Annotated in this window: 75 protein-coding genes; 37 read left to right on the forward strand and 38 right to left on the reverse strand. The window is 39.4% G+C overall.

Annotated features, from left to right (window positions below):
* The first annotated feature begins 553 nt into the window (after positions 1 to 553).
* Positions 554 to 796: a hypothetical protein gene (locus H5087_RS12260; RefSeq protein WP_002959734.1), complete on the forward strand. Its 243-nt coding sequence runs from the start codon at positions 554 to 556 to the stop codon at positions 794 to 796.
* Positions 797 to 1,153: 357 nt separating this feature from the next.
* On the opposite strand, the gene topA is transcribed toward H5087_RS12260, so the two are convergent.
* On the reverse strand, positions 1,154 to 3,862 hold the full coding sequence (gene topA / locus H5087_RS12265) for a type I DNA topoisomerase (RefSeq protein ID WP_182672225.1): 2,709 nt from the start codon (positions 3,860 to 3,862) through the stop codon (positions 1,154 to 1,156).
* Positions 3,863 to 4,109: 247 nt separating this feature from the next.
* Positions 4,110 to 7,433 carry a hypothetical protein gene (locus H5087_RS12270; protein WP_182672226.1) on the reverse strand — a complete coding sequence of 1,108 codons (3,324 nt, stop codon included), beginning with the start codon at positions 7,431 to 7,433 and terminating at the stop codon, positions 4,110 to 4,112.
* A 193-nt stretch (positions 7,434 to 7,626) separates the two neighbouring features.
* On the opposite strand from H5087_RS12270, the gene H5087_RS12275 reads away from it, so the two are divergent.
* The gene (locus H5087_RS12275; RefSeq protein ID WP_024606768.1) at positions 7,627 to 8,961 is read left to right on the forward strand and encodes a dicarboxylate/amino acid:cation symporter; all 1,335 of its coding nucleotides are present in this window, start codon (positions 7,627 to 7,629) and stop codon (positions 8,959 to 8,961) included.
* Positions 8,962 to 9,057: 96 nt separating this feature from the next.
* Here the strand turns inward: H5087_RS12275 and sohB are convergent, their stop codons facing one another.
* Together sohB and H5087_RS12285 are read right to left on the reverse strand one after the other, a co-directional pair.
* Positions 9,058 to 10,074 carry a protease SohB gene (gene sohB / locus H5087_RS12280; protein ID WP_182672227.1) on the reverse strand — a complete coding sequence of 339 codons (1,017 nt, stop codon included), beginning with the start codon at positions 10,072 to 10,074 and terminating at the stop codon, positions 9,058 to 9,060.
* A gap of 100 nt (positions 10,075 to 10,174) precedes the next feature.
* Entirely contained in the window at positions 10,175 to 12,604 is a 2,430-nt protein-coding gene (locus H5087_RS12285) for a VolA/Pla-1 family phospholipase (RefSeq protein ID WP_182672228.1), read from the reverse strand.
* 206 nt (positions 12,605 to 12,810) lie between these two features.
* On the opposite strand from H5087_RS12285, the gene H5087_RS12290 reads away from it, so the two are divergent.
* A complete protein-coding gene (locus H5087_RS12290) occupies positions 12,811 to 13,557 on the forward strand; it encodes a YciK family oxidoreductase (protein ID WP_002959717.1) in 747 nt (248 codons plus the stop codon).
* 83 nt (positions 13,558 to 13,640) lie between these two features.
* Here H5087_RS12290 and rluB read toward each other — a convergent pair whose 3' ends face one another.
* The 4 genes from rluB to H5087_RS12310 form a co-directional block, all read right to left on the reverse strand.
* Positions 13,641 to 14,513, reverse strand: coding sequence for a 23S rRNA pseudouridine(2605) synthase RluB (rluB, locus tag H5087_RS12295; protein WP_024595359.1), 873 nt, complete (start codon positions 14,511 to 14,513; stop codon positions 13,641 to 13,643).
* Positions 14,510 to 15,100, reverse strand: a complete 591-nt coding sequence (scpB, locus tag H5087_RS12300; RefSeq protein WP_182672229.1) for an SMC-Scp complex subunit ScpB — start codon at positions 15,098 to 15,100, stop codon at positions 14,510 to 14,512. Before scpB ends, rluB begins: the two co-directional genes overlap by 4 nt.
* 151 nt (positions 15,101 to 15,251) lie before the next feature.
* Positions 15,252 to 15,773 carry an EF-hand domain-containing protein gene (locus H5087_RS12305; RefSeq protein ID WP_154903244.1) on the reverse strand — a complete coding sequence of 174 codons (522 nt, stop codon included), beginning with the start codon at positions 15,771 to 15,773 and terminating at the stop codon, positions 15,252 to 15,254.
* Between the two features lie 227 nt (positions 15,774 to 16,000).
* On the reverse strand, positions 16,001 to 16,432 hold the full coding sequence (locus H5087_RS12310; protein ID WP_154903246.1) for an exonuclease III: 432 nt from the start codon (positions 16,430 to 16,432) through the stop codon (positions 16,001 to 16,003).
* 240 nt (positions 16,433 to 16,672) lie between these two features.
* On the opposite strand from H5087_RS12310, the gene xthA reads away from it, so the two are divergent.
* Genes xthA through H5087_RS12325 form a run of 3 tightly spaced genes read left to right on the forward strand, consistent with a single transcriptional unit; the run spans position 16,673 to position 18,944 of the window.
* Complete coding sequence (xthA, locus tag H5087_RS12315) at positions 16,673 to 17,479, forward strand: exodeoxyribonuclease III (RefSeq protein ID WP_024596546.1); 807 nt, start codon at positions 16,673 to 16,675, stop codon at positions 17,477 to 17,479.
* A 5-nt stretch (positions 17,480 to 17,484) separates the two neighbouring features.
* Positions 17,485 to 18,132, forward strand: a complete 648-nt coding sequence (locus H5087_RS12320) for an energy-coupling factor ABC transporter permease (RefSeq protein ID WP_182672230.1) — start codon at positions 17,485 to 17,487, stop codon at positions 18,130 to 18,132.
* Positions 18,129 to 18,944, forward strand: a complete 816-nt coding sequence (locus H5087_RS12325; RefSeq protein WP_182672231.1) for a putative RNA methyltransferase — start codon at positions 18,129 to 18,131, stop codon at positions 18,942 to 18,944. The genes H5087_RS12320 and H5087_RS12325 overlap by 4 nt, the downstream gene beginning before the upstream one ends.
* On the opposite strand, the gene yfbV is transcribed toward H5087_RS12325, so the two are convergent.
* On the reverse strand, positions 18,941 to 19,387 hold the full coding sequence (gene yfbV, locus H5087_RS12330; protein WP_182672289.1) for a terminus macrodomain insulation protein YfbV: 447 nt from the start codon (positions 19,385 to 19,387) through the stop codon (positions 18,941 to 18,943). The genes H5087_RS12325 and yfbV overlap by 4 nt on opposite strands.
* Positions 19,388 to 19,669: 282 nt before the next feature.
* Here yfbV and H5087_RS12335 point away from each other — a divergent pair, with 282 nt between their 5' ends.
* From H5087_RS12335 to H5087_RS12365, 7 genes are all read left to right on the forward strand, one after another.
* On the forward strand, positions 19,670 to 20,884 hold the full coding sequence (locus tag H5087_RS12335) for an acetate kinase (RefSeq protein ID WP_182672232.1): 1,215 nt from the start codon (positions 19,670 to 19,672) through the stop codon (positions 20,882 to 20,884).
* 1 nt (position 20,885) lies between these two features.
* On the forward strand, positions 20,886 to 23,045 hold the full coding sequence (gene pta / locus H5087_RS12340; RefSeq protein ID WP_182672233.1) for a phosphate acetyltransferase: 2,160 nt from the start codon (positions 20,886 to 20,888) through the stop codon (positions 23,043 to 23,045).
* Positions 23,046 to 23,272: 227 nt separating this feature from the next.
* Positions 23,273 to 23,659, forward strand: coding sequence for an ACT domain-containing protein (locus tag H5087_RS12345; RefSeq protein WP_002959696.1), 387 nt, complete (start codon positions 23,273 to 23,275; stop codon positions 23,657 to 23,659).
* Between the two features lie 3 nt (positions 23,660 to 23,662).
* Positions 23,663 to 24,160, forward strand: coding sequence for a PTS glucose transporter subunit IIA (locus H5087_RS12350; RefSeq protein ID WP_002959694.1), 498 nt, complete (start codon positions 23,663 to 23,665; stop codon positions 24,158 to 24,160).
* A gap of 4 nt (positions 24,161 to 24,164) precedes the next feature.
* Positions 24,165 to 24,512, forward strand: a complete 348-nt coding sequence (locus H5087_RS12355) for an ArsC family reductase (RefSeq protein ID WP_024594546.1) — start codon at positions 24,165 to 24,167, stop codon at positions 24,510 to 24,512.
* A complete protein-coding gene (dapE, locus tag H5087_RS12360) occupies positions 24,509 to 25,639 on the forward strand; it encodes a succinyl-diaminopimelate desuccinylase (protein ID WP_182672234.1) in 1,131 nt (376 codons plus the stop codon). The genes H5087_RS12355 and dapE overlap by 4 nt, the downstream gene beginning before the upstream one ends.
* Positions 25,639 to 26,337 (forward strand): M15 family metallopeptidase, encoded by a 699-nt coding sequence (locus H5087_RS12365; RefSeq protein WP_182672235.1) that lies wholly within the window; start codon positions 25,639 to 25,641, stop codon positions 26,335 to 26,337. The genes dapE and H5087_RS12365 overlap by 1 nt, the downstream gene beginning before the upstream one ends.
* A gap of 6 nt (positions 26,338 to 26,343) precedes the next feature.
* Here the strand turns inward: H5087_RS12365 and H5087_RS12370 are convergent, their stop codons facing one another.
* The 4 genes from H5087_RS12370 to H5087_RS12385 form a co-directional block, all read right to left on the reverse strand.
* The gene (locus H5087_RS12370; RefSeq protein ID WP_182672236.1) at positions 26,344 to 27,213 is read right to left on the reverse strand and encodes a DMT family transporter; all 870 of its coding nucleotides are present in this window, start codon (positions 27,211 to 27,213) and stop codon (positions 26,344 to 26,346) included.
* Between the two features lie 41 nt (positions 27,214 to 27,254).
* Positions 27,255 to 28,028, reverse strand: coding sequence for a DNA-binding domain-containing protein (locus tag H5087_RS12375; RefSeq protein ID WP_182672237.1), 774 nt, complete (start codon positions 28,026 to 28,028; stop codon positions 27,255 to 27,257).
* A complete protein-coding gene (locus H5087_RS12380; protein WP_154903261.1) occupies positions 28,025 to 28,855 on the reverse strand; it encodes a DUF692 domain-containing protein in 831 nt (276 codons plus the stop codon). Before H5087_RS12380 ends, H5087_RS12375 begins: the two co-directional genes overlap by 4 nt.
* Positions 28,856 to 28,925: 70 nt before the next feature.
* The gene (locus H5087_RS12385; protein WP_024595110.1) at positions 28,926 to 29,384 is read right to left on the reverse strand and encodes a hypothetical protein; all 459 of its coding nucleotides are present in this window, start codon (positions 29,382 to 29,384) and stop codon (positions 28,926 to 28,928) included.
* A gap of 224 nt (positions 29,385 to 29,608) precedes the next feature.
* On the opposite strand from H5087_RS12385, the gene H5087_RS12390 reads away from it, so the two are divergent.
* The 4 genes from H5087_RS12390 to H5087_RS12405 are packed head-to-tail and all read left to right on the forward strand — an operon-like array spanning position 29,609 to position 32,562.
* Positions 29,609 to 30,973 (forward strand): COG3014 family protein, encoded by a 1,365-nt coding sequence (locus H5087_RS12390; protein WP_182672238.1) that lies wholly within the window; start codon positions 29,609 to 29,611, stop codon positions 30,971 to 30,973.
* Between the two features lie 8 nt (positions 30,974 to 30,981).
* The gene (locus H5087_RS12395; protein WP_002959678.1) at positions 30,982 to 31,407 is read left to right on the forward strand and encodes a YcfL family protein; all 426 of its coding nucleotides are present in this window, start codon (positions 30,982 to 30,984) and stop codon (positions 31,405 to 31,407) included.
* Positions 31,408 to 31,418: 11 nt separating this feature from the next.
* A complete protein-coding gene (lpoB, locus tag H5087_RS12400) occupies positions 31,419 to 32,039 on the forward strand; it encodes a penicillin-binding protein activator LpoB (RefSeq protein WP_002959677.1) in 621 nt (206 codons plus the stop codon).
* Between the two features lie 55 nt (positions 32,040 to 32,094).
* Positions 32,095 to 32,562, forward strand: a complete 468-nt coding sequence (locus tag H5087_RS12405; RefSeq protein WP_002959676.1) for a glycine zipper 2TM domain-containing protein — start codon at positions 32,095 to 32,097, stop codon at positions 32,560 to 32,562.
* 67 nt (positions 32,563 to 32,629) lie between these two features.
* On the opposite strand, the gene H5087_RS12410 is transcribed toward H5087_RS12405, so the two are convergent.
* The gene (locus tag H5087_RS12410; protein WP_024597609.1) at positions 32,630 to 33,847 is read right to left on the reverse strand and encodes a pyridoxal phosphate-dependent aminotransferase; all 1,218 of its coding nucleotides are present in this window, start codon (positions 33,845 to 33,847) and stop codon (positions 32,630 to 32,632) included.
* A gap of 367 nt (positions 33,848 to 34,214) precedes the next feature.
* Entirely contained in the window at positions 34,215 to 34,559 is a 345-nt protein-coding gene (locus H5087_RS12415) for an Hpt domain-containing protein (protein ID WP_182672239.1), read from the reverse strand.
* A 137-nt stretch (positions 34,560 to 34,696) separates the two neighbouring features.
* Here H5087_RS12415 and H5087_RS12420 point away from each other — a divergent pair, with 137 nt between their 5' ends.
* Together H5087_RS12420 and H5087_RS12425 are read left to right on the forward strand one after the other, a co-directional pair.
* The gene (locus H5087_RS12420; protein WP_024597610.1) at positions 34,697 to 35,293 is read left to right on the forward strand and encodes a tRNA-uridine aminocarboxypropyltransferase; all 597 of its coding nucleotides are present in this window, start codon (positions 34,697 to 34,699) and stop codon (positions 35,291 to 35,293) included.
* A 24-nt stretch (positions 35,294 to 35,317) separates the two neighbouring features.
* The gene (locus H5087_RS12425; RefSeq protein ID WP_024597611.1) at positions 35,318 to 36,103 is read left to right on the forward strand and encodes a CLCA_X family protein; all 786 of its coding nucleotides are present in this window, start codon (positions 35,318 to 35,320) and stop codon (positions 36,101 to 36,103) included.
* 16 nt (positions 36,104 to 36,119) lie between these two features.
* Here H5087_RS12425 and dcd read toward each other — a convergent pair whose 3' ends face one another.
* Both dcd and apbC read right to left on the reverse strand, forming a co-directional pair.
* Positions 36,120 to 36,704, reverse strand: a complete 585-nt coding sequence (gene dcd, locus H5087_RS12430; RefSeq protein ID WP_002959670.1) for a dCTP deaminase — start codon at positions 36,702 to 36,704, stop codon at positions 36,120 to 36,122.
* Positions 36,705 to 36,710: 6 nt separating this feature from the next.
* A complete protein-coding gene (gene apbC, locus H5087_RS12435; RefSeq protein ID WP_182672240.1) occupies positions 36,711 to 37,787 on the reverse strand; it encodes an iron-sulfur cluster carrier protein ApbC in 1,077 nt (358 codons plus the stop codon).
* 187 nt (positions 37,788 to 37,974) lie between these two features.
* Here apbC and metG point away from each other — a divergent pair, with 187 nt between their 5' ends.
* Positions 37,975 to 39,996: a methionine--tRNA ligase gene (gene metG / locus H5087_RS12440; protein ID WP_182672241.1), complete on the forward strand. Its 2,022-nt coding sequence runs from the start codon at positions 37,975 to 37,977 to the stop codon at positions 39,994 to 39,996.
* Positions 39,997 to 40,177: 181 nt separating this feature from the next.
* Here metG and lepB read toward each other — a convergent pair whose 3' ends face one another.
* Entirely contained in the window at positions 40,178 to 40,828 is a 651-nt protein-coding gene (lepB, locus tag H5087_RS12445; protein WP_024597614.1) for a signal peptidase I, read from the reverse strand.
* 184 nt (positions 40,829 to 41,012) lie between these two features.
* On the opposite strand from lepB, the gene H5087_RS12450 reads away from it, so the two are divergent.
* On the forward strand, positions 41,013 to 41,513 hold the full coding sequence (locus tag H5087_RS12450) for a fasciclin domain-containing protein (RefSeq protein ID WP_007582534.1): 501 nt from the start codon (positions 41,013 to 41,015) through the stop codon (positions 41,511 to 41,513).
* Between the two features lie 81 nt (positions 41,514 to 41,594).
* On the opposite strand, the gene H5087_RS12455 is transcribed toward H5087_RS12450, so the two are convergent.
* From H5087_RS12455 to aceK, 3 genes are all read right to left on the reverse strand, one after another.
* Positions 41,595 to 41,846: a DUF2999 family protein gene (locus H5087_RS12455; protein ID WP_007582532.1), complete on the reverse strand. Its 252-nt coding sequence runs from the start codon at positions 41,844 to 41,846 to the stop codon at positions 41,595 to 41,597.
* A 62-nt stretch (positions 41,847 to 41,908) separates the two neighbouring features.
* Positions 41,909 to 42,871, reverse strand: coding sequence for a zinc-binding dehydrogenase (locus H5087_RS12460; protein ID WP_182672242.1), 963 nt, complete (start codon positions 42,869 to 42,871; stop codon positions 41,909 to 41,911).
* 64 nt (positions 42,872 to 42,935) lie between these two features.
* Positions 42,936 to 44,708, reverse strand: coding sequence for a bifunctional isocitrate dehydrogenase kinase/phosphatase (gene aceK, locus H5087_RS12465; RefSeq protein ID WP_182672243.1), 1,773 nt, complete (start codon positions 44,706 to 44,708; stop codon positions 42,936 to 42,938).
* A gap of 380 nt (positions 44,709 to 45,088) precedes the next feature.
* On the opposite strand from aceK, the gene H5087_RS12470 reads away from it, so the two are divergent.
* The 4 genes from H5087_RS12470 to H5087_RS12485 all read left to right on the forward strand — a co-directional run bounded on the left by H5087_RS12470 (position 45,089) and on the right by H5087_RS12485 (position 47,661).
* Positions 45,089 to 46,036 (forward strand): LysR family transcriptional regulator, encoded by a 948-nt coding sequence (locus H5087_RS12470; RefSeq protein ID WP_182672244.1) that lies wholly within the window; start codon positions 45,089 to 45,091, stop codon positions 46,034 to 46,036.
* 82 nt (positions 46,037 to 46,118) lie between these two features.
* Complete coding sequence (locus H5087_RS12475) at positions 46,119 to 46,568, forward strand: N-acetyltransferase (protein ID WP_182672245.1); 450 nt, start codon at positions 46,119 to 46,121, stop codon at positions 46,566 to 46,568.
* A 29-nt stretch (positions 46,569 to 46,597) separates the two neighbouring features.
* Positions 46,598 to 46,804 (forward strand): hypothetical protein, encoded by a 207-nt coding sequence (locus H5087_RS12480; protein WP_007375422.1) that lies wholly within the window; start codon positions 46,598 to 46,600, stop codon positions 46,802 to 46,804.
* Between the two features lie 425 nt (positions 46,805 to 47,229).
* Positions 47,230 to 47,661 (forward strand): hypothetical protein, encoded by a 432-nt coding sequence (locus tag H5087_RS12485; protein ID WP_002961558.1) that lies wholly within the window; start codon positions 47,230 to 47,232, stop codon positions 47,659 to 47,661.
* A gap of 12 nt (positions 47,662 to 47,673) precedes the next feature.
* Here the strand turns inward: H5087_RS12485 and icd are convergent, their stop codons facing one another.
* On the reverse strand, positions 47,674 to 48,942 hold the full coding sequence (gene icd, locus H5087_RS12490; RefSeq protein ID WP_138488944.1) for an NADP-dependent isocitrate dehydrogenase: 1,269 nt from the start codon (positions 48,940 to 48,942) through the stop codon (positions 47,674 to 47,676).
* A 188-nt stretch (positions 48,943 to 49,130) separates the two neighbouring features.
* Here icd and H5087_RS12495 point away from each other — a divergent pair, with 188 nt between their 5' ends.
* Complete coding sequence (locus H5087_RS12495; RefSeq protein WP_039490175.1) at positions 49,131 to 49,934, forward strand: hypothetical protein; 804 nt, start codon at positions 49,131 to 49,133, stop codon at positions 49,932 to 49,934.
* On the opposite strand, the gene H5087_RS12500 is transcribed toward H5087_RS12495, so the two are convergent.
* On the reverse strand, positions 49,931 to 50,482 hold the full coding sequence (locus H5087_RS12500) for a hypothetical protein (RefSeq protein ID WP_182672246.1): 552 nt from the start codon (positions 50,480 to 50,482) through the stop codon (positions 49,931 to 49,933). The genes H5087_RS12495 and H5087_RS12500 overlap by 4 nt on opposite strands.
* A gap of 371 nt (positions 50,483 to 50,853) precedes the next feature.
* Here H5087_RS12500 and H5087_RS12505 point away from each other — a divergent pair, with 371 nt between their 5' ends.
* Together H5087_RS12505 and H5087_RS12510 are read left to right on the forward strand one after the other, a co-directional pair.
* Positions 50,854 to 51,021, forward strand: coding sequence for a hypothetical protein (locus tag H5087_RS12505; protein WP_002961566.1), 168 nt, complete (start codon positions 50,854 to 50,856; stop codon positions 51,019 to 51,021).
* Between the two features lie 139 nt (positions 51,022 to 51,160).
* Positions 51,161 to 52,003 (forward strand): transporter substrate-binding domain-containing protein, encoded by an 843-nt coding sequence (locus H5087_RS12510; protein ID WP_154903278.1) that lies wholly within the window; start codon positions 51,161 to 51,163, stop codon positions 52,001 to 52,003.
* Positions 52,004 to 52,087: 84 nt separating this feature from the next.
* Here H5087_RS12510 and H5087_RS12515 read toward each other — a convergent pair whose 3' ends face one another.
* The 5 genes from H5087_RS12515 to H5087_RS12535 all read right to left on the reverse strand — a co-directional run bounded on the left by H5087_RS12515 (position 52,088) and on the right by H5087_RS12535 (position 55,683).
* Positions 52,088 to 52,669: a YceI family protein gene (locus H5087_RS12515; RefSeq protein ID WP_182672247.1), complete on the reverse strand. Its 582-nt coding sequence runs from the start codon at positions 52,667 to 52,669 to the stop codon at positions 52,088 to 52,090.
* Position 52,670: 1 nt separating this feature from the next.
* A complete protein-coding gene (locus tag H5087_RS12520; protein WP_182672248.1) occupies positions 52,671 to 53,222 on the reverse strand; it encodes a cytochrome b in 552 nt (183 codons plus the stop codon).
* A 146-nt stretch (positions 53,223 to 53,368) separates the two neighbouring features.
* The gene (locus H5087_RS12525; protein WP_182672249.1) at positions 53,369 to 54,205 is read right to left on the reverse strand and encodes a ScpA family protein; all 837 of its coding nucleotides are present in this window, start codon (positions 54,203 to 54,205) and stop codon (positions 53,369 to 53,371) included.
* Between the two features lie 6 nt (positions 54,206 to 54,211).
* The gene (locus H5087_RS12530; RefSeq protein WP_002961576.1) at positions 54,212 to 54,832 is read right to left on the reverse strand and encodes an L-threonylcarbamoyladenylate synthase; all 621 of its coding nucleotides are present in this window, start codon (positions 54,830 to 54,832) and stop codon (positions 54,212 to 54,214) included.
* Positions 54,829 to 55,683, reverse strand: a complete 855-nt coding sequence (locus tag H5087_RS12535) for an RNase RNM (RefSeq protein WP_002961577.1) — start codon at positions 55,681 to 55,683, stop codon at positions 54,829 to 54,831. The genes H5087_RS12530 and H5087_RS12535 overlap by 4 nt, the downstream gene beginning before the upstream one ends.
* 464 nt (positions 55,684 to 56,147) lie before the next feature.
* Between H5087_RS12535 and H5087_RS12540 the strand changes: the two genes are divergently transcribed.
* The 6 genes from H5087_RS12540 to trpA are packed head-to-tail and all read left to right on the forward strand — an operon-like array spanning position 56,148 to position 62,736.
* The gene (locus H5087_RS12540; protein ID WP_165724016.1) at positions 56,148 to 57,716 is read left to right on the forward strand and encodes an anthranilate synthase component 1; all 1,569 of its coding nucleotides are present in this window, start codon (positions 56,148 to 56,150) and stop codon (positions 57,714 to 57,716) included.
* A gap of 1 nt (position 57,717) precedes the next feature.
* On the forward strand, positions 57,718 to 58,320 hold the full coding sequence (locus H5087_RS12545) for an aminodeoxychorismate/anthranilate synthase component II (protein ID WP_149592564.1): 603 nt from the start codon (positions 57,718 to 57,720) through the stop codon (positions 58,318 to 58,320).
* An 11-nt stretch (positions 58,321 to 58,331) separates the two neighbouring features.
* Positions 58,332 to 59,369, forward strand: a complete 1,038-nt coding sequence (gene trpD, locus H5087_RS12550; RefSeq protein ID WP_154903287.1) for an anthranilate phosphoribosyltransferase — start codon at positions 58,332 to 58,334, stop codon at positions 59,367 to 59,369.
* Positions 59,362 to 60,726, forward strand: a complete 1,365-nt coding sequence (gene trpCF, locus H5087_RS12555) for a bifunctional indole-3-glycerol-phosphate synthase TrpC/phosphoribosylanthranilate isomerase TrpF (protein WP_002961581.1) — start codon at positions 59,362 to 59,364, stop codon at positions 60,724 to 60,726. The genes trpD and trpCF overlap by 8 nt, the downstream gene beginning before the upstream one ends.
* Positions 60,727 to 60,733: 7 nt before the next feature.
* Positions 60,734 to 61,918: a tryptophan synthase subunit beta gene (gene trpB / locus H5087_RS12560; protein ID WP_002961582.1), complete on the forward strand. Its 1,185-nt coding sequence runs from the start codon at positions 60,734 to 60,736 to the stop codon at positions 61,916 to 61,918.
* A complete protein-coding gene (gene trpA, locus H5087_RS12565) occupies positions 61,915 to 62,736 on the forward strand; it encodes a tryptophan synthase subunit alpha (RefSeq protein ID WP_182672250.1) in 822 nt (273 codons plus the stop codon). The genes trpB and trpA overlap by 4 nt, the downstream gene beginning before the upstream one ends.
* 64 nt (positions 62,737 to 62,800) lie before the next feature.
* Here the strand turns inward: trpA and H5087_RS12570 are convergent, their stop codons facing one another.
* Both H5087_RS12570 and H5087_RS12575 read right to left on the reverse strand, forming a co-directional pair.
* On the reverse strand, positions 62,801 to 63,379 hold the full coding sequence (locus H5087_RS12570) for a type 1 glutamine amidotransferase domain-containing protein (protein ID WP_024595007.1): 579 nt from the start codon (positions 63,377 to 63,379) through the stop codon (positions 62,801 to 62,803).
* Positions 63,380 to 63,737: 358 nt separating this feature from the next.
* On the reverse strand, positions 63,738 to 64,007 hold the full coding sequence (locus H5087_RS12575; protein ID WP_007375441.1) for an HU family DNA-binding protein: 270 nt from the start codon (positions 64,005 to 64,007) through the stop codon (positions 63,738 to 63,740).
* A gap of 191 nt (positions 64,008 to 64,198) precedes the next feature.
* Between H5087_RS12575 and H5087_RS12580 the strand changes: the two genes are divergently transcribed.
* Positions 64,199 to 64,774: an inner membrane-spanning protein YciB gene (locus tag H5087_RS12580; protein WP_033028426.1), complete on the forward strand. Its 576-nt coding sequence runs from the start codon at positions 64,199 to 64,201 to the stop codon at positions 64,772 to 64,774.
* 66 nt (positions 64,775 to 64,840) lie between these two features.
* Positions 64,841 to 65,482 carry a CPBP family intramembrane glutamic endopeptidase gene (locus H5087_RS12585; protein ID WP_182672251.1) on the forward strand — a complete coding sequence of 214 codons (642 nt, stop codon included), beginning with the start codon at positions 64,841 to 64,843 and terminating at the stop codon, positions 65,480 to 65,482.
* Positions 65,483 to 65,615: 133 nt separating this feature from the next.
* On the opposite strand, the gene H5087_RS12590 is transcribed toward H5087_RS12585, so the two are convergent.
* From H5087_RS12590 to H5087_RS12625, 8 genes are all read right to left on the reverse strand, one after another.
* On the reverse strand, positions 65,616 to 67,496 hold the full coding sequence (locus H5087_RS12590; protein WP_182672252.1) for a hypothetical protein: 1,881 nt from the start codon (positions 67,494 to 67,496) through the stop codon (positions 65,616 to 65,618).
* Positions 67,497 to 67,505: 9 nt separating this feature from the next.
* The gene (locus tag H5087_RS12595; RefSeq protein WP_039489982.1) at positions 67,506 to 68,597 is read right to left on the reverse strand and encodes a hypothetical protein; all 1,092 of its coding nucleotides are present in this window, start codon (positions 68,595 to 68,597) and stop codon (positions 67,506 to 67,508) included.
* A gap of 62 nt (positions 68,598 to 68,659) precedes the next feature.
* The gene (locus tag H5087_RS12600; protein WP_182672253.1) at positions 68,660 to 71,698 is read right to left on the reverse strand and encodes a hypothetical protein; all 3,039 of its coding nucleotides are present in this window, start codon (positions 71,696 to 71,698) and stop codon (positions 68,660 to 68,662) included.
* Between the two features lie 501 nt (positions 71,699 to 72,199).
* Entirely contained in the window at positions 72,200 to 73,366 is a 1,167-nt protein-coding gene (gene prpF, locus H5087_RS12605) for a 2-methylaconitate cis-trans isomerase PrpF (protein ID WP_182672254.1), read from the reverse strand.
* Positions 73,367 to 73,377: 11 nt separating this feature from the next.
* Complete coding sequence (gene acnD, locus H5087_RS12610; RefSeq protein WP_182672255.1) at positions 73,378 to 75,987, reverse strand: Fe/S-dependent 2-methylisocitrate dehydratase AcnD; 2,610 nt, start codon at positions 75,985 to 75,987, stop codon at positions 73,378 to 73,380.
* Between the two features lie 130 nt (positions 75,988 to 76,117).
* Entirely contained in the window at positions 76,118 to 77,242 is a 1,125-nt protein-coding gene (gene prpC / locus H5087_RS12615) for a 2-methylcitrate synthase (protein WP_182672256.1), read from the reverse strand.
* A 49-nt stretch (positions 77,243 to 77,291) separates the two neighbouring features.
* Positions 77,292 to 78,170, reverse strand: coding sequence for a methylisocitrate lyase (gene prpB / locus H5087_RS12620; RefSeq protein ID WP_138488929.1), 879 nt, complete (start codon positions 78,168 to 78,170; stop codon positions 77,292 to 77,294).
* A 281-nt stretch (positions 78,171 to 78,451) separates the two neighbouring features.
* Positions 78,452 to 79,138: a GntR family transcriptional regulator gene (locus H5087_RS12625; protein WP_007582477.1), complete on the reverse strand. Its 687-nt coding sequence runs from the start codon at positions 79,136 to 79,138 to the stop codon at positions 78,452 to 78,454.
* A gap of 265 nt (positions 79,139 to 79,403) precedes the next feature.
* Here H5087_RS12625 and rsmF point away from each other — a divergent pair, with 265 nt between their 5' ends.
* Positions 79,404 to 80,855 (forward strand): 16S rRNA (cytosine(1407)-C(5))-methyltransferase RsmF, encoded by a 1,452-nt coding sequence (gene rsmF, locus H5087_RS12630; protein ID WP_182672257.1) that lies wholly within the window; start codon positions 79,404 to 79,406, stop codon positions 80,853 to 80,855.
* Positions 80,856 to 82,076 lie beyond the last annotated feature (1,221 nt).

An 82,076-nucleotide genomic window follows, 5' to 3' on the forward strand; every position in this document is an offset into this window, starting at 1 on the left:
ATACAATGAATTGAGGCCGCATTTAAGTTTAGGAATGAAAACACCAAACCAAGTGCATAAAAAAGACCAGGAGCAAAAGCTACTGGCCTTCATTTAAAACCGTCAACGTATTTTAGGACGGGACATAACGCATTCTAGTGACTTTTAGTTTCAACATTTAGACATTCAGTTAAAGCAAATAATACGGCTGATATTACAAACTTAAAATATCCTCATAGTAGAAATAAACAATGACGCTTATCCATTTCATTTTTGAACCTAAGAAATCAATTTTCCCTAAAACGATCTCAAGGTTATTAATATAAAGCGCAGAATCAAGTTTTCTTAGCTACTAAATATATTACTCCAGCTAATAATGCTGTACTTACTAAAGTTAAAAAACTGACAAGTAAATTACTCATCCTCACGATAAAAAAATTTCGTTATCTTTTATTTCAATTTCGATTAAAAATCAGTATACCAACAGAGTTGTTCTGGATTGGGCACTACTGATTTATATCTAACTTTAAACTGGGTAAATCAGTCATCACACCATTTTTTTAGGAATAAACGAATGAAAAAAGCATTGCTAGCATTAATCGTAGCACCACTATTTGCAGTATCTGCGACTTACGCGGTTGCAGACGATGCGCCAACAGCTTCAGCCGAAATGATAAAAGAATACACAGAAATGTGTGTTAACTGGGCTAAAGATGATGACGTAAGCAATGAAGAGCTAAATGCCTACGTATTAAAATGCGTAAATGATGAGCTTGAATCTGAAGGCTATAAAAAAGTATCTTCTGTTAAGATTTAATTATACCAATTACATTTAATTAGTGATCAATTATAGCGCTAAGAATATAGCTCAATAGCTAAGCGAAAAAGCATGACATATATTTGTTCTCGGCAGCTGCTCCCTGCAATGCCTACTTTCTGCATCTACGCAGTCATATATGAATAGCTTTTAACGCAGTAACTGAGTTGTTTAATACGCTAAAATGACCAGGTTTTTAATCAAATTGGTAACACGCTTAGGTGAATGTACTGCTAATAAAGCCGTTGCGAAAGCATTCAACTAGGCACAAAAAAACCGGAATAGACACAAGCTGTGCATTCCGGTTTTTTTATGATTTTTTAAATCTACAAAAACTATGAATAAGCAATAACGTGCTTATTCATCTTCTTTTTTAGCTTTCGCTTTAGGCTTAGCTTTAGCTGGTGCCTTTTTTGCAACTGCTTTCTTTTTAGGCGCTGCTTTTTTCTTCGCTTCTTCTGTCCATTTACCTGCTTCATAATGAGCAGTCCAGCCAGTAGCTTTACCGTCAACTTCAGTCATAACATACTGAGATTTATTTTTACGGCTATAGCGTACAACAGCAAGATTACCATCAGGATCTTTAGCTGGTGCATCTGCTAAATAATAAAACTTAGGCGAAATGCGGTCTCTAAAGCGTTTTAGTTCTTCGACCTTAGGTGCACGTGTTTCACGTGACTTAGGAAAAGTATTTGCGGCTAAAAATATACCCGCAGCGCCATCACGTAAAACAAAATACGCATCTGACTTTTCACACTCTAATTCAGTAATGTGAACAGGATCTTCTTTTGGTGGAGCAGCCTCGCCATTTTTAAGTAACTTACGTGTGTTCTTACACTCTTCGTTGTTACAGCCAAAGTACTTACCAAAGCGACCCGATTTAAGCTCCATGTCTGAACCGCATTTATCACATTCGATAATTGGTCCGTCGTAGCCTTTAATTTTAAAGGTACCTTCTTCAACTATATGCCCTTTACATGCTGGGTTATTACCACACACATGTAGTTTACGGGTTTCGTCAATTAGGTATGAGTCCATTGCAGTTTCACAAATAGGACAACGCTTCATCTGCATTAATTTTTCGGTTTCTACGTCTTCGACATCAGCAGCAACCGCTTCATCGCCCGACACTAAGTTCATTGTTGTTGTACAACGCTCTTTTGGCGGAAGGCTGTAACCAGTACACCCTAAGAAAACACCGGTTGAAGCCGTACGTATGCCCATTTTGCGGCTACATGTAGGACATTCTATATCGGTTTCAACCATCTCATTAAGACGCATGCCGCCATTCTCTGGCTCGTCTTTAGCGACATTTAATTGCGTTGAAAAATCAGCATAAAACTTATCTAAAACTTGAGTCCATACACGCTCGCCTTCAGCAATGTCATCTAAACGACCTTCCATTTTGGCTGTAAAATCAAAGTTCATTAAATCAGTGAAGTTTTCAACTAAGCGGTCAGTGACAATTTCACCCATTTTTTCAGCAAAGAAACGGCGATTTTCTACACGTACATAACCACGATCTTGAATTGTTGATATAATCGACGCATAAGTAGATGGACGACCAATACCACGCTTTTCAAGCTCTTTTACTAAACTAGCTTCACTAAAGCGAGCTGGCGGCTTAGTAAAATGCTGCTTAGGATCAAGTTCTATTAAAGTAAGTATTTCACCTTCTTTAACAGCTGGCAGTGATTGATCTTCTTCGTTCTTTTTACGCACCGCAGGTTGTACTTTTGTCCAACCATCAAAGCGAAGCACGCGGCCTTTTGCTTTGAGCTGGAAATCGTTAGCTGCAACAGTCAGTGTTGTTAAGTCGTATTCAGCAGGTACCATTTGACACGCTACAAACTGACGCCAAATTAGCTCATACAGCTTTTTAGCATCGGCATCTACGCCTTCGATATGACCAGACAACACTGTAACGCTTGAAGGACGAATTGCCTCATGCGCTTCTTGTGCATTGCCTTTAGAGCTATAGTTAATTGGATCTTTTGGTAAATATTTAGCACCAAACTCGTTCGTTACATACTCACGACACATTTCAACCGCATCTTTTGAAAGATTGGTTGAATCGGTACGCATATAAGTAATATAACCGCCTTCATACAAACGCTGAGCGAGCATCATAGTTTTCTTAACGCCATAACCTAGGCGTGTACTTGCCGCTTGTTGCATGGTTGAAGTAATTAATGGCGCACTTGGGCGACTTTTACTTGGCTTTTCTTCAACGCTAATTACTTTATATTCTGCATTCTCAAGGCTTTTAACAGCTGCGCTAGCCTGAGCTTCATTTACAGGCTTAAATGCCTTTCCTGCTTGTTTGGTTACTTCTAAACGTAACTCAGACTCAGTATTCTTAACATCAGCGTGAATATCCCAAAACTCTTCAGGGATAAATGCCTTAATTTCACGTTCACGCTCAACTAATAAGCGTACCGCCACAGACTGAACTCGTCCTGCAGATAGACCACGTGCCACTTTAGCCCACAACAACGGTGACACCATAAAGCCTACAACACGGTCTAAAAAGCGTCGTGTTTGCTGAGCGTAAACCATGTCTGTATTAAGCTCACCTGGCGTTTCGAAGGCTTGTTGTATTGCGTTTTTGGTAATCTCGTTAAAAACTACGCGCTTATACTTTTCAGGTTCACCGCCAATGATTTCTTGAAGGTGCCAAGCAATTGCTTCCCCTTCTCTATCCAAATCCGTTGCGAGGTATATTTGATCTGCATTTTCAGCCAGCTTTTGTAATTCTTGAACAACTTTCTCTTTACCTGGCAGGATTTCATAATGCGGCTCCCAACCTTGCTCAGGATCAATACCCATACGCGCGACCAGGTTAGTATAATCTCGTTGCTTTTTATACGCTGCTTTCTCTTCAGGTTCCATTTTGCGAACTTCTGCTGGCGTTTTAGTTGCCGGCACTTTAGCTTTGCTCGAACCTGAAGTAGGTAAATCACGTACATGCCCAATACTGGACTTTACGATGAAGTCATTACCTAAATATTTATTAATTGTTTTAGCCTTAGCAGGTGACTCTACAATTACTAGCGATTTGCCCATAGTTGCCTATTTCTAACCAAATATTAAAAATGTGTTTTGCCGACATAAGCGGCGCGAATATTTATAGGTATATCTACAAACACTAGTTGTTACAAGCTTTTAATACAAACTTTTCAGTATTTACTGAATAAACGAACAATTTTTGTCGTTAAATTAAACAAACAGGTGTTTTTAGATTAATTGATGTGGAATATATAGAACAGAAACAAAAATGCCAACCTAAAGGTTGGCATTTTTAAATAAAGCCTTATTTACTATCGTAAATTTCGATTCCTTTGGAGACTGTTTTAGTCCCACCAGCCTGAGTAGTAAACTCAAATGTTATTGAAAGTACCCCATCAAATTTATCATTACCATCCGCTTCACGAGAAATACGAACATCTGAATACATTGGTTTATCCGTATTCGTACTTGGAATGATAGCGTTATTTTCGATAATAGATAAGTCGCCATTTGTAGTTGATATTGACACTGTTGTACCTGCAGGTAACGGATTGCCAAACTCATCTGTATAGTGAATACGAATAGTAATACCAGCTAAACCAACTTCTAATTGTTCAGGATCAGTTTCATCAGGGTCAGTTTCATCATACGCAGGATTATCAGCAAAAACATTTGATAAGTCAACTGCTGATATATCACAACGTTCAGATACATCGGATGGCTCAAGTACTGCTACAACTGAAACAGAGCAATCTGCAGGAACATAAACAGGGTACGGCGCATCAAGAATATCCGTTGTTTTCAGCACAGAAAAACGAACATATGGATTATCTCCAGACATAACCAATTCAATTTGTTTACGCACTTCAATTAACTCACGAGAACACTCACCTGCATTTTCAGCGGCTTCGCTACATAATAAACCATTATATTTACCATCAGCAAAGTCATAAATACCGTCATTATCTAGGTCTCGCCATGTTTCATTATGACCACCTCGTGAAATTAACTCAGAACATTCATCCGTAGACGGGTCATAATTTGAAGCATCTGCATCACTACAGTTTGCTTTATCAAAGGCAGCATTTTCATTGTGATCTATAAATGCTTCAGGTAAATCGTAACTAGTATAATATTCACCAATATCAAACAAGCCATTGGTACGTTTAACATCATCAGTGGTTTGCTCATCTACAAAGTTTTCTTGCCCTTTAGTGACAGCGAGAATACTTACACGCCCTCCCATAACAACACCATCAGCACTATTTTTAGCGCGTGTGATACCATTTATACAAGGAGCTGCAATACCAAAATATGGGTCACAATTTATAATACCTGTTTTTGGATTAATACCTTCAGTAGTTGTTACGTCCCCATCAATATCGCCAATTCGGTTACCCCATTTGTAATCATAAAATGGACGGTCTCCCTGAGAGCGCCAGGTTACAACACAGGTAGCATCGTCAGTTTTACACGTAACTTCATTGCTAGATGAGCCAATGACACCCGCTTCAGCTAAAATAGTTGCTTCTACACCGTCACCGTTATAATTATTAAATTGGTCACCAAAATATACCGTAATATCATTTAAAACACCGTTATAATTAAGTGAGTTAGTATTAAACGTATTTGGGCTTGCATCAAAACTGTTTTGGTCTGTTACGCCCGAAGCCAGTGTTAATTGAGCCGATACAGAACTTATCTGCTCGCTCAATGGTACTAAAGTAAGTGTTCCGTCTGGACAAATTTCATTGTTAGGTTCTGATGCACACAGTTCTACATCATCAACCCAACATGTTAAGTCATCACCTTCAGGTAAGTTATTAACATCTTCTTTAGAAATAAAACACGCTTTTACAACTAATGGACCGGGCACTATGCCAGATTCAACCGTTGTTTGAACAAAGCCTTCATTATTTGTATCACTTGTTCTAAGTGACAGTTTAGCTGCGCCCACTGAATCTGTTAACTTAAAATCTATACGTTGTTGCGTGGATGCAAGGCCATCTGCATCTATTAGCTTAAATCTAACGATCGATTGAGTCGGGGCGCCGCCTTCACCTGGTGGTAATGCAATAAATGTCTCACTCACATCAACAAACTGTATTGATTGTACCGCTGATGTTTCCACAGGAATAATCGAAGTAGCAGTAAAGTTTTTACCACCTGTCTCAACCGTGATATTAATGTCATCGTCAATACTACAACCTGTAGCTCGGTATGTTGATGTTGCGATACCACTTGATGATTTTACTGATGCATCAATTACTGAGTCGCCACTAATTACACAAGTTGAGCTGAATTCAACATCTGTTGGAGTTAAGTATAAATTACCGTCTTCATCTAAAAGTGTTACTTCAATAACGGTACTACCACCTGCTTTTAAAGGAATAACATTTCCTGAAGTATCTTTATTAAGCCCGTTATCAACCTCTAGGGTTAAATCAGCAATACCTACAGCAAAATTAGTTGAATTAGTTTCACCTACAGACGTTACAGTCACAGTACCTGCGCCACCAGTATTTCCAGGCTGTAATTTTAGTAAAGCAATACCAAAGTTATCGGTAAGAGCTGTCCCAGATGAAGGAAGAACAGAACCTAAATTTGTTGAAATATTAACAAGCGAATTTTTACTACCTTCACCACTTTGCTCATCAGTGACTTCAACAAATAATTCACCTAGTTCTGATGAAGAGATAGTATTAGCTACCGTACAACCCGATGATGCTTGTGTAGGGTCAAGTTTTACACTTGAACGATTATCGTCCCAGCCTGCATTACAACCGGTTAAAAGCTTTACTGATATAGAGAATTGTGCCAAATCAACTGGTGCAGAATCACCTGATGAATAAAATACAGCCGTATTACTCACTTCTGTTGAGTTCGTAGGATTATAAGTTGCAACCACTTGACCTGCGCCTTTGAAACTACCACTAGAGAGGGTTACTTTTGCCTCACCCGCTGAGTTTGTAATTGCAGTTCCTAAGTCTGGCGTTATTTTACCTGTGAAGTTTGTAGTAAAAGTAACAAGCTGCTCGCTAAGTGCAACTCCATCATTTTTTAAAATTGCTGTTACCGTGCCTAAATTGTCAGTTGTAACCGGGTTTGTATCTGAATACTTAGCACCATTTTCATCTACAATATTTACTGTTAGAGTTGTTGACCCACTAACACCAGTATCATCACCCTGCCCACCGCTTGACTGAAAAGCAAAAGTACTTGTATAAGATTCACCATCGACCGTATAAGTAGCGGTTACTTCTCCAGCACCGGCTTGAGCACCTGCTGTAAGCTCAACAGTTGCAATGCCATCGTTCTGGGTTAATGCACTCGATGGAGACAGTTCACCAATATCGTCTTCTAATGTAAACGTGATGCGCTTACCAGCAACAATTTCGCCATCTTGAGTAAGAATTGCGCGTAAATCTAAAGAGGAGGTAGCTGTGACAGAATTTGACTCTGTTGCGTCTGTTTGAGAATACCCCTTTAATGAAACCGAGTATGTAGCAGCCTCTGTAGTGGAATCACCATCACTAATAGAGCCGTCTTTTTCAAGTGACCCACCGCCACCACAGGCTGTGAGTAAAAAACTTAGCAATGAAATGCCGAGCAGTCGCATTAAAGGCATGAACCTCTCCCTAGCGTTGTTATTATAATCAAAATTAATTTTCACTTAATATTAACCTATAACTTAGTCTAAAATCTCAGTTTTTTATTACTTTTTTGCGCAAAATAATTTTAAATAAATACCAATTTTTTCTGTAGTAAATATTTCCTTGCTGGTAGTCTATGGCAAATTTATAAAATGTAGATCAGGGAATATGTCAAAAATCCGTTCAATGAGTTTAACCACTCGCATCATGATTGGTATGGCGCTTGGGGTTGCAGTAGGTTTTATATTTCAGGCTATATTAGCTGGTGAAGACGATTATCTAATACCACTTGGGTTATTCTCTTTGCCAATTAAAGCCTTTTTTGTTGATGGTATTTTCCATGTTGGTGGCCAAATATTTATTGCCAGCTTAAAAATGTTAGTTGTGCCTCTTGTTTTTGTATCGCTCGTTTGTGGTACCTGTAGCTTAAGCGACCCTAAAAAACTAGGCCGCCTAGGTGGTAAATCTATTGGTTTATATTTATTAACTACAGCTATTGCTATAACAGTGGCGATTACACTTGCCTTATTATTTAGCCCTGGTGAAGGTATAAGCTTGCCATCTAATGCAACTTATGATGCTAAAGAAGCGCCTACCCTTGCTCGTGTAATTATAGATATGTTTCCTACTAACCCATTTGAAGCAATGGCCAAAGGTAATATGCTTCAGGTTATAGTGTTTGCACTATTATTTGGTGTAGCAATGGCATTAAGTGGTAAAACAGGCAAACGCGTAGCAAGTGTTTTTGAAGATTTAAACACAGTAATCTTAAAACTAGTTACGCTGTTAATGAACATTGCACCTTATGGCGTTTTCTTTTTAATGGCAAAACTATTTACAACAATTGAGCTTAACTTAATTGTTAGCCTAGCCAAATACTTTGGCGTTGTAGTGCTTGCACTGTTATTACATGCTTTTGTAAACTACACATTGCTTTTAAAAATATTAACGGGCTTAAACCCGCTTATTTTCTTAGCAAAAATGAAGCACACATGCTTATTTGCATTTAGTACTTCAAGCTCAAGCGCAACTATGCCTATTACACTTGAAACTGCTACTAAAAAACTAGGCGCTAATAACTCGGTTGCCTCATTTACTATCCCACTGGGTGCTACCATTAACATGGATGGCACTGCCATCATGCAAGGTGTGGCTACCGTATTCATTGCACAAGTGTTTAGTGTAGATTTGACAATTTCTGATTACCTAATGGTTATATTAACAGCAACACTTGCCTCTGTAGGTACAGCAGGCGTACCAGGTGTTGGCTTAATTATGTTGGCGATGGTACTTAACCAAGTTGGCTTACCTGTAGAAGGGATTGCAATTATTATCGGTGTAGATAGATTACTTGATATGACACGTACAGCAGTTAATGTAACCGGTGATTGTATGGTTACCTGTGTTGTTGCCAAGTCTGAAGGTGAACTTGATGAGAGCATCTTTAACGACCCTAATGCAGCTAAAGACTTAGAAGATTATCATAAGTCTATTGACTCATAAGCTACATTTATACAGCTATAAAAAAACCTTGATGCAATACATCAAGGTTTTTTTTCGAGTAGAAAGAATTAAACTGAATCGTAAAAAAATTCTAATCTAAGGATTTAGGGATTTAAATTTAGAGAGTAAGTTTATTCCCACTTTATTTACACCACTACTCAGGCCAAGAGCTAGCTTATCGCTTAATCCCTTTTTAATTTTGTATTTAATCTTATAAATTTGGCGCTCATGTTGCTGCTCCAGTAATGCATCATCACTTGTCTTTATAACATCTACCAAACCTTTATCAATCGCTTGAGTTGCAAACCAATGCTCGCCTGTCGCAACTAAGTTTATATCTAAGCTTGGGCGTTGAGTGCTTACAAACGTTTTAAATAAATCATGTGTTTGTTCAATTTCTTCACGAAATTTTTCACGGGCCTTATCTGTGTTTTCACCAAATAAAGTAAGCGTACGTTTAAACTCACCTGCAGTTATTTGCTCAAATTCCACATCATTTTTCTTTAATATTTTATTAAAGTTTGGTATTTGAGCTATCACACCAATAGATCCAACTATGGCAAAAGGGGCTGCCAGTATCTCATCGGCTACACACGCCATCATGTAACCACCGCTCGCTGCTACTTTATCAATTGCAACACTCAAAGGAATACCGGCATTTTTAATACGCTGTAGCTGAGATGCAGCAAGTCCGTAGCCATGCACTACTCCGCCGCCACTTTCTAAACGAATAAGTACTTTGTCTTTACTTGGGTTAGCAATAGAGATAATGGCTGTTATTTCTTCTCGTAAGCTTTCTACTTCGTGAGCGTCCATACTACCTACAAAGTCAATTACATATAAACGAGGTTTAGGCTCATCTTTATCTGCTTTTTTACTTTGCGATTTAAGCTGTTTTTGGTGTGCTTTAAGCTCTTTTTTACCCAGCGTATTTTGTAGAAAACTTTCTTTAAGATCGACTAATTGCTCTGATATGTCGTCAATTTGTATTTCACCTTTTTTGGCTTTAGGCTTAACTGCAGTGCCAACTATTAGCATTAGAATAACTGCTATAGCGATAACAAAAGTAGTTGTTTTAGCAAAAAACAAACCGTATTCGTATAAAAATTCCAACTGGTTTCTCCATTTATAAATTTCAGCTAATTTAGCATGCTTTAAAGCAAAAAAAAGCCACTTTTCAGTGGCTTTTAAAGGTTAATTATTTTATTGGCTATTAATCAGTCACAACCTCAGGGTTGGAAACTAATAACATTCGACCGCGAGCAGCTAAGTAAGTAGCTACTTGCAACTGCATTTCAGCATTAGCGGCAGCACTGCCTTCAACAGTTGCAGCCTTTGCAGCATCTTGAGCAGGCGTTAAAATAGAACCATGATGCCCTTTAGTAAATTTAACTAAGTAGCTAGTTGGTGTTTCACTCAATGCTTGCGAAGTACTTACTGTTTCAAGACCCATTAAGTTAGCTAATGGAATTGTGCCAGAAATAGGATTATTAGCTGCCATTGGTGGTATCACTTGGTCAGGCTTGTTATCAACACCATCGCCCACAACAACATTAGTATAAACAGGAGTGCCTAATGCTTTCACAGTGGCTGCGTAATTAGTTGGATCGCCACTATCAAGTGCTGTTTGCGCCGCAAATGCAAATTGAGTAAACACTCCTTGAATATTAGTTAGCTTACTTGTTTCACCAGCTGTAGTTAACGAAGCTACATACTCGTTATAACCACAGGTTAAATATGCTTCCATATCTGGCAATACTGCACCACAGTTAGACACTGCATCAACTTGTAAATACGCGTTAAACTCATCAGCTTCTGTTGTACCTGCTTGTGAAAGTACTGAACCTTGAATAAATGGACCAAATGCAGCTGATTCTAGTAAGAAGCTAGCTATACCGCCGCCGCCACTTGCAAGTGCTACTGTGTTTACATTAAATAATGGGTCGACAGTTGGCGCTAATGGGTTATTAGCTTGTGCAATAAATGCAGGGGCTACAATAGAGCCTAATGAATGACCAATGTAAGTTACATCTTGCGCATTAATCGTTGCATCATTAATAAAGTTTAGACCTAAACGTAAACCTAATAAATCAGCCGCTGATTGACGTAAGCTATCACGCGCAACAAGTAATGAACTTAAATTCATGTAACTAAGCACAGAACCCGTTGTTGCATTAAAGTCGTCTGTTCCATCACCATCAACATCTATTCCACGCTCACCATGTCTTGGATGGTCAATAGCAACTGTTGCAAAGCCTTGAATAGAAAGCTGCGCCGTTAAAGCAAGCATACTTTCTTTTTGTGTTGTAATACCGTGTTGCATAATAACAACTGGCCATCCGCTATCAGGCATTGCAATAGGATCTAATTGTAACTGCGCACGTACACCATTAATTATTGGTAAAATAGGCTTAGTAACTTGCACTGGCACATTTGCCATGCTTTGTACTTTTGGAATGGAGTTATATTTTGTTAAATGACGTGTGCTATCTAGTCCTAAGTCACGTAATTGCCCGTCACTTAATGCAGAACATAAACCATCATTTTCACTAATAGGATCTGTCGGAAATGCATCACCAGCAACGGCCTTGTAACCGATTATTGCCACCGCGTTATCACACATACCTTGCCAATATGTATCACTTAAATCACTAATATCAGTACCCGTTGGTGTACCTAGATACATCGGTAGCATAATGCTACCTTTTTGATATTGCACACCAGAGAAAGCAGCAGACACTTCTACACCCTGAGAAGCAAATACCTGTTGCACATTTACCATAGGTTGTTCAGGAACTTGAAGCGCAGGCGTTGGCATCGCAGGCTGTTGCAAACTTGCAGCTAGCAATTTTTTAATTGTCCCAAGTACTGGCCCCGCAGACTGAATAGTCATTGCGCTAGAAAAAATAATATCTTCTTTTGTTATATTTCCTGAACTTACAACTACATTTTCGTAACTGTTAACAGCGCCCTGCAAACCAAGTTGGGCTTCTGTAATTAATGGCGCTTCTTGCTTAACCAGACCATAAGTAGAAGAAGGCTCGATAGAGCGTCCTAATGAATCTTTAAGGCCAGTAGTTAGTACATTGATGTATGAGCTACCTGCCGTAAATGGTTTTAAAGGAATAATTGCAACGGCATCACCAGAAGCTTGAGTAACAAAATCAACACCAAAAGTAAGCTCACCGACCAATTTACAAGCTGTACCGGCAGCAACAACTGAACATTCTGCGTCAGTTAAACTTGCACCCATTACTACTTCAAAAATGCGAACTGTACCTGGTGTCCCAGCAGACGTTTCATCTAAGCTAACATTTGGTGGGAATGTTAAATCGATTTTATAAGGAACCTGCGAAGACCAACCGTCAAGTGCGCCTAGAGCAAGCTGAGGGTCAGCATAAGCTGCTCGAGAAATAGACACATTGTTGTCATCTAATTCTCCAGGAATATTAAGTGTACCGTCTTGGGTTCCACTCATTAATAAATCATTAGGTACCGATAAGATACCTGCAGCAGGGTCAAAAGTAACCGTTGCTGTTGGAATAACGGTTGCTGTGTTGTTCTTAACATCTTCTAACGTTTCTCCGCCGCCACAACCTGCCAAGGCAGCTGTAACAGAGAGTGAAAGTAGCATTTTTTTCATATTGTTGGCTCCGCACATATTTTATTTTTATAGTGTGTTTAATCAGTGTATTAAGTTAAAACAATGTAATCAGGTTATTAATGAGACATTAGACCAGTTAAACTTAACGTAAAGTTTCTATTTTCGCCACCTAATTTTACAATAAATTCGATTACTTCACGTTTCGCTATGTTAAAATCAAAAAAAATAGATGAATGGGTACTTTTATGCACACATATCAAGCGGCTGAAAACGCACTTAAAGATAAAATTATTTTAATAACAGGCGCCGGTGATGGTATTGGCCGAGTAGCAGCAATTACGTATGCAAAATACGGCGCTACAGTTATCTTATTAGGAAAAACAACTAATAAACTTGAATGTGTTTACGATGAAATTGTTAATGCAGGTTACCCTAAACCTGCAATTGTGCCCATGGACTTAAAAGGCGCAACTAAACAAAACTACCGTGACCTTGCTGCAACAATTGAATATCAATTTGGCCGCCTTGATGGCTTGCTTAATAATGCAGGTATTTTAGGGTCACTTGGTCCACTTGAACATTTTTGCTCATCTACGTTCGAAAACATAATGAAAGTAAACGTGACCGCGCAAGCGATGATCACTAAAGCGCTTTTTCCTGTTCTTCGTAAGTCTGATAATGCATCGATAGTATTTACGTCATCAGGTGTAGGCCGCAAAGGCCGTGAGTTTTGGGGGCCATACGCCATCTCAAAATTTGCTGTAGAAGGCATGATGCAAACATGGGCATGTGAAGTAGGCAAAACGAATATTCGTATAAACTGTATTAATCCAGGCGCTACTCGCACTTCTATGCGCGCTGCTGCATACCCAGGAGAAGATAGAGACGCGCTTGCTACACCAGAAGATTTAATGCCAACCTACTTATACTTGATGAGCGATGATTCTAGTAAAGTGAATGGCGAATCGTTAGATGCTCAAGTAAAAAAGTAATTTAGAGTCTAAAAAATTTATACAACACACATTAAAAAAGCCGCTATTAGCGGCTTTTTTGTGTGCAATAAATAACTAATTTATTATTTACGTTTGGTAGGCTTAACACGTTGATTGTGTTTTTTAACTGCTTTGCGGATCTGGTTGATTTTAGCGCGTTTATCTTTGCGTTTTTCAGGCATAACAGAAAGCTTAGTTTGTGTCTCGCGCCCTAATTTAACGGTTTTGCGTAAGTAGTTTACTGTTTCTAAATCATACTCCATCCAACCACCTTGTGGCACGCGCTTATCAAGCTCTAGTTTACCATAACGAATACGAATAAGACGAGATACTTCCGCATCTTGAGACTGCCATAAACGACGTACTTCACGGTTACGTCCTTCATTTAACGTTACGTTAAACCAGCGGTTAACGCCTTCGCCACCCATAGGGGTTACAGTCGTGAATTTGGCTGGACCATCTTCAAGCTCAACACCACGTAGTAAGTTTTTAACCGTTTCATTGGTTACTTCACCAAATACACGCGCAGAGTATTCACGCTCTACTTCATAGCTTGGGTGCATCAAGCGGTTAGCTAATTCACCATCATTAGTAAAGAGCATCAAACCCGAAGTATTAACGTCTAATCGGCCAACCGCAATCCAACGCTCACCATCAATACGAGGAAGTCGGTCAAATACTGTACGACGCCCTTCTGGATCTTTACGTGTGCTTAACTCACCTTCGGGTTTGTTATACATAATCACACGACAGATTCTATCTGCTTTTTCTTCAATCTTTACAGTGTGCCCGTCAACACGAATCAAATCGGTTTCTTCAACACGGTCTCCTAACTTTGCCACTTTACCGTTTACACTAACGCGGTTTGCATCAATGTATTTTTCCATTTCACGGCGTGAGCCTACGCCTGCACGGGCTAAGACTTTTTGTAACTTTTCACCTTGTATAATACTCATTCGGATGGTTCTCTCACAGAAGGATCGCTCAATAACTGGTTAATTTTACTTTGCTGCTCTGTTGGCAGCGCAGGTAAGTTTTCAAGTCCAGTTAACGAAAAATAATCTAAAAATTGTTTAGTAGTTGCATATAAAGCCGGCTTACCCGGAACCTCTTTATGCCCTACCACTTTAACCCAATCTCTTTCGAGTAGGGTTTTAATAATATTCGAACCCGTAGTAACACCCCTTACTTGCTCAATTTCACCGCGCGTAATGGGCTGCCTATATGCAATAAGTGATAATGTTTCCAGTAAAGCACGTGAGTATTTTGGTGCGCGTTCTTGCCACAAGTTATTTAACCAAGGGCTTAAACTACTACATGCCTGAAAACGATACCCACTACCAACTTCAACTAAGCGAATACCACGAGTTTGAAAATGTTCTTGTATTGTATCTATTGCGTCGTTTATTCGCGCCATAGAAATAGCTAAATCTATTAATACAGTATCTTTAAGGTGGCGTTTACTAACAGGCTTATCTGCAACAAAAATAGCTGCTTCAATGATCTCAACTAGTTGTTCATCACTAATTCGCCGACCCGCCATACACACTCTTAACAAATAAAAATACACAGCCATCTATTATGACAGAACAACACCAAACTAGGAAAATATATCTACTAAATAACTAGATTTTAAATACAAAAAAGCCAGTGATTATCACTGGCTTCTAATTTACTCTTTAAAACAACAAATATTAGCTGTGTTTAATGGCTTCTAATGCATCATCTTCAGCTACTGCGTTACCGTATTTTTTAATGTAACCCATAAACTCGCTTTTACTGATGCGCTTATCTTGGTTTTTATCCATGTAACCAAAGTGATTTGAAATATCATCATCGTTACCTTCAACTACCGAAATATAGCCATTACTGTCGTTATCTAAGCTTGAAAAGCTGCTTTCAATTTTATCGAATTTAGCGATTTCAGCTTTAAATGCCGACTCACTTACTTCAGAATCAGTGGCTACTTTACCATTGTTTAACTTCATGTAAGTGTTGAATTCTTTGCGGCTAATTTCGTTATCCATATTGGTATCAATATTTGAAAAATGGCCCCAAATGCTATCGTCATCAGCTTCAACTTTTGAGATGTAGCCATCGCTGTCATTATCTAAACTTGCAAAGTCACTGTCTATTTTTTCAAGACCCTGATTAGATGAACAAGCCGCTAGGCTTAATGATGCTAAAATAGTGGCTGCTAATGTTAACTTTTTCATAAGACGTATCCTTCGTAATTAATTAAATGTCACTTTAACTAATACAAATCCAATGCCAATAATAGTTAACTTATAAGAATCAACAACTTAATCTTGGTTGGTGCATTTATTGAACAGTTTCAACAAGTTAAGCTTGCAAGCTTTGCAAACAACCTTGTAATTTTTGCAAAAAAATACCCGGTAAAAAACCAGGTATCTCAATTTTAGTTATATAGTTCAGCTAATAATTAGATTGCTGCGTTTTGGTAGCGTTTAACAAACTCAGTAACGTTTTGACCATTACATTTTAATGAGTTTAAGTTACCAATTTTTTGGCGAACAGGTGCTAAACCTTGTTTTAAAGCCGTCATACATAATTGAGTTTCTTGTTGAGCATCTTTTGCAAATACTTCTACTTTCTCAACTGATGCGTTGCTTAATGCCGTTTTTTTAGCAATATCGCGAATATCTTCACCATTACATAAAATGCTTTTAGAAAAACGAGATAAGTAAACACCGTGCTGAGCAGCTTCTTTACGAGCAACACTAAAGCCTTCGTTTGCGCTTAGTACACATAACTTAGACTCAATTTTATTATCTTGACTGAAGTAAGTATTGCTTTGTGCTGAAGCAGTTGCAGATGCTAATAAAGCAGTAGCTAAAAGTAGTTGTGTTTTCATGAGAGATCCTATTTGAACGAGCTAAACAAGTGAATTTCGCGCATTATATATTCAATAAAGTTAAGTTCAATTGAATTTTTTATTTATTTAAAAAATTAATACTGCATTTACAATGTTTAAACTTTACTCACCAATTGATCAACATTTGTGCAGCTATTTTCTCATTTCAGTCATGTTATGTACGCGTATTTACTGATACAATTTAATTCATTAAATAGATCCAATTTTAAGGTAAATTTTATGAAAGTGATTTCTTTCAATATCAATGGTCTGCGTGCTCGTCTCCACCAATTACAAGCAATTATCGACAAACATCAACCAGACGTTATTGGCTTGCAAGAGATTAAAGTTCATGACGAAGCATTCCCACTAGAAGATGTACAAAAAATGGGATATCACGTCTACTTTCATGGCCAAAAAGCCCATTATGGCGTAGCTATGTTATGCAAAAAAGAGCCTAAATCGGTCTTAAAAGGCTTTGCTACCGATACAGAGGAATCGCAAAAACGCATGATAAGCGTCACTGTTGAACAAGATAACGGTCGCGACCTTACAGTCATGAATGGCTATTTCCCACAAGGTGATAATATTAACCACGAAACTAAATTTCCTTATAAACGACAATTTTATAAAGATTTAATGACACACCTTGAAACCAACCACACCCCTGATCAAGACGTCATTGTTATGGGCGATATCAACATATCACCCACCGATTTAGATATTGGTATTGGCGAAGTTAATGCAAAGCGTTGGTTAAAAACGGGTAAATGTTCTTTCCAACCGGTAGAGCGTGAATGGCTTGCAACATTACTTAATTGGGGCTTTAAAGACACCTTTAGAGAACAAAACCCAGAAACAGACGATCAATATTCGTGGTTTGACTATCGCTCTAAAGGGTTTGTAGATAACCGAGGGCTTCGAATAGATGTAGTACTTGCAACTAATGAGCTTGCAGCACGCTGTATAGATACTGGTATTGACTACGAACTGCGCGGTATTGAAAAACCCTCAGATCATGCCCCTATATGGTCAACATTTAAGTAATTACTATGCTCAGCATAACAATACAAGGACTACTTTGGGCCCTTGTAATTATTATTGCCCTACTAAGCTTTGATAAAAAAACATATAAAACATTGCTTAATACGCCAGCCCGTCAAACTGGAGTTCTTGCATGTGCGTTAGTGTTTGCAGTGCTTTGGCGAATAAAAGCAGGAATTTTAACGGGCCTTGATTTACACATACTAGGTGTTACCGCCGCTACATTAATTTTAGGCTGGCGATTAACGATTTTAAGTAGCCTACTTGCCTCAGCGCTACTAACTGCATTTGGTCAAATTGAACTTGAACTGTTACCAGTACAACTGCTTATTGGTGCGTTTATTCCTATTTTACTAAGCTACCTTGGCTTTATAATTAGTTACCAGTATTTACCTCGTCATTTTTTTGTTTATATATTTGTTTGTGCGTTTATAACTGCAGGGTTTATAGCCTGTATAAAAATAAGCCTAGGTGCTCTATTTTACTTAGCTATAGGGCAATACAATTGGCAAGAACTTGCAGATAACTACGTTTATTTAAGTGCCATAATTTGGTTTCCTGAAGCAATGCTCAACGGCATGGCTATAACAATTATGATCACCTATCGCCCGCATTGGGTAAAAACTTTTTACGATAAGGACTACCTAGACTCATGAGTCTACAATATCAGTGCCCGCTATGTAACCTCGCACTTTTGAAAGCTGATTCAACACTTCGTTGTGCTAACAACCACAGCTTTGATTTTGCCAAAGAAGGCTATGTTAATTTACTGCCAGTACAACAAAAAAATTCAAAACAACCGGGCGACTCCCTTGAAATGGTGCAAGCTAGACGCGCATTTTTAGAGCGTGGATACTACCGCTTTTTACAACAAAATCTTAGCGATTTAGTCGGTCGAATAAGTGCGAATACGGTTATAGATTTAGGATGCGGTGAAGGGTTTTATACCCAAGCAATAGCAAGTAAAACAGACGCAGTTGTATACGGTGTCGATATTTCAAAATCTGCCGTGAAATATGCGGCAAAGCGCTACCCTAATTGCTATTTTAGTGTTGCATCAATTAGCCAAGCGCCTTTTAAAAGTCAATTTGCTGATGTACTTATTAGCGTATTTGCACCTTTGTTTGAGGAAGAGATTGAACGTCTTGCTAATAAAAACGCAACATTAGTGGTAGCAAGCCCAGGCCCTTATCATTTAAAAGAGCTAAAATCGTATATATATTCAGAAGTAAACGAACATACTGAAATAGCCACGCCAAAAGGGTTTCAAAAATCAGAACAGGCTCTTTTAACAGAGCATGTAGCGCTTAGCTTTACTGATATTAAAAACTTAATAATGATGACGCCATTTGCATGGAAATTTAGACCCGAGCACTGGACAGCACTCGAACAAAAAGGTGAACACAATGTCACCTTATCATTTTATATTACTCAGTTTACCAAAATAGATAATGGTATAACCCGCTAAAACTGCTCTTTAGTAAATGCTCTATCCATTTTTTCAAACATATCTTTAAGTAAGTTAGCAAGCTCCATATAACGGGGCTTGTTTTCACTTAACTGCGTTTGATATCCATTAGCCGCCATTTTAGTGTACAGCTCGTTGTACCATTTTTGCATAGCAGGATCTAAAGCCGTTTGCGCTCGTTTGCCTAACCAAAATAAACCTTGTAAAGGTAACGATATAAAAAATAATGCACTCGCAATAGCTTGCGGTAAAAAATCAGAACCTAAGTAATTAAGCTGAAAAAACAACGTTAGCATAGCCAAGATTGGCATTACTGTAATGGCAAGCTCAGTCGCTCTAATCACTCTAAACTCTAAAAACAAAGGCGCAAGCTCTTTACGCATTGGCCATTTTTTACCATACAAACGGCCTGTTTGTAGTTGTGACATCACACTTTTTTGCATCATGACTCCTCACAGATACTGCTTTTAAATACAATAGAAAACGAGCTATACCAAAGTGTAACACAAAATGAGGGAGTTACACTTTCTCAGTAAAAGAGCTTAAATTTCCCCTTTAATGACGAACAATCCTAACTTAAACATCATAAATAAGGTAAAATATTTAACATTGAGTTAACCACTTTGCAGTTGAACATTTAATTGTTTTAGCTTTATTTAATACCGTAAGTGTAACTATCACGTATTAACGTTCACTTACTAAATTTGTTTATGGAAATTGAATCTATGCCAACAACCGCCCCTGAATCCCAACATGTTTTAGTTTTAAACTGTGGTAGCTCTAGTTTAAAGTTTGCCATTATTGATGCAAACGACGGTCACGAAATTATATCAGGCCTTGCTGAACGCTTGGGCGCCAAAGCCCCCTCCATTAAATACAAATTTAATGGAACTAAGACGGTTATCGACTTAGCGGCTAATCAAGCACATGCTGAGGCTATAAATACGCTTGTAAGCTTAATAAAGGATCATAACCTTGATGAGCACCTTATTGCTGTTGGGCACCGTGTTGTTCATGGCGGAGAGCATTTCACAAAGTCAGTCTTAATTGATGAAGATGTAATTAACGGTATTACTAAAGCGTCTTCTTTAGCGCCGCTACATGGTCATGCGAACTTGTTAGGTATTTCATCTGCACAAGCTTCATTTATAGGTTTACCGCAAGTAGCAGTATTTGACACAGCATTTCATCAAACTATGGATGAAGTTGCCTACCTTTACGCCCTACCCTATAAGCTTTATACAGGCTACGGTGTAAGACGCTATGGTATGCACGGCACAAGTCATTACTATGTAGCAGGACAAACTGCTAAATTATTAAATCAGCCTATAGAGAAGAGTAATTTCATTAGTGCTCATTTAGGTAATGGCTGCTCTGTTACTGCAATAAAAAATGGTAAAAGTGTTGATACCAGTATGGGTTTAACGCCATTGGCTGGTATTGTTATGGGTACTCGCAGTGGAGATATTGACCCCGGTTTATTTAATTTTTTAACCACACAGCTTAGTTACAACGCTCAGCAAATAGATAATTTATTAAACCAAGAAAGCGGCCTACTAGGTATTAGCGAACTCTCTAACGATTGCCGAACGATTGAAGAAGCCGCTGTTGCCGGACATAAACAGGCACGTTTAGCGCTGGATATTTTTTGCTACCGACTAGCCAAACAAATTGCAGCTTACATGGTACCATTACAACGTTTAGATGCACTTATATTCACTGGCGGCATTGGCGAAAACTCCGATATCATACGTGAAAATGTCATTAATCAATTAGCTTTTTTAGGGTTCAGTTGTGACCAGAAGAGCAATCTTGATGCACGTTTTGGTAATCAAGGTATTATTAGTTCAGCCAATACTTCACCCAAAGTGGTAGTAATGCCGACCAACGAAGAGTGGGTTATTGCACTTGATGCCGCTAACATCGTAAAGGAGCTTTAATATGGCACGTCGTATTATGTTAATTCCTGTGTCTACCGGTGTGGGTTTAACGTCGGTATCAGTTGGTTTAGTTCGCGCTCTTGAGCAAAAAACAGTTAAAGTTAACTTTTTTAAACCCATCGCTCAGCCTCGTTCAGGCGAAACAGGTCCTGAAAAATCAACACAAATAGTCACTCAAGGTTCACCTATTAACCCACCCACCCCTTTTGCTCTTGATTATGCTGAGCAAATGATTGGCGACGGTAAAGGTGATGATCTACTAGAGGAAATTGTTGAACGCTTTGAAAGTAAAATAAACGACGATGAAGTAGCTATTATTGAAGGTATGGTGCCTACTCGTCGCCAACCTTATGCTGGACGTGTAAACCGCGAAATTGCGCAAACACTCGGCGCTGAAATTGTATTTGTACTTACCCCTGGTAATTACACCATTACTCAAATAGAAGACCGCCTAGAAATTGCAGCAGGTAATTACGGTGGAATCGATCATCCTCGTGTACTGGGCTGTATTTTTAATAAAGTAAATGCGCCACTTGATGAAGAAGGCCGGGCACGCGCCGATTTAGTCGACGCTTACAAACCCGAAGAGCTTGAAAACGAGTTAAATCGTTTAGCGTCTTTACCTATTTTTAAAAAAAATCCGTTTATGTTGCTTGGCGCAATCCCGTGGGATTTTGACTTAGTAGCGCCACGCGTAAAAGACTTAAGCGCGTATTTAAAAGCAACAATAATTAACGAAGGCGATATGCTTCATCGTCGCCTGCGTCGTATTACTTTTTGTGCTCGTACGGTTTCTAATATTTTAAATTATTTTACGCCAGGTGCTTTATTAGTAACACCGGGCGATCGCTCTGACATACTTGTTGCTGCGTGTTTATCTGCTATGAACGGCACTAAACTTGGCGCTATATTACTCACCGGTGGCTTTGAGCCAGAGCCACGTATTATGGCTTTGTGTGAACAAGCTATGCAAACCGGTTTACCAATACTCGCAACCGATGCCGATACATGGCGCACATCACTATTACTGCATAACTTTAATATGGAAGTACCAAATGATGATGACCAACGCATTGAAAAAGTAAAAGATCACAATGCAGAACATATCAATTCAAGCTGGCTCGATACTCTAGCTCAAAGTGTAGGCAAAACGCGTAAGTTATCACCACCTGCATTTCGTTATTTATTAACCGATAAAGCACGTAAAGCAGATAAAACCGTAGTATTACCAGAAGGGAATGAACCTCGTACAATTAAAGCGGCTGCTATTTGTGGTCAACGTGGCATTGCTAAAACTATATTGCTTGGCGATCGCGAAGAAATAATGCGTATTGCACAGCAGCAAGGTATTGAGCTAAACGAACATGTAAGTGTCATCGAGCCAAAAAGTATTATAAATGATTATATTGCGCCTATGGTCGAAATTCGTAAAAGCAAAGGCCTAACTGCCGTTGTAGCACAAGAGCAACTACAAGATAACGTCGTACTTGGCACAATGATGCTTGAGCAAGGTAAAGTAGATGGTTTAGTATCGGGCGCGGTTAATACCACTGCTAATACAATTCGCCCGCCCCTGCAGTTAATTAAAACAGCGCCAGGATCATCGCTGGTATCTTCCGTATTTTTTATGCTGCTACCTGACCAAGTGTTAGTTTACGGTGACTGTGCTATAAACCCCGACCCTAATGCTGAACAACTTGCTGATATAGCGATTCAATCTGCCGACTCTGCAGCTGCATTTGGCATAGAGCCACGTGTAGCAATGATAAGCTATAGCACGGGTACATCAGGTACGGGTGCCGATGTTGAAAAGGTACGTGAAGCCACAAAAATAGCAAAACAAAAACGTCCTGATTTAATTATCGACGGCCCACTACAATACGATGCCGCTATAATGGAAAATGTAGCACTTAAAAAAGCACCTAACAGCCCTGTAGCTGGTAAAGCGACTGTATTTATATTCCCAGATTTAAATACAGGTAATACAACATATAAAGCAGTACAACGCAGTGCCGACTTAATAAGTATCGGCCCTATGCTTCAAGGTATGCGCAAACCCGTAAACGACTTGAGCCGTGGTGCATTGGTCGATGATATTGTGTATACAATCGCCTTAACTGCAATTCAGGCAGCCCAAGCAGAAGCGCTAATAGCACATTAAACACAACGTGTGCTTTTTATAGCCTAGCTATTATTTATTTAATAATTAACTAGTTAGGCTATTTATACCCTGCAACCCCCATACTTATCCACAGAAATTGTGGGTAAGTTTTTAATCTCTATTAAAACCCACTTCCAAATGCTCATTTTAGTCACGCTTACACCTTTAACTTGAAGGCAATAATCTATACTATAAAGCTATCAATAATGCTGTATCGCAGGCGTTTAATGTCAAAACAAACATTACAATTACACAGCACGGTTTTATCTATTCACAGTTTAGATGTTGACGCCGATATACCTGCGGCGCTACTCAAGCTTCCTTTATTTTTTATATCTAAAACCCAGGATGAACTATCTATTGTTTGCCCTAGTAGCTTTGAAATAGAGAGTTTAGATACCGAATCTGATTGGCAAGCACTTGAGGTGGTTGGTCCACTTGGTTTTTCGCTGACCGGAATAATGGCTAATATATCTGGTGTATTAGCACGCGCTAAAATTTCTATTTTTTCAATCTCAACCTACGATACCGATTATATTTTAGTAAAAAAGCAAACAGCCTCACTAGCACTTAATGCCTTAAAAAAAGATGGTTACAACGTGGTGGCCCAATAGCATATGAAAGCACAAACAATTGAATATCTAGCACTCAATAAAACGCCCCGCAGTGCCATCCTTATTACAAGCCCATTTACAGGTAAAGTAATACCGCTTCAAGAACACCCCGAACCTATTTTTAGGTTTGGTATTCTCGGTCCTGGTATTACTGTAAAGCTCAGTAGCCACAAAATTTTAGCGCCGTTTGATGGCACGTTATTACAAGTAAAAAACGCAGGTACTGAGTTTATTTTACAGGCTAAAAATGGTTTAAAAGTTTTAATCAACTTAACTATTACCGGTTCGCAATCAATTACACATACTCATATTGCACAATTAAATGGTAGTGAAATAAGTAAAGGCCAGCGCCTCGCTTATTTTGATTTACGCGAACTAGAAACGCCTATGCTGGCCAGTTTAATCTTACTTAACGGCCATAATCTCGGCACATTTCATTACTCACATTCGCATGTAAATGCGGATGTAGATACCTTATTAACTATTATTAAGAAGAACTAAATTTATGATCACTCTATACGGTATTAGCAATTGCGATACGATAAAAAAAGCAAAAAAATACTTAGCCGACAACAACATCGAATTTACGTTTCATGATTACCGCAAAGATGGCGTAGATGAGCAAATGGTAAGTGATTTTGCAGATAAACTCGATTGGGAACAGCTTGTTAATAAACGTGGCACAACTTATCGCGCACTAACTGATGAGCAAAAACAGAGCTTGACTAAAGAAAGTGCTATCCCATTGTTAGTTGAACAACCTGCAATGATCAAACGCCCAGTACTTATTAACAATGGCAGTTACCATTTAGGTTTTAAAGCAGCCCAATACGATGAGATATTTAAATCATGAAAGATGATGTAATTGCACTTGCCCAAGCACTAATACAACGTGAGTCAGTAACGCCCGAGGATGCTGGCTGCCAACAGATGATGAACGACCGCCTTGCTGCGGTTGGTTTTAATATTGAGTCATTATTTTTTACCGACACATTAAATACATGGGCTCGAAAAGGCACACAATCACCGCACTTTTGTTTTGCAGGCCACACTGATGTTGTGCCAACAGGCCCTGAAAAAAATTGGCAACACCCGCCGTTTTCAGGATTAATAAAAGACGGTTTATTACATGGGCGCGGCGCTGCCGATATGAAAGGCTCGTTAGCTGCAATGCTTGTTGCAACCGAGCGGTTTGTTACTAAGCACCCAGATCATAAAGGCTCAATTTCTTTTTTAATCACCTCTGACGAAGAAGGCCCGTTTATAAACGGGACTACCCGTGTAATTGATACGCTAGAGGCGCGCGGTGAAAAAATTGATATGTGCCTAGTAGGCGAGCCTTCATCACGAGATGTATTAGGTGATGTTGTTAAAAATGGCCGCAGAGGTTCACTTACCGCTTTTTTAACCGTTAAGGGTGTACAAGGGCATGTCGCCTATCCACATTTAGCACAAAACCCAATTCACCTAGCAACCCCTGCCCTTACAGAGCTTAGCAAAACGGTGTGGGATAACGGAAATGAATACTTCCCTGCTACCAGCTTTCAAATTTCAAATATTAATGGCGGCACAGGTGCAGGTAATGTGATCCCGGGTGAGCTAGAAGTACAGTTTAACTTTAGATTTAGCACGCAAGTAGCACATGAGCAATTACAACAACGTGTAAATGACATACTGCAAAAGCATAACTTAAATTATGAATTAAGCTGGATAGTAAATGGCTTGCCTTTTATCACCGAGCACGGACCCCTTGTTGATGCCACAGTAAAAGCGATTAAATCAGTAACTGGTTTAACGACGAATCTAGAAACTACCGGCGGCACATCAGATGGTCGCTTTATTGCACAAACAGGTGCTAAAGTAATTGAACTTGGCCCACGTAACGAAACTATTCATAAAGTAGATGAATGCGTAAGTACCGATGATTTAATAGCCCTTACCGACATTTACGAGCAAATACTAGAGCAACTTTTAGCATAATGGATGTAACTAAACCAACATCGATAATGTGTATCACAGGGCAAAGTGATACACATTTAACTGACATACAAAATCATCGCTTGCACAGCGCTATTATTAGCGACTTTTTAGCGCTGCAAAGTGCAGCTCAAAAAGCGGGATTTGATCTTACTATTGCCTCAAGTTTTCGCGACTTTGAACGCCAGTCAATTATTTGGAATAATAAGTTTTTAGGTATTCGACCTGTTTATAATAAACAGCAAAAGGTTGTAGATTTAACTAAATTAAATGATGTAGATAAATGCATAGCAATAATGCTCTACTCTGCACTACCTGGCGCAAGCAGGCACCATTTAGGGACTGACTTAGATGTGTTTGATAAAGCTGCGGTCAGTGATGATTATAAGCTACAGCTAACACCTGATGAATACTTGCAAGGTGGGCCGTTTGCACCTTTAAGTAATTGGCTTGATACTAACTTAGTTAAATTTGGTTTTTATCGTCCTTACCAGCATGATTTAGGTGGCGTAGCACCTGAGCTTTGGCATATAAGCCATATTAAGCAATCACAATTATTAGTGAATAAACTTAGCGAGCAAGTACTTTTTGAATGCATAAAAAACAGTGAACTACAGGGTAAGCAGGCAATACTTGATAACTTACCTGCTATTTATAAACGCTTTGTAACAAACGTAAGCCCACACCTAAAAGAAGGTTAGGTTTTATTAAGCCTTCTTTTTATTTAAAATAAACACCAGCACAGCTCCTAATATTAAGGAGCTTGCTACTATAAACTCCACTGTTACCTGCTCTGATAAAAACAAAACACCAGCAATGGCAGCAAGTACCGGCACACAAAGTTGCACAACCGCTGCTTGGGTACTTTTAAGCAATGGCATTGCTACATACCAAACACTATAACCAACTCCAGACGCTATTGCCCCCGAGGCACACGCAAGTAACACCCCTTCAATACTCATATTTTTTAAATAACTCATACCTACAAGTAATAAAACAGGGATAGCAACTAAGCTTCTTATAAAGTTAAACCCAGTAGTACGCAGCGGCGATACGCACACTTTACCGCGAATACTGTAGATACCCCATGCCACACCACTGAGTGCCATAAGTGATGCACCTAATAATGAAGGCACCGCTGCAGATGGCAGCATTAAATATACAAAACCAGATAACGCCACTATAAATGCACACCACTGAAGTACGCTTAATTGCTCTTTTTGATAAATACCCCAGCCAATCATAGTAAGCTGCACAGCAGAAAATAAAATTAGTGCACCGGTACCGGTATCTAGCTCTACGTAGGCAATCGAAAAACAAAGCGCGTAAACAAGCAGGCTAATACTGCTTCGCCAGCTTCCTCTGTCACTTAAAATAGCGGGATTGAATGTGCCTTTACGTTTTAAATTATGGGTATAAATTGCCATTATAATGCCCAAACATGCAGCTCCGCTAAGCAAGCGAATAACAGTAAAGTTCCAAGCATCTATATAACCTTCTGCTAAGGCCATTCTGCAAAAAAGAGAATTTGCGGCAAACGCAATTAAAGCAATTAATGTGTATATGGTGGCTTTCAAAAAAATTCCTTCGCAACGAAAAATAACTATATTGTTTAAACTCACTCGCTAATTAACCAACCGCGTTCAAGCCATTGATTAATTTTAGTAATTAAAAACCCAGCGATTTGCTCACCAGGGAGTTCATTTAAACAGGATTGACATAACTGTGCAAAGGGTGTGTTTTGTTTTAATAGACTCAATAAGCGGTATTCTTGTGCATCAACGCTTAAATACTGTGTACGTCTTTCAGTATCACGTGCTACAACCCAAAAGCGAGGTTCTGAGACTCTTGGCTCTGGCGGTGTTTGCTTTTGTTTTATTGCCTGCCAACTTTCAACCGCCAACGTATTAAACGCAACTAACTGTACACTTGGATGTAATTTTAATAGTAAATTTGGCCATTGTTGAGGTTCAATACTTTCAAGCTCTGATACATTAAGTAATGTTTTATCGCTTGCATCAAAAGTACTTAGTAATAGTCGTTCAAATTTGGCTATATCTGCAAGTATGGGGTAATCACTAAAAGGAGTATTAGCGGCTAAATAATCTGGTAGCTTCTCTGCAAAAATTCGTAGTGACGTATGAGTTGAAGGATATAAAGCTAAATAACCATCAACCATCATCTCAAATAAATCATCACCTAAGTAAATGCCCAACTGTTCGTGATCTTGCTCAATCACGGCTCTTAAGCGAATTTTATAAGCGCTTTGATAAATAGAGAGTCGCTGTTGTGTATTTAACTGCCCTTGCTGCGCAATTTGCTCGCTAATATCCGAACTTTCTCCTTGCAGTAAATCCATAAACTGTTGTTGCAGCTTTGCTAAACCACTCATGACCTTATATCCCAAAACGGTTTCACTAGCGCTTTGGCATGCTCAAGCTCAGTAATTAAATCATCAAGGGAGCCAATATTATCATCGCGTTCAATCATGGTACTTACCGGATTTAATGTTTTTGCATACTGAGCATATAAGTCCCATACCGCATCGGGAACATCTTCATCGTGCGTATCTATAATATGCGTACCAAAGTCTTGATGTCCTGCTAAGTGAATTTGTGCAATAGCTGTACTCGGAATAGCTGATAAATAATCCATTGCATTAAAGTCGTGATTACGCGCACTTACATAAACATTATTTACATCCATTAAAAACTTACAGCCTGTTTGCTTATGTAATTGCGCTAAGAATTCCCACTCACTCATTTGTGAATCGTTATAGGTTAAATAGCTCGATACATTTTCAAAAATCATTTCGCGCCCTAGGTAGTCCTGAACTTGTGAAATTTTATTTGCTAAATGATCAAGCGCCTCTGAGGTGTAAGGCATTGGTAGTAAATCGTGGCTATTAATACCGCCCACTTGGGTAAAACATAAATGATCAGACACCCAATGCGGCTCAACCCTCGCAATTGTGTTTTTTAACTGATTTAAGTAGTCCTTATCAATAGGGTCAATACTACCAATCGACATTGATACCCCATGCATAACAATCGGATAATCTGCTCTTATTTTATTTAAATAATGCCAAGGTTTTCCACCGGCTACAAAATAGTTTTCTGAAATAATTTCAAACCAATCTACAGCTGGTTTATCTGCAATAATTTGCTCAAAATGCGGGGCTCTTAGTCCTAAACCAAAACCTAAAAAACGATTTGTCATAAACTTCCTTAATAAGCCTGAATAATAAACACATCGTTTAAGCTTATTTTATGCGTTCGATAAATTGGTATTAGCTACCTACAGAACCACCAATATCACCACATGCTTTTGCAGGCATTGATACAAAACCGGTGCCTTTACATGATGCATGTCCAGCACAAGCATTATTAGCAGTCTTACAATCGTTATGACCGCCACACACATTTACATCGTTACAATGTACTAAATCTGCTTTAGCTACACTGCCAACCCATTTATCTTTTACTGTACCGCCAACGTCAGCACATGATTTTGCAGGCATTGCTACAAAACCAGTCCCTTTACATGACGCTTGACCTGCACATGCATTCTCAGCTGTTTTACAATCGTTATGGCCACCACATACATTCGCATCATAACAATGAACTAAATCAGTTGTTGCGCCATTACTAGCAACTGCACTTGATGTTGCCGTTTCTGCCTCTGTTGCATTACAACCAACTAAACCTGCTACCATTACAGCCATTGCTGCACCTGTAAACTTTTTCATTTTTTAATTCCTCTGAGTGATTTAACTCTTAGCAAGACCGCTAAAGCGAAAATACTATTTCAGTGGAGTGATAATAAACCAAAAAAATTCACACTTTGTTCACTAATGTCACTTTATATTTCTTTATTAGCAGGCAGTTTTACTCTACGATTTTTTACAATATTTCACACATTTAGCTAAAAATAGTATGTTAATGTATACAGGTAAATTAAGAGGAGTGCTCAGTGCGCCGCAGTATAATTTTAAGCTTTTGTTTTATTTTAAGTGGGTGTAGCACAATGGGTTTTAATGACCTATTTAATGACTATGCCACACAAATGACACCAATAAGAAATGCGATCGAGAAAAACAACATCGAAGAAGCGCAATCCCTTATTGCTAATAATAGCACCCTGCACAGCAGCTACTTACTCAACCAACTTGAGCAAGCTCGTTTAAACGACTTAGAAAATACACCAGATGATGCACAAAGTAAATTTGAGAACGTGTATACGCAAATGCAAAAAAAGCGTGAAGCCGCCAAAATACAAGTTAGTGCGGGCCTTGAACAAAGTAACGCTTTATTTACCAACGACTCAGCAATAACTTATGTGCCACCCGCTTACGAAATGAGCATGCTTCATAGTTATAAAGCACTTAACTACGTGTATAAAAATGATGTTGAAGGCGCATTGGTCGAAATTCGCCGAGCTAATAAAGTACAAGTTGATGCGCTTAGCGAGAATGAAGCAGAAGTAGACTCAACCGTTAAAGAAGCTCAGCAACACTACCCAAGCATGAGCAATGTAACCAGAAACATAAAAAATGGCTTTCAAAATGCCTACACATTTTACTTATCTGCTTTGCTTTACCAAAGTGCTAAACAATACGACGACGCCTATATCGATTATAAAAAAGCATTGGCTATACAACCTAACAATATTTATTTACAGCAAGATGTGATGCGCCTTGCTAAAAAACAAGGGTTTGACCAAGATCTAAATGAATTTAAAAAACGCTTTGGCGATACGCCCACTATTTCTTCATCACAAGGCGAAGTAATTGTTTTATTTGAACAAGGATTAGTACCAAAACAAGATGAATTTAAACTGCGCTTGCCAATTTATTCATCACGTGGCGATGCACGCTTTTACAGCTTGGCGATGCCGGTATATAAAGATAATGCCTATGTGCGCCGCCTTAACAATATAAATATAGATGCACAAAGCTTGGCGCTTAGCCCACTGGTACACATTGAGGCACTTGCAGCTAAAACTCTAGAAGATCAAATACCTGCAAAAGTCGCTCGCCAAGTACTCAGATTAGTAGCCAAAGAGAAAGTACGGGCAGAACTTGCTCGCAGTGCCGGTGATGTAGGTAACATACTTGCTAATATTTATAATTTGGCGTCTGAGCAAGCTGATACACGCAGCTGGCTTACACTTCCAAATCAAATAAGTGTCGCAAGGCAAAGCCTAAATACAGGTGAGCATTCTGTGCATATAGGCACACAAGCACCCATAAATTTTACCATTAGTAAGCAAGGGTTAACGTTAATTTACTTAACCTCTATCAATAACTACTTTAATTACCACGTAGTTCAACTTTAGGAGCCATCATGAAATACATAGCGCCATTATTAGCAGCCTTAATGCTCAGTGCATGTTCCAGCCAACCGGTTACATCGGGTATTTCTGTTGAACAAAATAAAAACCAGTTTAATGAGCAATTACGTGTAGATAACCCAGAGCTTGGTAAAAAGCTGGCCATTACTGATGTGAAAACACGTCAAACCAACCAGTTAACCGATGTAGTAGTGACACTTTCGAGCCAGTATAAAAAATCACAATATTTACAGTATCAGTTTAATTGGTTTGATAAAGACGGCTTTGTAATTAAAGGCAACCATTCACCTTGGCAAGCACTCACCTTATTTGGTTTTGCAAAAACACAATTACCGGGCTTAGCACCGAGCTCTGATGCGGTTACCTTTTCTTTAGCAGTAAGAGAAGTGTCTACCGAATCACAAGAATTTAAAGATTAAAGGAAACAACCATGATCATCAGTAACAAATTTAAAACAGTATCAACTTACGCTTTAGTTGGCTTGAGCGCTTTAGTATTAAGTGGCTGTGCTAATAAAGCCGTAGTAAGTTATGGCGATGCACAAGCAGTAGAAACAACCGATATTAATTTTGGCTCTACCGATTTACAAAAAGTAGCTAGCCAAATGACCGATTCATTACTCAGCTCACCCGTTGTTGGCACAATGACCGCTAATAAACGCCCTGTAGTATTTGTTGAGCGTATTAAAAACAAAACTAGTGAGCACATTGATACTGAATCAATCACCGATTCAATCTCAACGCAAATGCTACGCAGTGGTAAATTCCGTTTTGTAGATATGACGCGTGTTGAATCAGTACGTGAGCAATTAACGTTTCAAAACGAAGATGCCCTTGTTAACCCTGCAACAGCCGTTGCATTTGGTAAACAAATTGGCGCGCAATATATGTTATACGGAAATTTATCGAGCATAGTTAAATCAAACGCTGATAAATCAGATGTTTATTACAAATTTACAATGCGCTTAATGGATATGGAAAGCGGCCTTGTAGAATGGGCTGACGAAACTGAAATTCGTAAAACTAAAGAAAAATCGACATTTGGTTGGTAGTTACTAAGCCTTTACGGGCTAATAAGCCCATAAAGGCTACCAATAGGAGATTATTATGAAAGCTATAATATTAATAATGTGTGCCCTACTTAGTGTGAGCGCGCCAACTTTTGCTCAATACGAGCGCAATAAAGCAGTCCCTGTGCAGCAAGTTTTATTTGGTGACGTAAAATCGGTACGCAATATTACCGAACAAGAAATCATTCAAGACAAAAACAACGGCTGGAAAACCTTCGGCGGTGCATTACTCGGTGGTGTTGTAGGCAACCAGTTTGGTGGCGGTAGCGGCCGCACAGTAGCAACAATATTAGGCTCGGTAATTGGCGGCAGTGTTGCACACAATAGGCAGCAGCAAAGTCATTATCAGCAAAATCATTTTGTAGAGTTATTAATACAAGTTGAAAACGGCGACCAGTTTATGGTTGTTCAAGATCAAGACCAATCAATGCGCTTTAGCAAAGGCGATAATGTAAGATTAGTGTACTTGAACGACAACACGGTGCGTGTAGATAAAGCGTACTAGCCAATATATTCATGACTAAAGTAAAAAAACGAGCCAAATTTGGCTCGTTTTTTTACTTTTTAAATAACTATACTTGACGATAGTCTTTAAAAAAACGCTTCATTTTTAACATCGCATCCGATAAATCATCTTTGCTTGGTAAAAATACCAATCTAAAATGATCCGGCTCGGGCCAATTAAACGCCCTGCCATGTACAAGTAATATTTTTTCGGCTTTTAGCAAATCGTACATCATCTTTTCATCATCTTTAACGTTAAAAAGTGCTGTATCTACTTTGGCAAACGCATAGAGCGCGCCTTTTGGTTTTTTACAACTAATACCTTCAATAGCGTTTAACCCGCGCCATGCAATATCGCGCTGCTCGTATAAGCGCCCACCTGGGTTAATTAAATTATCAATTGATTGCACGCCGCCCAACGCTTGTTGAATTGCATATTGCGCAGGTACATTGGCGCACAAACGCATAGATGAAAGTATTTCAAGGCCTTTGCGTAAATCATCCATTACCGAGGTACGACCGCTTAGCACCATCCACCCCATTCTTAGCCCCGCTGCACGGTAGGTTTTTGCTAAACCATTAAAAGTAATGATTGGTACATCATCACACAGTGAGCCGATTGAAGTATGCGTTATACCATCGTATAAAATCTTTTCGTAAATCTCATCGCTCAATAACAGCAGTTTATGTTCACGCGCTATATCAATTAATTGCATTAACAAATCATCACTGTAAACCGCACCTGTCGGATTATTAGGATTAATTAATACCAAAGCTTTAGTTTTAGACGTTATTTTGCTTTTTATATCTGCAATATCTGGAAACCAATCTTGCTCTTCATCACATAAATAATGCACCGGATTACCACCCGATAATGTGACAGAAGCAGTCCAAAGTGGATAATCTGGAGCTGGAATAAGCACTTCATCGCCATTATTTAATAGCGCTTGGGTGATCATCTGAATAAGTTCGCTTACGCCATTACCAATATATATGCTATCTACATCTAAATTATGTAATCCACGTTGTTGATAGTGCTGATAAATAGCCACGCGGGCTGAATAGAGGCCTTTAGAGTCACAGTAACCTTGGGCTGAATATAAGTTGCGGATAATATCGCGGTGCATATCTTCTGGCATATCAAAACCAAAAGCAGCCGGATTACCTATATTCAATTTTAATACTTTTTGACCTTCGTCTTCCATTTTTTTAGCTTGTGCTAAAACCGGCCCACGAATGTCATAACATACACCTTCTAATTTGTGACTCTTTTTAATATCAGACATTTTTACCTCTTTAGGGCGTATTGACTTTATGGATTAAATTTGTTCAACCTAGGGGCGATTTAATCGCGGCGTGAGATTTGTAACCTAGTGGGCTAAGTAAAAATTGAGTAACAAAGAGAAAATAGCCCCTAGGAAGAACCCTCTGGGCAATGCGTGTTTGGATTTTATGTGTTGTTATCGCCTATTTATGTGGAAAAACCACACTGCATAGGCTCTGCCTAACCTAAAAACCAGACACTCGTTGCAAATTCAATCCCGAAAGATCAACACGCCCTAGTGAGTCTTTAGACTAACCTAGTAAAGGCGTAAAATGCCAGTCAATTTAGGTGCTTAATACTGAAATAAATTCACGTTTCGGCTTCAATAATTAACGAGATGCTAACCATTCATTTAGCTTAGCTTGAGAGCCTGTTACTTGAGCCATTAAGCTATTAGATGCGTCGATAGCTTCAGCTAAGTTATCTAGGTTTAAATTTTGTTCAATAACACGCGATACTTCAGCAAGGCTTATAGCTCCAAACTGCGCCGCATTCGATTTTAAGCTATGGGAGTGGCGAATAGCTGCTTCTTTATCTTTACCAATGGTTGCTAACACTTCTGAGCCCAAACGTTCAAACTCTGAGCAGCAAAAATCAAGTGTATCAGCAAACTGCTCACCCAATAACGATTCCATACTCTCTAATGCTGATGTATCAATATTTATTTCTGTCATATTTTAAGCCCTTAAAACAATCCATGTAAGTTACAGTTTAATAGAACTACTTTATATTGATGCGTAAAAAAAACCAACTTAATTACCTTATAAATGTATAATTGCGAGGAACATACTGGCAACAAAAAGTTTATTAAATGGCACGCACACTTTGTAATCATTGTAACTTTTCAATAAACACCTGTATTTGCAACGCAATTACAAATATAAACAACAAAGTTACGGTTATTATTCTACAGCACCCGAGTGAAGAAAAAATAGCAAAAAATACCGCTAAACTACTCAATTTATGCCTAACTGATTGCCAAATAATCAAAGGCGAAAATAATGATGACTTTTCCATACTAAAAACACTGCCAGTAAGCTCAACTGTTTTACTCTACCCTAACGAACACGCTGTAAATTTAGACGATAACACTGAGCAGCCAAATGTAAAAAACATCACCCATTTAATCGTGGTTGATGGTACATGGAAAAAAGTCTACAAAATTTTGCAGCTCACCACATTACTAAATCAATTTAAAACGGTCAGTTTTAAACAGCTACCTAAAAATCGTTATGCTATTCGTAAAGCTCCTCGGGCCGACAGCCTATCCACACTTGAAGCTGTAGCGCATAGTTTGTTTTTAATAGAGCAACTAAATCCCGCACCACTTTATAATGCGCTAAATGAATTAATACAAAAACAAACCCAACACATGCCTGAGCACGTAAAAGCACGTTACTTAGATTAAATTCGTTACTATATGAAACTTGCAATGCGTAACTACCCTAACAGACTAAAACGTGGCTTTACTCGCCAAGGACCCGACTATCGCTTTGACGACCAAGTCGACTTTAGCGATATAAGAGATACCTTCGGCTTTAGGTCAATGGTCGTTGGTAAATGGGTAACTAAAGAAGAGCGCTACATTAGCGCCAATTTAATTTACGATGCACTGGCCGACCTTGCGCAAATACTGCATTTACCACCTAAAGCAATTGGCCTGCGCGGGAAGCTTAACTTTGCATTTGGCCATGGTGGTCAAAAAGGCGTGCAAGCGCATTATAATGCAGCCTCTCAAACACTTGCTCTTGCAAAAAATGCAGGCGGTGGTGCACTTGCTCACGAATGGTTCCATGCGTTTGATCATCATATAAGCGAGCACTTATTTGCAGCAAAACCCCGCTTTGGTTTTGCCTCAAAATTATGGCTTTCAAACACGCCTAATTTATCGCATCCACTTAATAATGCTTTGAACAGTTTTTATAAACATGTATTTTTAGATGAAGATGGTATTGATGCAAATAACTTTGTACAAACGTGTATAGAACACGATAAAGCCCACAATATGAATTATATGAGCATGCCCGAAGAGCTTGCAGCACGGTGTTTTGAAGCCTGTATTGAAGGCCACACATATATAAAAAATAGCTTTTTGGTGGGAGGCTTAAAAAGTAGTAATTTAATATACCCAAATAGTGAGCATATTAATAAAGCAAATGAAGCGCTTAACCAGTACTTTGAACTACTGGGTTATGCGCTTCATAAAATGGACGAGTAATGCCTATATTTGGTGATTATTTATCGTCACTAATACGACTTGCTACTGCGCTGCTTTGATCTTTATATTTTGCATCTTTACGAATATTGTATGGGTTTTCACACGGGCCCGATAACATTTCAAAGCTCATAGCACCAATTTTCATCAGTGGGCGTAGTGCCAGTGGTAATTTACCTGAGTTGTAAAACTCTAAAACAATATTGCCGCTCCAGCCTGGGTCTATTCGATGCGCGGTTACATGCACCATTAAACCCAAACGCGCAAGCGATGAGCGTCCATCTAACCAACCTACTATATCTGCTGGTAGAGTTACTTTTTCATGGGTAATAGCTAGTGCAAGTTCACCTGGGTGTAAAAAGAATGCTTCACCTTCATCAAGCACTATTTCTTCACTCATGATCGATTCCATGGCCTTATTTAGCTGATCTTTTGGACCACTTAAATCGACGTATGCGGCGTTATGCGCATTAAACGTTCTAAATTTATTTCCCAAACGTAAATCGGCAGTCACGCCTGAAATCATCTCGCTCGTTGGCGCAGGCTCAATAACAATGCGGCCATCGCTTAAGTATTCTTTAATATGTGTGTCTGAAAGTCTCATTATTTATTAATCTTCCGTAATCACAATTTCAATTGCATTGTGATGCTGTTGATAATAAAGCGTGCTGGCTATTAGCCTTGCTGCTGCGCTGTATGTTTTGCTTATTGAGGCATCGTTATCGCTTGCAATAAGTTTACCTTGCTCAGAATACTCGCGTATATCTATTGCAAGTGGAATATGGCTAAGTACAGGCACGCCGTGCTTATGCGCCAGTTTTTGTGCACCGTCTTTACCAAAAACGTGGTTAGCTTCACCACAGTGAGTGCAAATGTAGTGGCTCATATTTTCTATTAAGCCAAGCACCGGTACGTTTACTTTATTAAACATAGCAATGCCTTTTTGCGCATCGGCTAGCGCTAAATCTTGCGGTGTAGTGACAATAACAGTGCCGCTAGCGGGTACTTTTTGGCTCATTGTAAGCTGAATATCACCGGTGCCCGGTGGCATATCAACAATTAAATAGTCAAGCTCGCCCCAATCGGTTTCGTTAAGTAACTGGCTCAGCGCGCCTGACGCCATTGGCCCGCGCCATACCGTGGCATCATCGCTTGGAACTAAAAAGCCAATTGACTGCGCTTTAATGCCATTTGCATCAAAAGGCTGTAGCTGTTTGTTATCTTTAGTGACGGGCTCTGCGCCCACTAATCCTAAAAGCATTGGGATAGATGGGCCATAAATGTCAGCATCTAAAATACCCACCTTTGCGCCTTCATTTTTAAGCGCGCCTGCCAAGTTAACAGCAGTAGTTGACTTACCTACCCCACCTTTGCCTGAGGCAATAAGTACAATATGTTTAATCGTCTTAAACTTAGCCGCCTCTCTAATGATAACCTTGGCGCTAATTGTTACAGGCACATTTAAGCTTTCACTTACGTGTTGCTCAACTAAAGGCATTTCTGATTGCCCAGCAAATGGCAGAGTTAATTTAATGTGTAGTGATTTATCGTCATTTTGAGTAATAGTATCAATGAAGCTTTCGTCAATACCGACGGCAAAAGCCGCACTACGATATGCCGCTAAGGCAGTTATAATCGGTTGTTTTTGCACCGATTTAGAAGAGAATAGTTTCGACAGTCCAAACATAGCAATTAAATAGCGTTTCTTTGATGAAAAGTGCCACGGAATTATGTAACATTCAGGGCATTAACACCAGTCAATTAATAAAAATCCATAAGCTGTGCGCACTCTAAGCAGATAGCTTGTAGATAAATTAATGATAATTGCCGTTTGTATAATAAAAACGGCGTTTTATCCTCAATTCGGAATGATTATGACGCAGCGAAAGATCCTGATTACCAGCGCATTACCTTATGCAAATGGCCCTACTCACCTAGGTCATTTATTGGAATATATTCAAACTGATATTTGGTCACGTTTTCAAAAACTACAAGGCCACGAAGCTTATTATGTTTGCGCAGACGATGCCCACGGCACGCCAATTATGCTTAATGCGCAAAAGCAAGGGATCACGCCTGAAGAAATGGTAAAACAAGTGAGCATAGAGCGCCAACGCGACTTTGCTGACTTTAATATCAAATTTGATAACTACCACAGCACCCACAGCCAAGAAAACAAAGAATTAAGCGAACTTATTTATAACCGCCTAAACGATGCCGGTCATATTAAAAAGCACACTATTTCGCAATTATTCGATCCAGAAAAAGATATTTTCTTACCAGACCGCTTTGTAACAGGTACTTGCCCGACGTGTAAGTCTGAAAACCAAAACGGCGATAGCTGTGATTCGTGTGGTGCTACATACAGCCCTACCGAACTTATTAACCCGCGTTCTGTAATGTCAGGTGCTGAGCCTGTACTTAAAGATTCTGAGCATTACTTTTTTGACCTGCCAGCATTTGAAGGCATGCTAAAAGAGTGGTTACACTCGGGAACTATTCAACAAGAAATGGCTAACAAGCTAGACGAATGGTTTACCGATGGCTTGCAACAGTGGGATATTAGCCGTGACGCACCTTATTTTGGTTTTGAAATCCCAAATGCACCAGGCAAATATTTTTACGTTTGGTTAGATGCACCTATTGGTTACATGGCGAGTTTTAAAAACCTATGTGACGAAAAAGGCCTCGACTTTGATGCGTTTTGGGCTGAAGGTTCAGACGCAGAGCTTTATCACTTTATTGGTAAAGACATTATCTACTTCCACAGCTTATTTTGGCCAGCAATGCTAGAAGGCGCTAATTTTAGAAAGCCAACTAACGTATTCGCTCATGGTTTTGTAACTGTAAATGGCGAAAAAATGTCTAAATCAAAGGGTACGTTTATTAAAGCGCGTACTTATTTAGATAACTTAAACCCAGAATACTTACGTTACTACTACGCAGCAAAATTAAGTAGCGGTATTGTTGATCTGGATTTAAACCTAGAAGACTTTGCACAGCGCGTAAATTCAGACCTAGTAGGTAAAGTAGTCAACATAGCGAGCCGTTGTGCTGGCTTTATTACTAAAAAGTTTGATGGCAAGCTAAGCAACACTATTATGCAACCAGAGCTGTTAGCAGAGTTTCAAGCGGCTGCACCTAGCATTACAACACACTACGAGAACCGCGATTACAGCCGCGCAATTCGCGAAATAATGGCGCTTGCCGACAAAGCAAACCAATTTATTGATGGCGCAGCACCTTGGGTATTAATTAAAGACGAAACTAAGCAACAAGAAGCACACGAAGTGTGTTCTCTTGGTCTTAACTTGTTCCGCGTTTTAATTACTTACTTAAAACCCGTGCTACCAGGAATGGCAGACAACGTACAAGCGTTTTTAAATGACGACCTTGCATGGGACGGCGTTCAAAATGCACTAGTAAGCCACCCTATCAATAAATTTAAACCGTTAATGCAACGTGTTGAAATGGATAAAGTGAACAAAATGGTTGAAGAATCTAAAGAAAGCTTAGCACCAAAAGTAACAATTGACCCTAACAGCCCGCTTGCAAAAGAGCCAATTAGCGACGAGATTGAGTTCGATGATTTTGCAAAAGTAGACCTACGCGTAGCTAAAATTGCTAAAGCAGAGCACGTAGAAGGCGCAGATAAACTACTTAAGCTAACACTTGATTTAGGCGGCGAAACTCGCCAAGTGTTTGCGGGTATTAAATCGGCTTATGCACCTGAGGATATCGAAGGCAAGCTAACTGTTATGGTTGCTAACCTTAAGCCTCGTAAAATGCGCTTTGGTATGTCTGAAGGCATGGTATTGGCAGCAGGCCCTGGCGGAAAAGAAATTTATATTCTTAACCCAGATGACGGCTCAGAGCCTGGTATGCGCGTAATGTAATATTACTCATACTATAAAAACCGCTGATATATCAGCGGTTTTTTTATGGGCAAAATTAATGTTTAGTCGTATATTAAATACCGAACAAGAACGTAGTGTTCTTACCAAGCTTGTAAAAAAATATATAAGTAAACTGCCTAAGTAGGCAGTTATATTTTAACTATAAAATTAATCATCTTTTTTAATTGAGCTTTTTCAATACGCGGTCTTTTCTTGGTAGGTAATAGTTATCGTAATCAAGAGACACTATAACGCGCTCTGCTTTTCCTAATAACTCATTACGCGGAATTAAACCTATTACACGCGAGTCAGCGCTATTGTCGCGGTTATCGCCCATTGCTAAATAATAATCATCAGGAATTGTAATTGCATCAAAGCCCGATAAACGTGAAGGAATATTTGCCACTCTTATCGAATGCGCTAATCCGTTTAAATCTTCGATTTTATCAAGCGAGTCTATGTTGCTTTGCTGATCTGCATAATTAAGTTTTTTACCATTAATAATGAGCTCATTATTTTCAAGCGCAACGGTGTCTCCTGGCACACCAATTACACGTTTAATTAAACGGTTATCGGCAGCTTGTGAGTCAAAAACAATAATATCACCGGTTTGTGGGTCCGCTAGTTTAAGTAGTTTTATATGCGTAAATGGGACACGAATATCGTAGGCCATTTTATCGGTAAGTATTCTGTCACCTTCTTGAATTGTTGGCTTCATAGAGCCTGTTGGCACTTCGTACCAATCGGCTACAGCGCTTCTAAATACGCTCATCAGTGCAATAAATACGATAAGAGAGCGGTTATTTTTCCAAAACTTATAAACTAATTTCATGCCTATTCCCTTCAATTGAACAAGTCTTTAATTAAGTAACTGTTTATATGACTTTGCTATTTAGCTGCAGTTCAATCAATGATGTAACAAAACATGTTGACTACTAATTTTAATTGATCGATTAAATTTAGAGCGTCGTAACATTTAACGAAACCAACGGGTATTAACTTAAAGGAAAAATAAAATGTTTAAGAAAATTACTACTGCATTATTGTTTACAACTGCAAGCCTTGGATTTACTACAATGGCTTATGCTGATCATCATGGTATGAAAAAAGACGTTGTTGAAGTAGCCGTTGAAAATGGTTCGTTCACTACTCTTGTTGCTGCTGTTAAAGCCGCAGGTTTAGTTGAAACACTGCAAGGTAAAGGACCCTTTACTATTTTTGCACCAACAGATGCTGCATTTTCTAAATTACCTGAAGGCACTGTAGAAATGTTACTCAAGCCTGAAAACAAAGATAAGCTAACGGCGGTATTAACTTATCACGTAGTGTCTGGAAAAGTGATGGCAGCCGATGTAATGAAGGTAGATAGTGCGAAAACACTACAAGGCCAATCAGTTATGGTTAAAGCCGACAGCATGGGCGTAATGATAAATGACGCTAAAGTTGTAAAAGCTGATGTAAAAGCAAGCAACGGCGTAATTCATGTTATCGACACCGTACTACTTCCAAAAGAGTAGTCATAAAAGAATAAGCCAAATAAAAAAGCATAAGTAAATACTTATGCTTTTTTATTTATTTTTGTTTCATGACATAACAAATTATTGATTTAGTTTTTCTTTCGCTTCTTTTACTTTTTCAAAATCTAAACCAAGTTCGTCAGTCGCTTCTTTAATAAGATGCGGTTGAGTCATCACGACTGCCATTAGTTGCTGTAGCTTTTCTGGCGGAATACCAAGCTCTTGAACAAGCGCCATTGCCATCATTGGGTTTTGAGTAAACGCTTCAAACAATGCTTTTACTTTTTCGTCGCTTACATTGTGCTCTTTAAGTATTGCTAGTATTGGATTCATTATTAAACCTTAAGTGTTTTTTATAGGGCTTAGTATATGGGCTAAACCCTAAAATTAAAGAGTTACTCTACAAGTAAAACCACTTTTCCTGCGTTTTCATTACGCTCTAAAATAGCATGGGCTTCGTTTGCGTCGCTCCAAGGCAATGTTTTATACAAGTTAAAGTCGTACTTTTTAGTGGCAATATCATTGTAAAAACGCGCTACAAAGTCGTCGCGCACCTGACGTTTAAACTCAATACTACGATTTCTAAGCGTTGAGGCATGAAACGAAATACGCTTTTGTAAAAGCGCCGCAAAATCAACCTCTGCAAAACGTCCATCTAAAAATGCAAGCATCACGATTTGGCAATCCATGGCTGCAATAGCGGCATTTTTATTTAAGTAACTACCCGAAACAGGATCTACAATTGCATTTGCTGTTAACTCATTTGCTTTCATATATTCTACAAAGTCGGTGGTTTTGTAGTTAATTGCATGATCGGCACCAAGCTCTTTTGCGTGTTGGCATTTATCATCCGTACCAGCGGTAATAACTACGGTAGCACCTGCGCTTTTAGCCATTTGAATTGCTGCACCGCCCACACCACTAGCACCTGCATGAATAAGCGCTGTTTGCCCTTTTTGTAATTTACCAAGCTCAAATAACGCGCCAAATGCCGTTAAATACACTTCACTTATTGCGGCGCCCTCAGCCATTGTTACATCATCGGGTAATTCCATAAGCTGTTTTGAATCAACTGCTACATATTCGCTATAAGCACCACCTGAGCACAACGTAAAAATACGCTTGTTTAGCCAGCTTTTATCTACATCTTTTCCAAGCTCAGTAACTGTACCCGCACATTCTAAACCTAAAATCGGGCTATCTCCCGCAGGGGCCGGGTATTTACCTTGGCGCTGCATACTGTCTGCACGGTTTACACCTATTGCTGCAACTTTAACAAGTACTTCATGGCTCTTTAAAACCGGCTTTTCGGTTTCACTAAATGCAAGATTGCCATCTTCATGAGAAATATATTTCATTGTTGCTCCAAGTTTAAAAACTGTAATAACATATAGATGGGGATGAACACAGATTCAAACAACCTCAAAAGCGCCAACTTTGTTTATAAGGATAAACATCGGGTAGATAACCATTATGTACTTGTTGCTGACAATCCTGCCAGAACGTCGCTAAAAACAAGTTACTGTGCTCATTATTAAAATAGTTAAACGCAATATCGTTGGCACTAAAAAACACCTTAAATTGGCTCGGAAATATATCGTTTTCAGCTATATCAAAATACGAGTTACTACTTAGCTCTTCGAGTGCATTTTGGGTTTGTGGAACGTCTCTAAAGTTGCAATCGGTTAGTGGGCAAATTTCGTCAAAGTCGTAAAACACCACTCGCCCCCATCGCGTTACGCCAAAGTTTTTCATTAGCATGTCGCCCGGAAATATATTAGCGCCCGCTAACTCTTTAATTGCTTTACCGTAGTCATGCATCACGCTCTCTAAGGTTTTGTTATCGCATTGGTTAATATATAAATTAAGCGGGGTCATTTTACGCTCAACATAAACGTGCTTTAAAATGAGTGCCTTACCCGATATAACCATACTGCTACCAATTTGGTTTTTCATCTGCTCAAGCAGTTCGTCGCTAAAACGGCTTAAATCAAACGCTAAATATCTAAACTCGTGTGTATCTACCAAACGCCCAACCCTATCGGCTTGTTTTACAAAGTTATACTTGTCTATCACTTGTGCTTTGGTGGCTGTTTTTGGCGCACTAAATTTGTCTTTAATTACTTTATAAACGTAATCTAGCCCTTCAATAGTAAATACCAGCATTACCATACCTGGCGTCCCTGGCGCTTTAACATACTTGAAGTTGGCTGGGCTATTTTTAGTCGTATCGACCTTATACCGATAAAACTCAGTTTTGGCGTGCTTTATAAAACCAATGGCGTTAAATAACTCAAAGCGTTGTTTGTGTGGCATTAACACACTTAAGTAATCTACATAACGAGCGGGCTTATCGGTATTAACCATAAAATAGGTGCGTGCAAAGCCAAATAATAAACTTAATTGATCGGCGCCCATCATTACAGCATCAAGCTTTAGTCCCTCATCGGTATTTAAAATAGCGATAGCAAAAGGCATATTGTCGCCATTTTTAGCAATGCAGCGCCCAATTAAATAACAGGCTTTGTTTCTAAAAAATAATGAGTTGGCGTATTCAATATACCCGTCGTTTAAATTTATAAGTTCGTACACCTGTTTGCATTGCTGCTTAGCGCCTTGCATTAACGTACTTTGTAATGTGGCTACATCAAGTTCTAAATGACTAAACGGCACTCTAAATACTTGATTAGTGATAAGCGTTTTAACGGCGTTATTAAACCCATTATGTAGCGATACCCTGCTCACTAAGCTTTCATAAGAGCGCGGCTCACTACGATACTTTGCTTTTAATACAAACAAATGCACAGTACGAATTTTTTTATCGTCCCAAATTGCGCCAAACGTTGAATTAAAAAAAGTATGCGCAATAGGTTTGTTTTCGTGATTTTGTACCATATCGCCGTAAATATTTTTAGCTAACTGCCACGTTTGCGGGCAAGTAAGCTCAGCATAAGCAATAACTCTCACGGCTTCACTCACGTTTTTCACTTCGCGCTCATACACTTGTAAACGTTCACGCATAGCACTTTGCACACTATGGTACTGTCGTTGTTCAAAACGGCTTTGTGCACCCAGTGTAATATTTAAAAATTGCGAAAACATCGCCTCAAATCCAGCAAAAACAGATCGTGCAAGCTTACTGGCAATAACGTTTTGCAGCGTATTATTAGATTGATGTGTTAGCCTATTTTGCATAAATACAGCACTTATATTGATGCCAGTTATGGCGGTTATTTTTATTAATTGTTTACACCTTAGCAAGCAGGCTTTAATTTAGATAATTAATAAACCATATAAATAGAATTTATTGGGCGTATTGACCTTTCGAGGTTAATTTTGCAGCCGTGTATTTGGTTTATAAGCAAGGCAAAGTACATGTAGTGTGGTGGCTCCCCATAAATGTACTTTAACGCTGCATAAAGGCCAAATACACACTGCCCATAGGGTTCTTTCTAGGGACGATTAACTCTTTGTTGCTCGATTTTTACTTAGCCCACTAGGTGGCAAACCTCGCGCCGCGATTAAATCGCCCCTAGATTGAACAAATTTCAACCCTGAAAGGCCAACACGCCCATATGAATATAAGAAATGTCGATCTTAACCTTCTCGTTTATTTAAATGTGTTAATAGATGAAAAAAGTGTGTCGAAAGCTGCAAATAAACTCGCGCTTACGCAACCGGCTATGAGTAACGCATTAAAACGTTTGCGCGATTTATTTGACGACCCGCTACTTGTGCGTGCCGCAGGCTCTATGACGCCAACGGCAAAGGCACTTGCGTTAAAGCCTGAAGTTGAGGCGCTCTTAAAAATGGCCGAAGCTATTACGCAGCCTAGTGAGCAATTTAACCCTGCAACCGCTGAAGTTACCTTTAGAATAATGGCAAATGACTACATAGAGTCGACCTTAATAGCCCCTTTTATAACGGCGCAGCTTAGTAAAAACCCCGGTATTAATTTTGATGTATTAAGTCCAAGCGACGTAAACCTGCAAGACATGGAAAAAGGCACTATAGATTTAGCAATAAATCGCTTTAATGGTTTGCCACGCTCGTTTCATCAAGCCAGTGTATGGCGAGATAACTACTGTTGTTTAACCCATCCTAAAAATACATTTTTACAACAATCAGGGTTAGACGACTACTTAAAAAAAGAGCATATTTGGGTAAATCGTGCCGGCTGGGGGCCTGAAGCCGCTGTTACTAATAAATCAGGAAAGCAAAAATTAGGCTGGGTAGATGAAGCGCTTTGGCAACTAGAACAAACACGTAAAATACGTGTTTTTACTCGCCACTATATGGTTGCAAGCCTGCTTTGCCAATCAGAGCAACTTATTGCCACCCTACCGCGCAGGCAAGCTAAGTTATTAACCTCTCATACTGATTTGGTAATCAGCCCTGTACCATTTCAAATAGTGCCTATTGAAGTAAAAATGATATGGAGCCCACTGCTGCACCATGCAACGGCGCACCAATGGTTAAGGCGTGAGTTATTAGCGTTTGCTAAAACGATTGCAGATAGATAAATTATTATTTTCATCACATCAAACACTAGGTATTTTACTATCGCGCATATTGTCCAAGCTTTACTTTCATTAGAAGAATATAATGATAAACAAACTTAATAATAAGAATAACGATATTGCAAATATAATTTTTGCTGTCTTTCAAAAGTCCTACGCTATAGAGGCTAAACTGATCGGCGCGCATAACTTTCCTCCTTTAGCGCGTAATATTAAAGGTATAAAAAAATCAGAAACAACCTTTTATGGCTACAGCGAAAATGAATGTTTAGCAGCCGTTATAGAAGTAGATACAAACAACGAGTATTTAGATATTTGCAGTTTAACCGTTGATCCTAGTCATTTTAAAAAAGGTATCGCAAGTAAGCTAATAAGTTATGTTTTAGCAATGGATGATTTTTCTCATGCAATAGTGGAGACTGCGGTTGCTAATACTCCTGCAATAAATTTATATAAAAAGCATGGCTTCGTGGAATTTAAAAGATGGACTCCTTCACATGGTATTGAAAAGCTGGCTATGTCGGTCGTAATTTAAATCAGTATTTCAAAATAGGTAATTTACAAATGGATAGTGCATCAATAATTGCGTGGAGTGTTTTGTTTGGCGGCATTGGTATTGGCTACCTTACTTACGGGCGAAGAAAAAAAGCCGTAGTGCCACTTTGCATTGGTTTATCGCTATTGGTATTTCCGTATTTTATGAGCAGTGTGAGCATGCTGTTGATTGTAGGCGCTATTTTAGTGGCTATTCCCTACTTTATTAAAATTTAACATTACTATTGTTATTGCTACTGTAACGACTAAATAAAATAAATGCTCAAAATAAAAAAGCGCCGTGGTATTCAACTTTGGGAAAATACCATGGCGCTTTTGGAAATCGTCGATATAGGAGTCTACCTACAGTGTATGATTAGCAAGCTTAGTACCAACTTCATAAAACAATTAAAATTCAATAAAAACAATTAACTAAGCATCCACCTTAACTCATCAACTAATCCCCTTGTTCCAGTTTTGTGCACGTTTTTACCGCTCTGCACCAAATTAATTAGTATAATTTAGGTATGTTTTCTATTTTTTTATTTAGTTTTAAAACTTACTATTGATGAAATCAATGTCAGTTATTGAAAACAACAATTTCATTAATAATACACTTAGCGCTAGAGTGAAGTTAAGCCAACAAACTAAGAGTAATAATTATGACAACATCAAGCTTCACACAACAAGACGGGTTATTTATTGATGCTAACTTACATCAGTTTATTGAAGAGCAGTTATGCGCAAAAACTAACACCACTGAAACTTACCAAGCATTAGCTACTTTAGTTGATGAGTTTGGTTGTAAATGCCGTAAAACAAAGCACCAACCAAATGATGTATTAGAAGTGGATACATTGCTAAACGCATACCAACTTAAAAACCACCCACTTTGCCATGTTGATGCACAAACGACAGAAGCCGTTTTAGACGAATATTGCTGCCAGGTTCCTGCCATTATTGTTGTTGCGTTAATGGATACGCTTAGTGGTACGCAGTGCGATGAACCTCAAGCACATGAGATTTACCATCGTGCAGCGCAGTTAACCAACCGCCCTTGCATGCACAGAGTAAAAACTGCCTCAGCAGCTTAATAATGAATGTGTTTAAAAGTGCTCGATAACCTTCTTTGCAAAGCCAGTACAAGTTAAGGTTGTCGAGTTATGAATACTTGAGTTATCGCTCTGCTCTTGCGCTAAATCAAAGGTTACTTCACCGCTTTTAAATGTTTGCTCTAACGCATTTTCTATTAGTAATGCGGCCTCGTCCCATCCCATAAATTTAAGCATTAATACCGCACTTAAAATACTACTGCTGGGGTTTGCTTTATTTTGCCCTGCTATACGTTCAAACGTGCCGTGTGTAGGCTCAAAAAATGCGACATCGTTATTTAAATTTGCAGCAGGCATTATGCCAACACCGCCAACTTGTGCGCTCAGCATATCCGCTAAAAAGTCACCATTTTGATTAGTCGTCACCACTACATCAAATTGCTCTGGGTGCATTAAACATTGCTGCAGCATGTTGTCGGCTATAACTTCTTTAATAATTAGAGGTGCTTGATTTACTCGCTCTATTTGCAGCCAACGCCCATTTTCATGTGCAGTGGCATTAAATTCGCTTTGCGCAAGTGCATACCCCCAACGCTTAAATGCCCCATCGGTAAATTTAAGTACATTGCCTTTATGCACTAGCGTTAATGATTCACTATCGTTTTTAAGTGCATAGTTAATGGCAAAGCGCATTAGTCGCTCAGAGCCTTCTTTAGATATATTTTTAATACCAATACCGCATTCTTGTGAAAACCTTAAGCGGGTTACGCCCATTTCCTCACATAAAAAATCGAGCATTTTTTCGCTTTCTACACTCCCTGCTTGCCACTCAATACCTGAGTACACGTCTTCGCTGCTATCACGAAGCACTGTTATGTTTGTTAAAAAAGGATTTTTTAAAGGAGAAGGAAGTGCGCTAAAGCCTTTTATAGTTCGCATATTTACAAACAAATCCATTTCTTGCCTGAGTGCAACATTAAGCGATCTAAAGCCACCACCCAGTGGTGTGGTTAACGGCCCTTTTATGGCAATTTTGCAGGCACGTACCGCGTTAATTGTTTCTTGTGGAAACCAGTCACCGTCATACAGCTTTGCGGCCTGCTCGCCATTATAAACTTGCATCCAATGAATTTTCCGTGCACTTTTATAACAATGCTCAATTGCACTATCAACAACGTGGCGCATCACCGGCATAACATCCAGCCCCACGCCATCGCCATCAATAAAAGCAATGATAGGTTCTAACGGTATTTGCCAATGTCCTTGTGCATCAATAGTGATATTTTGGCCGTGCTCAGGAACTTGAATATGCTGATACGTCATGGCTAAAACCTAACTTAAAATAACGATTAATTGATTAAACCATGCTTAGCTAGAGGTGTCTGTATTTGTACTTTTATAGTTACTATCATTTTAAAAAATAAAGAATTAGGCGTGATTATTTATCCATTTAGTTGGTCTTGTATATTAAGCCTGGCGTACCAGTTATTAAATTACAGTGGAGCATTTTAATGAAATACTTTTTTGTACTGCTACTATCAATCAGCTCTTTTAACGTATTAGCCGCTGAAGTAGTCATACATAACCTTAGCTCGCTCTCAAGTAATGCTCAAAATACGGTGTCTACATGGGTTAATCAAAGTGTTGAAAAAACACAAAATACACTGGGGCCTTTAAAGCAAACCACTTTGCCTATTTATTTAAAACCGCAATACTTTGCTTTTGAGCCTGTACCTTGGGCTACAGTTAAGCGCAATAACCCCGATGGGATTGAACTACATATAGATCGCTACGCCAGTTTAAATGCATTCACTAAAGATTGGACGCTATACCATGAACTTTCGCATTTATATTTGCCGCTACTTCCCTACTCCGGTTTTTGGCTAAGCGAGGGTTTTGCCAGTTATATGCAAAACGTAATAATGCGTGACAGCGGTATAATCACCCAGCCACAGTTTGTACAACGTTTAAATGCAGGATTTGATCGTGCCCGCCTGCAAACCAAAACTAAAACACAGCCACTTAATAAGCTCTCTGCCGATATGTGGAAACAACGCGCCCAGCAACGTGTTTATTGGACGGGTGCGGCTTTTTTTGCACAGGCCGACCTTAAGCTACAAAAACAAGGTTTATCTGTCGCGGGTATAATAAAACAGTATCAAACATGCTGTAGACCCGCTCGTTCTAGTGCTAAAACCTTTATAAAAGAGTTAGATAAGTTATCCGGCAGCAGCATTTTTACAACGCTGTATGCAAAATATAATACCCGTACTGATTTTCCTGATATTAATAAAAAGCAGCTAAACACGCTTTAACGGCTGCTCTGTTTTATATAGCTACTATATTCAACCAGCCCTTGCGCATTAAAATTGGTTGAGTACTCGTTCATAAAACCATGCAAAAAATTGGTTTTATAGCACTTAACACCCGCTTTGGTGCTTAAAGCTTTAATAACTTCATCGACATTAAAGTGACTCTCACTTGCTGGGAATATGAATTCACAGGGTACATTTGCATCTAACGCTAAATAATTACGAATTTGCGACGGATAAAAGCCAATTAACTTTTTAAGGTGTGTATTGCCTGTTAATAACTGTGCCCGCCATGCTGCACTTGCCCCTGCGCTAAACGCAATACATGTGGTCGGCACTTTTAAACTCTCAAAGCATTCTAGAAGTTTGTCCGTGTATTTGTCATGGCCACACTGCTGTATAAAATTATTATAACTATCTTGTTCACTTTCAATAGCTTGAATCTTGTTATTGTATGGGTCAACAATCACTAAATTTGAACTAATTGCCTGTGATAACTTACTTAAAGCAGGGGTTAAACCATAAATATCACTCACTATTAGGTAATTCATACTTATCCTTTGGTAACTAAAAATGGGCTTTGTAAGCAGTTGATAAGATTTATTATAAATATTTTTATAATAAATAGCTTGCACACAATTTATATATAAGTTACCTTCCCTCTCTGGTTTAAAGAAACCGCCGCGGTTAACCATTTACCCTGATCCAGTAAGCCCCGCAAAACGTATATTTGAAAGCTAAGTTATTGTACGGCGAGAACCCCTTGAATAATACCGAGATGATTTTTTACTATCATCGCAAAAGTGTCATAAAGATCGTCAACACTGTAATGAAGCTAAACACAACATCGTTAATTTATTGACTGCAATTTGCTATACAAATATAGCGCAGAATAAATAACAAGAATAAAGTGAGTTTTATTATGTCTTATAAATATAACGGGTCTATGATCCAAATAGCACATCCAGTGCAATCAATTTCAGTAAACAAACATCGTGTAATCTTCAGTGATACACAAGGTTTAAAAAATGCATTATTTCAAAAAGCGAGTGATGCACGCCAGTTTGTTAAGTGGCTAAAAGCTAACTAAGCAACATATAACTTTAATTGCCATTCTATTATTGCAATTATTGATAAGATATTATGCCAGCCTTGTTGCTGGCATTTTACTTTTTAGCCCTTTATTGGTTACAATAGTTTTACAATAATAATTACTGGTAGCTGTTGTAATGCTCCGTATATTTTTAACTTTCTTACTTTTTTTCTGTCTGAGCTCAATAAGCAATGCTAGAACCATAAACTGGCTAGCGCACGATTTTGCACCCTATTATATTTTAAATGGTCAATATCAACACCAAGGCCGTGACGAAAGCATAATTTCTTTACTTGAAAAACAACTTCCTAATATTACCTTTAACCGCATGCTTATCCCCTCAGGTAAAGTAATTCAAGAGCTGTCTAATACTTCAAATAATGTTTGTGCGTTATCGCTTTATAAAAATGATTACAGAAAAGAGCATATTTATTTCACAGACGAAAGCTCAACAACAGGCCTCTCGCCTTCAATAGCAATGCATAAAAAGCTGGCCAAAGCGCTAAATATAGCGGAATCAAAAGAAGTATCACTACTCAATTTAATACAAGATAAAAAACTAACTCTTGGAGTTTCTATGAGCCGCTCTTACGGCCAAGAGATAGATACTTTAATAAACAGTACACCCAACATTGATTTAGTAATTAGACCCACACGCGATAGCCTAGCGAGCCTTACATATATGCTTAACCTAAAACGAATTGATATTTTGCTGGGTTACCCAAGCGAGCATTACTATTTAGCTAAATCAATGCACTTTGAAGAAAACTTAACGCAGCGTCCATTAACCGAATCTCCAGCGCTCAGTTATGGCTTTATTGGTTGTACTAAAAACGAGCAAGGCGCAAAAGACATCGCTATTCTTAATGAGCAGCTTAAAGTTATTAAAAAAACGCAGGCTTATAACGATTTACTTATGCGCTGGTTGCCAGAGGATTTAAGGCCTCTATTAAAGTCACGTATTAATAGCACAAAATAAACAAATTCAAAGTCGCTTAATTTGAGTTTCTGTTAAGCAAAAAAAACGCCACAGTAAGTGGCGTTTTTATATTCAATAACTGTATTACTTACGAACGCCTTCTATTGATAAAATAATATCAACATGAGTAGATGCAGGCCCTAAGTTGTAATCAATACCATAATCTGTAAGTTTAAGGCTGGTTTCGCCTTCAAAACCTACGCGGTATCCACCCCACGGATCTTTACCTTCACCCACTTTATCTATTTCAAAGGTAATAGTTTTAGTTACGCCATGCAGCGTAAATTCGCCGGTTACGTCGGCCTCTTCACCATCTTCATCAAATTTAATGCTGGTGCTTTTAAATGTCGCTTTTGGGTATTTATCCGCATTTAAAAAATCTTTACCATGTAGGTGCTTATCACGCTCTGCATGGTTAGAATCAAGGCTTGTGGTGTCAATATTTACCATAATTTTTGATGCATCAGGATTTTTAGCATCGTAACTAAATGTGCCGTCAAAAGTATTAAAACGACCATATAACCAGCTGTAACCTAAGTGTTTAATTTTAAAGTTAACAGATGCGTGCCCGCCTTTCGTATCAATTACATAATCAGCTGCATTAGCGGCTGTTGCCGATAACATCATTGCAGCCGAAACGGCTGTGCTTACTAATAATTTTTTCATTTTAATCATCCTTTAATGGTTTGATCATTCTGATTAAGGTTTTATCTTTATCGATAAAGTGATGTTTAAACGCCCCTAGTGCATGCAATACTGCAAACCCGATTAATGTGCACGCGCCATAATAATGTACTTTTCCTGCAATATCGGCTTGGTCATCAAATGCAAAATCAAGCGCTGATACGTTAAATAAGGTAAACACTTCTATTGGACGTCCGTCTGCAGTTGATATTAAATACCCTGCAACAACTATAACGGCCAAAATAATATACATAGCAATATGCGCAGTATGTGCTAATTGGTTCATGCCTTTACTTTCACCTAATGGTTTAGGTTGTGTAGATAAAGCACGCCATAAAATTCTAAATAAAAATACCGCCACAAGCGTAATACCAATACTTTTATGTAAATCGAGCGAGCCTTTATACCAGCTATCGTAATAAGTAAGCTCAACCATATACAAACCTAAACCAAACAGGCCAAAAATAGTCAACGCCATCAGCCAATGTAAAATAATGGCGACAAGTCCGTAAGATGAAGGTGTATTTTTAAACATGTGTAAAGTCCTATAATGCTATGACGTTACAATATAGTGCATAGCCGTAAATGAAAATAACATTTACAAACACTTTACGTGCGTATACGCACAGAACTTTGATAATTAAAGTCAGTTTTTAAAAGTTGAGGATTAAACAGATAAGTTTATAGGGTGGATTGCTCGCTCAAGCTGACATAAATTAAGCTCTCTGGGCTTACTTGCAAACAAGTAACAAGTCCTTCTTTAATGAGCTCAAGCATGGCTATAAAACTAACCACCACACCACTACGCCCTTCATCAGGCGTAAAAAGCGCATTAAATACCACTGCTGAATTTGCTTTCGATAGCTGTTGTAATATTTGGCTCATTCTCTCTCGGGTTGAGAGTACTTCAGCAGTAATTTGATGATGTTCAAACGTTTTTGCTCGCGCCATAACATCACTCAACGCCAGCATTAAGTCTTTAAGTTCAATATCAGGGAGGTTATGACTTGTGTCTTCATTTATTGGCATAGCGGCATGCGCTATAAAAATATCACGCCCAACACGGGGGATATCATCGAGGTTTTCGGCGGCTTTTTTAAATAACTCATATTCTTGCAGGCGTTTAATAAGCTCAGCGCGAGGGTCTTCTTCCTCTTCAAGCTCTTCGTGAACAGGGAGTAATAAGCGCGACTTAATTTGTGCAAGTAACGCAGCCATTACTAAATATTCACCGGCAAGTTCGAGTTGAAACTCGGTCATCATTTCAACGTAACTTACATACTGCTCTGTAATACTAAAAATAGAAAGATCGAGCACATCAAGTTTATGCTTTTTAATTAAATAAAGCAGTAAATCGAGCGGGCCTTCAAAGGTTTCTAATATTATTTCGAGCGCATCGGGCGGAATATATAAGTCTTCTGGTTTATCTACAACCGCTTTACCATGCAAAAAAGCCAGTGGCAGCTTATGCTGCACTGGCTTTTCACTACTTTTTGTATCAGCAGTACTTTCGCTCACTTGTTATTACTCAAACGGGCTTGTATCACCACAGCCAACACGCAATATTTTAACTTCATCTTCCGACAAGTCGATTACTGTGGTTGCTTGCTCGGCTAAATGGCCACCGTGAATAATTAAATCAACGTGTTTATCTAATCGCTCTAATATTTCATCCGGATCAGATTCAGTAAACTGCTGCCCGGGTAAAATTAAAGAACACGACATTAATGGCTCGCCAAGTTCGGCAAGTAACGCACAAGCAATTGGGTGTTCAATTACACGCATGCCAATGGTTTTTTTCTTGTCGTTTAATAAACGCTTAGGGACTTCTTTTGTGCCTTTAAAAATAAAGGTATAAGGCCCTGGCGTATTATTTTTAATTAATCTAAATAGCTGGTTATCTACACGTGCATAAGTAGATAGCTCCGATAAATCACGGCAAACTAGCGTAAAATTATCGTTTTTTTCAATACCACGAATACGCTCTATGCGCTCTTTGGCTTGCTTATTACCAATGTTACAGCCAATGGCATAGCCCGAATCTGTTGGGTAAACAACAACGCCGCCTTGTTTAATAATATCAACGGCTTGACTAATCAGTCTTGGTTGCGGGTTATCAGGATGAATATGGAATAATTGACTCATGTTAATGCCCCTTCTTGTCCTTCCCAAACTTGCCAAACACCTTGGCAGTCTTTCGGTAAGTATAAATTTTTGCCAAGCTCTAAATAGCTTGTCGGAAAATGAAAATCAGACCCTTGCGAGCAAAGTAGTTCGTACTCACGGCTGAGTTCACCTAAAAATTGACGTTCGCTTGGCGCCTGTTGAGGTTGTGCAACTTCCATTGCGTCTCCTCCTACACTTTTAAATTCTACTAATAATTTGCGTAGCCACTTGTTTGACATTTGATAGCTACTTGGGTGAGCAAGTACAGCAACACCACCAGCGGCATGTATTGCCTCTACAGCGGTTTGCATGGTGCACCAGCAACTAGGTACGTAGCCTGTTTTGCCGCGCCCTAAGTACTTTTTAAAAACACCCGGGAAATTTTTAGCTACACCGCGCTCAATAAGGGCACGTGCAAAATGTGCGCGCGTAATTTGCGCGTCTTTTGCCAGCTCTTTAGCTTGCTCGTAAATGCCATCAAAACCATTTTTTGCAAGGCGTGCGCCAATTTCTAGTGCACGCTCTTCTCGCTTTTGCTGCTGAGCCGATAATAAAGAGGTAAGGTCAATATTATTAATATCAATATTTAAACCTACAATATGAATTTCGAAGCTTTCCCATTTGGTAGACACTTCGGTACCCGTTATTAATGAAAGCGGTAAGTTTTCTGCTTCAATAAATTGCTGAGCAGGCTTAATAGCCGCCACAGTGTCATGATCGGTAATAGCAAACACATCAATATTTTTATCAACAGCGCGATGCAATAATTCTTCAACCGTCAAACGCCCGTCTGAATGTGTAGTATGGCTATGTAAATCGTATTTTATCAAAAGAAAACTGCTTAAAATTAAGGGTTACTGGTGTTTATGTAAGTATAACAACTTTTTTGACTAAATTGTTTTAAATAAACACTTGACACAAAAGCATAAGATACGTTTTACTGTAGCCACTTTCAGACACATTAAGAATTAACAATAATGATCAATTCAAACTTAAACACTATTTGGTGGTGGCACTCGTAATTTTCGGGTGATGAATTGTCGTGTCTAGCAAAAATTCAAAACCCGCAACTATGCGGGTTTTTTTATAACTAAATTTTACGAAACGTATACGTTAAAAATATTTAATAAATTTTGAGGCAGAAAAACATGAATAACGGTCTTACTCTTACACATCGTTGGTGGTGGCGCCTGATATAGCGGGACGGTAATGATCTGTTTGTAATTTAGATATCGTTATTCAAACCCCGCATTGCAAAAGCACTGCGGGGTTTAATTTTTTGAGGGAATGAGGTTTGATTTTTAGTCATATAACTACCACACCAGGCGAAGTAACAAGCATTACGCAAGTACGCGACTATATTAGTAGCCCTCTTGCATTATACGCGGCACTTGATAAGCCTAACTCACTACTGCTTGAATCGGCTGAGATTGATTCTAAAGACAGTGTAAAAAGCTTAATTTTAGTTGATAGCGCCCTGCGCATTGTATGTAAGGGTAAAACGGTAACTGTTAGCGCACAATCTAATAACGGCAAGCAATTATTAAGCTACTTACAAGCAAATGTTAAGAGCTGTGATTCACAATTAAACGACACAACGCTTACACTTAACTACCAAGACACCAGCAGCGATATAGACGAAGCAAGTAAGCTTGTTGCCGATAACGCTTTCAGCGCTCTTCGTACCTGTATTAACAGTATTCAAAGCACTACCGAAAATCCGTTTTCGGTATTTTTAGGCGGTGTGTTTGCCTACGACATGGTGGCAAACTTTGAGCAATTAAGTGATGTACCTGATGGCGAAAACACCTGCCCAGATTACGTATTTTATTTAGCTGAAACGTTAGTTGTTATTGATCATCAAAAGCAAACAACCGAACTCATTGGCAATGTATTTAATGGCCCAGACGTACACGCTAACTGCTTTGAAGTAGGTAAAGAGCTTGAGCGGTTAAATACGCTGTGCGATAACGCAGCAGAATTTAGTGCGGATATGCAAAGTGGCGAATGTGAAGTAAGCGTTGATATAAGCGACGAAACGTATTGCGAGCAAGTTGTTAAGCTTAAAAAGAACATTGTAGATGGCGATATTTTTCAGGTAGTGCCGTCGCGTACATTTTCACTACCTTGCCCTGATTCTTTACATGCGTATAGCCAGCTTAAAAAGCAAAACCCAAGCCCTTACATGTTTTATATGCGCGATGAAGACTTTGCATTATTTGGCGCGTCTCCTGAGTCGGCCCTTAAGTACGACGTAAGTAATCAGCAAGTAGAAGTTTACCCAATTGCTGGCACTCGCCCACGTGGCAAATTTGCTAATGGGCAAATAAACCCCGACTTAGACAGCCGCATTGAGCTGGAACTAAGAAACGATCAAAAAGAGCGCGCCGAGCATTTAATGCTTGTCGATTTAGCCCGTAACGACGTAGCCCGCATTAGTGTTGCAGGTACTCGTTTTGCCAAAGAGTTATTAAAAGTAGACCGCTATTCACAGGTAATGCATTTAGTTTCACGCGTTGTTGGCACACTAAAACCAGAACTTGATGCACTGCATGCTTACCAAGCGTGTATGAACATGGGCACCCTTGTTGGTGCACCAAAAGTACGTGCTGCTGAGCTTGTACGTCAAACAGAAGGTAAGCGCCGTGGCAGTTATGGCGGCGCAGTAGGTTACTTAACCGGTGATGGCGCAATGGATAGTTGTATTGTTATTCGCTCTGCTTTTGTTAAAAATAACATAGCCTACGTGCAAGCAGGTGCAGGTGTAGTGTTTGACTCAGATCCTATTTCAGAAGCAAACGAAACTCGCGCTAAAGCACAAGCGGTTATCACCGCCATAAAATCTACGTATAAGGCGGTATAAAATGAGTAAAGCGAATCCTATTAAAATCTATTTTTTAGATAACTTTGACTCATTTACATATAACTTAGTTGATGAGCTTACGATGCTTGGCTGCGAACTTGTTGTTTACAGAAACAACATTAGCGCTGAGGTTATTTTTAATAAAATGCGCCAAGAGCAAGGACAAGTGCTATTAGTACTTTCGCCAGGTCCTGGCACACCAAGCGATGCAGGCTGTTTAATGGAGCTTATTGAGCTCTCTAAAGGCCACTTCCCAATGCTAGGCATTTGTTTAGGCCAACAAGCGTTAACACAAAGCTATGGCGGAGTAATCGGTCACGCGGGTGAAACCGTACATGGTAAGTCTTCAATTATTAATTTAGGCGAACATCCTGTATTTGATGGTATGGGCAATACAATGCCTGTAGCACGTTACCATTCATTAATGGCAACAAAAGTGCCTGATAATATAAAGGTTATTGCCCAGTACGAAGATATCCCAATGGCTATTTATCATCATGATGACAACGCATTGGGTTATCAATTTCATCCAGAATCAATACTGACGCCAAACGGCGCAATGCTACTTCAGCAAAGTGTCGCTTACTTAACACGTGCCAAATAAAAGAGGACATTATGAGTACACAACCAGAACAACCCATAAATGTTCAACACGCTATTGAACAACTAATTACAGGGCAATCATTAAGCTACGCAGACGCCAAAGCACTGTTTGATGAAATAATGCAAGGTAACATGAGCGAGATTGAGCTAACCGCCCTACTAATAAGCCTTAAAATTAAAGGCGAAGTAAGCGATGAAATAGCAGGTGCTGCAGCCTCAATGCGCGAAAACGCTGTTGCTTTTACTACCAGCAGTACACAACTTGCTGATAGCTGTGGCACTGGCGGCGATGGCTCAAACACAATTAATATAAGCACAACAGCAGCCATAGTTGCCGCTGCTGCCGGCATCAACATGGTAAAACATGGTAATCGCAGTGTATCGAGTAATTCAGGCTCTGCCGACTTACTAAAAGCGTTGGGCATTAATATAGATATGAGCCCAGAGCAGGCAGCAAAATGCCTTGAGCAAACCAATTTTACCTTTTTGTTTGCACCGCACTATCACAGTGGCGTACGCCATGCGATGGGCGTGCGTACAGCGCTTAAAACACGCACTATTTTTAATATTTTAGGCCCGCTTGCTAACCCAGCAGCACCTGATGTGCAATTGTTAGGTGTGTACAATGAAGCGTTATGTATGCCAATGGCACAAACACTTAAAACCCTTGGCACAAAGCGCGCTATGATTGTTCACGGCTCGGGCACTGACGAAATAGCTCTACACGGTCCAACAACGGTAGTTGAGCTGAATAATGGCGAGCTTACACAGTACACACTAAACCCAAGCGACTTTGACCTTGCAAACTATTCACTTGAACAACTCGCTGGTGAAGGCCCACAATACAACGCAAATGCTAGCCTTGAAATCTTACAAGGCAAAGGCACAGATGCACATAATGCTGCCATTGTGGTTAACGTAGCTGCCCTTTTATACCTAACAGGTAAAGCAGAAACGTTAAAAGAAGGGGCAAAGCAAGTACAAACATTATTAAGTTCAGGGCAAGCCATGAACACACTAAATGCAATTATTGAGGTAAGTAATGGCTAATGTATTAGACAAAATTGTTGCTGATAAAAAATTAGAACTAATTGAGCGTAAAGCCGCACGCCCGCTTGAAAGCTTTAAACACCTTGCAGTGCCTACAAGCCGTAGTTTTTACAAAGCATTAGCCGCCCCAGGCACACAGTTTATTTTAGAGTGTAAAAAAGCATCGCCTTCAAAAGGGCTAATTAGAGAGCCATTTGATTTAACCGAAATCACATCGGTTTATAAAAAATACGCTACCTGCATGAGCGTGTTAACTGATGCTAAATATTTTCAAGGCAGTTTTGACTATCTTGAATTTGTGCGCAGCCAAGTAGAACAACCGCTTATCTGTAAAGACTTTTTTATAGATGAGTACCAAGTGTATATGGCGCGTATTTATGGCGGTGACGCTATATTACTGATGCTTTCAGTACTCGATGACGAAAGCTATAAAGCACTGCACGCAGTTGCCGATTCTCTGAATATGTCGGTATTAACCGAAGTAAGTAATGAAGAAGAAGTACACCGTGCACTTGCGCTTGATGCACAAATTATTGGTATTAATAACCGTGATTTACGCGATTTAAGCACCGATTTAGCCACTACCGAAAAGCTACGCAAACTTATTCCGGCTGATAAAGTGGTTATTTCGGAATCGGGTATTTACACCCATCAAGACGTAAAACGTTTAGCTCCATTATGCGATGGTTTTTTAATTGGCAGCTCACTTATGGGCGAGCGTGATTTAGAGCAAGCATGTCGCCGTGTTATTTTAGGTGACAATAAAGTATGTGGTTTAACACGTACCAAAGATGCACAAGCGGCATATCAAAACGGTGCTATTTACGGGGGTTTAATTTTTCATCCTAAATCGCCACGCTATGTTGATTTAGATTGCGCAAAAGAGCTTAGCCAAAGTGCCCCGCTTAATTTTGTGGGTGTGTTTGTAGATGCCCCAATTGATCAAGTTGCTCAATACGCAAGTGTGCTAAAATTGGCGGCAGTTCAATTACATGGTCAAGAAAGTGACGATTACATCGCTCAGTTGCGTACACAGTTACCTACCGGCTGCGAGATTTGGAAAGCCCAAGCAATAAAAGATGCATTGCCAACGCCTGTAAATGGCGTTGACCGACACCTTTACGATACACACAGCGATACACAAGCTGGCGGTACAGGTAAAGCATTTGATTGGTCGGTGCTTCATGATGCAACCACTCCGTTTATGCTCGCTGGAGGCTTAAATCCAGACAATATTAAAGATGCGCTTTTTAAAGGTGCCTTAGGCCTTGATTTAAACTCAGGCGTTGAAGAATCTGCGGGTAAAAAGTGCCCTAACAAATTACATAATGCTTTTACAAGCATCAGAAATTATTGAGGTTAAAATGCAAAATCCAGCTTATTTTGGCGAGTTTGGCGGTATGTTTGTACCCGAGTTACTTGTCCCTGCGCTTAAGCAGTTAGAAAACGAATTTAACAAAGCACAAAAAGATCCTGAGTTTCAGGCTGAGCTAAGTAAATTATTAAACGAGTATGCGGGTCGTCCTACCCCACTTACTTTAACGCGCAATTTAGTTAAAAACCCAAAAGTAAAACTGTATCTAAAGCGTGAAGACTTATTACACGGCGGCGCACATAAAACCAACCAAGTACTTGGCCAAGCGTTACTTACTAAGCGCATGGGTAAAAAACAAGTAATTGCTGAAACAGGCGCAGGCCAACACGGCGTTGCAACCGCGCTTGCATGTGCATTACTGGGTTTAAAATGTCGAATTTATATGGGCGCAAAAGACGTTGAACGTCAGCAACCAAACGTATTTAGAATGAAGTTAATGGGCGCAGAGGTTATTCCGGTAACAGCGGGTTCTGGCACATTAAAAGATGCAGTAAATGAAGCCCTGCGTGACTGGTCAGCTAATTATCAAGACGCGCACTACCTACTAGGCACAGCTGCGGGTCCTCACCCATTCCCAACAATTGTACGTGAGTATCAAAAAGTTATTGGTGAAGAAGCTAAACAACAAGTACTTAAAGCCGAAGGTCGTTTACCTGACGCTGTAATTGCCTGTGTTGGTGGTGGTTCAAACGCAATTGGTATGTTCACCGACTTTATTGACGAGCCAGGCGTTAAATTAATTGGTGTTGAGCCTGCTGGGAAAGGGCTTGATACAAATGAGCACGGTGCAACAATTTGTAAAGGCACTAAAGGTATATTACACGGTACTTACACGTACATTATGCAAAACGACGATGGCCAAATTGAAGAGTCTTACTCTGTATCAGCGGGTCTTGATTACCCTGCGGTTGGTCCTCAGCACGCATTTTTACACGAAACCGGTCGAGCGCAATACGTGGGTATCACAGATACAGAAGCGCTTGATGCGTTTCAATCACTTGCTAAAAACGAAGGGATCATTCCGGCGCTTGAATCAAGCCATGCGCTTGCTTATGCACTTAAGTATGCAGAAGAGCAAACCGAGGAAAGCGTTTTAGTTATTAATTTAAGTGGTCGTGGCGATAAAGATTTAGCACACGTTCACAATGTACTATCTGAAAGAGGTCAGCTATGAGCCAAGTAAAAACGGATCGTTACGGCAAAATGTTTGCAGCGCTTAACGAGAAAAAACAAGGTGCGTTTGTACCATTTGTAACAATTGGCGACCCAGGTAAAGAGCAAAGTGTTGCGATTATTAAAAGCCTAATTGACGGCGGCGCTGATGCACTTGAGCTTGGTATTCCGTTTTCTGACCCGATTGCGGATGGCCCTGTAATTCAAAAAGCAAATATTCGCGCACTTGATGTGCACATTAACACGCAAGATTGCTTTGATGTTATTAAAGAGATACGCGAGTATAACGCCGATATTCCAATTGGATTATTGCTTTACTCAAACCTTGTTTTTAAGCGCGGCATAGAAGCATTTTATAAAGATGCAAAAGCGGTAGGTGTAGACTCAATTTTAGTGGCTGACGTGCCTCTGCATGAATCTAAAATATTTAGAAAGTCGGCAATGGATAACGGTGTAGACCCAATTTTTATTGCCACACCTAATGCAGATGACGACACACTTCGCCAATGCGCCTCTTACGGTCGTGGTTATACGTATTTACTATCGCGCGCTGGTGTTACCGGTACCGATACTAAAGCACAAATGCCAGCGGGTAATATTGTTACTAAATTAAAAGAATACCATGCAGCTCCTGCTCTTTTAGGATTTGGTATTTCAACGCCAGGTGATGTAAAAGCGGCTCTTAATGCAGGCGCAGCAGGTGCTATTTCAGGCTCTGCTGTAGTTAAAATTATTGAAGCTAACCTTAACGATTTAGACGCAATGACAACGCAGTTAAAAGCATTTGTTAGTGAAATGAAAGCGGCAACCGCATTATAAAAAGTGTAAATTTAGGCATTAAAAAAGGGCATTTAAATGCCCTTTTTTGTTTTTGAAAAACAAATTAGTGAGCTTGGTGTTTACCCTCTAAAATCTCTTCAATAAATTTAGCATTAAATGCTTCTAAATCAGCTGGGCTTCGGCTTGTTACTAAACCTTGGTCTACACATACTTCTTGATCAACCCAATTAGCACCTGCATTAATTAAATCGCTTTTAATACTAGGAAAAGAAGTAATAGTGCGGTCGCGCAATTTATTAATTTCAGCTAACAACCACGGTGCGTGGCAAATAGCAGCAACGGGTTTGTTTTTTTCTGCGCCAAAAAATCCATCAATAAATGCTTTAGCATCTTTATCTTGGCGTAAACTGTCTGGATTAAATAAACCACCAGGAAGCATAAGCGCGTCGTAATCAGCAGGATCCGCGTTTGTAACTAGTTTATCTACTGTTACTTTATCGCCCCACTTGTCTTCATCCCAGCCAGTAATTTGGCCTTCTTTAATTGATACTATTTCGATGTTTGCACCAGCATCAAGTAATGCGCTGCGTGGAGATAAAAGCTCACTTTGCTCAAATCCATCAGTGGCTAAAATTGCGATTTTTTTGCCTTGTAAACGTGTGCTTGTTTGTAATGTACTCATTGAGATCTCCTTATTTTCTTAAAAGGTATATTTAAAATACACAATAAAAAAAGCACGATGCGTGCCGACAACAAGTGATTGAAAATAAAGGAGTTAATTTAAGTAGGATTTATAATGCCATGTAAATCATTTAGAAGGGATGAAAAAACTACATAGATCAGACATAGCTTTGCTACTTGGTGATTTAAATACAGAAGCTTCCCTTCTCGCGTGAGCAAGCTCAACGCCTACAACTAACGCTCGCCATTATGTTTATTTTGTAGACGCACAACTTGTTGGCTTGATGGGCAAAGCCCATAATTTTATGTTTAATAACTCCACGCAAAGCTCAATCAACGACCAAGCTAAGTAATGCTATTTAAAGCAGATCTTTTAACGCCTTAGCTGGTTTAAAAACCGCTTTATTTGCGCCTTCTATTTCAATTGCAGCCCCTGTTTGTGGGTTACGCCCAGTACGCGCTGGGTAATAACTTAGCGCAAAGGTACCAAAGCCATTAATTTGAACTTGATCGCCCTCAGAAAGCGATTTAGTAATGACTTTTTGCAAGCTTGAAAGTGCCGCTTGAGAATCTTTTTTTGTTAATTCACTTTTGTGTGCAATGGCAGCAACGAGTTCTGCTTTATTCATTCTAGGCTCCTAAATACACGCCAAATCAGTGTTGGTTAAGCGTGGGAATATGATGATATGAAAAATACCAAACCAAATTGGTAATAAAGCCACGCAGGCTAAGGGTTACAGGACAACAAGTCAACCTTGTAGTTGCTAAGCTTTATGTGGTAAAAAGCCTTTGACTCTTTTTTGTATAATTTAGGTAGTATATGCACGCATTAATTGAATACATTCCACTCATACTGTTTTTTGCAGTGTTTAAACTCGTCGATATTTATTGGGCTACCGGTTTATTGATGGCCACTACGCTTATTCAAGTTGCTTATAGCTACTTTAAACATGGCAATGTACCTACTCGTCATTGGATATTTTTTGGCATTGCTGCCGTGTTTGGTACGCTAACGCTGGTACTTCATGATGAGCAATACATTAAATGGAAAGCAACACTGATATATGCAGGTTTAAGTTTAACGTTACTTGTTAGCCGTTATGTACTTAATAAAAATCTCGTTAAAAAAGCGCTTAGCTCAATCCTCGAAAACGCTAATGATACAAAACAAGCCATTGTTGTCCCAGAACCATTATGGGATAAGCTTAACCTAATGTGGGTTGTTATAACTGCTGGTATAGCGGCACTAAACATTTATATTGCATACAATTTTTCGCTCGATTTTTGGGTTAACTTTAAAGTGTTTGGTTTAATGGGTATTACTTTTGTAAGCATTTTTGCCACCATTATTGCCTTGTACAAATACCTCCCTGATGAAGAGGAAACAGCAAAGTAAGCCCCCTCGTCATAAAAGTGTCGTCTTAGCTTGTTAGCTTATTAAAAAAAGCAAGTTGAGACGACCTTGAACGCTAATCAATACCGTTGGTTTGAATTTACCCTCATTTTTATATTGCTGCCCTTGTTGGGTTTTGGATTACGCGAGCATTTAGCTAATTGGCTTATCCCTGCGCTTATTATACTTATGAGTGTGTGTTGTATGTTGCTACTGAGCGATCCCCACTTTAAACGGTTTAGACTCACAAGCCTTGGGCAATTTTCTGCTGTTAAAAGGCGTGTGTTTAGCTTCTTTTTTTTAGGTGCGCTGTTCTCAGGCATGTTTTACGGGATTATTCATCAAGGCAACTGGTTTACCCTTCCCCGTAACTCGTTTAATGATTGGCTTTTACTGTTGGTGCTGTATCCAATACTGTCGGTTATTCCTCAAGAATTAATATTCCGAACGTATTTTTTTCATCGTTATAAACGCATCATGCCAAAAAAAGCAGTGCGTATTGTAGTCAGTGCGAGTGTATTTGCGCTGGCGCACATTGTGTATGCAAATTGGATTGCAGTAGCCTTAGCCTTTTTGGGCGGTTTACTGTTTGCGTATACCTACGCACAAAGCCGCTCAACGGTCGTGTGTGTTATTGAACACAGCTTATGGGGGCTATGGATGTTTACACTCGGGATTGGCAGCTACCTCGATTCAGGCGCATTTAACTAATATAACAAACATTAAAAAATCCGATATCAGAAACTAATACCGGATTTCGAATAGTTATAAAAACACTTCACTCATCGCAAAAAGCGCTGAGCTGTAAGGCATATGCTGAGTTTTTAATTATTTAATCTAATGGTTAAAATAACGACTCAAACTCACCATTTGGAAATAAAACACCAGGAATACCACGTACCGCAGTAACATCAGCTAGTTTAGTATCACCAAAATATAAACCGCCACTGTAATTACGGCCCTTTTGCTTTACATCTAACCAACGTCCATTTTCGCCTTTCGCTATTAGATTAATGTTGCCACTAACATCACGAATACGTAAATCTAACGCGCGATTTTGTATGCTAACAAATATATCTGTAGAGGTAAGTTCTGATAAGTTTTCCACATCGCCTACGTACGCAAATTTAAAATCGCTTGCACCACTCAATGGAAAATCTAATTCAAAAGTAAATGCTAAATCGTCATTATCTTCACCAACAAAAGGCGAAGCCTCTACTGCTGTGATATGAAATGCAGTGTTTTGAATGTCGCTTACGTAATCACCATTAAAATCAAAAGTAGATAACGTGGTTGACTCCTCACCTAGTGAATTAACAAAACGATTTAAGTTTACTGATAAATCACCTTCGAGTTTACCCGCGGCTTTATTGATAATTACGTTGGTGGTTACCTGTGTAATACCCGTATCGGCTTCTGGGTTTAATTCACTTTGAGCATCTATGCCATCAAACTCAATCAGCAACTCACTTACATCCACACTTAATACCGTAGTACCATTTGTGACCGTTGCGCTCATTACACCTTCGATTTTATTACCTAATACACCACTTACTCTGAAAGTTGGAATTGATAAATCAATGGTTATAGGTAACTCATCATATGTGCCAGTAATAGCCCAAGTATAAGGTGATTGGTTGTAATCAATATCTAAATCACGAAGCTTATATTGCCCTGATGGTGTAGAGCCATCAGCTAGTGGTGAATAATTTGTGATAACTTCGTTTAAAGCATTACTAAGTGCATCAAGGGTTCTTTGTGTATCTTCATCAAACGCACCTTCAAGCTCAGTAAATTTTGCGTCTAATTCATCTGAATAGCTTTTTTCTTGAAGTCTTGCAACACCAATTATATTTCGCGTATCAACAAGTAACTCTCTTGAGTCTAAGCTTTGCACTTCTGCTGAGCGAGCCTGCCAATTTGCAAATGTAGTTACACTTGCAATCGTTTGCTTAACTTGACCAGCTACATTTTTCAGCAAAGCATTACCTTGGTCGCTAAATAAGTTGTCTGTAACATACTGCGCTGCTAAATCGCTGTAATCTTGCCATGCTTGCTGGTCAGTCTCCAAGTTAGTAAATGCATTAAAAGCACTTTCAACACTAAACGAACTATCAGCAACACCAGCTAAAATTGCCGCGTAGGTGAAGGCATTTGTCACCATCTCTGCTTCAACACTTGCATTTAAATTACTGTGCGTTAAATGATAAAAAGGCGTGGCTGATAAACTCGCCTGTGTAGCACTAAAGCCTTCTTCTGTAATTGCTTTACTCAATGGCGATAAATAAACCTTATTTACACCCGGTGCACTAAATGCATCCGCTTTGTAATTAAGGGTAACGGTTGTCAATTCTTGGTAGTCGATTAACCGGTTTGCGTTTAAGTCATTTACATCACCACGCACAGTTCTGCCACACCCTGTAAATCGCGGACAAGGTAGAGCTGTATCGCTAGGTATAAACTCAAAACTATTAAAAGTAAGTGGAGTTACACTTACACTCGCAGTATTGATGTTTTCGACTTCAATTGATTCTTGCACCACCCCATCGCTATCTAAAACATAAAGCGTGCCCTGTGGTGATTGCCAATTAGATACATAAAAACTCACAGAAGAAGATGTAGCAATTTCACTCACTGCAACAGATTCTGAACTGTCACTGTCTGATGAAGAACCACAACCTGCCAATGCAATAGCGACCCCTAAAGGTATAATTTGTTTTAACATCTTCATTCCTTAAAACTTAATGTTCACGTACCAATTCACATTAGCATAATAGGCTTTATCTAAATCTAGGCTATCAGTTTGTAAATTAAGACCAAAATACTCGTTTTCAATACCAACTAAAAATGCTTCACTTTTTGTTTCGTAGCCTGCTTGTACTCGCCAATGATCCCAAAAGTGAATACGGCCTTTTAATTGGCTAAACGTGTCTTTATCGTAACGTTTTAAAGTTAACTGAGTCGAAAATCGGTCGTTTATTCTGTAATCGGCAAATGCTTGTAGTCGCATTTCCATTTCGAAATCATGAGATACCGTATTTCCAAATGCAGATGTTTTTAATGAAACTGTTGGCTGAGTAATAATATCGCCGTTGTCATCTTCGCTAAATGGAATTTCAGTAGTTTGACCCTTTACAGAGCCACTGTCTTCGTACTGAGTTTTATAGAGCAAATCTTTTACGCTAAAACCAACTTTAAGCTCATCATTTACTTGCCAATCGGCAAAAATATCTAGGCTATAGCCTAGCCCTTCAGGCTTTTGTGAAGGTGTAAATTCTTTAAATAAAATATCTTTTGAAAAGTTGTAATCGACAGTTACAGCACCTTCAACTTCATCACTAAAAATCTCACCATTTACAGTGGCATCTTGATAGTGTGAGCTGGCAAAAACAGAAAGCTTAGGTGTTATTGTTAATGCATTTTTATCTAAAAATTTAAAATCATAAGATACGAATACACCATTAGACGTTGCTTGTTTAGCATCGAGGTAATAGGTATAAAATCTATCTTCAAACTCTAAGTCATTCTTTTCGGTATGAGTATATTTAGCTGTATCAGGATCAAAGTTAAGAACATAGTCATAACGACTTTGTAAACCTACCTTAAAATTACCGTAGCCAACACCCACTTCAAAAATATTATAGGTAAATGCACTGTCACCCGATTTTAATGGTGCATCAAAATCATCTACAAAGGCTTGTACTGGTTGTGCTTCAGTATAAATTTCTGCGTCAAAATGAGTAAATATTTGAAATTGGTTATCTGCGGAAGCAAGAGGAGAAATAAAAGCTGTTGAAAATCCTAACAAGAGAATTTTTTTTTTCATAATTTAATCGCTTTCTATAAAAAAAGGGAAAAGCGCTGCTTTCCCCTTTTATAGTTTAAATATTACTTAGATGAATCAATTAAATCAACATCAGTGTAAGGCACTACATCACCATCTATGTAAGTGATAGTTACACCGTTAGTAACTTTAGAAGCAGTACCAAATGACATCATTTCGCCATTGTACATAGCTTTAACATCACCAGTGTAACCTGTAGATTCCATACCAGTTAGAGATAATGTGTAACCCATTGCTGCGTCACCTTTAACCATAACTTCTAATGTACTTTCATCTTCATCACCACTACCGTCAACCATACCCATTACTTTAAAGTCTAAGTCGCCAGACATACCTTCAAGTGTGATGCTTGAAGAATCTGATTCTTCAGTTGCAGTAATGTTTAGCATACCAGTGAAACCAGAATCACCGTCCATAATTTCAACGTGGTTCCAAGCTTCAGTGTTAACAATTTCAGCGTCATCAACTGTGTCAGCATTTACTGCACCGTCAAATGTGAATATTAAACATGAATCAATTTGCGTAGGATCAATAATCGTACCGTCAGCAAACAGTTCACACTCTTCTAGAGCTGCAGTACGACTTTCACCCGTAACAAGTGAAACAGTTGCGTCATTTTCACCCATTAATGTAGCGCCCCAAGCAACAACTAATTGCTCGCCTTGGTAAGAAGCTGAAGCACTGATCATTTCACCGGTAGTTTCGTTCTCTAATTCTAAAACTAACGCATCTAAGTCATAGTTATATGACCAATCAGGTTGACGAGTAGAAGTACCTTCACCTGAGTTACCCATTTCAGCTAGTTCATCAATTACGTCAGCAAGAACGTCTGCTGCATCGATAACCGCTTGACCGCCAGTGTTAGTAAGCACAGTCATAGTCGATAATGACTCTGATGTAGCTTTAACAGAAGTTAGTACTTCAAGTTTAGCAACCGCCGCTTCAGCAACAAGTTGTAGGTTATAAGCTGTTACAAATTGCTCGCTAGCTAGGTCACCTTGAGCTACAGCAGCTGTTTGCATAGCTGTAAGCGCATCAATCATTGCTTGTGCGCCTTCGCCTTCAAGGTCTAGGTAAGCATTAGCAGCAACAAGTGCTTGCTCAATAGCAATTTCAAGTGCATCAACAGCAGCAGCAAAATCAGACGCAGCAGTAACAGCAGTCATAGCAAGCTCAAGAGCTTCAGTTGCGTTTGCGGCTGTATCTACCATTGCACCTTCTGCGTTAGCAAGTGCGCTTGTAGAAGCTGCTTCAGCTGTGTCTGCTGCTGATTTTTTCTCATCAGCAACGTCTGCAGTGTCTTCAGCAACTAGTTTTGCAGCAGCAAGAGCAATATCAAACGTTTCAATCGCTGCTTCTGCTTCCGCTACTAGTGCAGCTAATGCAGCGTCGTATGCAACGGTGTCAGTTACAGCAACACCTGCATCTGTTTGTAAAGACGTTGCAGAATCAAGAATCTGTTGGTAATCAGAGCTTTGAGTAACTAACGCTTTTGCAGCAGTTACATAACCTTGTGATTTAACAAAAATAGAACCCGCTTTAGCTGTTAAACCAGCAGTAGCAGCTTCATTTTTCAGTAATGTTACAGCGCTTACAAATGCAGCTGCGTTATCAGCTGTAAGAGCATCGCCACCCATTGCTTGAACATCAGCAAGTGAACTTTGAGCTGTTTCAATATCCATTTCTAATGCAGTAAGTGCAGTCTGTGAAGCTGTAACTTCTACTGTTAAAGCAGCTGCTAGAGCTGTATAAAAATCATCTCCAACTGTACACTCTGCACCAGTACAACCAATTACTTCTAGTGCTTTTTTAACTTTTACTGCAGCGGCTGCAAGGCCGGCATCAGTTGCTGCACCATTTTTAACAGCTTTGTCTTTAGCTGCTTTTGCTTTTTTAGCAATACCTACTGAATTAGCGGCAAACGCATCAATTTGTGCTTGTGTTGCATTAGGGTTGTTAATAGAGAATGCCGCTTTTAAAGCGTTTTCAATTGCAGTTTCATCACCCGTTGCTACAGCAACAAAAATGTTTGCAGTATTTGTAATTGCTGTTTGTAACATTGTAGCTATTGCAGCAATGCCAGCGTCAGTATTACCTTTAAACTGGCCTGATTTAATACCAGCTTTAATGCTGCTCATTACATCACCAATTGAAGGTAAACCTTGAATTGAAGATGAAAGCTGTGCAATTGCTAAAATACCGTCAGTAAGTTCTTCTTCGCCATCAACATTGCTTAAATCTACAGCGCCGCCGTTAGATAAATCGCCAATAATAGCAGAAAGTAAAAGTGCTGCGTCTTGACCCATTACTTGTACAACAGTGTTTAAGCTAGCTGTAGCAATAGCGTCTTCATCTACACTTGAACCTGAGTCAAGAAGAAGACCCGCCACTAACGATGTTAAAAAAGTAACATTAGCTTTATAAGAACCTATAACATTATCGTCGCCAGCTGCACCGCTCGCTCCAGATGTATCTGCTTCAACAGCTGGAATAAACTTAACAACAGAAAGCTCTAGGTCAGTTTTGTACCATTCGCCAAACTCAATATCAGTATCGCCATCATTTTCGTCGTCAACTTCTGGCGCTTCATCGTAAGTGCCACAACCTACGTAAGCATCACAACGTAAAAAGCTATCATCGCCTTCTTCAGACGTTTTAACAGTAATGTAAACAGGTCCAGTAAAATCATCATCTAGGTAGATGCTGTAACGACCGTTTTCATCAGTTAGCACTTCAGGGTTAGCGGCAATTTTACTTGCTTCTACCGCTGCATCTGCAGCATCTTGTGATAGTGCTTCTTCAGAAAAAGACTCAGCCTCTGCTGAAGCAGCTGAGCGAAATGCAACAGGAACGCTTTGACCAGATGCATCTAAAGTCATTACAGTTACTACTGCACTTTTCATTGAACCTTTAACTGCTTTACCTGTTACTTCAATGTTAAATTGTGCATCGCCCGTTGCAGTGAAAGATTCTACAGGTGTAACAGGAATATTTCTGTCGTTATCAGAACCACATGCTGTTAAGCCTAATGTAAGTGCAACTGAAGCTGCAATAGGTGTAAATTTGATCGTACGCTTTACCATTTATTTCTCCTTGATAGCCTGGAATGAGTATCAGAAATTAGTTTAGTTGATAGTGATTTATGTAAGCTTTTATATTCAAAAAGCATCAAAAAAGTACACAATCATAACTTTTGTTACTAGAACATTAAAAATACCATTAAGCTATATAGTTATGCTACATATTTATACGTTTTATAGAAGTATTTATCTTTATTCTATGAGCTACTTCTTTATCAGCATCTCTATTATTCAATAACCTATAGACACTCATAAAGAACCAGCACATATTGATACAATATATTCACTTTATTAAATGAATATTACATATAATCTAGTTTGTTAATTATATTCTTCAAGTAAATGCGGTGGATGAGAGCGAAAAAAGACGATAATTCGAAAAATTAATGAAAAAGGATTATTTTTAACGAGTGTGAGTAGGTTTTACTTTAGCTAAGCAAACGTTTATAAAATTTGTTTGCTTAACTAAAATAAATGTTTAGTTGCGCTTAACTTCACCAGTGATTAGTAAGGGACTCTTACAACCCCTTCCATTAATACACGTGCACTTCGGCTCATACTTGCTTTGGTAACTAGCCAGTTGCCAGCATTATTTTTAGCCTCAGCACCTACTTTTAGCGTGCCCGACGGGTGACCAAAGTTAACTTCACTCAATGCACCGCCACCAGCGGCTATATTTACGAGTGTGCCTTCAATTGCTGCGGCAGTGCCAATAGCTACAGCGGCTGTGCCCATCATGGCATGATGCAGTTTACCCATCGACATTGCTCGCACGAGTAAGTTAATGTTGGCAGCCTCAATAAATTTACCGCTAGATGCAGTGTAATCTAAAGGCGCTGCAACAAACGCAACCTTTGGTGTATGTTGGCGAGCTTGCGCTTCATTAATATCAGTGATTAAGCCCATTTTAACGGCGCCATAAGCGCGAATGGTTTCAAGCTTTTTAAGCGCTGCAACATCGTTATTTATATCGTCTTGCAGCTCTGTGCCGGTATAATTAATATCAGCGGCGTTAATAAATACAGTAGGAATACCTGCATTTATCATCGTGGCTTTTAAAGTACCAACACCTGGTACTTCTAAGTCATCAACTACGTTACCTGTTGGAAATAACGCGCCATCGCCATCAGCGGGGTCCATAAATTCAAGTTTTACTTCAGCTGCAGCAAATGTAACGCCATCGAGCTCAAAGTCGCCGGTTTCTTGTACTTCGCCATTGGTCATAGGGATATGCACTAATATGCTTTTATTAATATTAGCCTGCCACACACGCACAATAGCAACACCGTTATTAGGTACTCTGCTTTTATCGACCAAACCATTACTAATAGCAAAAGCCCCCACTGCTGACGTTAAGTTGCCGCAGTTACCGCTCCAATCTACAAAAGGTTTATCTATCGCCACTTGACCAAACAAGTAATCAACATCGTGGTCTGCTTGCTCACTTTTACTTAGGATTGCGGTTTTACTGGTGCTTGATGTAGCGCCGCCCATTCCATCCGTTTGTTTGCCGTACGGATCGGGGCTGCCAATAACACGCAGTAATAAATTGTCGCGCGCCTCGCCTGCTACTTGAGCAGGCTTTGGCAAATCAGTTAAATTAAAAAACACACCTTTACTGGTGCCGCCACGCATATAGGTTGCAGGCACTTTAATTTGCGGTTTAAACATAGTGTTTGCCCTTATGCAGATTGCGTTGCTTCTAAAAAGTCTTGAGCAAAGCGTTGTAACACACCACCAGCCGCGTAAATAGAAAGCTCTTCTTGGGTATCGATACGGCACTTCATAGGCACAGTAAGCACTTCACCGTCTTTACGGGTAATACTTAAATTAACGGTAGCACCTGGTTTTAAATCGCCCGTTACATCGTACGTTTCACTGCCATCCAGCTTTAGGGTTTTACGCGTTGTGCCTGCTTTAAACTCAAGCGGTAAAACCCCCATACCAATTAAGTTAGTACGGTGAATACGCTCAAAGCCCTCAGCTGCGATTACTTCAACGCCTGCAAGCCTTACGCCTTTTGCAGCCCAATCGCGCGACGAACCTTGACCGTAATCGGCACCGGCTACGATAATAAGCGGCTGTTTACGCTCCATGTAGGCTTCGATTGCTTCCCACATACGGGTATTAGTGCCTTGTGGCTCTAGGCGAGCGTAAGAACCTTGTTTAACGTCGCCGTTTTCGTCCAGTACCATTTCATTAAGTAGTTTTGGGTTTGCAAATGTTGCGCGCTGCGCTGTTAAATGATCGCCCCGGTGCGTTGCATACGAGTTGTAGTCTTCCTCTGGCACGTTCATTTTGGTCAGGTATTCGCCAGCAGCACTACTTGCCATAATTGCGTTTGATGGCGATAAATGATCCGTTGTAATGTTATCGCCAAGTACTGCAAGCGCGCGCATACCGGTCATAGTGCGCTCACCCGCAAGTGCACCTTCCCAATAAGGAGGGCGACGAATGTAGGTGCTTTCTGGGCGCCAGTCGTAAAGTGGATCGTTATCTTCACCGTAATCTACGGTTAAATTAAACATAGGCTCGTATACTTTTCTAAATTGCTCTGGCTTAACACTGTGCTTAATTACTGCGTCAATTTCTTCATCTGATGGCCATAAATCTTTAAGCGTAATGTCGTTGCCTTGTTGATCTTGCCCAAGTACTCCTTTTTCAATATCAAAGCGAATAGTACCTGCAATGGCGTACGCAACAACTAAAGGAGGTGACGCTAAAAATGCTTGCTTAGCATAAGGATGAATGCGTCCATCAAAGTTACGATTGCCAGAAAGTACAGCCGTTGCGTATAAATCACGTTCGATTACTTCTTTTTGAATAACAGGGTCAAGCGCCCCACTCATACCGTTGCACGTTGTACACGCAAAACCAACAATGCCAAAGCCAAGTTGCTCAAGCTCTGTTAGTAGGTTTGCATCTTCAAGGTATGATTGCACTGCTTTTGAGCCCGGTGCTAATGAAGTTTTAACCCAAGGTTTGCGCATTAAACCCTTAGCATTTGCATTACGGGCAAGGAGTGCAGCGGCAATTACATTGCGTGGATTACTCGTATTAGTACAACTAGTAATAGCGGCAATAATACATGCGCCGTCTGGCATTAAGCCTTCTTCATTTTCAACAACGCCCGAAATACCTTCTTTAGCTAAATCGCTTGTCGATACACGGCGGTGCGGATTAGATGGACCTGCAATATTGCGCCCAACGCTTGATAAATCAAACTTAAGTACACGCTCATATTTTGCAGTTTTTAAGCTATCGCTCCAAAGGTCTGCTGTTTTTGCGTAATTTTCTACAAGGGCAATTTGTTCTTCTTCACGCCCTGTTAAACGCAAATAATCTATTGTTTTATCATCGATATAAAACATGGCGGCAGTTGCGCCAAATTCAGGCGTCATGTTTGAAATGGTTGCTCTGTCGCCAAGTGTAAGCGCGTCGGCACCTTCACCGTAAAACTCTAAATAAGTAGATACTACACGTTGTTCGCGTAAAAATTCAGTAATCGCTAGTACAATATCGGTTGCGGTAATACCTGGTTGGCGCTTACCTGTTAGCTCAACACCGACAATATCAGGCAAGCGAATATAAGAAGCACGGCCAAGCATAACGCTTTCAGCTTCAAGCCCGCCTACACCCACAGCAATAACACCTAGCGCATCAACATGTGGCGTGTGGCTGTCGGTGCCAACTAAAGTATCTGGGAATGCAATGCCATCTCGGTTTTGAATAACCGGCGACATTTTTTCAAGATTAATTTGATGCATAATGCCGTTACCCGGTGGAATAACATCAATATTTTTAAACGCAGTTTTTGTCCAGTTTATAAAGTGAAAACGGTCATCATTTCGTCTATCTTCAATGGCGCGGTTTTTTTCAAATGCGTCAGGATCAAAACCGGCATGCTCTACCGCTAGTGAATGATCCACTATTAACTGCGTGGGTACCACAGGATTCACTTTTGCCGGATCGCCGCCTTTGGCTGCAATTGCATCACGCAAACCTGCTAAATCAACAAGTGCTGTTTGGCCTAAAATATCGTGGCAGACCACACGCGCCGGATACCACGGAAAATCTAAATCTTGCTTGCGCTCAATTAGCTGGTTAAGTGCATCGGTTAACATGGCGGGGTCGCATCGGCGTACTAGGTTTTCAGCAAATACACGCGATGTATAAGGTAGCGTGGCGTATGCACCTGGCTTAATTGCATCTACGGCTTCTTGCGTATCGTAGTAGTCGACATTTGAGCCTGGTAAGGGTCTACGGTATTGGGTGTTATTAATTATGGTCATGGTAAGGGTTCGCTAATTTGGTGACGGTGTTTGCTCACAGCTAGCGTGTTTAATAAAAAGTTTGAAAAAAACTACTCGCTAGTGGCTATGTGCAATAAAAAAGTGAGCACATGCGTGCTCACTCATTTTTTTAACGTGACTCTATTGGTGTGTAACTGCGTGCGTCAGGCCCTGTGTAATCGGCACTTGGGCGAATAATACGGTTGTTAGCGCGCTGCTCTTTTACATGTGCTGTCCAACCAGTAACACGGCTCATTACAAATATTGGCGTAAATAATTTAGTTGGAATATCCATAAAATGATAAGCAGACGCATGGAAAAAATCAGCATTACAAAACAGTTTTTTCTCGCGCCACATAATCTCTTCACAACGAACAGACACAGGGTAAAGCACGGTATCGCCCACCTCTGCCGCTAGTTTTTCAGACCACTTTTTAATAATTACATTACGCGGATCAGACTCGCGATAAATAGCATGACCAAAACCCATTATTTTGTCTTTACGTTCAAGCATGCCCATGATTTCTTTCTCAGCATGTTCAGCGCTTGTAAAACCTTGAATCATATCCATTGCCGCTTCGTTAGCACCACCATGTAATGGACCACGTAGCGTACCAATCGCACCAGTTACACAAGAATGAATATCAGATAAAGTTGAAGCACATACACGGCCTGTAAAGGTAGAGGCGTTAAACTCGTGCTCTGCGTATAAAATTAGTGATACATTCATTACCTGTGCAAACAATTCACTAGGTGCTTTGTCGTGTAACAGCGTTAAAAAATGTGCGCCAACTGAGTCGTCATCAGTTTGTGTTTCAATGCGTACGCCATCGTGTGTAAAGCGGTACCAGTAACAAATAATACTTGGGAACACAGCAACCATACGGTCGATTGCATCATTAGCTTGGCTAAAATCATTTTCCATTTCAAGGTTACCCAACATTGAGCAGCCCGTGCGCATTACATCCATTGGGTGTGCGTCTTTAGGAATATTTTCAAGCACGGTTTTAAGTGCATCTGGTAAGCCGCGTAAGCTCTTTAGTTTTGCTTTATATTCTGCCAATTCGCTTGTGGTTGGTAACTCACCACGTGAAAGTAAAAAAGACACTTCTTCAAACTGCGCTTTTTCGGCAAGTTCGCTAATATCGTAACCACAATACGTTAAACCAGAACCACTTTGTCCAACAGTACACAATGCTGTTTGACCAGCCACTTGTCCGCGTAAACCCGCGCCGCCTAATGCTTTATCTACCATGATCTTCTCCTATCTTAAATTTGTGTGTGATTTTATTTTTTAATAATTATTATTTGTCAGATTTTGATGAAAAAAGGTTATCGAGTGTGTTCTCGTACGTGTGGTAATCTAAAAAGTCGTAAAGCTCAGAACGCGTTTGCATATTTTCAATTTGGCTTTGTTGCGAGCCTTCATTTAAAATTGCTGAATACACGTTTAATGCTGCTTTGTTCATGGCTCTAAATGCACTGAGTGGGTAAAGCACCATTTCAACACCTACATCGCTTAACTGCTCTTTTGTGTAAATAGGTGTTTGGCCGAACTCAGTAATGTTTGCCAAAATTGGAACGTTAATCGCTTTTGCAAATGCTTGGTAATCAGCAAGGTCGTGTACGGCTTCTGCAAAAATAGCGTCAGCACCGGCTTCAACACAGGCTGCTGCACGGTCAATAGCAGCATTTAAACCTTCTTTTTGAAATGCATCGGTACGCGCCATAATATAAAAATCGCTATCGGTTTTTGCATCAACCGCCGCTTTAATGCGGTCAACCATTTCACCTTGGCTTACAATTTCTTTATTAGGACGATGGCCACAGCGCTTTTGGGCTACTTGGTCTTCTATATGAAAACCCGCCGCCCCCGCTTTAGTCATTTCTTTTACTGTACGTGCAATGTTAAACGCGCCGCCCCAACCGGTATCGGCATCCACAAGTAGTGGTAAATCGCTAGCACCAGTAATACGGCGAATATCTTCAAGCACGTTATCAAGGCTTGTCATACCCAAATCAGGCATACCAAACGAGGCGTTTGCAACACCGGCACCTGAGAGGTAAATAGCTTGGTGACCCATTTTTTCAGCCATCATCGCTGTGTAGGCATTAATAGTACCTACTACTTGTAACGGGCGGTTATTGGCAATAGCGTGTTTAAATTTTAATCCTGCTGACATTACTTTATCCTCACTTTGAACGGTTGCTACGTGGAGTAACTTATAGTTTTAATCTGTAATTGTGACTGTTTAACTGCTTTTGCTAGCTTTTAACTTTTAGCTTTTAGCTTTTAACAGCTTCTGTTTTTTGCGACTAATATCAATCTGTATGCGTATGAGGTCTATTTAACGATAAGAAAATCGTTCTGTAACTAGGCAATAATTTTTATGTTTAGTGGTTCTAAATAAAAAATTTTTAACGACGTTACGGAGCGATTTAATCCGTTAAATTGTTCGAATACTCATATTGATTGGTATACATCAAATTTGGTTTGAATATTTGCTTGCGATGCGCTTATATGGCGCTTCATAAGCATTTCAGCCAGTTCGCCGTCGTGGTTTTCAATGGCGTTAATAATCGCTAAATGCTCATCAAACGCTTTTGATACACGCGGCCCCACCATGCCCATTTGTACACGGTACATGCGTATTAATTGATAGAGCTCATTACACAGTAAATGAATTAAATGCGCGTTTTTACTGCCTTGAATAATACGATAATGAAAATCTAAATCACCGGCTTCTTGATAATAAGATTCGCCTTCTTTAACACGCTGTGTTTGTAGGTGCTGATTAAGTAATTGCTTTAAGCCTTTTACTTCTTCGGGCTCCATATTGTCGGCAGCAAGTCTACATGCTAAGCCTTCAAGCGAACTACGAACTTGATAAACTTCAATCAAACGCTCAGCAGTAAGGGCAACTACTCGGCAACCTACGTTAGCTTTACGCTCAACAAGGTAGCAACTTTCTAGGCGATTTAACGCCTCTCTAAGCGTTGCACGGCTTACACCATAACGTTTGGCAAGCTCAGGCTCTGATATTTTACTGCCTTGAACTATACTGCCTTCAACAATCTCACGGCGCATATCTACAAATACTTGATCTGATGCGGTAGTTATAGGCGCTTCGTTTAAAAATGTATGTGTCATAAGTTATTTTTTAGATTGTCGACAATTAATGTGGTTACTATGGGCTTATTAAAAAATCATGTCAACCCTTAAACCTATCAAAACGGCTAAAAAACACACTCATTGTCGACACTATTAATCTAAAGTCGTATAAAATACGCTTTAAAATAGGCCAAACCAATAAAGTGTCGACATAGCAATAAATTGGATGTTACGTTTTTAAGCACTGAAAATGCGTTATATAAATGCTATTATCACGCTTTATTTTTATAGTATGAGCTAACGCGTGAACGCCAACACTTTTATTCCTGAGCACTTTATTGATGACGTAAAAACCTATTTACCAGCGCATCTAAACTTAGATGACTTTTTAAATGCGTGTCGCAGGCCCCTCAGAAAATCTATCCGCGTTAATACATTAAAAATTAGCATTGAAGAATTTGTAAAACGTGCAACTGAAAAAAATTGGCTGCTAACCCCAATCCCTTGGTGCAGTGAAGGCTTTTGGTTAGAGCGCCCAAACGATGAAGAACAAAACCTAGCCCTTGGTAATACCGACTTACATCTAAGTGGTGCTATGTACGTGCAAGAGGCAAGTTCAATGCTGCCGCCTATCGCATTAAAGCAAAGTATTAAACTCGCAGACTCTCAAAATAACACCGTGCTTGATATGGCATCAGCACCGGGTTCTAAAACATCACAACTTGCAGCACTTATGAATAACCAAGGTGTGCTTGTTGCAAACGAGCTTTCGTCTTCACGTTTAAAAGTACTTAGCGCTACGCTTAAACGTATGGGTGTGGGTAACTGTGCGCTCTCGCACTTTGATGGCGTTATATTTGGCAACTACATGTTTGAATGCTTTGATAGCATATTGCTAGACGCGCCATGCTCTGGCGAAGGCACGGTACGTAAAGACGCCGACGCACTAAAAAATTGGTCCATAGAATCAAACATACAAATAGCCCAGGTACAAAAAGACTTAATTAAAAGCGCATTTTACGCATTAAAGCCAGGTGGCACCTTAGTGTATTCAACCTGCACACTTACCCCACTCGAAAACCAGCAAGTATGCGATTATTTACTCAGTGAATTTGGCGACTATATAGAGCCACAATCCCTAAGTGATTTATTTGAAGGTGCAAGCGAAGCCACAACTAATGAGGGATATCTACATGTTTGGCCGCAAACATTCGATAGCGAAGGCTTCTTTATTGCTAAATTTAAAAAGCACACCAGCTGCAATAATCCAAATCAAACTGTTAAAAAAGGTGCATTCCCATTTAACGAGTTTGATAAAAAACAAAGTGCCGCGTTTATGCAATCGCTTAAAAAGCACTTTGGGTTAACTAACCTACCTGGCAGCTTAATGCAGCGCGATAAAGAGCTGTGGTTATTTCCTGAGGGGTTTGAAGCCGTGCAAAATAAAATTAAGTACGCACGCTTAGGTATTCAAATTGGCATTATTCATAAAAATGGCGTAAGGCTAACCCATGAGTTTGCAACCGTATTTGGCAATGAGTGTAAAACTAATATTTACGCGTTAAATAACGAGCAAGCAAATGATTATTTTCAAGGTAAAGATATACGCTTAACTGAAGCAACTCAAACAATAGGTGAAGTAGTATTAACCCTGTGTGGTTGCCCTATTGGGCTAGGCAAATGGCAAAAAAATAAGATTAAAAACTCATTACCACGAGATTTGGTGCAGAATACACAATTAATAAACTGGGGTTAAACTAAAGTACAAATTACGCATAATTAATCTAATCCTTTGTTACCAAATGTAACCAGATGGCAAAATTAGTTATGCTTTATTGAACAGCTTTACTATAGTTTTAAGTACTTTCTTCTTCTCCCTAACGAACCAGAAAGTTTTTAGTTAACGCTAGACTCAATTTAGAGTCAATTTATAGCCCAGAGGTTTTTAACCTCTGGGCAATTTTTTACGCCGTATAATAACAGTTCAGCTTTTACCAATAAAACAAGTATTCACAAAGAGGTTATGAGACGCTGCGCTTTTAGAGAAGTTATCTATCGATTCGTGAATAGCTTATTTGTTGTCTTCTCATTTACTCCTCATTCACTTCTCTTTGTGCAATTGGTTTATCACATTTAACTTTAACGTAATTAAGCTAAACGATTACAAGTAAGCACAAAACTCTTGTAGGGATACAATACGAGCTGCTTGCTGCCGTTTAAAACAACGCTTTTACCAATAAAACAAGTATTCACAAAGAGGTTTTGAGACGCTGCGCTTTTAGAAAAGTGATAAATCAGTTAGTTGAATAGATCACTTGGTGTCTTCTCATTTACTCCTCATTCTCTTCTCTTTGTGCAATTGGTTTATCACATTTAACTTTAACGTGAACCCGCTTCACGATTATAAGTAAGCACAATTCTCTTCTAGAGATACAAGACGTGCTGCTTGCTGCCGTTTAAAGCAACGCTTTTACCAATATAACAAGTATTCACAAAGAGGTTTTGAGACGCTGCGCTTTTAGAAAAGTGATAAATCAGTTAGTTGAATAGATCACTTGGTGTTTTCTCATTTGCTCCTCATTCACTTCTCTTTGTGCAATTGGTTTTTCAGATTTAACTTTAACGTGAACCCGCTTCACGATTATAAGTAAGCACAATTCTCTTGTAGAGATACAAGACGTCCTGCTTGCAGGCGTTTAAAAACAACGAGTTTACCGAAAAAATATTCACAAAGAGGTTATGAGTCACTGCGCTTTTAGAGAAGTGATAAATCAATTCGTGAATAGCTTACTTGGTGTCTTCTCATTTACTCCTCATTCTCTTCTCTTTGTGCAATTGGTTTTTAACATTTCACTTTAACGTGAACCCGCTTCACGATTATAAGTAAGCACAATTCTCTTGTAGAGATACAAGACGTCCTGCTTGCAGGCGTTTAAAAACAACGAGTTTACCGAAAAAATATTCACAAAGAGGTTAT

The organism is Pseudoalteromonas sp. SR43-7, assembly GCF_014163785.1.
Taxonomy (GTDB): Bacteria; Pseudomonadota; Gammaproteobacteria; order Enterobacterales; family Alteromonadaceae; genus Pseudoalteromonas; species Pseudoalteromonas distincta.

Coding starts and splice junctions, on each gene's coding strand:
- apbC (WP_182672240.1), bottom strand. CDS start 37,787: ATGTTTGGACTGTCGAAACTATTCTCTTCTAAATCGGTGCAAAAACAA.
- H5087_RS12310 (WP_154903246.1), bottom strand. CDS start 16,432: ATGAAAACACAACTACTTTTAGCTACTGCTTTATTAGCATCTGCAACT.
- lpoB (WP_002959677.1), top strand. CDS start 31,419: ATGATCATCAGTAACAAATTTAAAACAGTATCAACTTACGCTTTAGTT.
- H5087_RS12410 (WP_024597609.1), bottom strand. CDS start 33,847: ATGTCTGATATTAAAAAGAGTCACAAATTAGAAGGTGTATGTTATGAC.
- icd (WP_138488944.1), bottom strand. CDS start 48,942: ATGACGTATCAGCATATTCAAGTTCCTGAGCACGGCCAAAATATCACT.
- H5087_RS12485 (WP_002961558.1), top strand. CDS start 47,230: ATGACAACATCAAGCTTCACACAACAAGACGGGTTATTTATTGATGCT.
- H5087_RS12275 (WP_024606768.1), top strand. CDS start 7,627: ATGTCAAAAATCCGTTCAATGAGTTTAACCACTCGCATCATGATTGGT.
- H5087_RS12475 (WP_182672245.1), top strand. CDS start 46,119: ATGATAAACAAACTTAATAATAAGAATAACGATATTGCAAATATAATT.
- H5087_RS12380 (WP_154903261.1), bottom strand. CDS start 28,855: ATGACAAATCGTTTTTTAGGTTTTGGTTTAGGACTAAGAGCCCCGCAT.
- dapE (WP_182672234.1), top strand. CDS start 24,509: ATGAAAGATGATGTAATTGCACTTGCCCAAGCACTAATACAACGTGAG.
- H5087_RS12625 (WP_007582477.1), bottom strand. CDS start 79,138: ATGACACATACATTTTTAAACGAAGCGCCTATAACTACCGCATCAGAT.
- H5087_RS12345 (WP_002959696.1), top strand. CDS start 23,273: ATGTCAAAACAAACATTACAATTACACAGCACGGTTTTATCTATTCAC.
- H5087_RS12325 (WP_182672231.1), top strand. CDS start 18,129: ATGAGTCTACAATATCAGTGCCCGCTATGTAACCTCGCACTTTTGAAA.
- H5087_RS12415 (WP_182672239.1), bottom strand. CDS start 34,559: ATGACAGAAATAAATATTGATACATCAGCATTAGAGAGTATGGAATCG.
- H5087_RS12580 (WP_033028426.1), top strand. CDS start 64,199: ATGCACGCATTAATTGAATACATTCCACTCATACTGTTTTTTGCAGTG.
- H5087_RS12480 (WP_007375422.1), top strand. CDS start 46,598: ATGGATAGTGCATCAATAATTGCGTGGAGTGTTTTGTTTGGCGGCATT.
- H5087_RS12305 (WP_154903244.1), bottom strand. CDS start 15,773: ATGAAAAAGTTAACATTAGCAGCCACTATTTTAGCATCATTAAGCCTA.
- trpCF (WP_002961581.1), top strand. CDS start 59,362: ATGGCTAATGTATTAGACAAAATTGTTGCTGATAAAAAATTAGAACTA.
- H5087_RS12510 (WP_154903278.1), top strand. CDS start 51,161: ATGCTCCGTATATTTTTAACTTTCTTACTTTTTTTCTGTCTGAGCTCA.
- prpF (WP_182672254.1), bottom strand. CDS start 73,366: ATGTTTAAACCGCAAATTAAAGTGCCTGCAACCTATATGCGTGGCGGC.
- H5087_RS12355 (WP_024594546.1), top strand. CDS start 24,165: ATGATCACTCTATACGGTATTAGCAATTGCGATACGATAAAAAAAGCA.
- dcd (WP_002959670.1), bottom strand. CDS start 36,704: ATGAGACTTTCAGACACACATATTAAAGAATACTTAAGCGATGGCCGC.
- H5087_RS12520 (WP_182672248.1), bottom strand. CDS start 53,222: ATGTTTAAAAATACACCTTCATCTTACGGACTTGTCGCCATTATTTTA.
- H5087_RS12425 (WP_024597611.1), top strand. CDS start 35,318: ATGCGTAACTACCCTAACAGACTAAAACGTGGCTTTACTCGCCAAGGA.
- H5087_RS12455 (WP_007582532.1), bottom strand. CDS start 41,846: ATGAATCCAATACTAGCAATACTTAAAGAGCACAATGTAAGCGACGAA.
- xthA (WP_024596546.1), top strand. CDS start 16,673: ATGAAAGTGATTTCTTTCAATATCAATGGTCTGCGTGCTCGTCTCCAC.
- H5087_RS12260 (WP_002959734.1), top strand. CDS start 554: ATGAAAAAAGCATTGCTAGCATTAATCGTAGCACCACTATTTGCAGTA.
- H5087_RS12335 (WP_182672232.1), top strand. CDS start 19,670: ATGCCAACAACCGCCCCTGAATCCCAACATGTTTTAGTTTTAAACTGT.
- H5087_RS12460 (WP_182672242.1), bottom strand. CDS start 42,871: ATGAAATATATTTCTCATGAAGATGGCAATCTTGCATTTAGTGAAACC.
- yfbV (WP_182672289.1), bottom strand. CDS start 19,387: ATGCAAAAAAGTGTGATGTCACAACTACAAACAGGCCGTTTGTATGGT.
- H5087_RS12505 (WP_002961566.1), top strand. CDS start 50,854: ATGTCTTATAAATATAACGGGTCTATGATCCAAATAGCACATCCAGTG.
- H5087_RS12290 (WP_002959717.1), top strand. CDS start 12,811: ATGCACACATATCAAGCGGCTGAAAACGCACTTAAAGATAAAATTATT.
- trpB (WP_002961582.1), top strand. CDS start 60,734: ATGCAAAATCCAGCTTATTTTGGCGAGTTTGGCGGTATGTTTGTACCC.
- trpA (WP_182672250.1), top strand. CDS start 61,915: ATGAGCCAAGTAAAAACGGATCGTTACGGCAAAATGTTTGCAGCGCTT.
- H5087_RS12350 (WP_002959694.1), top strand. CDS start 23,663: ATGAAAGCACAAACAATTGAATATCTAGCACTCAATAAAACGCCCCGC.
- H5087_RS12595 (WP_039489982.1), bottom strand. CDS start 68,597: ATGAAAAAAAAAATTCTCTTGTTAGGATTTTCAACAGCTTTTATTTCT.
- H5087_RS12320 (WP_182672230.1), top strand. CDS start 17,485: ATGCTCAGCATAACAATACAAGGACTACTTTGGGCCCTTGTAATTATT.
- H5087_RS12420 (WP_024597610.1), top strand. CDS start 34,697: ATGGCACGCACACTTTGTAATCATTGTAACTTTTCAATAAACACCTGT.
- lepB (WP_024597614.1), bottom strand. CDS start 40,828: ATGAAATTAGTTTATAAGTTTTGGAAAAATAACCGCTCTCTTATCGTA.
- scpB (WP_182672229.1), bottom strand. CDS start 15,100: ATGGCGGGTCGGCGAATTAGTGATGAACAACTAGTTGAGATCATTGAA.
- trpD (WP_154903287.1), top strand. CDS start 58,332: ATGAGTACACAACCAGAACAACCCATAAATGTTCAACACGCTATTGAA.
- topA (WP_182672225.1), bottom strand. CDS start 3,862: ATGGGCAAATCGCTAGTAATTGTAGAGTCACCTGCTAAGGCTAAAACA.
- aceK (WP_182672243.1), bottom strand. CDS start 44,708: ATGCAAAATAGGCTAACACATCAATCTAATAATACGCTGCAAAACGTT.
- H5087_RS12450 (WP_007582534.1), top strand. CDS start 41,013: ATGTTTAAGAAAATTACTACTGCATTATTGTTTACAACTGCAAGCCTT.
- prpC (WP_182672256.1), bottom strand. CDS start 77,242: ATGGTAGATAAAGCATTAGGCGGCGCGGGTTTACGCGGACAAGTGGCT.
- acnD (WP_182672255.1), bottom strand. CDS start 75,987: ATGACCATAATTAATAACACCCAATACCGTAGACCCTTACCAGGCTCA.
- H5087_RS12405 (WP_002959676.1), top strand. CDS start 32,095: ATGAAAGCTATAATATTAATAATGTGTGCCCTACTTAGTGTGAGCGCG.
- H5087_RS12575 (WP_007375441.1), bottom strand. CDS start 64,007: ATGAATAAAGCAGAACTCGTTGCTGCCATTGCACACAAAAGTGAATTA.
- H5087_RS12570 (WP_024595007.1), bottom strand. CDS start 63,379: ATGAGTACATTACAAACAAGCACACGTTTACAAGGCAAAAAAATCGCA.
- H5087_RS12385 (WP_024595110.1), bottom strand. CDS start 29,384: ATGAAAAAGTTTACAGGTGCAGCAATGGCTGTAATGGTAGCAGGTTTA.
- metG (WP_182672241.1), top strand. CDS start 37,975: ATGACGCAGCGAAAGATCCTGATTACCAGCGCATTACCTTATGCAAAT.
- H5087_RS12365 (WP_182672235.1), top strand. CDS start 25,639: ATGGATGTAACTAAACCAACATCGATAATGTGTATCACAGGGCAAAGT.
- H5087_RS12545 (WP_149592564.1), top strand. CDS start 57,718: ATGAGTAAAGCGAATCCTATTAAAATCTATTTTTTAGATAACTTTGAC.
- H5087_RS12285 (WP_182672228.1), bottom strand. CDS start 12,604: ATGAAAAAAATGCTACTTTCACTCTCTGTTACAGCTGCCTTGGCAGGT.
- H5087_RS12395 (WP_002959678.1), top strand. CDS start 30,982: ATGAAATACATAGCGCCATTATTAGCAGCCTTAATGCTCAGTGCATGT.
- H5087_RS12530 (WP_002961576.1), bottom strand. CDS start 54,832: ATGAGTCAATTATTCCATATTCATCCTGATAACCCGCAACCAAGACTG.
- H5087_RS12270 (WP_182672226.1), bottom strand. CDS start 7,433: ATGCCTTTAATGCGACTGCTCGGCATTTCATTGCTAAGTTTTTTACTC.
- H5087_RS12375 (WP_182672237.1), bottom strand. CDS start 28,028: ATGAGTGGTTTAGCAAAGCTGCAACAACAGTTTATGGATTTACTGCAA.
- H5087_RS12515 (WP_182672247.1), bottom strand. CDS start 52,669: ATGAAAAAATTATTAGTAAGCACAGCCGTTTCGGCTGCAATGATGTTA.
- H5087_RS12470 (WP_182672244.1), top strand. CDS start 45,089: ATGAATATAAGAAATGTCGATCTTAACCTTCTCGTTTATTTAAATGTG.
- H5087_RS12500 (WP_182672246.1), bottom strand. CDS start 50,482: ATGAATTACCTAATAGTGAGTGATATTTATGGTTTAACCCCTGCTTTA.
- prpB (WP_138488929.1), bottom strand. CDS start 78,170: ATGTCAGCAGGATTAAAATTTAAACACGCTATTGCCAATAACCGCCCG.
- H5087_RS12600 (WP_182672253.1), bottom strand. CDS start 71,698: ATGGTAAAGCGTACGATCAAATTTACACCTATTGCAGCTTCAGTTGCA.
- H5087_RS12590 (WP_182672252.1), bottom strand. CDS start 67,496: ATGTTAAAACAAATTATACCTTTAGGGGTCGCTATTGCATTGGCAGGT.
- rluB (WP_024595359.1), bottom strand. CDS start 14,513: ATGAGTATTATACAAGGTGAAAAGTTACAAAAAGTCTTAGCCCGTGCA.
- H5087_RS12495 (WP_039490175.1), top strand. CDS start 49,131: ATGAAATACTTTTTTGTACTGCTACTATCAATCAGCTCTTTTAACGTA.
- pta (WP_182672233.1), top strand. CDS start 20,886: ATGGCACGTCGTATTATGTTAATTCCTGTGTCTACCGGTGTGGGTTTA.